108 protein-coding genes, 1 tRNA gene and 2 pseudogenes (1 of these 111 running past the window's edge) are annotated in these 115,343 nt (G+C 32.8%); 31 read left to right on the top strand and 80 right to left on the bottom strand.

The features are described from left to right. From ACNO7W_RS09735 to ACNO7W_RS09705, 7 genes are all read left to right on the top strand, one after another. Positions 1-675, top strand: the end of a protein-coding gene (locus tag ACNO7W_RS09735) for a PH domain-containing protein (protein ID WP_417937990.1). Its footprint begins 840 nt before the window's first position; only the last 675 of its 1,515 coding nucleotides appear in the window; its start codon lies off the left edge, out of view; the stop codon is at positions 673-675. A gap of 70 nt (positions 676-745) precedes the next feature. Beyond that, positions 746-1,696, top strand: coding sequence for a 1,4-dihydroxy-2-naphthoate octaprenyltransferase (menA, locus tag ACNO7W_RS09730; RefSeq protein ID WP_417937989.1), 951 nt, complete (start codon positions 746-748; stop codon positions 1,694-1,696). Positions 1,697-1,749: 53 nt separating this feature from the next. After that, complete coding sequence (locus tag ACNO7W_RS09725; RefSeq protein ID WP_143387337.1) at positions 1,750-2,427, top strand: metal-dependent hydrolase; 678 nt, start codon at positions 1,750-1,752, stop codon at positions 2,425-2,427. 201 nt (positions 2,428-2,628) lie between these two features. After that, positions 2,629-3,837 (top strand): tetratricopeptide repeat protein, encoded by a 1,209-nt coding sequence (locus ACNO7W_RS09720; RefSeq protein ID WP_417937988.1) that lies wholly within the window; start codon positions 2,629-2,631, stop codon positions 3,835-3,837. A gap of 191 nt (positions 3,838-4,028) precedes the next feature. After that, positions 4,029-4,322: a type II toxin-antitoxin system HigB family toxin gene (locus tag ACNO7W_RS09715; RefSeq protein WP_417937987.1), complete on the top strand. Its 294-nt coding sequence runs from the start codon at positions 4,029-4,031 to the stop codon at positions 4,320-4,322. Between the two features lie 5 nt (positions 4,323-4,327). Next, the gene (locus ACNO7W_RS09710; RefSeq protein WP_417937986.1) at positions 4,328-4,684 is read left to right on the top strand and encodes a helix-turn-helix domain-containing protein; all 357 of its coding nucleotides are present in this window, start codon (positions 4,328-4,330) and stop codon (positions 4,682-4,684) included. A 56-nt stretch (positions 4,685-4,740) separates the two neighbouring features. Next, the gene (locus ACNO7W_RS09705) at positions 4,741-5,787 is read left to right on the top strand and encodes an o-succinylbenzoate synthase (protein WP_417937985.1); all 1,047 of its coding nucleotides are present in this window, start codon (positions 4,741-4,743) and stop codon (positions 5,785-5,787) included. 1 nt (position 5,788) lies between these two features. Here the strand turns inward: ACNO7W_RS09705 and ACNO7W_RS09700 are convergent, their stop codons facing one another. The 52 genes and pseudogenes from ACNO7W_RS09700 to ACNO7W_RS09445 all read right to left on the bottom strand — a co-directional run bounded on the left by ACNO7W_RS09700 (position 5,789) and on the right by ACNO7W_RS09445 (position 63,630). Further along, positions 5,789-6,877: an AI-2E family transporter gene (locus tag ACNO7W_RS09700; protein ID WP_417937984.1), complete on the bottom strand. Its 1,089-nt coding sequence runs from the start codon at positions 6,875-6,877 to the stop codon at positions 5,789-5,791. Between the two features lie 125 nt (positions 6,878-7,002). Next, positions 7,003-7,449 (bottom strand): DUF1572 family protein, encoded by a 447-nt coding sequence (locus ACNO7W_RS09695; RefSeq protein ID WP_143387343.1) that lies wholly within the window; start codon positions 7,447-7,449, stop codon positions 7,003-7,005. Then, complete coding sequence (locus ACNO7W_RS09690) at positions 7,439-7,918, bottom strand: nuclear transport factor 2 family protein (RefSeq protein ID WP_143387344.1); 480 nt, start codon at positions 7,916-7,918, stop codon at positions 7,439-7,441. Before ACNO7W_RS09690 ends, ACNO7W_RS09695 begins: the two co-directional genes overlap by 11 nt. Before the next feature lie 244 nt (positions 7,919-8,162). After that, positions 8,163-10,196: an OmpA family protein gene (locus ACNO7W_RS09685; RefSeq protein ID WP_417937983.1), complete on the bottom strand. Its 2,034-nt coding sequence runs from the start codon at positions 10,194-10,196 to the stop codon at positions 8,163-8,165. A 93-nt stretch (positions 10,197-10,289) separates the two neighbouring features. Next, positions 10,290-12,068 (bottom strand): Ig-like domain-containing protein, encoded by a 1,779-nt coding sequence (locus ACNO7W_RS09680; RefSeq protein ID WP_417937982.1) that lies wholly within the window; start codon positions 12,066-12,068, stop codon positions 10,290-10,292. A 1,161-nt stretch (positions 12,069-13,229) separates the two neighbouring features. Further along, positions 13,230-14,075 carry a diguanylate cyclase gene (locus ACNO7W_RS09675; RefSeq protein ID WP_417937981.1) on the bottom strand — a complete coding sequence of 282 codons (846 nt, stop codon included), beginning with the start codon at positions 14,073-14,075 and terminating at the stop codon, positions 13,230-13,232. A gap of 177 nt (positions 14,076-14,252) precedes the next feature. Then, on the bottom strand, positions 14,253-14,591 hold the full coding sequence (locus ACNO7W_RS09670; protein WP_143387347.1) for a hypothetical protein: 339 nt from the start codon (positions 14,589-14,591) through the stop codon (positions 14,253-14,255). A gap of 1 nt (position 14,592) precedes the next feature. Continuing rightward, positions 14,593-14,940, bottom strand: coding sequence for a hypothetical protein (locus ACNO7W_RS09665; RefSeq protein ID WP_143387348.1), 348 nt, complete (start codon positions 14,938-14,940; stop codon positions 14,593-14,595). A gap of 42 nt (positions 14,941-14,982) precedes the next feature. Continuing rightward, positions 14,983-15,315: a YtxH domain-containing protein gene (locus ACNO7W_RS09660; protein ID WP_417937980.1), complete on the bottom strand. Its 333-nt coding sequence runs from the start codon at positions 15,313-15,315 to the stop codon at positions 14,983-14,985. A 33-nt stretch (positions 15,316-15,348) separates the two neighbouring features. After that, positions 15,349-15,501 (bottom strand): lmo0937 family membrane protein, encoded by a 153-nt coding sequence (locus ACNO7W_RS09655; RefSeq protein ID WP_143387350.1) that lies wholly within the window; start codon positions 15,499-15,501, stop codon positions 15,349-15,351. A gap of 62 nt (positions 15,502-15,563) precedes the next feature. Further along, the gene (locus tag ACNO7W_RS09650; protein ID WP_417938010.1) at positions 15,564-15,695 is read right to left on the bottom strand and encodes a lmo0937 family membrane protein; all 132 of its coding nucleotides are present in this window, start codon (positions 15,693-15,695) and stop codon (positions 15,564-15,566) included. 163 nt (positions 15,696-15,858) lie between these two features. Further along, complete coding sequence (locus ACNO7W_RS09645; RefSeq protein ID WP_235890171.1) at positions 15,859-16,506, bottom strand: porin family protein; 648 nt, start codon at positions 16,504-16,506, stop codon at positions 15,859-15,861. A 212-nt stretch (positions 16,507-16,718) separates the two neighbouring features. Then, positions 16,719-17,183: a hypothetical protein gene (locus ACNO7W_RS09640; RefSeq protein ID WP_143387351.1), complete on the bottom strand. Its 465-nt coding sequence runs from the start codon at positions 17,181-17,183 to the stop codon at positions 16,719-16,721. A 178-nt stretch (positions 17,184-17,361) separates the two neighbouring features. After that, positions 17,362-17,547, bottom strand: a complete 186-nt coding sequence (locus ACNO7W_RS09635; RefSeq protein ID WP_143387352.1) for a CsbD family protein — start codon at positions 17,545-17,547, stop codon at positions 17,362-17,364. A gap of 428 nt (positions 17,548-17,975) precedes the next feature. Beyond that, positions 17,976-18,197, bottom strand: a complete 222-nt coding sequence (locus tag ACNO7W_RS09630; RefSeq protein WP_143387353.1) for a hypothetical protein — start codon at positions 18,195-18,197, stop codon at positions 17,976-17,978. Positions 18,198-18,382: 185 nt separating this feature from the next. Then, a complete protein-coding gene (locus tag ACNO7W_RS09625) occupies positions 18,383-19,147 on the bottom strand; it encodes a DUF4382 domain-containing protein (protein ID WP_417937979.1) in 765 nt (254 codons plus the stop codon). Positions 19,148-19,426: 279 nt separating this feature from the next. After that, positions 19,427-20,311 (bottom strand): MlaD family protein, encoded by an 885-nt coding sequence (locus ACNO7W_RS09620; RefSeq protein WP_417937978.1) that lies wholly within the window; start codon positions 20,309-20,311, stop codon positions 19,427-19,429. A gap of 33 nt (positions 20,312-20,344) precedes the next feature. Continuing rightward, positions 20,345-21,121 (bottom strand): ABC transporter ATP-binding protein, encoded by a 777-nt coding sequence (locus ACNO7W_RS09615; RefSeq protein ID WP_417937977.1) that lies wholly within the window; start codon positions 21,119-21,121, stop codon positions 20,345-20,347. 2 nt (positions 21,122-21,123) lie between these two features. Further along, on the bottom strand, positions 21,124-21,882 hold the full coding sequence (locus tag ACNO7W_RS09610; protein ID WP_417937976.1) for an MlaE family ABC transporter permease: 759 nt from the start codon (positions 21,880-21,882) through the stop codon (positions 21,124-21,126). 306 nt (positions 21,883-22,188) lie between these two features. Next, complete coding sequence (locus ACNO7W_RS09605; RefSeq protein WP_143387358.1) at positions 22,189-22,659, bottom strand: PA2169 family four-helix-bundle protein; 471 nt, start codon at positions 22,657-22,659, stop codon at positions 22,189-22,191. Between the two features lie 135 nt (positions 22,660-22,794). Then, positions 22,795-23,016, bottom strand: a complete 222-nt coding sequence (locus tag ACNO7W_RS09600) for a hypothetical protein (protein WP_417937975.1) — start codon at positions 23,014-23,016, stop codon at positions 22,795-22,797. A gap of 55 nt (positions 23,017-23,071) precedes the next feature. Further along, the gene (locus tag ACNO7W_RS09595) at positions 23,072-23,455 is read right to left on the bottom strand and encodes a hypothetical protein (protein ID WP_417937974.1); all 384 of its coding nucleotides are present in this window, start codon (positions 23,453-23,455) and stop codon (positions 23,072-23,074) included. A gap of 382 nt (positions 23,456-23,837) precedes the next feature. Continuing rightward, positions 23,838-24,038, bottom strand: a pseudogene (locus ACNO7W_RS09590) (OmpA family protein); the annotation flags it as partial. 344 nt (positions 24,039-24,382) lie between these two features. Further along, positions 24,383-24,550, bottom strand: a complete 168-nt coding sequence (locus tag ACNO7W_RS09585; RefSeq protein ID WP_185963111.1) for a hypothetical protein — start codon at positions 24,548-24,550, stop codon at positions 24,383-24,385. 30 nt (positions 24,551-24,580) lie between these two features. Beyond that, positions 24,581-25,054: a Dps family protein gene (locus tag ACNO7W_RS09580; protein ID WP_143387362.1), complete on the bottom strand. Its 474-nt coding sequence runs from the start codon at positions 25,052-25,054 to the stop codon at positions 24,581-24,583. A gap of 358 nt (positions 25,055-25,412) precedes the next feature. Beyond that, on the bottom strand, positions 25,413-26,474 hold the full coding sequence (locus tag ACNO7W_RS09575; RefSeq protein WP_143387363.1) for a class I fructose-bisphosphate aldolase: 1,062 nt from the start codon (positions 26,472-26,474) through the stop codon (positions 25,413-25,415). A gap of 52 nt (positions 26,475-26,526) precedes the next feature. Next, on the bottom strand, positions 26,527-27,615 hold the full coding sequence (locus ACNO7W_RS09570; RefSeq protein WP_417937973.1) for an alkene reductase: 1,089 nt from the start codon (positions 27,613-27,615) through the stop codon (positions 26,527-26,529). A gap of 815 nt (positions 27,616-28,430) precedes the next feature. Continuing rightward, the gene (locus tag ACNO7W_RS09565) at positions 28,431-28,766 is read right to left on the bottom strand and encodes a DUF892 family protein (protein WP_417937972.1); all 336 of its coding nucleotides are present in this window, start codon (positions 28,764-28,766) and stop codon (positions 28,431-28,433) included. Positions 28,767-29,120: 354 nt separating this feature from the next. Next, entirely contained in the window at positions 29,121-30,113 is a 993-nt protein-coding gene (locus ACNO7W_RS09560; protein ID WP_417937971.1) for a 2-hydroxyacid dehydrogenase, read from the bottom strand. 30 nt (positions 30,114-30,143) lie between these two features. Beyond that, positions 30,144-30,317: a hypothetical protein gene (locus tag ACNO7W_RS09555; protein ID WP_417937970.1), complete on the bottom strand. Its 174-nt coding sequence runs from the start codon at positions 30,315-30,317 to the stop codon at positions 30,144-30,146. Positions 30,318-30,948: 631 nt separating this feature from the next. Next, positions 30,949-33,399, bottom strand: coding sequence for a response regulator (locus ACNO7W_RS09550; protein ID WP_417937969.1), 2,451 nt, complete (start codon positions 33,397-33,399; stop codon positions 30,949-30,951). Between the two features lie 118 nt (positions 33,400-33,517). Continuing rightward, positions 33,518-37,357 (bottom strand): response regulator, encoded by a 3,840-nt coding sequence (locus ACNO7W_RS09545; RefSeq protein WP_417937968.1) that lies wholly within the window; start codon positions 37,355-37,357, stop codon positions 33,518-33,520. A gap of 28 nt (positions 37,358-37,385) precedes the next feature. Next, positions 37,386-37,958: a chemotaxis protein CheB gene (locus ACNO7W_RS09540; RefSeq protein WP_417937967.1), complete on the bottom strand. Its 573-nt coding sequence runs from the start codon at positions 37,956-37,958 to the stop codon at positions 37,386-37,388. A gap of 2 nt (positions 37,959-37,960) precedes the next feature. Then, positions 37,961-38,785 (bottom strand): CheR family methyltransferase, encoded by an 825-nt coding sequence (locus ACNO7W_RS09535; RefSeq protein ID WP_417937966.1) that lies wholly within the window; start codon positions 38,783-38,785, stop codon positions 37,961-37,963. A 96-nt stretch (positions 38,786-38,881) separates the two neighbouring features. Then, a complete protein-coding gene (locus ACNO7W_RS09530) occupies positions 38,882-39,316 on the bottom strand; it encodes a response regulator (RefSeq protein ID WP_143387371.1) in 435 nt (144 codons plus the stop codon). Then, positions 39,316-42,510: a PAS domain S-box protein gene (locus ACNO7W_RS09525; protein ID WP_417937965.1), complete on the bottom strand. Its 3,195-nt coding sequence runs from the start codon at positions 42,508-42,510 to the stop codon at positions 39,316-39,318. The genes ACNO7W_RS09530 and ACNO7W_RS09525 overlap by 1 nt, the downstream gene beginning before the upstream one ends. Positions 42,511-42,526: 16 nt before the next feature. Beyond that, entirely contained in the window at positions 42,527-43,087 is a 561-nt protein-coding gene (locus ACNO7W_RS09520; protein ID WP_143387433.1) for a helix-turn-helix domain-containing protein, read from the bottom strand. A gap of 400 nt (positions 43,088-43,487) precedes the next feature. Beyond that, positions 43,488-44,018: a hypothetical protein gene (locus tag ACNO7W_RS09515; RefSeq protein ID WP_144064751.1), complete on the bottom strand. Its 531-nt coding sequence runs from the start codon at positions 44,016-44,018 to the stop codon at positions 43,488-43,490. A gap of 23 nt (positions 44,019-44,041) precedes the next feature. After that, positions 44,042-44,518, bottom strand: a complete 477-nt coding sequence (locus ACNO7W_RS09510) for a hypothetical protein (protein ID WP_144064752.1) — start codon at positions 44,516-44,518, stop codon at positions 44,042-44,044. 122 nt (positions 44,519-44,640) lie between these two features. Next, the gene (locus ACNO7W_RS09505; protein ID WP_417937964.1) at positions 44,641-45,318 is read right to left on the bottom strand and encodes a peptidoglycan DD-metalloendopeptidase family protein; all 678 of its coding nucleotides are present in this window, start codon (positions 45,316-45,318) and stop codon (positions 44,641-44,643) included. Between the two features lie 99 nt (positions 45,319-45,417). After that, positions 45,418-45,681, bottom strand: a complete 264-nt coding sequence (locus ACNO7W_RS09500) for a hypothetical protein (RefSeq protein WP_417937963.1) — start codon at positions 45,679-45,681, stop codon at positions 45,418-45,420. Positions 45,682-45,817: 136 nt separating this feature from the next. Beyond that, positions 45,818-48,226: an alpha-ketoacid dehydrogenase subunit alpha/beta gene (locus ACNO7W_RS09495; protein ID WP_417937962.1), complete on the bottom strand. Its 2,409-nt coding sequence runs from the start codon at positions 48,224-48,226 to the stop codon at positions 45,818-45,820. A 186-nt stretch (positions 48,227-48,412) separates the two neighbouring features. Next, entirely contained in the window at positions 48,413-51,160 is a 2,748-nt protein-coding gene (locus ACNO7W_RS09490; protein ID WP_417938009.1) for an aminopeptidase, read from the bottom strand. 195 nt (positions 51,161-51,355) lie between these two features. After that, complete coding sequence (locus ACNO7W_RS09485) at positions 51,356-52,084, bottom strand: TIGR00730 family Rossman fold protein (protein WP_143387377.1); 729 nt, start codon at positions 52,082-52,084, stop codon at positions 51,356-51,358. A 330-nt stretch (positions 52,085-52,414) separates the two neighbouring features. Next, positions 52,415-52,855, bottom strand: a complete 441-nt coding sequence (locus tag ACNO7W_RS09480) for an endonuclease domain-containing protein (protein ID WP_417937961.1) — start codon at positions 52,853-52,855, stop codon at positions 52,415-52,417. Positions 52,856-53,009: 154 nt separating this feature from the next. Then, positions 53,010-55,841 carry an excinuclease ABC subunit UvrA gene (gene uvrA, locus ACNO7W_RS09475; protein ID WP_417937960.1) on the bottom strand — a complete coding sequence of 944 codons (2,832 nt, stop codon included), beginning with the start codon at positions 55,839-55,841 and terminating at the stop codon, positions 53,010-53,012. 24 nt (positions 55,842-55,865) lie between these two features. Continuing rightward, on the bottom strand, positions 55,866-56,894 hold the full coding sequence (locus ACNO7W_RS09470; RefSeq protein WP_417937959.1) for a PDDEXK nuclease domain-containing protein: 1,029 nt from the start codon (positions 56,892-56,894) through the stop codon (positions 55,866-55,868). Positions 56,895-57,107: 213 nt separating this feature from the next. Further along, complete coding sequence (locus ACNO7W_RS09465) at positions 57,108-58,892, bottom strand: chloride channel protein (RefSeq protein ID WP_417937958.1); 1,785 nt, start codon at positions 58,890-58,892, stop codon at positions 57,108-57,110. 37 nt (positions 58,893-58,929) lie between these two features. Beyond that, complete coding sequence (locus ACNO7W_RS09460) at positions 58,930-59,604, bottom strand: DNA alkylation repair protein (RefSeq protein ID WP_417937957.1); 675 nt, start codon at positions 59,602-59,604, stop codon at positions 58,930-58,932. Between the two features lie 40 nt (positions 59,605-59,644). Then, positions 59,645-61,330 (bottom strand): gamma-glutamyltransferase, encoded by a 1,686-nt coding sequence (gene ggt / locus ACNO7W_RS09455; protein ID WP_143387383.1) that lies wholly within the window; start codon positions 61,328-61,330, stop codon positions 59,645-59,647. 33 nt (positions 61,331-61,363) lie between these two features. Then, the gene (gene ggt, locus ACNO7W_RS09450) at positions 61,364-63,049 is read right to left on the bottom strand and encodes a gamma-glutamyltransferase (protein ID WP_417937956.1); all 1,686 of its coding nucleotides are present in this window, start codon (positions 63,047-63,049) and stop codon (positions 61,364-61,366) included. Continuing rightward, on the bottom strand, positions 63,046-63,630 hold the full coding sequence (locus tag ACNO7W_RS09445) for an ACP phosphodiesterase (protein WP_417937955.1): 585 nt from the start codon (positions 63,628-63,630) through the stop codon (positions 63,046-63,048). The genes ggt (ACNO7W_RS09450) and ACNO7W_RS09445 overlap by 4 nt, the downstream gene beginning before the upstream one ends. Before the next feature lie 119 nt (positions 63,631-63,749). On the opposite strand from ACNO7W_RS09445, the gene glmM reads away from it, so the two are divergent. Next, on the top strand, positions 63,750-65,138 hold the full coding sequence (gene glmM, locus ACNO7W_RS09440) for a phosphoglucosamine mutase (RefSeq protein ID WP_417937954.1): 1,389 nt from the start codon (positions 63,750-63,752) through the stop codon (positions 65,136-65,138). A gap of 115 nt (positions 65,139-65,253) precedes the next feature. On the opposite strand, the gene ACNO7W_RS09435 is transcribed toward glmM, so the two are convergent. Both ACNO7W_RS09435 and ACNO7W_RS09430 read right to left on the bottom strand, forming a co-directional pair. Beyond that, a complete protein-coding gene (locus ACNO7W_RS09435; protein ID WP_218043720.1) occupies positions 65,254-65,658 on the bottom strand; it encodes a cupin domain-containing protein in 405 nt (134 codons plus the stop codon). A 355-nt stretch (positions 65,659-66,013) separates the two neighbouring features. Continuing rightward, positions 66,014-66,313: a hypothetical protein gene (locus ACNO7W_RS09430; RefSeq protein ID WP_143387388.1), complete on the bottom strand. Its 300-nt coding sequence runs from the start codon at positions 66,311-66,313 to the stop codon at positions 66,014-66,016. A 632-nt stretch (positions 66,314-66,945) separates the two neighbouring features. Here ACNO7W_RS09430 and ACNO7W_RS09425 point away from each other — a divergent pair. Then, entirely contained in the window at positions 66,946-67,119 is a 174-nt protein-coding gene (locus tag ACNO7W_RS09425; RefSeq protein WP_417937953.1) for a hypothetical protein, read from the top strand. A 130-nt stretch (positions 67,120-67,249) separates the two neighbouring features. On the opposite strand, the gene ACNO7W_RS09420 is transcribed toward ACNO7W_RS09425, so the two are convergent. The 3 genes from ACNO7W_RS09420 to ACNO7W_RS09410 all read right to left on the bottom strand — a co-directional run bounded on the left by ACNO7W_RS09420 (position 67,250) and on the right by ACNO7W_RS09410 (position 71,265). Then, positions 67,250-69,787, bottom strand: a complete 2,538-nt coding sequence (locus tag ACNO7W_RS09420; protein ID WP_417937952.1) for a carboxypeptidase-like regulatory domain-containing protein — start codon at positions 69,785-69,787, stop codon at positions 67,250-67,252. Beyond that, positions 69,774-70,688, bottom strand: a complete 915-nt coding sequence (locus tag ACNO7W_RS09415; protein WP_417937951.1) for a FecR family protein — start codon at positions 70,686-70,688, stop codon at positions 69,774-69,776. Before ACNO7W_RS09415 ends, ACNO7W_RS09420 begins: the two co-directional genes overlap by 14 nt. 61 nt (positions 70,689-70,749) lie before the next feature. Continuing rightward, positions 70,750-71,265, bottom strand: a complete 516-nt coding sequence (locus ACNO7W_RS09410) for an RNA polymerase sigma factor (RefSeq protein WP_417937950.1) — start codon at positions 71,263-71,265, stop codon at positions 70,750-70,752. A 258-nt stretch (positions 71,266-71,523) separates the two neighbouring features. Between ACNO7W_RS09410 and ACNO7W_RS09405 the strand changes: the two genes are divergently transcribed. The 3 genes from ACNO7W_RS09405 (at position 71,524) to ACNO7W_RS09395 (ending at position 74,177) form a co-directional block, all read left to right on the top strand. Next, positions 71,524-72,567, top strand: coding sequence for a hypothetical protein (locus ACNO7W_RS09405; RefSeq protein WP_417937949.1), 1,044 nt, complete (start codon positions 71,524-71,526; stop codon positions 72,565-72,567). A gap of 94 nt (positions 72,568-72,661) precedes the next feature. Continuing rightward, positions 72,662-73,432, top strand: coding sequence for a membrane metalloprotease (locus ACNO7W_RS09400; protein WP_143387393.1), 771 nt, complete (start codon positions 72,662-72,664; stop codon positions 73,430-73,432). 154 nt (positions 73,433-73,586) lie between these two features. Then, positions 73,587-74,177 carry a porin family protein gene (locus ACNO7W_RS09395; protein ID WP_417937948.1) on the top strand — a complete coding sequence of 197 codons (591 nt, stop codon included), beginning with the start codon at positions 73,587-73,589 and terminating at the stop codon, positions 74,175-74,177. 158 nt (positions 74,178-74,335) lie between these two features. Here the strand turns inward: ACNO7W_RS09395 and ACNO7W_RS09390 are convergent, their stop codons facing one another. Continuing rightward, positions 74,336-74,935, bottom strand: a complete 600-nt coding sequence (locus ACNO7W_RS09390; protein ID WP_143387395.1) for a hypothetical protein — start codon at positions 74,933-74,935, stop codon at positions 74,336-74,338. A 215-nt stretch (positions 74,936-75,150) separates the two neighbouring features. Between ACNO7W_RS09390 and ACNO7W_RS09385 the strand changes: the two genes are divergently transcribed. After that, positions 75,151-76,638, top strand: coding sequence for an aminotransferase class V-fold PLP-dependent enzyme (locus ACNO7W_RS09385; RefSeq protein ID WP_143387396.1), 1,488 nt, complete (start codon positions 75,151-75,153; stop codon positions 76,636-76,638). A 104-nt stretch (positions 76,639-76,742) separates the two neighbouring features. Here the strand turns inward: ACNO7W_RS09385 and ACNO7W_RS09380 are convergent, their stop codons facing one another. After that, the gene (locus ACNO7W_RS09380) at positions 76,743-77,612 is read right to left on the bottom strand and encodes a lysophospholipid acyltransferase family protein (RefSeq protein WP_143387397.1); all 870 of its coding nucleotides are present in this window, start codon (positions 77,610-77,612) and stop codon (positions 76,743-76,745) included. A 116-nt stretch (positions 77,613-77,728) separates the two neighbouring features. Between ACNO7W_RS09380 and ACNO7W_RS09375 the strand changes: the two genes are divergently transcribed. Further along, on the top strand, positions 77,729-78,367 hold the full coding sequence (locus ACNO7W_RS09375) for a rhomboid family intramembrane serine protease (protein ID WP_143387398.1): 639 nt from the start codon (positions 77,729-77,731) through the stop codon (positions 78,365-78,367). A gap of 54 nt (positions 78,368-78,421) precedes the next feature. Further along, positions 78,422-79,114 (top strand): SIMPL domain-containing protein, encoded by a 693-nt coding sequence (locus ACNO7W_RS09370; RefSeq protein WP_417937947.1) that lies wholly within the window; start codon positions 78,422-78,424, stop codon positions 79,112-79,114. Between the two features lie 99 nt (positions 79,115-79,213). On the opposite strand, the gene ACNO7W_RS09365 is transcribed toward ACNO7W_RS09370, so the two are convergent. From ACNO7W_RS09365 to ACNO7W_RS09340, 6 genes and pseudogenes are all read right to left on the bottom strand, one after another. Continuing rightward, positions 79,214-79,294 (bottom strand) — tRNA-Tyr (locus tag ACNO7W_RS09365). Between the two features lie 173 nt (positions 79,295-79,467). Continuing rightward, positions 79,468-79,854 (bottom strand): annotated as a pseudogene (locus ACNO7W_RS09360) (TlpA family protein disulfide reductase); the annotation flags it as partial. Positions 79,855-79,872: 18 nt separating this feature from the next. Beyond that, positions 79,873-80,649 carry a DUF4369 domain-containing protein gene (locus tag ACNO7W_RS09355; RefSeq protein WP_417937946.1) on the bottom strand — a complete coding sequence of 259 codons (777 nt, stop codon included), beginning with the start codon at positions 80,647-80,649 and terminating at the stop codon, positions 79,873-79,875. 198 nt (positions 80,650-80,847) lie between these two features. Next, positions 80,848-81,087 carry a hypothetical protein gene (locus ACNO7W_RS09350; RefSeq protein ID WP_417937945.1) on the bottom strand — a complete coding sequence of 80 codons (240 nt, stop codon included), beginning with the start codon at positions 81,085-81,087 and terminating at the stop codon, positions 80,848-80,850. A gap of 173 nt (positions 81,088-81,260) precedes the next feature. Further along, on the bottom strand, positions 81,261-81,701 hold the full coding sequence (locus ACNO7W_RS09345) for a KTSC domain-containing protein (protein ID WP_143387403.1): 441 nt from the start codon (positions 81,699-81,701) through the stop codon (positions 81,261-81,263). A 173-nt stretch (positions 81,702-81,874) separates the two neighbouring features. Beyond that, positions 81,875-82,120 carry a hypothetical protein gene (locus tag ACNO7W_RS09340; RefSeq protein ID WP_417937944.1) on the bottom strand — a complete coding sequence of 82 codons (246 nt, stop codon included), beginning with the start codon at positions 82,118-82,120 and terminating at the stop codon, positions 81,875-81,877. Between the two features lie 91 nt (positions 82,121-82,211). On the opposite strand from ACNO7W_RS09340, the gene ACNO7W_RS09335 reads away from it, so the two are divergent. Next, the gene (locus ACNO7W_RS09335) at positions 82,212-82,778 is read left to right on the top strand and encodes a hypothetical protein (protein WP_417937943.1); all 567 of its coding nucleotides are present in this window, start codon (positions 82,212-82,214) and stop codon (positions 82,776-82,778) included. Here ACNO7W_RS09335 and ACNO7W_RS09330 read toward each other — a convergent pair. Continuing rightward, positions 82,775-83,170, bottom strand: coding sequence for a response regulator (locus tag ACNO7W_RS09330; RefSeq protein WP_417937942.1), 396 nt, complete (start codon positions 83,168-83,170; stop codon positions 82,775-82,777). The genes ACNO7W_RS09335 and ACNO7W_RS09330 overlap by 4 nt on opposite strands. Next, a complete protein-coding gene (locus tag ACNO7W_RS09325) occupies positions 83,167-86,007 on the bottom strand; it encodes a PAS domain S-box protein (protein ID WP_417937941.1) in 2,841 nt (946 codons plus the stop codon). Before ACNO7W_RS09325 ends, ACNO7W_RS09330 begins: the two co-directional genes overlap by 4 nt. 376 nt (positions 86,008-86,383) lie before the next feature. Between ACNO7W_RS09325 and ACNO7W_RS09320 the strand changes: the two genes are divergently transcribed. The 7 genes from ACNO7W_RS09320 to ACNO7W_RS09290 all read left to right on the top strand — a co-directional run bounded on the left by ACNO7W_RS09320 (position 86,384) and on the right by ACNO7W_RS09290 (position 91,462). Further along, the gene (locus tag ACNO7W_RS09320) at positions 86,384-86,536 is read left to right on the top strand and encodes a hypothetical protein (protein ID WP_143387408.1); all 153 of its coding nucleotides are present in this window, start codon (positions 86,384-86,386) and stop codon (positions 86,534-86,536) included. A 10-nt stretch (positions 86,537-86,546) separates the two neighbouring features. Continuing rightward, positions 86,547-86,777: a hypothetical protein gene (locus ACNO7W_RS09315; protein WP_143387409.1), complete on the top strand. Its 231-nt coding sequence runs from the start codon at positions 86,547-86,549 to the stop codon at positions 86,775-86,777. A 30-nt stretch (positions 86,778-86,807) separates the two neighbouring features. Continuing rightward, positions 86,808-87,191 (top strand): YchJ family protein, encoded by a 384-nt coding sequence (locus ACNO7W_RS09310; RefSeq protein WP_143387410.1) that lies wholly within the window; start codon positions 86,808-86,810, stop codon positions 87,189-87,191. A gap of 107 nt (positions 87,192-87,298) precedes the next feature. After that, the gene (locus ACNO7W_RS09305; protein WP_417937940.1) at positions 87,299-88,417 is read left to right on the top strand and encodes a vWA domain-containing protein; all 1,119 of its coding nucleotides are present in this window, start codon (positions 87,299-87,301) and stop codon (positions 88,415-88,417) included. A 41-nt stretch (positions 88,418-88,458) separates the two neighbouring features. Then, positions 88,459-89,922: a magnesium chelatase gene (locus ACNO7W_RS09300; protein ID WP_417937939.1), complete on the top strand. Its 1,464-nt coding sequence runs from the start codon at positions 88,459-88,461 to the stop codon at positions 89,920-89,922. Between the two features lie 160 nt (positions 89,923-90,082). Then, the gene (locus ACNO7W_RS09295; RefSeq protein ID WP_417937938.1) at positions 90,083-90,688 is read left to right on the top strand and encodes a 2OG-Fe(II) oxygenase; all 606 of its coding nucleotides are present in this window, start codon (positions 90,083-90,085) and stop codon (positions 90,686-90,688) included. Positions 90,689-90,889: 201 nt separating this feature from the next. Beyond that, positions 90,890-91,462, top strand: a complete 573-nt coding sequence (locus ACNO7W_RS09290; protein WP_143387414.1) for a DUF6642 family protein — start codon at positions 90,890-90,892, stop codon at positions 91,460-91,462. Between the two features lie 26 nt (positions 91,463-91,488). On the opposite strand, the gene ACNO7W_RS09285 is transcribed toward ACNO7W_RS09290, so the two are convergent. Next, positions 91,489-92,049: a 2'-5' RNA ligase family protein gene (locus tag ACNO7W_RS09285; RefSeq protein ID WP_143387415.1), complete on the bottom strand. Its 561-nt coding sequence runs from the start codon at positions 92,047-92,049 to the stop codon at positions 91,489-91,491. Positions 92,050-92,267: 218 nt separating this feature from the next. Between ACNO7W_RS09285 and ACNO7W_RS09280 the strand changes: the two genes are divergently transcribed. Next, a complete protein-coding gene (locus ACNO7W_RS09280; protein ID WP_417937937.1) occupies positions 92,268-93,122 on the top strand; it encodes an EamA/RhaT family transporter in 855 nt (284 codons plus the stop codon). An 85-nt stretch (positions 93,123-93,207) separates the two neighbouring features. On the opposite strand, the gene ACNO7W_RS09275 is transcribed toward ACNO7W_RS09280, so the two are convergent. The 4 genes from ACNO7W_RS09275 to mnmE all read right to left on the bottom strand — a co-directional run bounded on the left by ACNO7W_RS09275 (position 93,208) and on the right by mnmE (position 99,426). Next, positions 93,208-94,350: a saccharopine dehydrogenase family protein gene (locus ACNO7W_RS09275; protein WP_417937936.1), complete on the bottom strand. Its 1,143-nt coding sequence runs from the start codon at positions 94,348-94,350 to the stop codon at positions 93,208-93,210. Between the two features lie 272 nt (positions 94,351-94,622). Beyond that, positions 94,623-95,723 (bottom strand): Fic family protein, encoded by a 1,101-nt coding sequence (locus ACNO7W_RS09270; RefSeq protein WP_417937935.1) that lies wholly within the window; start codon positions 95,721-95,723, stop codon positions 94,623-94,625. Between the two features lie 323 nt (positions 95,724-96,046). After that, complete coding sequence (locus ACNO7W_RS09265; RefSeq protein WP_417937934.1) at positions 96,047-96,904, bottom strand: hypothetical protein; 858 nt, start codon at positions 96,902-96,904, stop codon at positions 96,047-96,049. A 1,127-nt stretch (positions 96,905-98,031) separates the two neighbouring features. After that, positions 98,032-99,426 (bottom strand): tRNA uridine-5-carboxymethylaminomethyl(34) synthesis GTPase MnmE, encoded by a 1,395-nt coding sequence (mnmE, locus tag ACNO7W_RS09260; RefSeq protein ID WP_417937933.1) that lies wholly within the window; start codon positions 99,424-99,426, stop codon positions 98,032-98,034. Positions 99,427-99,605: 179 nt separating this feature from the next. Between mnmE and ACNO7W_RS09255 the strand changes: the two genes are divergently transcribed. The 3 genes from ACNO7W_RS09255 to ACNO7W_RS09245 all read left to right on the top strand — a co-directional run bounded on the left by ACNO7W_RS09255 (position 99,606) and on the right by ACNO7W_RS09245 (position 103,422). Then, positions 99,606-100,436, top strand: a complete 831-nt coding sequence (locus ACNO7W_RS09255) for a universal stress protein (protein ID WP_417937932.1) — start codon at positions 99,606-99,608, stop codon at positions 100,434-100,436. A gap of 161 nt (positions 100,437-100,597) precedes the next feature. Further along, on the top strand, positions 100,598-101,431 hold the full coding sequence (locus tag ACNO7W_RS09250; protein ID WP_143387422.1) for a universal stress protein: 834 nt from the start codon (positions 100,598-100,600) through the stop codon (positions 101,429-101,431). Positions 101,432-101,649: 218 nt separating this feature from the next. Continuing rightward, positions 101,650-103,422, top strand: a complete 1,773-nt coding sequence (locus ACNO7W_RS09245) for a MutS-related protein (protein WP_417937930.1) — start codon at positions 101,650-101,652, stop codon at positions 103,420-103,422. A gap of 260 nt (positions 103,423-103,682) precedes the next feature. Here the strand turns inward: ACNO7W_RS09245 and dnaN are convergent, their stop codons facing one another. The 5 genes from dnaN to ACNO7W_RS09220 all read right to left on the bottom strand — a co-directional run bounded on the left by dnaN (position 103,683) and on the right by ACNO7W_RS09220 (position 108,587). After that, positions 103,683-104,801 carry a DNA polymerase III subunit beta gene (gene dnaN, locus ACNO7W_RS09240; RefSeq protein ID WP_417937929.1) on the bottom strand — a complete coding sequence of 373 codons (1,119 nt, stop codon included), beginning with the start codon at positions 104,799-104,801 and terminating at the stop codon, positions 103,683-103,685. Positions 104,802-104,904: 103 nt separating this feature from the next. Further along, a complete protein-coding gene (gldG, locus tag ACNO7W_RS09235) occupies positions 104,905-106,590 on the bottom strand; it encodes a gliding motility-associated ABC transporter substrate-binding protein GldG (protein ID WP_417937928.1) in 1,686 nt (561 codons plus the stop codon). Further along, positions 106,590-107,315 carry a gliding motility-associated ABC transporter permease subunit GldF gene (gene gldF, locus ACNO7W_RS09230; protein WP_143387425.1) on the bottom strand — a complete coding sequence of 242 codons (726 nt, stop codon included), beginning with the start codon at positions 107,313-107,315 and terminating at the stop codon, positions 106,590-106,592. Before gldF ends, gldG begins: the two co-directional genes overlap by 1 nt. Positions 107,316-107,396: 81 nt before the next feature. After that, positions 107,397-107,693 carry a putative quinol monooxygenase gene (locus tag ACNO7W_RS09225; protein WP_121365948.1) on the bottom strand — a complete coding sequence of 99 codons (297 nt, stop codon included), beginning with the start codon at positions 107,691-107,693 and terminating at the stop codon, positions 107,397-107,399. 66 nt (positions 107,694-107,759) lie between these two features. Next, positions 107,760-108,587 carry an SAM hydrolase/SAM-dependent halogenase family protein gene (locus tag ACNO7W_RS09220; protein ID WP_143387427.1) on the bottom strand — a complete coding sequence of 276 codons (828 nt, stop codon included), beginning with the start codon at positions 108,585-108,587 and terminating at the stop codon, positions 107,760-107,762. Positions 108,588-108,770: 183 nt separating this feature from the next. Between ACNO7W_RS09220 and ACNO7W_RS09215 the strand changes: the two genes are divergently transcribed. From ACNO7W_RS09215 to ACNO7W_RS09205, 3 genes are all read left to right on the top strand, one after another. After that, positions 108,771-109,721 carry a PhoH family protein gene (locus ACNO7W_RS09215; protein ID WP_143387428.1) on the top strand — a complete coding sequence of 317 codons (951 nt, stop codon included), beginning with the start codon at positions 108,771-108,773 and terminating at the stop codon, positions 109,719-109,721. A gap of 367 nt (positions 109,722-110,088) precedes the next feature. Beyond that, entirely contained in the window at positions 110,089-110,910 is an 822-nt protein-coding gene (locus ACNO7W_RS09210; RefSeq protein ID WP_417937927.1) for a Cof-type HAD-IIB family hydrolase, read from the top strand. Between the two features lie 160 nt (positions 110,911-111,070). Continuing rightward, a complete protein-coding gene (locus tag ACNO7W_RS09205) occupies positions 111,071-112,024 on the top strand; it encodes a phosphoribosylaminoimidazolesuccinocarboxamide synthase (RefSeq protein ID WP_143388981.1) in 954 nt (317 codons plus the stop codon). A 77-nt stretch (positions 112,025-112,101) separates the two neighbouring features. Here ACNO7W_RS09205 and ACNO7W_RS09200 read toward each other — a convergent pair whose 3' ends face one another. The 3 genes from ACNO7W_RS09200 to ACNO7W_RS09190 form a co-directional block, all read right to left on the bottom strand. After that, on the bottom strand, positions 112,102-112,641 hold the full coding sequence (locus ACNO7W_RS09200) for an SRPBCC family protein (RefSeq protein WP_417937926.1): 540 nt from the start codon (positions 112,639-112,641) through the stop codon (positions 112,102-112,104). A gap of 29 nt (positions 112,642-112,670) precedes the next feature. Then, positions 112,671-113,126, bottom strand: coding sequence for a DUF1801 domain-containing protein (locus tag ACNO7W_RS09195; RefSeq protein WP_143388979.1), 456 nt, complete (start codon positions 113,124-113,126; stop codon positions 112,671-112,673). 218 nt (positions 113,127-113,344) lie between these two features. After that, positions 113,345-114,433, bottom strand: a complete 1,089-nt coding sequence (locus tag ACNO7W_RS09190; protein WP_143388978.1) for a M42 family metallopeptidase — start codon at positions 114,431-114,433, stop codon at positions 113,345-113,347. A gap of 84 nt (positions 114,434-114,517) precedes the next feature. On the opposite strand from ACNO7W_RS09190, the gene ACNO7W_RS09185 reads away from it, so the two are divergent. Further along, positions 114,518-115,195, top strand: coding sequence for a DUF4294 domain-containing protein (locus ACNO7W_RS09185; protein WP_143388977.1), 678 nt, complete (start codon positions 114,518-114,520; stop codon positions 115,193-115,195). The last annotated feature ends 148 nt before the right edge of the window (positions 115,196-115,343 follow it).

Genomic DNA, 115,343 nt, shown 5'->3' with positions numbered 1-115,343 from the left:
TCTTTTGGATTGTTAAATACAAAAAGTACCATTATCAAACCCGAAAAAGTTCAGATAACAACTATTACCAGAAATTATTTCCAAAACAAAATGGGTATTTTGGAAATGAAAATAAAGCAAGCAACCAGCGGTGAAAAGGAAGAACGCAAATCAGCGATTGAAATTCCGGGTTGTAGCGAACCCGAGCGGGATGCTATATTGAAATTATTGTTTCATAAAATTCCGGAAAAAGGATTGATGCTTCAGCCTAATTTTCGTAAACTTGTTTTTTCAATTTTCTTGACAATAGGTTTACCTTTGTTTGGTTTTATAGTTGTTGGTTATTGGATTGAGCCAGTTTTTTTTGAGTATGGTTATTTAGTGCCTGTTTATGTTATTTTTATTGGATTGATCCAATATTTTAAATTCATAAATAACCGACTATTCATCAACGATAATTTTATAATAAAGCAGAGTGGGGCCTGGGATGTTAGTAATGAGATTATTGAGCCAAGCAAAATACAGGCAATTTCTACTTCTCAGCTTTTCTGGCATAAAAAGTTGAATATAGGTTCCATAACGTTGCATACGGCTGGAGGGAATATTGCTTTTCAGTTAGGGAATTACATAATAATAAAACAACAAGTCAACCTTTGGTTGTACGAAATAGAAACTTCCGATAGTAATTGGATGTAAACAAAATAGTTTAAGGTTTAAAGTTATTGTTACGACAAACCTTAAACCTTAAACTTTTAAACAAAAAGATATGAAACACTGGATTGAAGCTGCACGTTTACGAACATTGCCCTTATCAGTTTCCGGAATAATTGTAGGGAGCATGTATGCTTTGGCACACCCAACGGACAACATATTAACGCCAACGGAAGTCTTTAATTGGAGGCTCTTTGGCTTTGCCATATTAACTACACTTGGACTGCAAATACTGTCTAATTTTGCTAATGATTACGGCGACGGCATGAAAGGAACGGATAACGAAGACCGTGTTGGTCCAAAACGTGCCATACAAAGCGGCGTAATTACGCCCGAAGCTATGAAACGCGCCATTATAATCACATCGGCATTGACGTTGCTTTCGGCGATGTTATTAATTTACTATGCGTTTACAGATACTAATTTATGGTATTCCTTATTCTATTTGGTTTTGGGGATTTTATCTATAGTGTCGGCAATTCGTTATACCGTGGGAAATACAGCATATGGATATCGCGGATACGGAGATTTATTTGTCTTTGTGTTTTTCGGTTTAGTAAGCACTTTAGGGGTTAATTTTTTGTATTCAAAACAACTGGATTTTGAATTGTTTTTACCTGCAACAGCCATTGGATTATTGAGTGTTGGAGTTTTAAATCTGAACAATATGCGTGACGAAGCATCGGATAGAAAATCAAATAAAAACACGATTGTCGTAAAAATTGGCGGAGCCAAAGCTAAAATATACCATTATTTCCTAATTGTTTCAGCTATGATTTTGGTGTTGGTTTTTGCAATTATAAACCATTTTCACTTTGATCAATACTTATTTTTACTAGCTTATATCCCTTTAACTAAACATTTAATTACCGTTTATAAAAATCACAATACTAAGGAATTAGATCCAGAATTAAAAAAACTAGCGCTAAGTACTTTTGCACTTTCTGTATTGTTGGCATTGTGTATGATTTTCTTCTTTTCGGACTTGATTGTCAATAATTATTAAAGGTAAATTAAAACTCAAATCAGTCCATTTTTAGATCTTTAAATTTAATTCAAATGAAAATAACATTTTACGGTCATGCCTCTTTGGGGATAGAAGTTGGAGGCAAATACATAATTGTAGATCCTTATATTTCTGCTAATCCAAATGCATCACATATTGATATCGACACGTTAAAAGCAGACTTTATCTTAATAACTCATGCGCACGGAGATCATATTCTGGATGTGGAGGCAATTGCCAAAAGAACCAATGCAGTAATAGTTTCTAATGCTGAAATTGCGGGCCATTATTGCCAAAAAGGTTTTCAGACACACCCCATGAATCACGGAGGAAGCTGGAATTTTGACTTTGGAAGACTGAAATATGTCAATGCCATTCACTCCAGTTCTTTTCCTGACGGCAGTTACGGAGGAAATCCGGGCGGTTTTGTTATTGAAGGGGAACATAAAAATGTATACATTGCCGGAGATACAGCGCTTACTATGGATATGAAACTCATTCCTATGCGTACCAAACTGGATTTGGCGATTCTGCCAATAGGAGATAATTTCACCATGGATGTCGAAGATGCTATTGTTGCTTCTGATTTCTTGGATTGTGATAAAATTTTAGGATATCATTACGACACTTTTGGCTATATCGAAATCGATCATGAAGACGCCATTCGTAAATTCTTCAATAAAGGAAAAGATTTAATGTTACTGGAAATAGGAAGTTCCATCGAATTATAATTTTTTATTTGAAGCTAATCCAGCTATACGTTGCAAATGAAATTCACTGAACTCCTATGAAAATAAAAGTATAGTGAAGTAATCTTTTTATCCGTTGAAAAGGCTGTAAAAAGGATTTCCACTGCAAACGAAGTTCACTGAACTCAGATGAAAATAGAAATTAAGTGAAGTAATCTGGGCTAAAAAACGTTAATCAAGAAAATGAACATTCAAAAAATTGCTTTAATAGTATTAACAACTATTTCGTTTCAATCTGTTTTTCCTCAAAAAGATGGTTATTGGGATAAAACCCGCGCTACAACTGAAGAAATTACAGTTTCCGCAAGAGATAGAATTATCATAAAAACCCAAGATTTTCCCGAAGGAACTACTGAAGTAGTTTACAGAATAACACTTTTGGATAAAAATCAGCAAATGGCGGGCAGTTTAGTTTCGGTTTTAAAAGCCATTCAAGACCCAACAGGAATCAGTCAGGGTTCAGCAGGAGCTGTTTTTATCTTGTCTAAAATCTCTGGAGATGATAAATGCAAGTATGCTGTTTTTTCTAGCGCAGACTTGGCTGTGAAATACAAAGAAAACGGAAAAACTGACGATGCTTGTTTGGTTCAGGATACGCCGGTTAGTAAAGATGCCAAACGGCTTTCTACAGAGAAATCGGCTTGTATGCAATCCAATTCTGGAAATTTATGGTTTGGTTTCGAAAGTAAAAACTGGATCATGAATCAAAAAATTATTCTCGAAGTCGTGCCGTGGGTTGATAACAAACTCAGTCGCGGATGGACTCTGGAAAACAGAAAACAAATCATTGATCAATGCAAAACATCGAATATGGCTCAAAAAATGACCAATTCAGATGATTTTTGCGTTTGTATTCTGGATAAAATACAATCTAAATATAAGTTTAAGGAATTCCAAAATTTATTAGCGATAGAGCGTTCTAAAGCTTTTAAAGACTTTGGTAACAGTTGTTTTGGTGAAACAAGCTTTTCTAAAGGGGTTTATGATGATTTGCGAAAACAAGCGTCTCTATTGGTAAAACAAGGTGAGCAAGGTGGAGCAATTATGAAATTGACAACTATAATCAATGATGGAAAAGCAACCGCTTTGGATTATAATGCAATTGGAAACAGTTATATCTTAACCAAACAATATGGAAAAGCGATTAAATTCCTAAAAGAAGGCGAGAAGCTCGATGATTCGGAATTATTGATAAAACTGAATTTGGCACACGCATATTTATTAAATGATAATTATGCGTCGGCAAAAGCTATTTACAAAGAATACCAGTCACAAAATGTAACAGACAGTTTGAGCTGGATTCAAAAAGTAAAACAAGATTTTGAGACTTTCAAAAAGGTGGGCATTCAAAATGATGATTTTGAAAGAGTTTTGAAGTTAATCGAAAAGTAGATTCACTTTTCTAAAACTCATATTTTCTTAAATGTCTTATTATGGTTTAAAAACGGATTTATTGTTTTACCATATAAAGGAATATAAGGACATTTAAGTCTGGATAAAATTAATTATTTTGATTTTAAATCTTTAAAAAATAATTTCCCAAAATGGGAACTTTTTTATTATCTTTGTAAAATAAATAGAATTTGAGAGTAATTGCAAAAAAAACATTGAGAGATTTTTGGGTAGCTCATACTGATAGTGAACAGCAATTAATGTCTTGGTTTCAGGAAACGAGCAAAGCCGAATGGGAAAATCCCAACGTGATAAAACAACAATATCCAAGTGTAAGTATTTTAAATAATAATCGGTTTGTGTTTAATATCAAGGGAAATAATTACCGATTAATAGTTAAAATTAATTTTGACCACCAAATGGTTTGGATTCGGTTTATTGGAACGCATGCAGAATATGATAAAATTAACGCCAACGAAATTTAATTGCAATGGAAATTAAGCCTATAAAAACAGAAAACGATTATAACCAAGCTCTCGAAAGACTTGAAGTTATTTTTGATGCTAAAAACGGTTCGCCTGAAGGTGACGAATTGGAAGTGCTTGGTATTTTAATTGACCAATATGAGAATGACCATTTTCCTATTGGTATGCCAGACCCAATTGAGGCTATAAAATTCAGAATGGAGCAAATGGGATATAATCAAAATGATTTAGCCAATATTGTTGGTTTAAAAAGTCGTGCGAGTGAAATCCTAAATCGCAAACGAAAACTTTCTCTAGAAATGATCCGTCAACTGCATGAGAGATTAAATATCCCTACAGATGTATTGATTCAGGCTTATTAAAAATAGGTGATTGGGTTATAGTAACTCATAGTCTATAACTCATAATTTATAATTTCTTGAAAGCAACCTACCACAAATACATTCTTAATTTCAAACGTCCGTCAGGAACTTCCCGTGGCGTCATGATTGAAAAAGAAACTTGGTTTATCGTCTTGGAACAAGATGGTAAAAAGGGGATTGGTGAATGTGGAATTCTTCGTGGATTGAGTATTGATGATCGACCGGATTATGAAGAAAAATTGCGATGGACTTGTGACAATATTCACTTGGGGAAAGACTGGCTTTGGGAAGCGTTATTGGAGTTTCCTTCGATACAATTTGGAGTGGAAATGGCGTTCCAATCTTTGGCTAGTGAAACTCCTTTTTTACTCTTTCCTTCGAACTTTACAAATGGTACAAAATCCATCCCTATAAACGGTTTAGTTTGGATGGGTGAGGAGTCGTTTATGAAGCAACAAATCGAGGAAAAATTAGCAGATGGTTTTCGTTGCATAAAACTCAAAATAGGAGCGATAGATTTCGATAAAGAACTGCAGTTGCTTCGGTTTATTCGGGAACATTTCACTCCGGAACAAGTTGAAATTCGTGTCGATGCGAATGGTGCTTTTGATGAAAATTTAGCTTTATATAAATTAATACAACTATCTGAATTTAAATTACATAGTATAGAGCAGCCGATACAAAAAAATCATACTGACAGTATGGCAGAGCTGTGTAAAATTACTCCTTTTCCTATTGCTTTGGATGAAGAGCTAATCGGTGTATTTACACGGGTAGAAAAAGAGTTGTTATTGGAGAAAATCAAACCGCAATACATCATTTTGAAGCCTAGTTTTGTAGGCGGTTTTCGAGGAACCCAAGAGTGGATTTCATTGGCTGAAAAGCATAAAATTGGATGGTGGATTACCTCAGCTTTGGAGAGTAATATTGGGCTAAATGCCATCGCACAATGGACCTTTTTACAGCACAATTCAATGCCACAGGGATTAGGAACCGGAGCGCTTTATACGAATAATTTTGACTGCCCATTGGAGGTTTTACAGGGGCAATTATGGTATAAAACAGCGTTGGATTGGAAGTTTGATTTTGGTCTTTTAATGTAAATTATTTCGTAACTTTCTTTTGTTCGCCATCTCCCAGTAAAACGGATAATGTCTTTAAACTTGGTGTACGGTCGGCAATCAGTTTTATGATACTAATGAACGGGATAAACAATATCATTCCTGCAGCACCCCATAAAATGCCTCCTACAATTACCACAATAATGATGACAAGTGTATTTATTTTCAAACGGCTTCCCACCGCAAAAGGAAATATGATATAGGCTTCGAGTACTTGTACAATAGAAAAGACTATTATAACACCTAATGGGTACCAAATCGAATTATACGTTATCCAGGAAACTGCAATGGGTAAGAGTGATGAAATCATTATTCCCACGTAAGGTATAAATGTTAGAATTGAGGCTATAAAACCAAACAGAAATGGGTGTGGTACCCCGATAATCAGCAGTCCAATGCTGTTTAAAAGTCCAACTATTAAATATACCACTAACATTCCTTTGATGAAATTGTAATAGGCATGAATGGTTTCAATAAGGATTTCGTGAATGGTGCTTTTTCTTTCTGGTGGAAAAAGTTCATACAACGCATTCGATAACATCTGGCGATGGAATAGAATCAGCGCTGAAAAAACAGGAATCATTAATAGGTAAAATAGAGACTCTGATACGGAATATGCGGTATTTCGCAGCAAGGAAAAAGCTTCTGAACCAGAGTTATTGAGCGTATTTTTGATGAATTCCGATTGTTTTTCAAGGCTGATGTCAAATCTTTCGGATAGGAAAGTACTCAATTGATTTATCGTTTCTGTAAGTTTAGCTCTCAAAGATTGCCATTCCTGAAGAAACTCTGAAAACTGTGCGAATAATAGATAAATTACCGCTCCCACCAAAACGGTTACTCCTAAAATGGAAATAATAATTGCAATTCCTTTGTTAATTCCCTTTGTTTGCATCCATTTACATATGGGATACAGAATAAAGCTAATGAGTAATGAAAAGCTTAACGGAATAAATAGTGTTTTACCAAAGTACAGAATCAAAGAGGCCAGTATGATGAGCTGAAGAATTTCTAAAACAGAATATTTTCTGTTTGATTGAAATGGAACGGGTGTTTTAGAAGATTGTATCATACAAATTTATATTGTAACCGTTATTCCTTGTCCCTCTTTAACTTTTTTATTCTAAAAATTAGTTGCGATTAAAGTATTAATCAAAACGAATAGTGTAGGTGTAAATTGTTTGTTAAGGCAAATTTTCAGGAGTCTAATAAACGCCTGTGGTAATTGATTTGTCCCAGATGATAGGCCAGGTGAGTGGTTAAATGAATGAGCATAAACTCAGTTGAAGTCTTGGTTTCAAAAACTAAAAGAGGAAACTCCATTTTTAATTCTTCTTCCGATACGTTATTAAGTGCATTGTTAACGACAACAATGGTTGCTTCGATTTTGTTTATTAATTCTGCTCTCGGAATATCTTTTTGTGAAAATTCGAGCGCTCTGTTTCTGATATAACCGGTTTTTCCAAATTCGGCTCCAATATAGGTATTAAGATTCCCAACCAAATGCAAGCAAAGATTCCCGGCTGAATTAGCTATCCCTTTTTGAATGTGCCAAATTTGACTTTCATTTTGGTAGAGCTCCATTTCTGCTTTAAGCTGTTTTAAATCTCTGTTGAATAGCGATTTTAAAGTTTCAATTAGCATGTTTCGTTTCTTTATACTTCTTCAATGAAAGAAGTGCTTTTTGGTGTATTTTGTTTTGAAAATAACCTGTCCATCCAAATAAATACCCCGGAATTCCTAATGCCTGCTTGGACCATTTCCAGATATCAAAATCATCAGTATGCTTGATAATTAGCCCATCCTTAAACTGAAATTGCGCATGAATAACGTTTACCACTTTTCTATTGGTTTTACTAAAGTTGTAAGTTGCTATCCATCTGACAGAACCAAGATATTCATCTGCTTTTATATCTGAGAATTCAATTTTTATATTTCCTTTGCTTTTTTCCATCAGCATTTTCCACATTTGACAAACATCATTTTCTTTTAATAAACCAAATACAGGATCACGAAACTGAATCGTTGGATGATAATATTCACACATTGTTGAAGCATCAGCATTGGCAAAAGCAGAATAGAATTTGATAAGATTTTGTTTGTTTGGGGTCATATATGCATAAAGTGAATAGTAAAAATAATAATTTTTTTGTTAAAATTTAGGTTTTAAAATACTAATGTAAAAAAAAATAGATGCGGTTCATTTCTAATTTGGACAAATCAATGGTGTTGATTGGTTGTGATTCATCGATTTGCTTTGACTATAGATTTTAAATTTTAAACAAAAAAAGAGGATAGACTTTTAAGTTTCTATCCTCTTTTGTAATTTATAAAAATGTATTCTCTGTTATTTTGACTTATTTAGCAGCAGGAATAATATCAATTACTACTGTACGATTGTAAAAACGTTCTTCTGGAGTTTTGTTTTCAAAAGGAGATTTGTTTTCATCCTCACCGTATCCGAGTACTTCAAATTTTACGTCGTTTCTACCCGTTTTAGATAACCCACTTTGAAGAATGCTTTTCACATCGTTTGCACGAGCAAGTGATAAATCTTGATTGTGAACTTCTTCACCAATAATATCCGTATGGCCATGAATAATAACTGTCGCACCAACAGGAATTTTTGGTGTTACTACATCAGTGAGGTACTTTTCATAGATGGTAATCGCTTTAGATTTATTAAATTCATAAATAATACTGTATCTCAGACCTTCTTCCATTTTTGTAGGAGTCCAAAGTACCATATGTACCGAAGTTTCTTTTTCTATAATTTTACCACTTTTAGTTTGACCAATCATTTTCACTTTGTAATCACCTTCCGGACGGCTGCCTAAAATTGATTTTCCAGGAATACTAACTTCTTCCTGAGTATAAGGTCCAAAAGACTGTACTTTTCCTTGTTCGTCAGCTATTTGTAATGACCATGAAGATAATGCTTCACCAGCTCCTTTATTATTGAAGGTAACATAACTTTCAACAGGGGCTTCTTGTAGAGGAACAATTTGTACTGGTTTCAATTGGGCATCAGGACCACTTTGAAATTCCATCAATAAATCTGGAGAAGCACTTTCGATAGAAACTCTACGATCTCCTTCACGTAGCAATTCTAATTCTAATGTTGCACCTGGTTGTTCAGATGGGATATTTGGTTTGTTTTGACCTTTTGTTGTAATTCTAGAAGGATTTATGACAAATACATTTACCAAATAGGTTTTGATTGATTCTGCCATTGCAAGACCATCTGCAGGACCTTTCTTTGATGAACCTACCAAAGTAATCGTTGAAGAAGGATTTTTTTGCATACGGTCTCCAAGGATGTTTAGTACATTATAATAAACAATCATTTGACGTTTTGAACGATCCGACAAGTTTTTTGGAACAAATACTTCCAATTGATCTTCTTTGAAATCTTTAACCTGATCTTTCGTTAATAAAACATAACGATTTGGGATTTCAGTTGATTCAGTATTGAAAAACACATAGTTTCTAAGTGGGAATATTTCACTCATTCTTCTTTCTCCAGGAATATTAGCAGGAGAATTTACAGAAAATTGAACTTCGCGATCTGGTAAAACATCTGTAGATTCTTGAATGTTGCGCCCTTGTCCAAGTTTAAGTGCAACTCCCGCTCTAATTGTAGTTATATTCCATGTTTCTGTTGAACGTGGATTTTGACCAAAATAAGGTTGAAAAGAAACAAAAGGAGATAATACAAACTGTGTCTTGTTACTATCTGAAGAAAGCGGAATATCATAGCCAGCTCCAATTTGCATTGATAAAATAGTTTTCTCAATCTCATTAAATTCGCCAGTTACAGCAGGACTAGGTGCCTGATCCGGAAATGCCGGATTGATGCCTAATTGATAGGTAAACGATTTATCTAAGTTGAAAGCCAAACGTGGACCTCCATAAAGATAGAAATTAGATTTGAAAGGAGCAAAGCGCACGCTTGGTTCCACCGTAATGTAACTTAAATCAGTAGATAAATCTGCTGGACAATCACATGCCGTTTTTACTTGGTCAAAAGAACCTTTACGGCTATCATATCCAGCTTGAAGCATAACGCCCCATCTTGAATCAGCAGGACGATATTCTAAAAGTGGTGCAATGAAAAGTCCAACACCATCTCCCTCATGAAACGTAGCCGGAGGCGTAAAACCAGCATTCAACTGATGAGTAGAACCCTCGTAAAAATTGAAATTGGCTCCACCAGCAACACCAAAGTACCAAGAAGGTTTCGCATATTTAACTTCTAGTGTTTGTTGTGCCTGAACTGGTGTTTGAACGCTTAACCATGTCAATGAGACTACTAAAAGTCCTTTGATAGGTAAGTTATTAAGGGACCAAGAATTGCGTAATCCCTTTTTTAAATTATTTATATTGTCCATGTTTTTTTATTTTGATTGTTTCATTTTTTAAATAATTCCCGTCCTAAGACGGGATAAAATTGTTTGGCTGTAAAAACCTTTAGTATCAAATACCTAGTTATTAGGTACATTAATAGTTGTATTTACCATAGTAACTGAAGCCACTAGAGAAATCGCTCTACCATTTAGTACCGTTAAAAAAGGATTTGTACTATTGGCAGGAGAAGACAAAGTCACTCCAGAATTGGCGATAATGTTTCCAACCATAACTCCACCACCGGCGTAGTTAATAACAGCTGCTGTACCAACATACCAATAAACATTATTAGGATTACCAACACCGTTTAAAAATGTAACACTACTTGGCATTGAATCACCTACTGTTAAAGTCGAAGGTGCTTGAAAGTACCATTTTGCATTGGGATCACCATTCGCATTTAAAGTAAGATTTCCGTTAGTTATGCTAAAAGAGCTAGAGGCTGTATAAATACCAGGAGCTAACGTTAATCCACCTAATTCACCAGCACCCGGATTAGCAACGCCACCTGGCATTGAAGCTGGAGAAATACTGTTATAAAGATCTCTCGCTGCATTCAATCCAGCTAATGCAGTTGCTGCTTTAGTAGCATTTCCTGGTGCAGGTGCATCTGTAAATATTCCATCAGTTACAACTCCATTATTTAATGGGGTTACGGTATAAACATCTCCACTTGTACCATCTGTAAAACCTGTTACTAAAGTGGAAGCGGCGGTTGTACCGATTGCACCGTTAACCACAGTTAATAATCCTTGATTGGTTATTCCGGCATTTCCTCCAAAAACTCCAAAAAACAAACCGCTTGTAATTATTGGGGATGGAGTAGCTACATTTGCTGTGGTAAAATTCCAAACATAGTTATTCGCTAATGGAATACCTGCTGCACTTTTAGCACCAGTTGTAATGGTAGCTGTATAAACAAGTCCTGGATCAAGTGAATTTACCGGGTTAAATGAAGCAGTATTGCCACCGGTATAAGTAACAACACCCGGAATTATTGTAGTACCTTGTTTCAAAGTAAAAGTAGTTGTATTTATAGTCAAAGGATCCATTGCTAAGCTAAAGTTAGCTGTAACTGTTTTGTTTAAATCAACTGCTATAGCATTATTAAGCGGATCTGTAGCAGTAACTGTTGGTGCAGGCACTGTAGTAAAACTCCATACATGATTAGTAGCTAATGGTGTTCCTTGTAAACTTTTAGCACCTGTTGTTAAAGTAACGGTATAAACAGTATTAGTGGTTAATGGATTTGTTGGTGTAAAAGATACTGTTGATCCAGTATAAGTAATTACTCCGGCAATCGTGTTTGTTCCTTGTTTTACAGTAAATGTTGAATTGTTTATTGTCAAAGGATCCATTGGTACACTGAATGTTGCAGTAATTATTTTATTAAGAGCTACGTTTATTTCATTATTTGTTGGATCTGTAGTAATCACGACAGGAACAATAATCATCCCGGTAGCAAATGTCCAAACATAATCTGTTTGAAGCGCATTACCCATTACATCTTTAACTCCTGTTGTAATTCTAGCAGTATAAGTTGTATTAGGACTAAGAGGACTTGCTGGAGTAAAGGTAGCTGTTGTCCCACTATACGTGACAGTACCGGTAACAGCAGTTCCATCAGCTTCTGTAATAATAAAAGTAGATGGGTTAATCGTTGATGGATTTACTGCTTCATTGAAAGTTGCAGAGATTATCTGATTAAATGGAATGCCTAAAGCGCCATTTGCAGGAATTGTAGATTCTACAATAGGGCAAACGCCTACTGTCTCTACGAAATCGTCTTCTGCACAACTTGAAATTAATGCAATAATCAGTATTGCAAAGGTTAATAGTAAATTTTTAGCTTTCATTTTATTGATTTTAGAGGTTAAGTATTTTATACAACAAAGATTGATTAGTTATGGATTTAAAGTATTACACAATTAAAAATTTAAGTTGTAATATTCACACATCTAAAACGTTAATGCTTTATGTATATAGTTAAAAATCAATAACTTGTTTGTTTTTATTATGTTAACATTGTGTTACAGTACTTAAATTGTTCTTTAAAAAAGGCTGAAATAGACAAAAAAAGTTTGTATAGAAATGAATTGTAGTAGTAATTTTTTTAAGAAAAAGGTCTAATCTTAAAATTGAAGTTATAAATGAAATGGTGTTTAAATATCTAAAATAGTTACCTTAAAAATGGAATTCATTTTTTGGATTGTAACAAAAAAAAATCGAGATTTCTAATTCTCGATTTTATTGTATTATTATTTTAAATATGACAGTCCGCAATATGTTCCAAAGGATAAAGTATGGCACACAGATAACACGGATTGAACGGATTTTGCACAGATTTAAATAACAGTTTGATTCACCAAGTAAAAAAATCCGTGTAAATCGGTATAATCTGTACAATCTGTGGGCTAATATTTATGCTTTATAAATGTACAAACGACGAAAATTGTATTCGAAATGATTTTAGTCCGCATTACGGATAGTCATAATTTTAAAAATTAAATGCCCAAAATGATTTTAGTTAAGCATATTTTTTATTTTTTCCTTTTTGTTCCAAATGGGAAATAAATAGGGTTAGTTCTTTTGTGAAAGAATCGAGCATCAAAGCCGATTGTTTTATGTGATTTAAGAATTGGATATGTTCATCAGGTGAATTTATTGTCTGATCAAGTAAATAAGATAAACCTAAAATATTAGCTATGGGCTGTCTGACTTTGTGTGAGGTCATAAACATCATTTCCTCTAATCCTTTTATATATTCTTTTTGATATTCTTCGGCTCTTTTAAGCTCTAAGTTAGTTGTTATTAACTCAGCTGCCCGTTTTTCTTTTTCTTTATTGGTCCCAAAAATAGTTAAAACTATGTACTTTAGTGCATTTCGCTTTAGCTTCTAAAAATGTTTTAGTCACGAATTGGACGAATTTTCGTAAATTAATTCGTGTTAATTTGCGTAATTTGTGGCTAATAAATAAGTGTTATAACCGTGCAGACTTTAAGTCTGCCAACCAAATCTATGGACTTTCAGTCCATAGTGGTTTATTTTGAAAAAGAAGTTCTCTGTTAGCAATGTTTAGTTCTGCTGTCTGAATTCTTCTTTCTTGGTTTTTAAAAGCAAGTTTTTTATTTGCAGTATCTAGTTCTTTAGCACGTTCTTCTTTCTCCAGGTTTTGAAAAGCAAGTTCTCGATTAGCAATAATCAATTCTGCAGCTCTTTTCTCTTTTTCTTCGTTTTGAAAAACAAGTTCCTTATTAGCGATAATTAATTCTGCAGCTCGTTTTTCTTTTTCATCATTTTGAAAAGCAAGTTCTCGATTAGCAATAATCAATTCAATAGCTCTTTTTTCTTTTTCGTCGTTTTGAAAAGCGAGTTCATTATTGGCGATAATTAATTCAGCGGCTCGTTTTTCTTTCTCTATGTTTTGAAAAGCAAGTTCCGTGTTTGCAATAATTAGTTCAGCAGCTCGTTTTTCTTTTTCGTCGTTTTGAAAGGCAAGTTCCGTGTTAGCAATAATTAGTTCGGCGGCTCGTTTTTCTTTTTCATCGTTTTGAAAGGCAAGTTCCGTATTCGCAATAATTAGTTCAGCAGCTCGTTTTTCTTTCTCTTCGTTTTGAAAAGCAAGTTCCGTGTTAGCAATAATTAATTCAGCAGCTCTTTTTTCTTTTTCGTCGTTTTGAAAGGCAAGTTCAGTATTAGCAACAATTAGTTCAGCAGCTCTTTTTTCTTTTTCGTCGTTTTGAAAGGCAAGTTCAGTACTAGCAATAATTAGTTCAGCAGCTCGTTTTTCTTTCTCTTCGTTTTGAAAAACAAGTTCCTTATTCGTAATTATTAACTCTTCCTTTTTTATTCTCGTGTTCATTTCCGTTTAATTCAAAGTTTTTTAAGAAAAAATAATGCGAACTTATAAAAAGACTTTCGGCTTTAATTGTGTAAGTCTATTAATTTTTTTGAAGTATAAAGTAATTAATAGTTTTCCGTCTGGTTATAAAGATAAACTAAATAATTTATAATCAGAATTCAATTTGTAAGTGAATTTTTAAGATTTTAAAGTATCAGAATGTTTTGTAGCAATATTAGTTATAACGAATTGTAATAGTGTACCTAATATTTTTTTTATTGGATTATGGGTTGATCCTACTAAAGCTTTTTTTGTAAAGTATCCCGTTGCCATCCCAATTGCATTATTAATTAAGTTCCCTTTTATATTCGGTGAAGTAGTCATTTCAGTAAAAGCACTTTTGATAAGGTTTAAAAGCTTTAAACTTTCATACGTTAACTCAAACTGTTCCTTTAAAGCGTATAATTCTAAAGCCTGCTTATTTTCTAAATATAGGATAGTTTCATCTAGTAAATCTGTTTGGTTTATCTTTTCCATACTATTTCTTTTTAAGCAGTTTAGTTATAATGAAGTTACTGATAGGAATTTTAATCCATTTATCTTTAAAAGTATATAGTATAATTGAAATTAATAAATAAACACTGGCTACTATAAAAAAGCCAAAATAGGATTTCCCTAATAATTCACCTATCCATAAGGAAAGTCCAATATTTACAAGTAGAACAAACATAACAGCAACAATAGCAACAGTTAATCTTGAGAGCAAAGAAGACATGACATCCGCTGATTTGTCAATTGCATTTAGCTTAACCAATTCTGCGGTTGTTCTTGTATAATCTTCTGCTTTTTCAAAAAGCGTTTCTATTGATGCTGTAAAGTTGTCCATGATTTAATTTTTAATTGAAATTTTTAATATTTAAGTATCTCATTAGATATTTGTATTTTTAATTTCGTTTTTTGCATCATAAAATTTTGATTTTCCTTCCGCAATAAGATTTTCACCTTCATTTTTTGCATCGTAAAATTTTGATTTTCCTCCAGCAATTAAAGTTTCACCTTCATTCCAAATTTTTTCATATTTTTTATTTATGGTACCTAATAATGTATCCAATTTGTCTTTTAACTCATCGGCATAGTCATTACTTTTATCCATAATTTTTTTTCTCGTTTTCTCGCCTTTATCTGGAGCTAACATAATTCCTAATATTGCACCTACTGCAAGACCACCTAAAACTCCTAATACTATTTTATCAGTTTTCATAATTATTGATTTTATTATTATAATTTATTTTGATTAAATACCTCTACCCTGTATAAGTCTTAATAGTATTGCTATAACTGCAATAACAAGAAGTACGTGAATAATTGATCCTAAGCTAAATGCAAAGAATCCAATTGCCCAAAAGATTACTAAAATAACTGCGATGGTGTAAAGAAGATTTCCCATGATTTCTATTTTTAATGATTTAAATTTTATTTGTTGTCGTATATTTTTATAATAACGATTGATTATGTTTTTCTATCCTGTATAAGTTTAAATAGGATTGCTATAACTGCAATGACAAGAAGAATATGAATAATTGATCCTGCACTGTATGCAAAGAAACCAATTGCCCAAAAGAGGACTAAAATAACTGCGATGGTGTAAAGAAGGTTACTTATGATTTCTATTTTTAATGATTAATAAGTTAAATTTTTTGTTTAGTAAAGTTATAAAAATAAATTATATAGTACTGTTTTACAGTATTTTATGATATAAAAATTAACTTAATATTAAAAATTTATTCTGTTGTTTTCAATTTGATTAAAATGAAAATGCAGCATAGAAACTCAAGACACTGTTTTTAGCATCTGGAGAAGTAAAGTTATTTGCTGAATCATCTTTTCCAATTTTAGTCAATCCATAATTGTAACGTACTCCAAAACTAACCGGCTCTAAATCTAGACCAACACCTCCTGCAAGGCCTGCATCAAATCTGTTGAAATCATCTGTGTCAATATTGTCTTCGAAGTTATAACTACCATCATCTGATTTATTAGTCGTTTTACCACTAATCAAATAAGCAGCATAAGGTCCAGCATGAATATTGAAATTCTTGGTAACATTTACCACTAATAAAAGCGGCACTTCAATATAATCTAATTTAAATTGTGCAGTTCCACTTACAAAGGCGTTATTGTAAACTAGTTCGGCTCCTTTTCCAGTGTAAGAAATCTCAGGTTGTAAAGCGATATTATCTGCAATAGGTAATTTAGCATAAAAGCCCACGTTAAATCCAGTTAACACATCATTGTCATCAACATCGTCAGTGTATAGGTTAGAGAAATTTACTCCACCTTTTATACCTGTTTTTGTTTCGTTTTCTTGCGCTTTGGAACTGGTAAAAGCCATAAAAGTTAATACTAAGGAAGCGTAAATCAGTGTTTTTGAATTTTTCATATCTGTTTTCATTAGATTTAATTTATTGTAAATTTGATACTTACAAAGTTGAGAATGATAAAGAAGAAAAGTGTTACAATACTTTTTATAAAATTTATATTATTCACACCTTTTAGTAATCACGGGGTTTCTTAAAAGTTTGTTTTATACTATTCAGGAATAATTTGAACAAAAAAAGGCGAGTTAAAAAAACTCGCCTTTTTAAAAATTATTTCTTTTTTGTATTAATTTTTATTGTCAACCGTCATGTCTTTTAAAGCCTTACCCAGTTCACTCATATCATGATTGTATTCGCGTTTAAATGATTCCCAATCACTGCTTCTATCATTTTTATAGGTTTCAACTTTAGCTTCAATATCGTTGTTTTTTTGTTCCAGTTCCTCAATTTTTTTTGCATACATCGCATCAATTGAATTCCCGGTTTTTTTCATCTTGGCTTTCAACTCCGCTATTCTAATTTCATTTTCATTGACTTTTGCAGCAGTTTCGTTTTTGAATGTTTGCCATTCTTCTGCAGTTGCTTCTTTTCTTGCTTCCATCAATTCTTCTTTGGCTTCTTGCACATCTCCTCGAGCATCAGCTACTTTATCTTTAGCTTCCTGTTCTTTTTTTGTAGAAGTCTGACATCCCACTAGTACCGATCCTGCCATAAATGTTGTTAGAGCAAGAGTATAAATTGTTTTCTTCATTTGGAATAATTTTAAGTTTAATTTTTTTGAAGTGATTGAAAAAGCTTTTTCTTTTACCATTTTATAATTCAGCCTAGAACAATTTAGTTATGCTAGGTTGAATTATTTAACGGTATTAACCTAAGATCAATGAGATAGAAATAGTTGCAAATAATAGGAAATATTAAAATGCAATTATTTAAAGGGATTTAATAATTTTAAGTAATTCCTCCTTGGTTTTACTTAATTTTATTTGAAGTTTTCCAATCATTTCCTCTTTCATACCTTCTTTAAAAAGTAAATCATTTTCAGTTAAAGCTGCGAATTTTTGTTTTAATTTTCCTTTTTGCTCTTCCCAATTTCCTTCAAGTTCTATAGTATTCATTTCAATTTTATTTAAGTCACAAAAAAATATTCGTAACACTACAAAGATGCGAGAATAGGCGATAAAATGACTTATAGAATTTTAGATAAGACTTATATTATTCACATATTTATTTCAGAAACGAGACTTAAAATTGGATAATAATTAAATAGGAATCGGTATTTCAATTATTAAATATTGTGATTTTTCTTTCAGGATTATTTAAGAAAAATTTATTGTTTTTGGAAAAATGATAAATAAAATATTTTCATCAAATTCTCTGTTTTTATAGAAAGCTCTATTGTTTTTCGTTCCGGTTTTATTTCTGAATTTATTAGGTATTGTTGGCTGTTTTAAGGCATAATTACCAGTTAAGCGGAAAATTGGTTAAATGATTTTTGGATAATAACTAAACTTAAAAATATAATTTCATAAATAATGGCTCCAAATTATTTATCTTTTATGTCAATATGATTTGGAACATATTCTTTTAGTATTGAATTCAAAGATTCATAATAATCTTTCAGCGTTTTAATATTTATTTTAGGATTAATGATATCAGGAATAGTCACAGGCATTTCAATTAAATATTTTGATAATTCAGGATATTCATTTTGAATTTTCAAAGTCATTTTTAGAATAGCATCATTAAGTTCTTTTTCAGTTTCCATAATAAATTGAAATTTTAGTTATTTAGAGAAGTATTTTTATTCGAATCCTAAAAAAATTAAATCATTAAAAGCATCGAATATTAATGATGCTTTTAATGATTTAAAATTTTATTTTCTTGTTAAAATTGACACTCGATTTCCATTTGAAAATGGAGTGTCAATTTAAATGTAACCTGTAATTGCTTTTATAACAGTATTATAGTTCCTATGTCAGCTGTTGCACCTGCTGTTACAATAATATCAGTTTTGGTAGCAGCGACAAAAGGTAAAGCAGGAGTAATGGTTATGCTATAGGTTCCAGGAGGAAGTCCCATAACTAAAAATTCGCCATTCTCATTTACATTTGTTGAATAGGATAGAGCTGTGGCTGAAGTTGCTTCAACTACCGCCATTGTACCTATTGGAGTAATTTTACCTTTTATAGAACCACTTATTGCGGTTTCTATTGTTCTGATAACCGGTTTCAATTTATAAGTCCCATTGCCTGTACTAACAATAGATTTGTTTGCATCAAAATCAAGAAGAACACTATACAAGATACCTTGTTGAAGCGTTTGATGAACTTGAAGTTTTAATCCGCTTTGCTCAGCACTTGGAGTGCTCAAAGGATAACTTACATTATTAAGGACAACCGTATTGTTTGTTCCTAATATAAGTCTTATTTGTCCCACTTTGGATACTTCTAATGAATCAGTAGCAATTAGAGTATCAACTCCGTTAGAAAAATCAAGTAGGTTATAAATACCTTTTTTTACATTTAGTGAAACAGTTTCTCCTCCTTCGCCAGTTATTTCTACACCTTGTATGTCAACATTTACTTCATCATATGGGCCTGGTGCATCAGTCAATCGTACAGCATAAGGATAACTGGATTTTGTATCATCACTGTTACATGAATTTATTAATAATCCAAGCATGATGAAAGACAGAATAATTTTCATTTTTTTCATTTTCATTTTTTTTTAAGTTTATAAAACATTTTCTTAACTAAGTAAAGATAGTACCAACTTGAAAGCGAAGTGTTATAGAATTTTAGTATAAAGTTGTAGGATTCACTCTTTGAAAGTTTGAAAAATAAGTATTTTCTTAAACTATAGATTTTCCTATTTCGGTAAAAGTTCTAATTTTCTTTTTAAGCTGCAATAAATTAGAATGCATCCTTTGTAATATTTTTTAACGATACTTTTAGTTTTGAATGTTTAATTGCCAGCGAACTTTTTAAAATTAAATTATTTTGTCACTTCATTTTCATCAACAATTTTTAATTCCTTTTTCATTTCTAATTCTTCCTGTCGATCTAATTCCTCCAGTTTTTTATTTCCCTCTTTTTTCTTTTTATTGAAATAGCCTCTTAATAGAAAATTATGTTTAGCAGCCTCTATAACTTCATTAAGTCCCTCTGTTCCTGTTTTGACATTTGTTAAGGTTGAATCAATCGTTCGCCCCATTTTTTCATCAGTAACTAATTTGGATAAAGCACCTTTTCCACTATTCATTTTAGTAGTGAAATTGGCAAATTCATTTGAACTGCTTTCTAAGTTCGCAAGCGTTTGTGTTATACTGTTAGCAAACTCTTTGTCCGTCATCAATTTAGATACCATACCATTTCCACTGTTCATATTGGAACTAAATTTTGCAAGTTCGGTTGTAATAATTCCGGCATTATCTACACTGGTTTTCACACTGCTCATAACGTCTTCCATATCTATAGCTTTTCTCGAGGCAATTATGTCATTGTCTTTTACCATTTGCTTAGAGTTAGCACCAGCATAGATAGTTAATACTTTATCCCCCATTAATCCATCCGAACCAATACTGGCTATAGCATCAGTTTTAATAAACTTTCGTACCTTCTCTTTTATCAATAATTTCACTACCACAGATGAATCTGTAACTAATTCTATTTCGCTTACCGTTCCTATATTGATACCCGAAAAGCGTACATTATTACCTACTTCAAGACCGCTTACGGATTTAAAGTTTGATTTTAAATGAAACGTTGAACCAAATAGATTTTTTTGTTTTCCAACAAAATATAAAGCAGAGACAAAAAGTACCAATCCAATTATAACAAACATTCCCAATTTCCATTGGAACCCAGATTCTTTATTCATAACTTTTAATTTATTTTTTTAATTTATTTTTTATTAACTAAAAAAAGAACGTACCCATTCGTCGTCACTTTTCTCAAGTTCTTCATAACTGCCCTCAGCGTGAATTACACCATCTTTTAGAATCATTAATCGATCGCTGGTGTATTTTGCACAAGCCATATCGTGCGTAATTATAATAGAAGTTGTTTTGTTTTTTTTCTGAATGTCGATTAGTAATTCACTTATTTCTCTGGAAGTTATTGTGTCCAATCCTGTTGTAGGTTCATCATACAATACTATTTCAGGTTTTAGAATCAGTGTTCTTGCAAGTCCAATTCTTTTTCGCATTCCGCCTGATAGTTCAGAAGGCATTTTATCAATAGCATCCGCTAATCCTACATTCTCTAATACTTCTCTAATTTCAAGCTCTAACTCTTTAGGAGATAAACCCTTTACATGCCGTTTTAAAGTAAAACCAAGATTTTCCCGAACGCTCATCGAATCATATAAAGCCGCATTTTGAAAAAGAAATCCAATCCTTATCCGAATCTCATTGAGTTCGTTAGTATCTATTTTTGTGATGTCGGTATCAAATACCTTTATTTCTCCCTTATCTGCAACTACCAATCCCACTAAACACTTTATGGTTATTGATTTGCCTGATCCAGATCTTCCTAAAATCACTAAGTTTTCTCCTTTATTTACGGAAAGATTAATTCCTTTCAGCACCTCATTTTTCCCAAAAGATTTATACAAATCCTTTATTTCTATTATGGGAACATTTTTGTTAGTTGCTGTCTGAGAATCTATATTTGTTTTTTCTTGTATCATTTTTAGAAGAATAAATCAGTTAGTTGAACCGCAATCATGTCTATGATAAATATAGTCAGTGAAGCTGTTACTACTGCTGAATTGGCTGCTTTACCCACGCTTTCTGTTCCATTTGCTGCTGTATAACCCTTATAACAACCGATCATTCCAATAAAAAAACCAAAGAAAAAAGTTTTAATAGTCGCTGGAAAAATATCCAAAAATGTAATTGATTCCAGAACTTGGGAAGTGTAACGAAAAGGGGTAACATCACTGTGCATATTAACACCCATATACCCACCATACATTCCAATACCATCTGCGAATATCACTAAAATAGGAACCATGATTGTAGTGGCCAAAATCCGTGTAACTACAAGGTATTTATAAGGATTTATAGCTGCAACTTCCATAGCATCAATTTGTTCTGTCACTTTCATCGAACCTAACTCTGCACCAATTCCGGAAGAAATTTTCCCGGCACAAATTAAGGCTGTAATCACGGGCGCAATTTCTCTTATTAGCGAGAGCGCAACCATACCAGGTAACCAAGATTCTGCACCAAATTTTGCCAATGTTGGTCTCGATTGGAGTGTAAGTACTAATCCCATTATAAAACCAGTAATAGTTACTAAAGGCAGAGATTTATAACCAATTATATAGCATTGTTTAATAAACTCTTTTATTTCATATGGGGGTGTAAAGACTTCGCGAAAAAACTGTGTTGTAAACAGCGTTACTTTACCAACATCGTTAAAAATATTTTTTAAATAAATAATCAAAATAGTATATTTTAATTGAGATTAATGAATTGTATGCGGTTGATAGATTTTATAATTTATTTGATTTTATGAGTAGAATAAAATCACATTTCTAATTTTAATAATTTCCAGATTGCCGAACGCAAGAGGAGGTGTGTAGGAGGTAGGATTCAATCTTGGTTTCTTAAACCAATGATTTCTATTAGACGACAATAAAGCCCTAGAAAGTATCTTCAGAATCTTCAACACTTAAAAAAACAATATGTATTTTGCTTATTTAGAGTGCTATACTTTCAAAAGATGACTATTCCTTAATTTAAATAATGTTTAATAGAAATGTTTATTTTTTATTAATACATCTCTTAAAACTCTTATTTTATTATTGTCTATATTGATTAATAGGTATTGCTTTCTTAACATAATCTGTTGTTCAAAATTTAGATTTTCAAGATTATGAATTAATACATTATTATAGTGTTCTTCGGCTCTGTTTTCATTAGACTCACATGAATTAATTATGTCCTTACAATCTTTACAAATAAATGCAGTCTTTAGATTAATCCAAAACTTAAAGAAAAACCCATTAATTTTAATTGCTTCTTTTGGAATTCCTCCTAATTTTTTAATTTCCTTTATAAGTTCTGATTTGCATTTTTGACTGGTTTGTTGAAATTCAAAAAACATGTTTTTTAAGCTATATTTTTCTGTCGCTTTTGAAGCAGTTTTATACCCTTCGATTCTATCGTTATTAATTTTGATGAGTGTATTTAACACTTCAATTGATTTATCTATATTCATTTTTTTTATTTTTAAATTATTGATTACCAATTTTATGCATTCTAATTAAAACATAGTAAAGGTGAGAAGATAGAAAATAAAAAGTGTTACATAACTTTATAAAGAAATTATAATATTCACAGTTTTTTAGAATAGTTAAACGCTTTTTTTATTGCCAATAACAATCAAAACAACACCTCCTACAGCGAGTACGATGCCTATAATTGGAGACCATTCTAATGGATGATTTACTTCTTTATTTATTTGGATTGGACCTAAGTCAACTACTTTTTCAGTAGTTACAAGATTGAAGCTATTGTATAGCAACATAAGTACTCCTATTATTGTCATTACGATTCCTATGGTTCTTGTTTGCATTTTTTTTTATTATTTAAAATTATTTATGTTTAAAAGTGATTTTGTGAAAATGAAATTAGGCCCTTGAAAAATACTCTCTAACAAAATCATGTTGTTGATTTTCCGTCATTTTATCAGTATTTTTAATTTCGAATTTAATTTTTAAAAAACGTTCATCTTCACTCAAAATATCAAACAGCTCCACTTTTGCATCAGTAGGACCAAAGAGAATTACACGTTTATAATTTTTTATCGCTTCACCTATCTTTTTGTAATAATCAGAAAGTTGTTGCTTCTGTTTATTATGCATCAAACTTTTGCTCTTTGCTAAACTTTTGTTTTTCAGTTGATTTGTAAACTTTGATTCAATGGTTTCTATTTCAAAGTGTTTTGATGTAAATTCCATTAAATGAGCAATGGAATGATCCATCCAGATACCTAATTTTTTTGTTGTTTTCATATTGATTTTTTTTTATGATAATAGATGTTATATGGTTTAGCAGCTAATTATAATTAATGAATTACAATACTCTAAAGTTCAGTGATCTATTGCTAAAAATCATTATATAACTTTATGGAAAGATTATATAATTCACATGTTTTTAAATTATGAGTAAATTAATTAATTTAAAAGAATTGGAATTTTTATGGAATTGTTTAGACTTTAATTCGAACTGATTTTAGAATTGACATTTGAGTGTTTATTAATTCAAATAATAAATTCAAATGGTGTGATTCATTAAAATAATAATTGAAAAAACTATCGTTACTCCACAAAAAAAGGCTGTTGTTACCAACAGCCCCTTAACCAAACCCAAAAAACCAACCTAATCTTACTATCTTTAGTAGTTCATTTTCAACTCTACTCTTCTATTTTTTGCACGACCTAAAGCAGTTTTGTTACTCGCTATCGGTTTACTTTCACCAAAACCAATTGCTGTCAATCTAGACCCCACAATATCTTTTTCCATTAAATATTTTTTTACACATTCAGTATGTTTTTGAGATAATTCTAAATTGAATGCATCACTACCATTGCTATCTGCATGACCTTCAGTAACTAAGTTTTATTAATTAAATTTACTAATTCATCCAATTGTACTAAAGAAGCAACTTTTAATTTGTTGTTATTATTTAAAGCAAAGATGGCTAACATGGAAACGATAAATGTTATAGAACTTCAGTAATAAGTTACATCATTCCCACATTTTATTATTGCGTTTTCAATTCAAAAAAAAATTAGATAATCCTATTATAAATTTCAAAAAAAATAGAACCATTAAAAACTAGTTTTCAATTAACCGCTCTGGGAGGGAGGTTTGAAAAAAGTTTTTTAATGGTTCTAATTTATATTTAAAAAATAGAGAGAACTTGATTAAGTAAACAATTACATCATTTTGCCATTTACGATTTCATCATATTTGGCAAAGTTTTCTTTTTCAAAGTCAGTTTCTATTGTCGATTGATCTTCTTCAAGATATTTTTTGGGAGTTATTTTTCCAACTTTACAATAACTATTTGAGGCTAAGTAAACTTCGTTTTCTGATTTTTCCATTTTATTTATGAATTAATTTTTTAGTTTAAATTAGTCTAAATATCTCCTTAATATCCAGGACATTGTTTCGTGTGCTTCCATCAAACCTGTTAGAAAATCTGCAGTTCCTGCATCCATGTTTTCTTCAAAACTTATGTCAACATCTTTTCGTAAATGAAGAATAATAATTTCATGATCTTGTAATAATTCCCTCAACATATCTTTTTGAGCAGGATAATGATTTGGTGATTCTCTGATTATTGTTAAATCTGAAAACTCTTTCATTGTTCCAATAGTTTTTCCGCCTAATTTGCTGACACGTTCCGCAATTTCATCAATTGATTCTTCCAACTGTTTGTATTGACCTTCAAATAATTTATGAAGTTCCATAAAACTTTCTCCTGATACGTTCCAATGGAATTTTCTTAATTTGACATAAAGAGTCATTTCATTTGCTAAAATTGAAGAAAGAATCGCAATGCTATTTTTTAAATGTGCTTCTGTTATTCCAATTTGTGGTTTCATAATTTCCATAATTTTATTTAAGTTATTATACTTTTTTAATGATTTCATCCAAATTCTTTGTTTTTTAATTATCAAAGCAGCGCAGGACAATTAAAAAGAATTTTATTTTACAAAGTTCATTTTATTTCTTTCGAAAAGTATTATAAAATTACAAAAATAAGTTACATCATTCACACCCTTTAGTTTTTATATTATTCTGATATTCATTATTTTAACTGTTTTTTGTAGTTTGTATTTAGCAGTGAATAAATTTTTAAAGACAGATGTTTTAAACGTAATTATCCTAGATTTTCGCCAGACTTTATAATTTTGGCAATAATCAAAAGGATATGAATATGAAGTATTAATGAATGGAGAACTACGCTATTGAAACTTCTTTGGCCAGATAAATTTCCTGTACCGCATGTATGAGATTTACGCCTTCGCTAAAGGGACGCTGAAAAGCTTTTCTTCCCATAATCATTCCGGCTCCACCAGCGCGTTTGTTTATCACCGCTGTTTTTATGGCTTCCGCCAAATCGGTTTCGCCTTTTGATTCTCCTCCTGAATTAATCATGCCAATACGTCCTGAATAACAATTTATTACCTGATATCGGCATAAATCTATAGGATGGTCACTGGTTAATTTGGTATACATATCTGGATTTGTTTTGGCAAATTTTATCGAAGTAAAACCACCGTTATTGGTTGGTAACTTTTGTTTAATAATATCCGCCTGAATAGAACCCCCTAAGTAATTGGCTTGGCCGGTAATATCAGCCGCAGTATTGTAATCGATGCCGTCTTTTATAAAGCCATCATTTCTGGAATAGCACCAAAGAATTGTCGCCATACCTAAATTATGTGCTTCTTCAAAAGCCTTTGCTATTTCTATAATTTGCCTATTTGATTCTGCAGAACCAAAATAGACAGTTGCTCCCACAGCGACTGCCCCCATGTTCCAGGCATCTCGAACACTTCCAAACATAATTTGATCGTGTTTATTAGGGTATGTCATCAGTTCGTTGTGATTAATTTTTACCACAAACGGAATTTTATGCGCATATTTTCTCGATAGCATGGCCAGTCCGCCCATTGTAGAAGCAACTGCATTACAACCCGCTTCAATGGCTAATTTTACAATATTTTCAGGATCAAAATAAATGGGGTTTGGAGCAAACGAACTTCCTGCAGTATGCTCAATTCCCTGATCCACGGGTAAAATAGAAATATAGCCCGTATCCGAAAGTCGGCCCTGATGGTACAATTGTGTCAAACTCCGAATCGCTTGTCCATTTCGATTACTTTGTAAAAAAGTAGTATCTATATGGGACGGATTCGGCAAATGAATTTGATCCTTTGAAATTGTTTTACAGACATGATTTAACAAAGAGTCTTTTTCATCACCTAATAAAGCTAACAATTGGGATATATCTTTCATTTTAACTTTGATTTGAATGAGTTTCTAAAAACAGACAAGCCTATTCTTTTAATTAACTTTTATGAACCGGATAATCAGTATACCCTTTTTCATCAGCAGTATAAAATAAATCCATATTAAGATCCTGGGATAAGGGCCAATTGTTTTCAAATCTTTCCACTAAATCCGGATTATTTATAAATGGGCGCGCAAAAGCTACCAGATCCGTTAATCCGCTCTCAATAGCTTCTTCGGCACTTTCTTTGTCATAGCCACCGCAGAGAATCAAGGTGTTTTTGAAGTTATGACGTATCAATTTTTTAATTTCCAAAGGAACTGCAGGTGCTCCCATTGCGGAATGATCCACAAGGTGAATATATGCGATGTCCAGTTTATTGAGTTCTTTTGACAAGTAATCATAGGTGGCATCGATTTCAGGATAATGCGGCATATCACTCGCTACTCCATAAGGCGATAAACGAATGCCTACTTTTTCTTTTCCAATGGCTTGCGCAACAGCACTTGCAACTTCAATCACAAAACGGCATCGGTTTTCAATACTTCCACCATAATTATCTGTTCTGATGTTGCTTACTGGAGAAAGGAATTCTTCTAATAAATACCCATTAGCCGAATGTAATTCTACACCGTCAAATCCTGCAAATAAAGCATTTTCGGCTGCGGAAATATATTCTGTTTTGGCATGCAAAATATCTTGGGAAGTCATTTCATTTGGAACAACAAAGTCTTGCAACCCTTTGGAATCCGTCCACATTTGCCCGGCTGCTTTTACTTGAGAAGGAGCCTGTATATGAGCATCTTTAGGCATATTGAGCGGATGACTGATTCTTCCGGAGTGCATTAATTGAACAATTATTTTACCTCCGTTTTTATGAACGGCCTTCGTTATTTTTTCCCAGCCTTCTACTTGTAGTGCATTAAAAATACCAGAAATTCGGGCATATCCAAGACCATTTGGGGACGGTGAAGTACCTTCGGTTATGATTAAACCGGCACTGGAACGTTGATTATAATATTTAGCCATTAATTCATTAGGAATATTTCCAATTGCCCTACATCTTGTCATAGGTGCCATAACAATTCGATTTTTTAATGCTATGGAACCCACTTTTTTTGGTGTAAATAACTCATATGTTTTCATGGTTTTTTAGTATTAAAAAATGGATATAAAGATAATTATATTTAGGGACTTACATATTTAAAATACTAATTAAAATGATGTATTAATCATGATATGAGCTAATTACAATTTAAAAACACTCCTGCTTTAACAATCATTTTTATTGGATTTATCCTATAAATAATTCAAGTAACGCTTTTATAAATTATTCAAAAGCAAGCTTAATAGTTTCTGTGAATTTTAGTGCGTATACTTTCAGAAAACTCGCTTTGATAATTACCAACGATAAAGCCTTGTCTCAGCATACTTCGGGTCAGTAGAATTTATTTTTAAGCGAGATTTCTTAAGTATTCAGTAATAAATTTAGATGTATCACTTTTTATTAGAATCAGTGATGCAAACTATTGAATTCAATAACAATACTTGACTCATTAATTTGAAAACAATTTTATTAATGTAATTTGAATCACAGAAATAAAATTGTAATCAAAAAATAAGTTAGATAACATTCTTTTTAAAATGTTCTGATTAACGGTTATCAAGCTCGTGTACCAATTCGTTGGTCATAGACGGAAGGTTGGAAAACCTCTATGTTCTTGATGCCGTTTCGCCAACCTGGCAAACCAGAAAAGGCATTACCTAATTAAATTTCCTGATTATTTTTGTTCTAATCAAAGCTATAAAGGATTTGAAAGTCCGCTAATGCGAATGAGTTTCTTGTTTACAAATTCTTGAATCCCTAATTCAGAAAATTCTATGTCAATAGATTAATTCTCGATTTTTTTGATGTCGCACAGCATTCTTCATTTTAATATTTAGAATAACATTAAGCTTCTTTATTTTCCGGGCTTAATTAATCCATACATCGCTTCATATTTTAATATAATAGTAGCTTCACCAATCGAAGTAAAAAAATCTTCTAAGCGCTTTATATGATCTTGTGTAAATTGCAGATGTACTTTGAGTGCGTCTACTAATTCATCAGTAGCAGCCTTTTTAATCATTACTGGAATGGAGATAATTAGCGCTTTTTCAGCAAAGTAAATTTCTTTTAATTCCTCTACAAAAATATTACGGTACCCTTCATTTCTTTCTGGTGTAGCTTTTTCTGAATTTCCTTTACCTTCTTGAAGCGTTTCTTTTTTATCAGTTTTGGTGGTTGTACTTTTCATTTGTTTTTATTTAATTGTTGTTTACTTTCAATAGTATAAAGTTGGGTTTTAATACTTTTTAATGTTTTACATAATTTAAAGTATGACTTACAACTTTTACATATTTTTATAAAAAAAAGGGTTGAAAAAAGAGAATTTGATTTTTAATCACAAATAAATCGCTATCATTCCCAAAGTTTACATACTGCTGATTTTTATTTAAAAAAAACAGTTATAAACTATTCCATTACATTGTTATTTGATCAAATTCCTTTTTTAAACAATCTCTTTTTAAATTAAAGCGTTATGCGATCGTCTATTTTCTTCTCAATAATAATGGTATTGAGATTTCATCAATTAATCTGGAATATTAAACTATAGTTTCACCTCATTTTCCAATGGTAATCTATTCTCAAAATCCGTAAAGTTTTTTAAAGTAGTTTGCGCAATTTGGTCTAATGCTTCATTGGTAAAAAATCCTTGATGTGGCGTAATCAATACATTATGAAAAGCCATTAATCTTTCTATTAAGTCATCTTGAATAATACTTTCAGACAGATCTTTAAAAAACAGATTTTCTTCTTGCTCATAAACATCGATTCCTAAATAGCCTAATTGTTCATTTTTTAACGCTTCAATTGCATGCGATGTTTTAATTAATGCTCCTCTGCTGGTATTAATTAGCATAGCTCCTTTTTTTATTTTAGAAAATGCTGCACGGTTAAAAAGATGTTTCGTATTAATGTTAAGAGGGCAGTGGAGGGAGATAATATCGGAGTTTTCAAATAGTTCATCCAATGTTTTATACTCAACACCTTTTGCTATTAGCTGCTCTGATTCCTTAATATCATAAGCAATGACTTTACAACCAAAACCTAGCATTATTTGACAAAATGCAGTGCCTATTTTCCCCGTTCCAATTACTCCAACAGTTTTTTCGTAAAGATTGAATCCGGTAAGGTTTTCTAAAGAAAAATTATTTTCTCGAACTCTATTGTAGGCTTTATGCGTTTTCCTGTTCAAAGTCAAAATTAATGCTACAGCATGTTCCGCAACGGCTTGTGGAGAATATGCAGGAACTCTCAGTACTTTAATATTTTGTTTTGTTGCTGCTTCAATGTCTACATTGTTAAATCCTGCGCAACGCAAATCAATAAGTTTAATTCCAATTTCGGATAATTTATCTATAGTTTTTTTATCGATTTTGTCATTTACAAATATGCAAACGCCTTCAAATCCTATAGCCAAATTTGTGGTGTCAGTATTTAAAGGAGCTTCAAAATAGATCAGTTCGTGTTTATTTTCAATATTAAACTTGTCTAGATATTCTCTATCATAGGGTTTTGTACTGAATACGGCTATTTTCATAGTATGATTTTATATTTATTCTCTTTAGGTTTACCATTTGGTTCTTTTATTTTGAAAGATTCTCTGAATCAATATCAATTTATTTTCGATTTTATTATAAATATCTTCTGAAGGAAGATAAACAGGATAACCCGGAAAATTATTTTTTTCTTTCTTTTTAAGGGTAATTAAGTTCGCTTTCGGAATGTTGATTGTTTTTTTCATTTGCTTAATATTCAGGACACTAAGTTGATGATAATTTTTGTAAAATGTATTATATAATTATTATAAAGAGTTATATGATTCACATTTTTTTGATTGATGTTTTTTTTCTTTAAGATTTAGAAGCAAATTTGTTGACTGATAAATAAAATAAAATGGATTTTTTTATAAGTAAAACTTCAAAAAATAAAAGATAGGAATAAATGAAGTTTCAATAATCAAATTTGACAAAGAATCAAATATTTAATAATTTCTCTCTGAATTTAAAAAAGTTCAGAGAGATTTATTTTGTAATATAAAGTCGATAAAATAAGAGAATTACGTCTCATTATTCTATTTGGAGGAATCCGTCCTATTTCTTGAAGAAAAGTTGGAATTAATTGTGATCAGAATCTTTTTATGCAAGTCTAATCAAATGCATTTTTGCAATCATTAATGATTTTAATTTATAGCTATAGAATTGACTATAATTTTTTTGTTGCATCCAGGACTTCATGACACCTAAACAAAGATGTGATAAAAATATTTGTTTAAAAGTAAGGAAATATGTTCTATAAATTTATTAAATAGTAATGATTTATAACCCATTGCACCAAGGAATATTGAATGTAAATATCTAATATATTGACAACATTCATGATATGGCATTTTTAATTATTTTAAGTTCTTCTTCTAGTTCGATACAAGCCTGTAAACAAACTTCTTCAAGTTGTAGTACTAATTCCTGTATTCCTTCATTTTTTTCTTGTGCTGTCGCAAATTCCTGAATTTTTTTTGCCATATTTTCATAGTCAGGACTGATTCCCATTATTGAAAAAGACGGAATCATTTTATGAGCCGCGGCACCTAATACATGCCAATTTTGCGCTTCCAAACTTTGTTTTATTGTGTCTAATAAAAGAGGCGTTTGTGCTAAATATAATGATATCATTTCCGTCATTAATTTTGGATTTGACTTTGTTCTTTGATTTAAATAAACCAAGTCAATGCATCTTAGTTTTTTCTTTGTATGCTGTTCTTCTTCCAAAATTTCATTGATTTTTGCAAGTTTCGATTTGTTTAAGATACCAACTATTTTACTATACAATAGTCTTTCGTCAACTGGTTTAGCAAGGTAATCGTCCATTCCTACCGCTTTGCATTTTGCTAAATCAGCAGTAGTTACGTCAGCGGTTAATGCAATAATAGGAATTGTGGAATTCATCGTATTTCTAATATATTCTGTAGCTTCAAATCCATTCATTTCTGGCATTTGCAAATCCATAAGAATAACATCGTAGTCTTTTTCTTTAAGTTTTTCAATAGCTATTTTACCATTTTCAGCAATATCACGGGCAAATCCAAAATCATCTAAAAGTGTTTTCATCAATAATTGATTGAGCGCAATATCTTCAACCACTAATACCTTAATGTTCTTTATTTCGGTTTCTAATTCTATTAATTCTTTTTCCAATTCTGCATCGGCATTTGTTTTTTGAAAAGGTAATGTGAAACTAAATGTGGAACCCTCGTTGATAGTGCTTTTTACACGAATACTACCTCCTTGTGGTTCTATTAATTGTTTAGCGATAGCAAGACCTAATCCGGTACCGCCATACAATCTTGAAGTTTCGCTGGTGGCCTGTTGAAAATTTTCAAATATGGTTCCAATTTTTTCATTGGAGATACCAATTCCCGTATCAGTTACGGCAAATTCGATAACTACTTTATCTTCATCTTCATGCAGTAAATTAACGCTCACCGTAATTTTCCCTTTTGCAGTAAATTTTACGGCATTACTTACCAAGTTTAAAATAATTTGGTGCAAACGAACCGGATCTCCCACCAGAACATCAGGAATTTTACTGTCGTATTCCTTAACTAATTTTAAGTTTTTTTCCTGAATTTTTGTTTCAAATAGATGAAGCATGGCTGAAATGGAAGACTTCATTTTGAAAGGTGTTTTCTCGAATGTCATCTTACCTGCATCCACTTTTGCCAAATCGAGTATGTCGTTGATAAGTACGATTAATGCATCACCACTTATTTTAATTGCGTTTAAATACTCTTTTTGTTTTGTTGACAAATCTGTTTTTAATACCACTTTTGTAAATCCGATGATTGCATTCATCGGTGTACGAATTTCGTGGCTCATATTCGACAAGAATTGCTGTTTTGCCTTTACCGCATTTTCAGCTATGATAGTGGCACTTTCTGCATTTATTTTTGCTTCTTCTGCAATTGCTGTGGCTAATTCAGCAAAAACTCTAGCCTCAATTAATTCAGTAGCAATTCTTTTTTGATCTGTAACATCTCTGGCAACAATGACTACTCCCAGTACATTTTCTCTATCATCTTTATATACTGATCCATTGAATAATACATCAATCAACTTGCCTTTTTTATGACGAAGTATTAGTGGAGAATCTGAAACAGATCCTTTTTCGAACACTTTCTGATATACTTCACGAGCCTTTTGTGGTTCAGTGAAATAATCAAAAAAATCGGTTCCAATTAATTTTTCGCGTGATATACCAGTTACTTTTACCGATGCATTATTCATATCGGTTATTTTCCCTTCGGGGCTAATTGCAAATAAAGGGTCATGACTTGCTTCAATAAGACTAAGAGAATATTCAGAAAGTAATTTTTGGGCTCTAAGATCGGTGTTAAGCCTTTTCAGTTGTTCTGCCTGAACTAATAATTCCTGATTTTTCTTATGCAAATCCACAAAAATGGCCACTTTTGCTTTTAATATCTCCGGCGAAAGCGGTTTAATCATATAATCAACTGCACCAGCCTGATAGCCTTTAAAAATTTGTATGGAATTATCTATGCTGGCCGTTAAAAAAATTATCGGAACATGTTTGAGTTTTTCGATTTGGCGAATTAATTCTACGGTTTCAAATCCATCCATTATCGGCATTTGTACGTCTATCAATATGATGGCAAAATCTTGTTGGTGGAGAAGAATTTTTAAGGCTTCATTACCGGAATTTGCTTTTACACATAAATAATTTTCGTTAGAAAGAATTACTTCTAAGGCAAACAAATTTTCGGGTAGATCGTCTACCAATAAAATTTTAACAGGGCTATTTTTTTTCATTTTCAATTGTAAAATAAAAGTTTGAATGTTGAATATTCAATAACGAATGTTGAAATACCAACAAAAAAAGGTTAACTTAATGACATTGGGGATATTCCGCCTTCCCAATGACATTTTATTATTTGCTTAACCATACGCGCATCAATAATAGCAAGCGTTCCACATCAATAGGTTTCGTGATGTAATCGTTGGCACCTGCATCAATACATTTTTGTTTATCGTCTTTCATGGCTTTTGCGGTAAGGGCAATCATAGGTAAGTTTTTGAATTTTATCTGAGATCGTATTCGTTTCATTGCTTCGTAACCATCCATTTCTGGCATCATAATATCCATTAATACCAGATCAATGTCAGTATGCGTATCCAGCATATCCAAAGCATTCTTCCCGTTTTCTGATTTTATGACTTCCATTCCACGTTCTTGTAATATTTTGGATAAAGCAAAAACATTACGCATATCATCATCTACCAACAATATTTTTTTTGAATGAAATATAGCTTCTTTATCGTACAAACTATTTATAATCATTTGTTTCGATTTCGGTAAATTGCTTATTGTCCGGTGAAGGAAAAGAGCTGTTTCATCCAGCAATCGTTCTTCGGATTTTATACCTTTTATAATAATGCTCTCCGCATATTTCTGAAGCAGATTATTTTCTTCTTTTGTAAGTTCCTTTCCGGTATAAACAATAATAGGGGGCATGTTATGGCCTTTTATATCCTCCAGTTTATGTATAAGGTCAAAGCCGCTCATATCAGGCAATCCAATGTCCAGTATAATACAATCGATGTAATTCTGCTCATACAATTCCAAAGCCTCTTTGCCGGTTGCTGCTTCAAAACATTTTACATCACCATTGCCAATGAGTATTTTCATTGCTTTTCTGGAATTTTCATTGTCTTCTATAATTAGCAGGTTTTTTATTTTTCTATTGACAAAATTTTCAATTCGGTTAAAAGCTTCTTCCAGACCATCTTTAGATATCGGTTTCATCAGGTATTCTACGGCACCTTCTCTGATTGGTTCCAGCGAACGGTCATTTGCCGAAATAATATGCACCGGTATATGCCTTACGGATGGATTTGCTTTTAACTCATGCAATACTTGTTTCCCTTTGATTCCTGGTAAACCCATATCAAGAATGATTGCTTGAGGTTTGTATTTTGAAGCAAGCAATAGACCATCTTCTCCAGTGGCAGCCGACAAACATTTGAATCCTTTTTTGTTAGCTTGCTTTAAAAGTATAGAAGCAAAATTTCGATCATCTTCAATAATGAGTACTACTTTATCATTTTTGTTTATTAAATTTCTGTCATCTTCTATGGTGGCATAATTTAGATAGGTTGATTCATTTTCGGAGCGAGGTGTATACAAAACAGGTTTCAATGGAATTATACTGACAGACTCTTGTTCAGGGTGTATTTCCAGCGGAATAATGAGAGAAAAAGTTGATCCTTGGTTTAGTTTACTACTCAACTTAATTTCTGCTTCTAATAATTTTGCGAGTTCTCGTGAAATGGAAAGCCCTAATCCCGTACCGCCATATTTCCTTGAAGTACCGCCTTCGGCCTGCTGAAAAGCTTCAAATATGGCTGTTTGTTTGTCTTCTGATATTCCAATACCTGTATCGGTAACAGAAATGTTCAAAGTAGTTTCCGTATTTGGGTCAATGCGTATTGTTACACTTCCTTTTTCGGTGAATTTTATGGCATTGGATATAAGATTTTTCAATATCTGATTCAAACGTTGCGAATCGGTATAGATAAATTCGGGTAAAGCTCCAGCCAATTTGCAAACAAGCTTCAATCCTTTTTGTTGCGCTTGATGTTTAAAATCGCGAAGGAGTTCATCTGTGAAATTTTTCAGTGATACTTTTTCAACATTTATTGACATTTTCCCTGCTTCAATTTTAGAGAGGTCTAGCACTTCATTAATTAATATAAGAAGGTCATGGCCGCTTTTATAAATAATTTCTGCGCTTTCAACCTGAACCTCATCCAGATTTTTCTTTCTGTTTTCTGATAAATCTTTTGATAGAATAAGCAAACTATTAAGAGGCGTTCTTAACTCATGTGACATGTTTGCAAGGAATTCTGATTTATACTTGCTGCTAATTTCAAGTTGTTTTGTTTTTTGTTCAATGTCATTTTTTGAAGCTTCAACTTCTTTGTTTTTCTCTTCTAATGATTGGGTCTGCTCTTCCAATTCTTCATTGGTCATTTGCAACTCCTCCTGCTGTTGTTTAAGATCTTGCGCTTGTTGTTCTAATTCTTCATTCAGTTGTCTGAGCTCTTCCTGCTGTATTTGAAGTTCTTCAGCTTGATTCGAAAGCTCTTTGTTGGCAAAACTTAATTCTACAGCTCTTTTTTCTTTCTCGTCATTTTGATAGGCCAGTTCTTTGTTGGCAATGACTAATTCTGCTGCTCTTTTTTCTTTTTCATCATTTTGATAGGCGAGTTCTTTGTTAGCAATTCCTAATTCTGCTGCTCTGTTTTCTTTTTCATCATTTTGATAGGCTAGTTCTTTGTTGGCAATTCCTAGCTCTGCTGCTCTTTTTTCTTTTTCATCATTTTGATAGGCGAGTTCTTTGTTGGCAATTCCTAACTCTGTTGCTCTTTTTTCTTTTTCGTCATTTTGATAGGCTAATTCTTTGTTGGCAATTCCTAACTCTGCTGCTCTTTTTTCTTTTTCATCATTTTGATAGGCGAGTTCTTTGTTGGCAATTCCTAGCTCTGCTGCCCGTTTTTCTTTTTCGTCATTTTGATAGGCTAGTTCTTTGTTGGCAATGGCTAACTCTGCTGCTCTTTTTTCTTTTTCTTCAGCTTGTTGAACAGTATTAACGCTGATAGCAATACTGTTCATAGAAACACTGATGAATTCTTTTTCTGTTTCGTTGAAATCAGTAAGCTTGCCTATTTCTATTACGCCTATCGTTTTACCTTCAAGCAAAAAAGGAGTAATGAGCAAATTTTTTGGTTTTGCATTCAGAACGGATGAAGTGATGCGTATTTGATCTTCAGATATAGCTGTTAAAGAAATCTGTTTCTGTTCCCATGCAGCCTGGCCAATTAATCCCTCATTTAATTTAAATTCTTCTTTAGTGTCTTTAGCAGACGAAAAAGCAAATTTTCCGCTAAGTATCAGGGTATTTTCTTTGTCATTAAACAGGTAAACAGCTCCTATATTGGCTTTTAGGTAAGTACATAAAAAACTAATGGTACTGTTTGCCAACTGTGCTATATTTTGGTCTCCTATTAATTTTTCATTAAGTTCGGAGTTACCTGTAAGCAACCAGTTTTTGTTGGCAGTTTCTGACTCGGAACTTTTAAGCGCTTTTAAATTTGTAGCAACTATAGTGTATACAACGACAAGAATCATAATAATGACTAACAATAAAACAGCAAAAACAATATTAAACTTGCTGGCATCGTCTTCACTGATTTGTATTCTTTCGGCAAGTAAAGTATGTTCTAATTCCTGTGCTTTATCAATTGTTTTTCTTATTTCATCCTGTAATTGTTTTCCTTCGCCTGAAGCAACAAACTCTATAGCTTTTTTAAAATCCGTTTTACGAAGGGCTATGCATTTATTTAAATTATCAAAACGCATTTTGATCTCTTTCGCAAGTTCCGCAATATACTTTTGCTGATTAGGATTGTCTTTTGTTAATTCCTTTATTTTGTCAAGTTGCTCTGTTACTTTTGTATTGGCAGATGTAAAAGGTTTCAGAAAATCGTCATCGCCCGTAATGACATAACCTCGTACTCCTGTTTCTGCATCAACGGAAGACATCAGTATTTGTTCGAATTCATATAATACCTGATTGGAATGATTTACCAAGGCATTTGAAGCGACAAATTTTTCACTGTTTTTAAAAGAGAAAATTGCAACTCCTAAAAGTACCAATGCACAAGCAATGAATCCGATTACTATTTTTCTACCAAGGGTCATTTCCATTCTATAATATTTGTAAAGTTTATCGAAATTATTCTTTTTGTTTATCCATTTTTATCAGCAACTCAACTATATTCTCCAATGATAAAATATAATCAGGTTCAATAGCAGCAATTGCTGACTTTGGCATATATGCGGATTCTGCTGTTTTCGGATCCTGAATAATGGCTAGACCCCCACATTCCTTTATTCGTTTTATACCTTTTGTCCCGTCATTATTAGAGCCCGTGAGCACCATTCCAATTAATTTATTTTTATAGGCTTCGGCCGCTGATTCAAACAATACATCAATTGAAGGTCTTGCAAAATTTACACGTTCGTCTATGGTAAGGGAAAAGGTTTTATCCTTTTCGATTAGCAAATGATAATTAGGTGGAGCAATATAAATTTTGCCTTTTTCAATTTTCTCTTTTTCATCCGCTTCTTTGATATCAAGATGACTTTTTTCATTTAAAAGTTTTATCCATTGGCTATCGGAATGCGCCCCTATATGCTGGACTATGATAATTGGGATATTGAAATCTACCGGTAATGCTGAGAATATAATTTTCAAAGCATTCATGCCGCCGGAAGAAACCCCTATTACAATTGCTTCATAATGCATTTTTAATATTTCTTTTTAAATATGCGTTGTTTTGTGTCCAACTCAATATATTCCTCATGCAAATCGGTAAACCGTAAACTTTCTTTAGATCCTAAACATAAAACGCCACCATTAATGAGACTATTATAAAAAAGAGTCTGGACTTTATTTTGTAAATTTTTATCAAAATAAATCAGCACATTTCTGCATAATATCAAGTGTACTTCTGCAAATACGCTATCGGTTACCAAATTATGATTGGCCCAAACAATATTTTTTTTCAATGATTGATTCATAATGACATTGTCATAATTGGAAGTATAATAACTCGAAAATGATTCTTTTCCTCCCGACAATTGATAATTAAGCGTGTATTCTTTTATCATTTTGTTCGAAAAAATTCCTTCTTTTGCACGGTTCAAAGCCATCTGGTTAAAATCAGTGGCATAAATGGTAGTTCTGTCATACAAGCCTTCTTCTTGCAAAAGAATAGCCATCGAATAGGCTTCTTCTCCTGTTGCACAGCCAGCATGCCATATTTTTATAAAGGGATATGTTTTTAAAATAGGGATAACCTTTTCTCGTAATGACCTATAAAAGGCAGGGTCACGAAACATTTCGGTTACTGTTATTGATAAATCCTGTAAAAGTTCGGAAGCAAATGGTTCATCATTCAAAACCTTTGATTGCATTTGAGAAACATCTTCGAATCCCGATATCGCCATTCTGTTCATGATTCTGCGCCTGATATGAGCTTGGGAATACTCTCTGAAATCATAACCGTATTTCCGATAGATAGCTTCCAATAACAATGAAATTTCTAGATCTGATGTGTCTTTATACCGCATTTTTTTAAAATAAATTTGGTTTTAATTTTGACCAAATCAGGAGTGATTAATCTTATTTATTGATGAAATTTAAACAAAGTTATAGTGTAAAATGGATTACATACGATCCATATACCAACTTAATTCTTTTTCCATTTTTTGGTATTTAAAAATAGCAGTGATTATTTTTTGCAAGCGAACAAAAGCAGTTTCACTTTTCACTACATAATCAAATGCCTTGTGATGCATGCAGTTTATGGCCACTTCAATTTTATCTTGGGAAGACAACATTACAACTGGAATTTCTGGATTGAAAGCTTTTATTTTATCCAAAGTTTCAAGGCCGTTCATAGCATTTTCTACAATACCATCAAGTTGATAGTCTAATATTACTACATCAGGATTATGGGATAAATTTGCAATACAGAGTTCCCCAGTAGGATAGGTTTCAACTATAAAGTCAGCATTCTCCAAAAATTCAATTTCTAAAGATTTTAAAAATAAGGCATCATCATCTACAAGAAATATTTTTACTTTATTGTTGTTGTTCATTATATGGTATTTTTAATTATATTAAGTTCTTCTTCTAATTCGCTGCAGGCTTGTAAACAAACTTCTTCAAGTTGGAGAACTAAGTCGTGTATTCCTTCTGATTTTTCTTGTGTACTTGCAAATTCCTGAATTTTTTTTGCTATATTTTCAAAATTAGGACTGATTCCCATTATTGAAAAAGAAGGAATCATTTTATGTGTCGCAGCACCTAATAAAGACCAATTTTGATCTGCTAAACTTTGTTTGATTGTATTTATTAAAGGAGGTGTTTGTGCTAAATACAACGATATCATTTCCATCATTAAAGCTGGATTCGATTTTGTTCTCTGATTTAAATATACCAGATCAATACATTTTATTTTTTTCTTTGTAGTATCTTTTTCTTCTAAATTTTCATTAAGTTTTGCACTAAGTTTTGCAAGTTTTGGTTTCTTTAAGATCCCTACTATTTTACTATACAATAGTCTCTCATCAACGGGTTTTGCAAGGTAATCATTCATTCCCACCGCTTTGCATTTTGCTAAATCAACAGTAGTGACATCAGCCGTTAAAGCGATAATTGGAATTTTTGAATTCATAGTTTTACGAATGTATTCTGTAGCTTCAAATCCATTCATTTCAGGCATTTGTAAGTCCATTAGAATGATATCATAGTCTTTGCTTTTTAGCTTTTCGATGGCTATTTTACCATTTTCGGCAATATCCCGATCAAATCCAAAATCATCCAATAGTGTTTTCATCAATAATTGATTGAGGGGAATATCTTCAACCACCAATACTTTTATGTTTTTTATTTCAGTATCTAATTCCATCATTTCATTTTCTAATTCAGCATCGGCATTTGTTTTTTGAAAACTTAAGGTAAAACTAAATATTGAACCCTTATTAATTTTACTTTTCACACGAATACTGCCTCCTTGCGGTTCTACTAATTGTTTTACAATTGCAAGGCCTAATCCTGTTCCGCCATACAATCTCGAAGTACCGCTTGAGGCTTGTTGAAAATTGTCAAATATTTTTCCTATTTTATCTTCGGGGATACCAATTCCCGTATCAGTTACGGCAAATTCGATAACTACTTTATCTTCATCTTCATGTAATAAATGAACGCTTACCGTAATTTTTCCTATTGCTGTAAATTTTACTGCATTACTTACCAAGTTTAAAATAATTTGGTGCAAACGAACTGGATCACCCACAAGAACATTAGGGATTTTATTGTCATATTCCGTAACCAATTGTAGGTTCTTTTCTTGAATTTTTGTTTCAAATAAATGGAGCATGGCTGATATGGAAGACTTCATTTTGAAAGGTGATTTCTCAAAGGTCATCTTACCCGCATCTACTTTTGCCAAATCAAGTATGTCGTTGATGAGCACGATTAATGCATCACCACTCATTTTTATTGCGTTTAAATATTCTTTTTGTTTCGTTGACAAATCTGTTTTTAATATCACTTTTGTAAATCCAATAATTGCATTCATCGGTGTACGAATTTCATGACTCATATTAGACAAAAATTGTTGTTTTGCCTTTACTGCATTTTCAGCTATGATAGTGGCACTTTCAGCATTTATTTTTGCTTCTTCTGCAATTTCTGTGGCTAATTCAGCAAAAACTCTTGCCTCGACCAATTCAGTAGCAATTCTTTTTTGATCCGTTACATCTCTGGCAACTATCACAACACCAAGTACGTTTCCTCTGTCATCCTTATATACCGAACCGTTGAACAATACATCCGTTAGTTTACCATCTTTATGGCGAAGTGTAAGTGGAGAATCAGCAACGGAACCTTCAGCAAATACTTCCTGATAAACTTCACGCGCTTTTTGCGGTTCAGTAAAATAATCAAAAAAGTCAGAACCAATCAATATTTCACGATCGATACCTGTAATATTTACCAAAGCCTCATTCATATCAGTAATCTTCCCTTTGGTATTTATAGTAACCAAAGGATCACGACTTGCTTCAATCAAACTAAGAGAATATTGCGAAGCTAATTTTGCAGCGTAACTAAGCTCTTCAAGTTCTTTATGTGCAATTTCCCGTTTTACTTTTTCTTTATTTTGAAATAGAAGTTCTTTGTTGGCAATGATTAATTCGTTAGCTCGTTTTTCTTTCTCATCGTTTTGAAAAGCAAGTTCTTTGTTGGCAATGATTAATTCGTTAGCTCTTTTTTCTTTTTCATCATTTTGAAAAGCAAGTTCTTTGTTAGCAATTACTAACTCAGCGGCACGTTTTTCTTTTTCATCGTTTTGAAAAGCAAGTTCTTTATTTGCAATTATTAATGCAGCGGCCCTTTTTTCTTTAACTTTGTTTTGAAAAGCAAGTTCTTTGTTAGCAATGACTAATTCAGCAGCCCGTTTTTCTTTCTCATCGTTTTGAAATAGTAGCTCATGGTTAGCAATGATTAACTCAGCAGCTCGTTTTTCTTTCTCATTGTTTTGATGCGCCAGCTCTTTGTTAGCAATTTGTAAATCTAATGCCCATTTTTGCCCGGCAATATCTCTTGCCACTATAACTACTCCTAATACATTTCCCTGATTATCTTTATAAACGGAACCATTGAACAGTACATCAGTCAATTTCCCATTTTTATGTCGAAGAGTAAGCGGGGAATCAGCTACAGAGCCTTTTTCAAACACTTCCTGATAAACTTCGCGTGCTTTTTGTTTTTCGGTAAAATAATCGAAGAAATCGGAGCCGGTGAGTTCTTTTCGTGTTATACCTGTAATGTTGACTAATGCCTCATTCATATCAGTAATCTTGCCTTCAGTATTTATGGTAACCAATGGATCAAGACTGGCTTCAATCAGACTAAGGGGATATTGTGAAGCTAATTTTTGTGCTGTAATATCTGTTGCTGCTGCAAAAATTCCAAGAACATTTCCTTCTTCATCTTTATAAACGGAAGCATTGTATAACACATCTGTTAATTTTCCGTTTTTGTGTCTTATCGTCAGCGGATAATCTGCAATAAATCCTTTTTCAAAAACTTGTTGGTATCCTTTTTTGGCTTTCTTTTGCTCTGTAAAATAATCAGAAAAGTCAGTACCTATTAATGCTTCTCGTGAAACTCCCGTGATTTTTATTGACGCCTCGTTAACATCAGTAATTTTTCCTTCAGAACTAATAGTAACAAAAGGACCTAAACTGGCTTCAATTAAATTTCTGGTATATTGAGATTTATGCATATTTGTACTTTGACATTTATTCATTTGCATTTACATTTCCAATTTCTTCAATTGGATTTCGTCTTTTATCTTTCATTTGTTTAAAATGAGAAGGGGAGAGTCCCGTAACTTTTTTAAACTGACTAGAAAGATGAGCAACACTGCTATAATTCATTTTCCAGGCAATTTCAGTGATGTTCAATTCGCCATAGATAATTAATTCTTTTATTCGTTCTGTTTTATGTGAGATGATAAATTGTTCGATTGTAGTTCCTTGTACTTCCGAAAATAAGTTGGACAAGTACGTATAATCGTGGTTTAATTTTTCACTTAGATAATCAGAAAAATTTACTTTTATATTTTCAGTGGAATGATGGACCATTTCAATAATCACATTTTTTATTTTCTCAATGAGCATGGCTTTCTTATCATCCATTAATTCAAGTCCTGAATTCAATAACGATAATTTAAGTTTTTCCCGTTGATCCATAGAAATATTTTCCATAATTTCAACTTCGCCTAAATCAACAACAATGAAGTGTAGTCCAAGTTTTTTCAATTCCTCTTTTACCGCCATTTTACAGCGATTACTGACCATGTATTTGATGTATAGTTTCAAATTATTTGTTTTTAACAGATTATGTAAAAATCGAATAAATTTCATTAGAAAGACTTACATAACTTAAGAAAAAAGTTATATAATTCACACATTATTAATTTTAATACATTTTTTAATAAAGTGAGTTCAGAGAAAACAGGGAATTAAATAGGTGCTGTTTTTAAAACAGAAACATCTAGTCATTATCTTTTTTTGAAATTTACGAATAAACAGCGACAAAGGGAAGCTATTTGAATTTTTAATGAAATAGTAATGGTGCGGAATAGTACTATTCTTGAAATAACCGCAAAGAGATTACTGTATTAATTGTTTCAGAAAAATGAATAGTTTGGATATAAAATTTTACTAAAAATGTGTCAGTTTTTTTGTTTCTGGCGTGCTATCTGAATAATGTGGTGATTTCTGCTGATGTAGCGTAATTTTTTTTGATTTTATCAGAAGTTGTCGAAAAGTATGTCTTTTTATTAACAGCAGTAAAATTACCTGTTTGACTACTAAATTTACTGCTGATTCCTTTAATGTTAAAACGAATAGATTGAATATCAGTAGTTTTCATTTTATTCATTTCTAAAGGTGAAAAGGAGTAATACGATACAATTTGATTTCCGTTATTTTCCCTAATTCCTTTATCCGAACATGTAATAATGCTATAATCAGTCAAATAAACATAAACGATTCCCGCAATATTGAATGCCGGGTTTGTAGTTTCAACGGTTAATTTCAGAATTCCTCCTTTTTCTGTTTTTGCAATTTGAATAGCTGCAGCTCCAGTTAAAGCATAGTTTTCACAAATAAAATTCCAAGAATTCGTTGCTCGATAGGGTTTAGAGCCTTTAAAACTCAATACTTCCTGACTTTTTACAGAAATGGTTGCGATAAATAATAAAAAAAGCAGGACTTTTTGATTCATGAATTCAGTTCTATTACTTGAAGTTATTTGTTTTGAAAAGTATCTACCCAATCCAGTGATTTAATAGCCGAAACCTTGTTTTCTTGATTGATTGAAACGCGTAGTTCTTTGTTGGCTACTTTTTTTGTATACAATGCCTTATAACGAAAAATAGTTGTTTGATCGGTATTATTTTTGTAGATTTCAACTAATTGTAAGTCTTTAAAAGTCCCATAATACTGACGGAATTTGGTACAAGTTTTTGTCAATCGTTCTTCGGTTGTATTTTTAATAACCGAGGCCGTTGCTTCACTTTCGTTAAAAGGTTTAAACTTGGAAGTATTGCAGGTCATTAGGACTCTTTTTCCTAATTCGTAAGCTTTGTCTTTTTGAAATTCACTGATTCCAGAAAGCGTTAGTTTAACGATTTTAGCTTCTTCAGGTATAGGAACATTAACAACGGTTTTAGATTTGCAACCAATAAGCAAAACGATGCTTAAAATGAGAATTATTTTTTTCATATGTAGATAATATTTGTTTTTTATAGGAATATGGTATCGCCATTCTTCATTATTGTTTATCTCACAATATATTTATTATTAGTTGTGTTCGATGATTATTTGAATCATGGCGATTTCATAATTTATGTAATTTTTAATAATAAGTTAGGATCAGGGCAGTTTTCTAAATAATAACCCAGATCACTTTTGCTGCAAACACCTGGATAATCTCCAAAATTTTCTCCTATGGTTTTTATAATTTGAAAGTGTAAATGGGGTGCATAATCACCATTAACGGATGCATCACCCAATGTTGCCAATTGTTGTCCTTTCTTAACAACATCTCCAATTTCAATTCCTGTAATACTTTCTAACGACAGATGTCCATACAAAGTATAAAAAATATGATTTTCTATTTTGTGTTCTAAAATTAGGGTTGGACCATAATCTCCTAAGCCAGCATTGTAATTAAAACTGTGAATAGTTCCGCCAAGCGCAGCTAATACAGGAGTTACCGCTTTTATCCATAAATCTAATCCAATATGAATATTTCGTTCTTCGGTTTTAGTATCATTAAAAGCGGCACTTCGTTTGTACAAATTTCGTTCCTCATTGTAACCTCCAAATGCTACTTGTGCTTTGCTTGCCGTTAAATAATTTTCAATATATTTTTCAAAATCAATTGCATTACCAGTATTCAATTTTGATAATTCAATGTTAGAAGCTGATAGATCCACAGGAATATAGTTTTTATAATCAATGGAATCATCTATCACTTTGACATTTTGGATGCTTTTTAAAATAATTTCTAAAGCGTTCATTTTCGATTATTTTTAATAAAGTTTAAATTAAAATAAAAAATGCCAACATAAAAAATTTACGTTGGCATTATAACTTTTAATTAAGAGAATAATTGAATGTTATTTTTTTATTTCAATTTTTGCTTCACCACCGGAAACATCAACACTAGTTTTAGTAGCTCCATCTTTAGTTGTAACATTTACACCATCAGTGCCAACTTTTATAGAGGTACTATCTTTCACTTCTCCAGAAACTGCAGGAGTGGAAGTTGTTGTTGCATTTGAAGTTTCCACTTGCGGAGGAAAAGGTTTATCTTCTTTTTCTTTACAGGAAACAATTGCAATAACTGATAATATTCCTAAAAACAATGTTATTTTTTTCATCTTATTTTTTATTATAGTTGTTAACTAATGAATTGATTCACAAGTTACTATTTTAATTTTTTAAAACAAACGATTAGTCAGAATAAAAAAATCCCAACCTAATAAGATTGGGATTTCAATTTATAAAAATTATGTTCTAATACAAATTCGGAAACTTCAAAGGATTAACCTCATTCATCATTCCATATACTTTTTCAAAAATGTCTTCTGAAGATGGTTTAGAGAAATAGTCACCGTCCGTGCCATAAGCGGGTCGGTGCGCTTTTGCGGTTAATGTTTGCGGTTTGCTGTCTAAATAATTATAAGCATCTTGTTGTTCTATAATTTGCTGTAAGATATAAGCCGAAGCACCACCAGGGACATCTTCGTCTATTACTAAAAGACGATTCGTTTTGGCAATACTTTTTACTACATCTTGATTAACATCAAAAGGCAATAAAGATTGTAAATCGATAATCTCGCAATCAATGCCAACTTCAAGTAATTCTTTGGCTGCTTGTTGTACTAATCTTAAAGTAGAGCCATAAGAAACTAATGTAATGTCAGTACCTTCTTTTAGAGTTTCAATAACACCAATTGGTGTTTTGAATTCACCGTAATTTAAAGGCATTTTTTCTTTCAAACGGTAACCATTCAAACATTCGATCACTAAAGCAGGCTCATCACATTCCAACAAACTATTATAAAAACCAGCTGCCTGTGTCATGTTTCTTGGAACCAAAACGTGAATTCCTCTTATGGCATTTATTATCATTCCCATAGGGGATCCAGAATGCCAGATCCCTTCCAATCGATGACCACGCGTTCTTATGATAAGTGGTGCTTTTTGCTTGCCTACGGTACGGTATCTCAATGTTGCCAAATCATCACTCATGATTTGGATAGCGTACAATAAATAATCCAAATATTGAATCTCGGCAATAGGGCGTAAGCCTCTTAATGCCATTCCAATACCTTGACCAATTATAGTTGCTTCACGAATTCCAACATCGGCAACGCGAAGTTCTCCATATTTTTCCTGCATTCCTTCTAAGCCTTGGTTTACATCACCGATGTTCCCGGCATCTTCACCAAAAATTAGTGTTTCAGGGTGTTTTGTAAAAATAGCATCAAAGTTGTCACGCAAAATCATGCGTCCATCGGTATCTTCTTTTGCATTTTCTGAATATTCAGGTAAAACCTTTTCTACTGAAAATACATTTAAATCCGTTTCAGAGAATAAGTTACTGCTGAATTTTTGTTGGGTTTTATTGGTGTACGAAGTAATCCAAAGAGACAGCTCCTCTTTGCCAGTTTCGTTCATTACTAAACGCAGTACTTTTCGGGCAGTTACAAGAATCTCTTTTTTCAAAGGCGATTTTATACTGTTCAAATCAGTAATCAATTTTAGTATTCTTTCTTTGTTTTTACTTGTTTCGGCTATTTTTTGCAATAAAGAAACAAGCTCTTTTTGTTCGTCAACTATAGGCTCAATGAAAGCATTCCATGCTGCTTTTTTGGCTTCAAAAACGTCTTTCTTAGCTTGTAAATCAATCGCTTCAATTTCTTCAGGTGATGCAACATTGATAGCAATCATCCACAGTTTCATTTGACGCAGGCAATCAAAATCTTTTTCCCATGCCAATCGATTCGAGTCTTTATATCTCTCATGAGATCCTGAACTGGAATGTCCTTGCGGTTGCGTCAATTCGTTTACATGAATTAAAACCGGAATGTGTTTTTCACGAGCAATAGTAGCTGCTTTTTCATAAGTAGCAACTAAGTCGGCATAATCCCAACCTTTTACTTTTAATATTTCAAAACCATTAGTATTACTTTCTCTTTGATATCCTTTTAAAATTTCTGAGATACTTTCTTTGGTTGTTTGATGTCTTGCATGAACGGAAATACCATATTCATCATCCCAAACACTCATCACTATAGGTACTTGTAAAACACCGGCTGCATTTATAGTCTCAAAAAATAATCCTTCAGATGTACTTGCATTTCCTATTGTTCCCCAAGCGATTTCATTACCATCGACAGAAAAATTTGCTGCATTGGTAATTCCTGAAACTTGACGGTATATTTTTGATGCTTGCGCTAATCCCAGTAATCGGGGCATTTGTGCAGCCGTAGGAGAAATATCAGCACTTGAATTTTTTTGTTTGGTTAAATCTTTCCAAGTTCCATCGTCATTCAAACTATGCGTGGCAAAATGCCCGCCCATTTGTCTTCCTGCTGACATAGGTTCTTGTTCAATATCAGTATGTCCATATAAACCGGCAAAAAATTCTTGTATGGTTAATTGACCAATGGCCATCATAAAAGTTTGATCACGATAGTATCCAGAACGGAAGTCTCCATTCTTGAAAGCTTTTGCCATAGCTAACTGAGGTACTTCTTTTCCATCGCCAAATATTCCAAATTTAGCCTTTCCAGTCAATACTTCTTTACGTCCTAACAGGCTGCATTCCCTGCTTATTGTGGCTATTTTGTAGTCACTTAAAACTTCGGTTTTGAAATCTTCAAATGTAAGTGGGGTATTGGTTTTTTCTTTTATCATAATTGAAAAGTATAACTTTGTGCTGCAAATTTAATTAAAAACTAGCTATTTTCATAATTCATTAAAAAAAATATAATTTAATTATTAGTAAATAATATCTAATTAGCATGTGTTATTTTTAGTAATAGTTATTTTAATAACTATATTATGGAGAATAATGTAATTAATGTTGGTTTTTTTATGAGATTAAAACCATTTTCGATTAAAAAGATTGATTAATGTTTTTGGAGCGAATGTAACCAGAAACCGTATTTTTTCATTGTAGTTATTTTGGGCAATTTCCCATCCATTGTTGGAATAAATTGGAAAATACAATTCGAAATAGTCTGTTACTAAATTCAAACGAATTCCGCTATCATATACAAATTTCTCATTTTGGTTTTTATTTTTGATAAGTCCCACATCTCCATATAGTTCCATCCAATTCCAAATATTAAAACTTCCGTTTAATGTAGTGATCCATTGATTGGCAAAAGGGGTGTCCAGTTTTGATTTAAAACCACCTTCAGCTAATATAAATTGTTGGCTATAAAAACCCTTGCTTTCAGACCTGCCATAATAGTTATAATCAAATAGATAATCGGTTGGGTGGTCTAATGCAAAACTAAAAAAGTCTGAAGCGGTTTTATTGTATAAAAAGCTACCGGCATATAATCGTAAATTAATCTGAAGATTATTTTCAAATAATTTTCTATATTCGAATTCAGTCGCAATTTTTCCAAATTTACCTGATAGTTGTACATCAGACATGAAACTAAAATGATTGGTAACTTCTGTTCTGGTGTTGAAATATTTGGCGTTAAAAACAGAATAATTTTCTGTTGAATTATCGAGAACAAAAGCACTTTTTTCTCTATTTACCAGTACTTGGCGCAGCAGTATTAGCTGTTTTCTATTGTCTCTAAAGCTTTGTTCCCGGATTCGCAATTGAACCATAGGATTTATTTTTAGATAAGTGGCGTCCGGTGCATAATGAAAGAAAGAGCCACTGGCAGAATATTTTACATTGAACAAAGTACTATTTCGGTAGTTTTTATTGACGACAAAAGAAGCAAAACCAGATAGATTATCTGATTTAGTCGAATAGGATGGATTGATATCAAAGGTAAAAGGCTTTTCTAAAATAGTTTTATTATGAAGCCTTAATCCTGGACTAAGTCCATCATAATAATTATAAGTCAGCGTAGGCACGTATAGAACTTGATTGTAATATGGATCTTCCAAATCCTTCATAAAGATAAATTTTACCGGACGATTGTTTGGAAAAAAGCCTTCTAATTTTTTCCAGTTATTTCTCAAATTATATTCCGGCACTTCGTTTTTGTAATTTAAAATAATTTTGTCGGCATTTTTTCTTTCAATTGTAAAAGTACTGTCCATTTCATTGGCATCAAGCCATTTCTTAAAAACCACTTCACCTTTTTTTACCCCATAAACAGGAATTGGCACCAAAACATTAGTTTTGTTTTTTACGGAAAAAGTAATACTGTCTTTTGTTTTTGAAACGCCCGAAAATTTATAATCAATGATTTCACGGGAATCGATTATAGTTTTAAAGAACCAGTTAATATCTTTATCAGCATTCGATTTCAGTATCCTTTCAAAATCAGTTCTCGAAACTTGTTTTTCCTTATTTTCAACGTAAAATTGGTGAATACTATTGTTAACAGTCCCATGCTCCAGATAATCGTCTAAAAATCTAAAACTCAATCCAGCTCTATATTTACTGGCAATTTGTTCGTTGAATTTTATTAAACTGTTTTTTGGATCTCCAAGCGGTTGGTCCAAGTTTTTCCTGGCCATAAGCATATAAAAATAGCTGTATTGCTCATTAAAATTTAAATTGGTTAAGTTATAGCTTTTTAATAATCGAAGTTTAGAAACACTACCAAACATTTTCGTATTTGGATGATTTTCATCAATATATTTCATCATGGCATAAACCTGGATTCCATCATAAATCCAGTTGTCTTTTCTTGGATCTAAACGCAAACTAGTCTTTAAATACGAGTTCAAATAGGTTTTCAAAAATTTAATCTCAAATATAAATTCATCCGAAAAGGGACTTAAAAAGGAAGGCAATTGATTCAATCCATAAAAAGGATTTCTCTCATAATCAGTTTGGGAAACTATTATTTTTTCATGTGGATATTTGCCAACAAGCGTATTTACATAATTCATCACACGATCCACAATAACTGCTTTTTGAATAGCACTTATTTTATTTTCTTTGAGATTAGTCAGTACTTCGTTAGCATTATTTTTAAAACTGATGAAACCAGATTTTGCTTCTACAAAAAGACTAAAATCAGTTCGGTTATTTCCAGACAATTTATAGTTTGAAAAAGTTTCAGTCTTGTTTGGCAAACTGCTATTCAAATCAGAAGTGATTTCCAAATTTTCTGGGGTTTTCAGGTCAATGTCAAAATTAGAAACCGCATTGGTAATATCATCCAAATTATTGTTGCTGTATCGAATAAAATTATGATTTTCATAACGAGCGGGGGTAAGGAACCAGTTTTTAAGGTTCATTTCGCCGTTATTATTATACCCATATTTGGTGAATTTATCACTGGGAATTTTAGCAATATAGGTAAGATGTAAAGTAGTTTTCTGATTAGGAAGTAATTTGTCTCTTAATTTAACTTCAATATAATCTGGATTTTTCTCTGTTCTTTCCCACGAAAGAAATAATTGATTAGCATCAATAATGGTTAAATTATTCGTACTTCCTCGTTCTTCTTCTTTTGCGAGATGGAAACCTCTATAAAATTCATCCGAAAAACGTTTGGCTAAAGGTGTGTTTTTATCAGAATAGGCGTTGTTCCAATCATTCAAAACTATGGAAGTCAACGTATCGTCTGATTGATTAAAAAAAGTAATTTCTTGCTGGATATTCAATGTTTTACTCTCTGAATTCAATTCAACATTCATTTTAGAATGATGTTGTGCATATTGTTTTATCGATGTTAATAAAACAAGAACATAAAATGTAATTTTAAAGAATGATTTCAAGTGTTGGCATTAAAATTATAAAAAATAAATATACTTATTATTAGACTAAAATGGAATAAAACTATCTTAAAAATTAGCTAAAAAAAGAAAGCTGTTGGTTAGACAGCTTTTTAATTAAAAATTTGGAGTTAAATCATATTTTTTATAGAATTTATCTAACACATCAACCACTTCATCTTCAGTATCTACAATTTTGAATAAATTCATATCTTCGGCACTTACCGTGTGTTCCTTTTCTATTAAAACTGTTTTTATCCATTCAATTAATCCTGCCCAAAAGCTGGTTCCAACAAGTATTATAGGGAATCGTGCAATTTTTTTTGTTTGAATTAAGGTCATCGCTTCAAACATTTCATCCAAAGTGCCAAAACCGCCCGGCATTACAACAAATCCTTGGGAATATTTTACAAACATTACTTTGCGAACAAAGAAATAATCAAAATTCAGGTTTTTATCGTTGTCAATATACGGGTTAAAATGTTGTTCAAAAGGCAGTTCAATATTCAATCCCACAGAGGTTCCTCCGCCAAGATGTGCGCCTTTATTTCCCGCTTCCATAATTCCTGGACCGCCACCAGTAATCACGCCATAACCGGCTTTACTTATTTTATAGGCAATTTTTTCGGCAAGCAAATAATATTTATCTTCCGGTTTTGTTCTTGCCGAACCAAAAATGGTAACACACGGGCCAATGCGTCCCATACTTTCATAGCCATTTACAAATTCGGCCATGATTTTAAAAATCGCCCAACTGTCATTGGTTCTTATTTCGTTCCAGGTCTTTCTTTTCAGTCTGTCTTGGATCACTTTATCCTCGTCATTATCAAAATCTTCTAATCTCATTTTCTTTTATTTTTTATCTTGAGCGAAGTCGAAAGATGGAGCTATTTCCAGCTATTCGTTTCAATCTTATGAGCCGAACCCCGGCTCATAAGGATTTTCACTACTATCTGGGCTAGGGCATCCGTTTTCAATTCAACTTTTTGTTTTTAAAATTAATCTTTGTTAAAGACATTTTTACTAAGATAACTCTTTTTTCAAAAACTGTGATGATAGCTCTTGTTATTTTTAACGATTTTTTCTGGAGTTCCTTCCAATAGAAGTTGTCCCTCTGCTTTTCCCCTCCTTTGGAGGGGTGCCCGGAGGGCGGGGTGGTTTTATTGTCGAAAATTTTCAGATATTGGTCGCTTTATTTCCAAATTCTACAACAATATATTTCTCTAGCTCCATCATCACATTATTCAAATCATGTTTTACCCTTAAATCAGAGATTCTATAAACCTTTAATCCTAAAGCAATGAGATAATCTTCTCTTTTTTGGTCGTACTCTTCTTTGTTATCATGGCTTGAACCGTCAATTTCGACTACCAATCCTAAGGCTTTTACATAAAAATCTACGATAAAATTGCCTATGATTCTTTGTCTGTCAAAATCTATTTTCCAGAATATCCCTTTGTGTACTTGCAACCAAAAAATGACTTCTGATAGCACACCTGCTTTACGCAATGCTCGAGATCTAGCTTTTAGTTTTATGTTGTAGGGTAAGTTTTCGATGAAATTTCTATAAATAGGCTGTGTGTTTATATAAGCCGTTATTTCGCCATTGTTTTCCATACGATTTGCTTTTTATTCCTCTCCTTTGGATGTGTTGTCATTTATGGTGGGGTGGTTTTTAGGATTGAATTTACAAAAAAATGTCAATTGTAGCGAAAATGAAAGTAAATAAAAACCACCCCGCCCTTCGGGCACCCCTCCAGAGGAGGGGAATTTAAGCCAACTCTTTTTTCAAAAACTGCGCCGTATAGCTTTTTTTATTTTTCACAATTTCTTCAGGAGTTCCTTTAGCAATAAGCTGTCCGCCGCCTTTTCCGCCTTCAGGACCGATGTCTATAATATAATCAGCTAGTTTAATCACGTCCATATTGTGCTCGATAATCAAAATCGTATTTCCTTTATCAACCAGTTTATTGATGACTTCCATCAACACCCGTATGTCTTCAAAATGCAATCCTGTTGTGGGTTCATCCAGAATATAAAACGTGTTTCCGGTATCTTTTTTAGACAATTCACCCGCCAGTTTGATACGTTGTGCTTCACCACCGGAAAGAGTTGTGCTTTGTTGTCCAAGCGTAATATAGCCCAAACCAACATCCTGAATCGTTTTTACTTTTCTATAAATCTTCGGAATCATTTCAAAAAATGGAACTGCTTCATCTACCGTCATATTCAACACATCCGAAATGGATTTTCCTTTATATCGAATCTCCAATGTTTCTCTGTTAAAACGTTTTCCTTGGCAAGTTTCACATTCCACATACACATCTGGTAAAAAGTTCATCTCAATCGTTCGCACACCCGATCCTTCACAGGTTTCACAGCGTCCGCCTTTCACATTAAAACTAAATCGACCCGCTTTATATCCCCGAATCATACTTTCAGATGTCATCGTAAACAGATTTCTGATTTCGGTAAAAACTTCGGTGTATGTTGCAGGATTACTTCTTGGCGTTCTACCAATAGGGCTTTGGTCAATATCAATCACTTTATCGATATGTTCCAATCCTTCAATTTTTTTATACGGCTGTGGTTTTTTGACGCCATTAAAATAATACGCATTCAAAATAGGGTAGAGCGTCTCATTAATCAAAGTTGATTTTCCACTTCCCGAAACTCCGGTCACGCAAATCATTTTACCCAAAGGCAATTCTATCGAAACATTTTTCAGGTTATTTCCTGTTGCTCCGGTCAGTTTTAGGAATTTTCCATTTCCCTCCCGACGTTTTGCCGGAACTTCAATTTTCATTTCGCCATTCATGTACATCGCCGTTATGGTATGATGTTTCAGGATTTCGGCAGGCGTTCCTTTGCTGATGATTTCACCTCCGTATTTTCCTGCTTTTGGGCCAATATCAATCACATAATCGGCACGTTCAATCATGTCTTTATCGTGTTCCACTACAATTACTGAATTTCCAATATCTCGTAATTGTTCGAGAGAATGAATCAATTTATCATTGTCTCTTTGGTGTAAACCAATACTCGGCTCATCCAGAATATATAAAACACCAACGAGTTGCGAACCAATTTGAGTAGCCAAACGAATACGTTGTGCCTCACCACCCGAAAGTGATTTGGAGCTTCGGCTTAAAGCCAAATAATCCAAACCTACATTCATCAAAAAGTTCAATCTGTCTTTGATTTCTTTGATAACCTCAGTAGCGATACGCTTTTGTTTATCAGACAGGTGGTTTTCTAAATCCAAAAACCAAGCTGTCAAATCCGAAATATCCATATCGCACAATTCGGTAATATTTTTTTCATTGATTTTAAAGAACATCGCTTCTTTTTTCAAACGGGAACCTTCGCAAACAGGACATTTTATTTCGTCCATAAACTCCTTCGCCCAACGCTTTATAGTTGTAGAACCACTTTCGTCATGTTGGTTTTTTATAAAATGCGAAATCCCTTCAAAATCAATTTTATATTCTCGGGCAACACCTAAATCTTTGGAGTTGATGGTAAATTTTTCTTTTCCGCCATTCAAAATCATTTCCATTGCTTCCTCTGGAATCGTTTCCATGGCATCAGTCAATTTAAAACCATATTTTTCGCCTATGATTTCCAATTGCTTAAAAATCCATGATGATTTGTATTCTCCCAAAGGAGCAAAACCACCATTTTTTATGGACAATTTCGGATTTGGAATAATTTTTTTAGTATTGATTTCGTTTACAGTTCCTAAACCGTTGCAATGATCACAAGCGCCTTTTGGGGAATTGAAAGAGAATAAATTCGGTTCGGGATTTTGATAGGAAATTCCAGTACTTGGACACATCAAATTCCTGCTAAAAAACCGTACTTCATTAGAATCTTGATCCAAAACCATCAACACATTCTCCCCGTGATGCATCGCTGTATTAATACTTTCACTTAGTCGTTTTTCGTTATCAGGTGTATTTTCAATCACCATTCTATCCACAACAATTTCTATATCGTGCGTTTTATAACGGTCCAGTTTCATTCCTAAAGTAATGTCCAGCACTTCGCCATTCACTCGAACCTTAAGAAAACCCTGCTTGGCTATTTGTTGGAAAAGCTCGGCATAATGTCCTTTTCGAGCGCGAATTACAGGAGCCAAAATATTGATTCGTTTAGCCGTAAAATCCTGGATAATCAAATCTTTAATTTGTTCATCGTTATAACTAACCATTTTTTCGCCTGTATTGTAACTGTACACATCAGCACCACGCGCATATAGCAAACGAAGGAAATCATAAATCTCAGTAATAGTTCCCACAGTCGAGCGTGGACTTTTACTGGTGGTTTTTTGTTCTATGGCAATTACTGGAGAAAGTCCGTCGATTTTATCGACATCGGGACGTTCTAAACCACCCAGAAATTGACGCGCATAGGCAGAAAATGTTTCCACATAACGGCGTTGCCCTTCGGCATAAATAGTGTCGAAAGCTAATGAAGATTTCCCAGAACCCGAAAGACCGGTAATAACTACCAATTTTTCACGAGGAATGGAAATATCTATATTTTTAAGATTGTGAACACGAGCACCCTGAACTTCAATGGTATTGTTTGTATCTAACATAATTTTTGTAAATTCCGTGAATCCTTATTCGTTTTTATCGTTTAAAAAAAGATTTAGTTTTTGTGCAATTTCGGTGGTAGCTGGCAGCAGAGATTTATAGGCTTCAGGTAAGGAACTACTTGTATTGTAAGTAGCTACACCAATGGGCAAAGAAGCAGTTTTTAGTGAATACTCTACAACGGTTCTGTCTTTATTTTTGCAAATTATGATACCAATAGCAGGATTTTCATGAGGTAGTTTTACGGTATCGTTAAGGATACTTAAATAAAACTCCATTTTGCCTTTATGCTCAGGTTCAAACTCTCCAATTTTCAAATCAATGGCTACTAAACTTTGTAGTTTTCTATGAAAAAGCAACAAATCAATTCGGTATTCTTTATCGTTTACTTGTAGTTTGTATTGGTTGCCGACAAAGGTAAAATCGGAACCTATTTCTAATAGAAATTGACGTATGTTTTTAATCAACGCTTGCTCTAGTTCATATTCAGAATGCTCGTCGGCGAGCTCCATAAAATCGAAGGTGTAATGATCTTTTATGGCTAAATAGGCTTGCTTTTTTATTTTTTCGGGTAATACAGCATCAAAATTAGTTTGATTGAGTAAGTATTTCTCGTAGGTTTTATTTTCTACTTGATTAATTAAGACATCTTTTGTCCAACCAAATTTTTTGGTAGATAGGATATAAAATTGACGTTCCTGACTGTCTTTGCATTTTGATAAGATAATAAGATTTTTTGTCCAGCTAATTTCTCCAACCAATGGTTGGAGATTTGCGTCTAAATGATATTCGTTATAAAGCTGAACCATATAAGACAGGTTTGATGTTGAAAATCCTGATATTTTCGGAAATTCTTTCTTGAGTTCATTAGACAATGTTACTATTATAGCTTTTCCCCATCCCTCTTTTTGCTTATTTGATATGGCTTTACCCAATTCCCAATAGAGATTGATGAGATGAATATTAACCACCTTTAACGCCTCGTATTGTGCTTGTCTTACTTTATCTTTAATTTCGGATATAAACTGAAATTGTTGCGGTTCTATATTTTGCATTTATTTTAAATTTTGACAGTAGAGTCATTGCGAAGCATCATCTCTACCGTGTAATGGAAATATCTATGTTTTTTAAGTTGTGAACGCGAGCGCCTTGAACTTCAATGGTATTGTCTTTGTCTAACATAATTTTTGCAAAAAAGCAAAGTTACCATTTTGATTTATTCTTTCGATAGAACACTTTAGAAGTTTATGTAAAAGAAGTATTATAATTTATTCTATTGTCATTGATTTCAGTTTGGTTCTGTAGGCTTCCAGCGCTATAGATTTAGAAATAAAACCGTAGTATTTCTCATCTTTGAGTACTGGTAGAAAAACAACTTTCGCCTTTTCAAATTTATTCATAACAGTTTCCATAGTATCCTCGGGTGCTATTATTTCTATTGGCGGAATCATAACTTCTTTTATCAAAGTATATTTCACGCGATAAGGGTTGAAAATAATTTCTCTAATGGTATTAAAATGAACGATTCCTATCATTTTTCTGTCTTTATCTACGACAGCAAAAATAACTTGATTTGAATGTGAAATTAAATCAACTAATTTCTCTAGATTTTCATCTGGAGAAACAGTTAAATAGTCAGTTTGAATGATGGCGTTAGTATCTAATGTTGAAAGTATATTCGTGTCTTTATTACTGGTAAAAGCATGTCCTTTTTTGGCTAAATTTTTCACGTCCATAGAATGCTTTTCAAATCGTTTTGAAATGGCAAAACTGATAGAGGAAACTATCATAAGAGGAATCATTAAGTTGTAACCTCCCGTAATTTCTGCTATTAGAAAAATGGCTGTCAATGGTGCATGAAACAATCCACTTAAAATTCCTGCCATTCCTACCATTGTAAAATTACTTATAGGTAATTTGGTAATCCCTGTTAGATTTAGAAATTTGGAAAAGAAAAAACCAACATAAGAACCCAAAAATAGGGAAGGAGCAAAGTTACCCCCGTTTCCCCCGCTACTTAAGGTTATTCCAGTTGCAAAAACCTTTATCATCATGGTGCAACCCACAAAAAGTAAAAGTGCCCAACTGTTATTTCTGAAACTGCTGAATAATGTGTTTTCAAGTAATTGCCCAGGATTATTTTCAGATAAGGTTTTAATACTTTCATAACCTTCTCCAAAAAGTGTTGGGAAAATAAAAATAAGAATGGCTAAAATGGAAGAACCAAACAGTGCTTTCTTGTAAGGACTAAGTTTTAGCCGAGCAAAAAAATGCTCTACCCTTTCAAAATTTCTGGAATAATAAACAGAAATAAATCCAGTGAATAATCCTAAAAGAAGATAGAAAGGAATATTATGATAGTTAAAAGTCTCTTGTTGTTTAAAAGATAATAAAATGGTCTCATCTAAAGCTATAACAGAGACTAATGCACCTGTCGCGGCTGCAATCATAATGGGAGTAAATGCCGAAATACTTACATCAACCAATAAAACTTCAATGGCAAACAATACTCCTGCAATGGGAGCATTAAAAGCAGCGGCAATTCCTGCAGCTACTCCACAACCAATCAATAAAGTATGGTCTTTATAACTTAATTTATATTTTTGAGCATAATTGGAACCAAAAGCTGCACCGGTAATTACAATAGGACTTTCTAAACCTGCCGAACCTCCTAATCCAACTGTTAGCGAACTGGTTACGATTTGGGCATACATTTGTTTTTTGGGAATAATACTCGCTTTTTTGGCAACAGCATATAAAATTTGTGAAGTTCCTTTTTGGATTGTTCCTCCCAAAACTCTTTTGACAACAAAAACGGTAAGCAAAATACCAATTATTGGCAAAATACTATTGATGAAACCCAATTTTAAAATTCCACTAACATAAGTAGCAAAAGAAAAAACCCAGTGCGCAAAAGTTTTTAAAACAATTACAGCAAACGCTGCAGAAATTCCAACTAAAACAGCAGATAAAAAGATAAACTGCTTTGGAGTTAATAAGGATTGCGCTAAAGCAATTACGGTTTCTAACTTGGATATATATTTTTTGAACATTATAATTTTTTAAAAGGGGTGCAAAACTACTACTATTTTAAGGGCAACAAATATTTTTCAAGGCTTCTTTTTTGCTTAATGGTTTTAAATTATTGTTAGCAACAAATTGCTTCACCGCTTCAGGATTTGGCTTTGCATATTCCCGTAAGGCCCAGCCAATTGCTTTTTGAATAAAAAATTCCTTGGAATGCGCTTGTTTTAAGCATTCAGAAAATAAAAAATCGGAATTTGTTTTTTGTTTGTAATTCAATTGGAATAAAATAGCACTTCTATTCAACCACATATTTTCTGACTTTGAAAATCGTTCTAATGTGTTTTTGGTTTCCAATGGAAATTCTAATAAATATTCTCCTAAAATGTACTTTGCAATTGTATCCACACTGTCCCACCAAGAATTAGTGAGTATCAGTTTTTCAATCAGTTGAATATCCTCAAGGTTATAATTTCCTTTTAGTTCTTTTATCAAAATTTCAATAGCGCAATAATGAAATTCGCGTTCTTGTTTTGAATATAATGATAAAGCAATTTGTCTTGCGTTTGCCGCAACTTCTTGCTTATTTTCTTTCCAAATTGCTGCAAAAATGCGTCTTCGTTCCTCCGTTTTAATTCCAAAAAAAGGAAAATTATTTTTCATGTATTTTGCCATAGCAAAAGCATTTTCCGGATTTTTATTTGCTGCAAAAGCGTTTTCTAATGCTGTAATAAAATTCATAAATATTAAATTTGTCGTCATCCTGAGCGCAGTCGAAGGGCTAAAATCCTACGGCTTTATCATCTCCTCTAAAATCGGCTCCTCCTTCTAAAGTTTGATTTGGCAGAACCAAAATTGCATCTACTTTTCCTATTACGGGAGTTGTTTTTTCATTGATTTTATATCCTTTTGATTTTAAAATATCGAATGTTTTAGTGTCGAATGTATTGGGTTCAAAAGTAATTAAATCGGGTAACCATTGGTGATGAAAACGTGGCGCATTTACCGCTTCCTGCATGCTCAAACTGTATTCATAAACATTTAAGATGGTTTGTAATACCGATGTGATTATCGTAGAACCCCCTGGCGAACCAACCACCATAAATAATTTTTCGTTTTTCTCCACTATTGTGGGCGTCATAGAACTTAACATCCTTTTTTGAGGCGCAATACTATTGGCTTCATTTCCTACTAATCCAAACATATTAGGCTCACCAGGCTTAGTGCTAAAATCGTCCATTTCATTGTTTAGGAAAAAGCCCAATGCATCACAATAATATTTAGAACCATAACCTGCATTTAGCGTTGTTGTGGCTGCAATTGCGTTACCAAATTGATCCACAATAGAATAATGTGTAGTTTCGGTACTTTCATTATAATTTACATTCCCTTCTTTGATATCCGATGAAAGGGTGGCTTTATCAAAATTAAAATTAGCCATTCTCTGTTTTAAATAGTCATCAGCCATTAATGCTTTAAGTGGAATCTTTACAAAATCAGGATCGCCCAGAAAATAACTTCGGTCTGCATAGGCTCTTCTTTCGGCTTCAACAATAACTTGTATAGATTTGGATGAATTATGTCCCATTTTTTCTAAATCGTAAGGAGCAATCATTTTAAATATTTGAGCCAAACATATTCCGCCACTACTAGGTGGTGGCATCGAAATAATTTTTAGATCTTTATACTTAAAAGTAAGTGGTGTTCTCCATTTGGCTTCATATTTAGCCAAATCTTCCATAGTAATTATAGCTCCTTTTTCCTGAAGGTATTGGACTAATATTTTTGCGGTTTCTCCTTTGTAAAATTCATCTCTGCCATTTTTAGAAATTCGTCTTAATGTGGCTGCCAGAGCAGGGTATTTAATCGTATCATTTTCTTTAAAAACAGTTGACAGTAGTGAATTGACTCCGTTTATTTTTATAAGTTCATTTCGGTATTCATTCAGACGTTTTTCTTGTTTATTAGTAACAATAACTCCGCGTTCCGCTAATTCAATTACGGGTTTCAATATTTCTTCGATAGGCAAGGATCCTAATTTTTTATGTACTTCAAATACGCCTGCAATAGTTCCCGGTATTCCAATAGCGAGGGCTGTAGTTGTACTTTTTCCTTTAATAACATTTCCTTTATCATCAAGAAACATGTCTTTTGTGGCTGCCAATGGCGCTTTTTCGCGATAATCCAAAGTTCCAGTTTCGCCATTTGCTTTTCGATATACCATAAAACCACCACCACCAAGATTTCCTGCGTATGGATAGGCTACAGCAAGAGCTAATTCAGTTGCAACCATTGCATCAAAAGCATTTCCTCCTTTATTCATGATTTCAACACCTATTTTTGAAGCTTCTTCACGAGCCGAAACTACCATTGCTTTATCAACAACAAGCCCGGTAGGCTTTACCATAACACTTTGAGTTTTACAACCAACACAAAAAACACTCAATAGAATAATAATTTTTTTCATTCGGATAGTATAAATTAAACAACAAATAGACTTTTAAAAACCAACGGCTTTATTGTCACCTCTTTTATCTGCGCCACCTTCAAGCTTACTATTTGGTAACACTAAAACTGCATCTACTTCACCAATTATTTCTTTGTTTTTTTCATTGATCAAGTATCCTTTTTTCTTTAAATTCTTTAATAATTCTTTATCGAATGAATTAGGTTCAAAAGTAATCTCATCTGGTAACCATTGATGATGAAAACGGGGTGCATTTACAGCTTCTTGCATGCTCATGCCAAATTCATACACATTCAATATCGTTTGTAAAACCGATGTGATTATAGTAGAACCTCCAGGTGTTCCAACAACCATAAAAAGTTTTCCGTTTTTTTCTACAATGGTTGGAGACATGGAGCTCAGCATTCTTTTTTCGGGAGCAATGCTATTGGCTTCAGTTCCTGTAAGTCCATATAAGTTTGGAACTTCTGGTTTGGCACTAAAATCATCCATTTGATTATTCAAAAAGAAACCCAATTCATCGCAATATATTTTAGAACCATAATTATCATTTAAAGTAGTCGTTGCCGAAACGGCATTTCCGTCGGTATCAACAATAGAATAATGAGTAGTTTGTTTGCTTTCATAACCTTTGATTTCTCCGTTAGCAATATCCAAAGATTTTGATGCTTTGTCGAATGAAAAATCACTCATTCTGCTCTTTAAATAAGTTGGGTCGACTAATTCTTTCATTGGAAGTTTAACAAAATCAGGATCTCCCAAGAAATAATTTCTGTCGGCATACGCTCTTCTTTCTGCTTCAGTAATCAGCTGAATCGCTTTTGGACTATTATGCCCCATTTCGGAAAGGTTAAAAGGCTCAATCATTTCCATGATTTGATTCAAACAAATACCGCCACTGCTCGGGGGAGACATCGATATGATCTTTAAATCTTTATATTCAAATGTTATTGGCGTTCTCCATTTGGCATCGTATTTATTTAAATCTTCAAATGTCATATTTCCTCCTTTTTTAGCAAGAAAAATAACTAACTTTTGAGCTGTTTCTCCTTTGTAAAATTCATCTCGACCGTTTTTGGCAATTCTTTTTAGTGTTGCTGCCAAAGCTGGATATTTTATAGTGTCATTTTCTTTGTATTCTTTTGAAAATAGGCTGTTTGGCCCATTACTTTTAATGAAAGAAGCTCTATAAGCAGCTAGGCTTTCGGCTTGAAATTTAGTTACTATAACTCCTTTTTCTGCCAAGGCAATTACAGGTTTTAGAATTTCGCTTATTGGTAAAGAACCATATTTTTTGTGTACTTCAAATATTCCTGCAATCGTACCCGGAATACCCGAAGCCAAAGCTGTTTCTCTACTTTTACCTTCTATTACATTTCCTTTTTCATCCAGAAACATATCTTTAGTAGCAGCCAGTGGCGCTTTTTCTCTATAATCTATAGCGCCTGTTTCGCCATTGGCTTTTCTAAAGACCATAAAGCCACCACCGCCAATATTTCCTGCTTGTGGATAAGAAACTGCCAGAGCCAACTCTGTCGCTACCATCGCGTCAAAGGCATTTCCGCCTTCTTTCATGATTTCTACGCCTATTTTTGAAGCTTCTTCACGTGCCGAAACAATCATGGCTTTAGGAGTTACTAAACCTGTTGGTTCAACTATTTTTTCATTCGATTTGCAACCTAAAACGGCAAAAGCAAGAAGTAGTATTATTTTTTTCATAAAGTAATTATTTTATCATTTGAGTAAATTATTAATTCTTGAAAGAAATTGGTGAACTCTTTTTCAAATTCCAGATAAAATTCTGAAAGTTCATGGGTAGCAAACCGCATTTTAGACTCGTTTTTAGTACGTTGATCCATTTGCGTCAAAATTCGATTAATTCCTTCCACTGTTTGGTAACTCACCAGCCAATTTTGTTTTATCATGTATGGCATTATTTCCTTGGTTCTTTCCGAAAGAATAATATGGTTATCCTGTAAAGATTGGTAAAAGCGTTCTACAAAATGGTCAAGTTTTTCATCAGAATAAGTGCTCCAGTTTTTAGCCAAAAAATGATCATAAAAAACATCTACAATTACACCCGCATAATGATGGTATTTTTCATGTAGGCGTTTGGTACTTTGTCTAAAAATGGGATGTGCATCTGTAAAAGTGTCAATGGCACGATGCAGAATGATTCCTTTTTGTATTTCTAAAGGATAACTTTCAAAATGTTTTCCACGAATTCCATCGGCCATGAAATTGCCAATTTTGATTAAATCATTGTCACCGGAAAGATAGATGTGTGCTAAAAAATTCATTCGCCTAATTTAGGAATTTAAATGATGAATTTTGAATTCTAAATGACTTTTATAAACCGTCAATTATTATATTTGTGAGCAAATTAAAATTTATAATTCAAAAATTAAAATAATAATCAATGACTTTAATAAAATCAATATCAGGAATTCGTGGAACAATAGGAGGTAAAGTAGGTGATAATCTGACACCTGTTGATGCAGTTAAATTTGCTTCGGCGTATGGAACTTGGTTGAAAAAATATATTGGAAAAGAAAAAATCACGGTTGTTGTAGGTCGTGACGCCCGTATTTCGGGACCAATGATTCAAAATTTGGTGGTAAATACTTTAATTGGTTTAGGAATTGACGTGATTGATTTGGGGCTTTCGACAACGCCAACTGTTGAAGTGGCTGTTCCTCTTGAAAAAGCGGAAGGCGGAATTATCCTTACTGCTTCGCACAATCCAAAACAATGGAATGCCTTGAAATTATTGAATGAAAAAGGAGAATTCCTGAATGGTGCAGAAGGACTTAAAATTCTTGAAATTGCTGAAGCGGAAGCTTTCGATTTCTCGGATGTGGATGATTTAGGAGCCATTATGATTAACGATGCGTACATGGATATTCATATTGATGAAGTATTAAATTTACCATTGGTGGATATTGATGCAGTAAAAGCGGCTAAATTTAAAGTGGTTGTTGATGGCGTAAACTCTTCTGGAGGAATTATTATCCCAAGATTATTGGAATTAATGGGCGTTGAAGTGGTAGAATTATACTGTGAACCAAACGGACATTTTCCTCATAATCCGGAACCTTTAAAAGAGCATTTGACTGATATTTCAGAATTGGTTGTCAAAGAAAAAGCGCATTTAGGAATCGTGGTTGATCCAGATGTAGATCGTTTGGCTTTCATTTGCGAAGATGGAGAAATGTTTGGGGAAGAATATACATTAGTGGCTTGTGCCGATTATGTTTTGAGTAAAACCACAGGAAATACAGTTTCTAATATGTCTTCTTCTCGTGCATTACGTGATGTGACTAACAAGCATAACGGAAACTACGAAGCCAGTGCAGTAGGTGAAGTGAATGTTGTAGAATTGATGAAGAAGAATAATGCCGTAATAGGCGGAGAAGGTAATGGCGGAATCATTTATCCTGAATCGCATTACGGTCGCGATAGTTTGGTGGGAGTAGCCTTATTTTTGACGCATTTGGCAAACAAAAAAATGACAGTTTCTGCTTTACGTGCTTCGTATCCGGAATATTATATGAGCAAAAACAAAATTGAATTAACACCTCAAATTGATGTTGATGCCATTCTTGTTGCCATGACGGAAAAATATAAAAACGAAGAGATTACAACTATTGATGGTGTGAAAATTGATTTTGCTAACGAATGGGTACATTTAAGAAAATCGAACACGGAACCGATTATTCGTATTTATACCGAAGCGGCTTCACAAGAAAAAGCCGATACATTGGCGTTACGGATTATTGATGAAATAAAAGCGGTGGCTGGAATTTAAAGCGACTATTTTTTAAATTAATGACCCTTTCAGAGTATCACCTTTGAAAGGGTTTTGTTTTTAATAAACAGTTATTTTCTAAGAAATGATTGCTTGTTCATTTTTGCAAATTAAATTATTTTTTATTCCTTGGGTCATCGGCAGGGTTAACGTAGATGATTCCCCAAGGCCCCATACCATGTAATTGAATGATAGATTCTTCCTTAGTGAAGGCATAATGACGAGTACCAGTTTTCATCATTGCAAATCCCCCATTCGGAATTTTATTCGCTGTTTTTTCATCAAATTTTTCCCCGAGTCCCATATATAAAGATCCTTCAAGAACAGTTACATGCTCGTCGGCGGGATGTGTATGTGGCATTATCATGTAATTAGCCGGAATTTTAATGCGCATGGTGAATAATCCTATTGCCTTTGGATCACCATCTATCACTGCTGCTTTTGCTCCAGGCGGTAAAGAAGATGGAGCATCTGCCCACTTAATGTCATCGGGCATAACCATGATATGGTCGGCAGGCATTTTCATATCTTGAGCCTGAACCTGTGTGACTACGCTGAAGGTACCCAATAATATCAAGACAGCTATTTTTTGTTTTACTTTCATTTTCGTTGTTATTTTTGGTATCGTTTTATTTTAAAAGAGGGATTCCGTAACGTCTTAGAGATCAAGAACTGGTCAAATGAAATTACGATGGTTCTTGTGTCTATCCATTCGCTATGTTGTAATTTTGATCTTGAAAAGAATCTAAAAATACAAAGGAAACCTTATGGATAGGTTTGCATTTTTGTTAGACGATACAAATTCTAATAATTAGAGATGAACTGTCTTAACTGAGACAGTCCATCTCATTAGCCTTTAACTGTCTGATTGGAGTTCAATGAACTTGATTGCCGGAATATTCATAATGGAGCGGCGATACAATTGGTTGGGTTGGCGTAATCCCATTCTTAGCAAGAATAGGCATTAACGTTTGTCCAAATTCATTAAACTTATCTGCATTTTCCCAGACATCCACCACTTTCAGACCTTTATCAGTCTGAGCACTCACATGATGTATCAATCCTTTCGGATTTTCATGACCTGCTGCACGCAGATCTTGCCATACCTGATCGTATTGTTTTGACGTCATGTTAGGAAAGTCAAATTGAACCATTACTTTTTTCATGTTTTCCATTTTGTTATTTTTTTATTCTTCTACTCGTTTGGCTTTTCGATGACGCCCCGTTTTTTTAAGTGGCTTCTGGTCTCCACTTTTAAATGTTATAGTGTCAGCTTCGGAAGTCAAGAACTCACTAGACAATCTTGTGACTAGTTTTTATTTTTGTCTAGTTTTTAAATTTTCCCGTGACATCAGCGCTTAATTGCCTTGTCATTCTATTTTGCATAACGAACCTAAAGTGAAGGTTTTTTGGAAGCAAAATATCGATTACATATACTGTTAAACACATTTTAAACCTAATGTTTTTCGATAATAAAAACCTAAACAAAAATACGATTATTTTATATTTAAGGTATTGATTAGTAAGTAAATATGTTATTTTTTATGATTTAATTGCTTTAACTAAACCACTATGGACTGAAAGTCCATAGATTTGGTTGGCAGACTTAAAGTCTGCACGGTTATAACACTTATTTATTAGCCACAAATTACGCAAATTAACACGAATTAATTTACGAAAATTCGTCCAATTCGTGACTAAAACATTTTTAGAAGCTAAAGCGAAATGCACTAAAGTACATAGTTTTAACTATTTTTGGGACCAATAAAAAAAGCATTATTAAAACATTGTTAAGTAAAATGTTCCTGTGAAAGCAAACATAATTGACTATAATAATGTGTTCTCAATTCAACAAAAAAATGAATTTGTCTCAGAATCAATTGATAATGACTACAGCCGAAACAGTATTATAACTTATAAAATCAAAGGTGGAATCTATACTGTAGCACTTATAAAACAACAAGTATATGATTTGGTTTAGCGAATAATTGAAGATTTAAAAGTTTCAGCAAGGATATAGAAAACAATATTCTTTTTAATAAATAACCCTTTCAGAGTGTAGCATTTTAAAAGGGTAGAATTATAAATCAGCTAAACATTAAGATGAAATATTAAAAATTCACTCTGAAACTTATATTTGGCGTTAAGCCTAATGATTTGTTATCTACTTGAACAGCATCATTCAAATCGTTTGGGTTCACTTTGTAATAACGATTGATAACATTATCTTGATTGGTGGCATTAATTACACCGGCAGTAAATGAAGCTTTAATAAATTGCGACAGATTGAAATTGTAATTTAAGGAAGCATCTAAACGCATGAAATTATCTAGATTTTCACTGTTTGGAGAATCGTAGTTGACCATAGTATTATTCCCGTTTTGTACCGTTTCATTACCTTCAATTGGTTTTGTGTAGGGTTGACCATTTCTCCAAATACCGCCTACAGATATTTTTAGATTTTTAAATATATCGTAATAAAAACCTAAAGATACTGAATGCCTTATATCTACATTATTAGGAAATGTAGAAGGGGTAAAAGTATTAAATTCATAGTCGTTTGTACTAAAAGTGTAACTTATCCAAACGCTATATTGATGAGCCGTTTTATTGGCTAAAAATTCCAAACCTTTAGCAGTGTAACTTCCATTAGCATTATTAAACTGAAAGCTGTTATAAAAACCCTGATTAGAAGCCGTAATACCATCTATAATTTTGTAAAAACTTGTAACCTCAATATTTAGTTTATTTTGGTTGAATTCTACACCAAAAGACCCTTGTTTACTTGTGGCAATGGGTATGTCTTTATCGGTGACTAAAACCCAACGCCTTTTTTCAACGCCTAAAAAATCATCTTCAAAATCTACAATTTGCGTAGTAGATTGATTCTTAAATTCGCCTTCTAATTTTAAAGCAAATTGATTTGATAATTTTTGTCTAATGTTTATTCTAGGTTCCACCAAAAATTTTTCAAATTTTTGGAAATAATTCAAACGCAATCCAACTCTCAAATAAGTGTTGTTTTTATTGTATTCAACTTCAGAAAATAAGGCGTGATTCAATAAAACATCTTTTTTAGTGCTGGAGTAGAATGGATTACTAACGGTAGTTTGGTTTAACATTCCAGTCTCATTAAATTGATAGCCAAACAAGAAATTTAGGTTATCATTAGTTTTGTAATACGTATTTAGTTTTGCTCCTGTTTCCAGAACTTCATTAGCTTCCGTTAAGCGCTGGTCTGTTTCCACTCTGTAAGCGGTAGCGTCAATGTTGTATCTGGAAAAGTAAGTAACGAAGTTTGTACTTAATTTGGGATTCCATTGTGCTTTCCAATTTCCTCCATAACCAATATTTTTTTGGGATAAATTGCTGGTTTTAGATTCGGTTTCATTTGAGTTTACGGTTAAACGTTCCGAATAATCTAAAGCGTTATTGATACCAATAATGTTGGCTCTAAATTGATGCTTTTCATTCAAATCAAAAAGTAATTTGGCCGTGTAATCATAAAAGTAAAAATCAGATGAGGTATCATTTTTATCACTATCCGCATTGATGTCGCTATCTTGAAAACTTCGCTCAAAATATTTGGTGTAGGTAGGGGATTTAAACAAATCGGTAATAGAACGACGTCCTGAAATATGAAGTTCTAATTTTTTAGTTATTGGGATTTCTAAAAATGCATCAGCACTAATTAAGTTAATTCCTCCGCCACCAGAAAATGTATTGGTTACAGCATCTTTAGTATGCATGTTTATAGTACTGGAAACACCATCACTGTATTCAGCACTTGTTCCATTTTTACTAACAATAACTTTGTTGGTTAGATTGGGGTTGTAAGCAGATATTAATCCGAAGAAATGACCGGAATGGTACATTTTAATATTATCCCAAATCACTAAATTTTGATCGTTAGTTCCTCCACGCACATTGATATTAGCAATACTTTCATTAGTACTTTCAACGCCAGGAAGTGCTTGTATGGATTGTAAAATATCTGGTTCTATTAATCCGGGAAGAATCCCAAATTTTTTAGTATTTAAAACAGTACTTCCATCTAAATATTTTTGTAATCCAGGAGTTAAATAGACACTTATTAAAACCTGATTCAATTCTTCATTTTTTGTAGAAAGGACAATTTCTTTGCAATTATTTTGTGTTGAAAACAACTCATTTGCTGAAAATTGTCTGGATTGAAAACCCAAATAGGAAACTGTTAGTGTTGCATTTATAGGCACATTCTGTAAATTGAACTTACCATTTTCATTCGTAATTGAACTTATTGCAATGTTATCTACAACTACTGAAGCGCCAATGAGAGGAATTTTTTTTTCGTCGGATAAAACAATTCCACAAACGGATATTGTTTTGTTTATCACTGAAACGGTAACATATCGATTATCTAAGGCTTTGAAATTTAAAAGTGTTTTCGAGTTTAGATAATCTATTGTTTCTTGTAATGTAAATGAAGTATTTGGTTTTGTAATTACAATAGCAGCTACATCTTCAACGGCATACGAAAACTTAATATTAAATTGTTTTTCGATGGAAACAATAACCTCAGTTAAAGGTATTTTTTTAGCTGTATTTTGTCCATAACAAATACTTCCAAAGCAAAGTAACAGAGGAATCAGCCATCTATTTAACATCATAGTTGTAAAATATAACGGTTTTACCTTCAATTTTGTAACTTAATTTAAGCGGAATCGTAACAGCTTGAAGCGCTATTTCTTTATTAGTATGTGTAAAACTTCCTGTAAACAGCTTTGAAGTATCTACATCTTCTACTTTAATTTTCAGATCATATTGACGCTCCAGTTCTGCTATAACCTGATCTAATGGAATGCTGTTAAAACTCGATTCTTGTTGTATCCACGAAGGATTTTTGGTATTAAAATCTTCAACATTTTCAATAGTGCCATTTATAACTCGGAATGTTTTACCAGGAGGTAATTTAACGGTTTCATTGTTGTAAGTCACACTTACCAAACCTTCATAACAATTAACTTCAAAATAGTTTTTGCGTTCTTTTACATTAAACTGCGTTCCTAAAACTTTAACGACTCCGGCAGTTGTATTTACACTAAAAGTTTGTCCTTTCTTTACTTTAAAAAAAGCTTCTCCTTCTAACGTTAAATCTCTTTTATCAGACCATTTTTTTTTATTAAAAGTTAATTTTGAAGCCGAGTTTAATATCACTTCAGAATTATCCGGTAGCGTAAACGTTTTTGTTTGTGCTATTTGAGTTTCAAAAGATTTGGTGTTATTATAAAACAAAAAATACGCTGAGGTTAACAAAACAACCAGAACAGCAGCAACTCTATAGAATGTCTTAAAGTTTAGTGTTCTAACTTTTGTTTTCTTTTTAGAATGGTTTCGGGCCTTAAAAGCTTCTAAGGCAGCGTGGGCATCTACTTTTGGAGTTTCCAATTGTGATGCATAATGAGCAATTTTTTCAAGTGTTTCAAAATCTTCAGATTGTTTTAAATCTTCAATTTCTTTGCTTGAAAGCTCATTATTTAACCATTTTAATATCTCTTTTTCGTTTTTCATTTTATATCTCTATGTTTATAAGACAACTAACTTTTAAATTACCCTACAGCTAAAGGACTAATTATATATTCTCTATTTGGGCTTTTAATAGTTGCAGTGCTCCAGACATTCTTTTTTCTACGGTTTTTTGAGAAATATCTAGTAAGTCAGCTATTTCTCTGTACTTTTTTCCATCTATTCGATTCAATAAAAAGACTTCCCGCTGCACTTCACTTAATGATGCGATAGCTTTTGTAAGTTTTTGTTTGAATTCTTCTTCTTCGAATAAATATTCGGGGCTTTGATTATTGGTGTCTAAATTAGGAGCTTCTTTAGCATACCTTAATACGACTTTTTGATGCTTTATGTTATTTAGAAATAAATTATTAATGCTTGTGAACAAATAGGTTTTTACTTTACTAAAGTCAATTTTGGAACAATTTTCCCAAATTTTAGTAAATGCATCTTGCACTAAATCTAATGCGGCTTCGTCATCACCACATTTGTAATAAGCAAAATTATTTGCTGATTGCACATGCTTTAGGTAAAAATCTCTAAAGTGATTTTCGTCGCAAAGTTTACTGTTTTCGTCGCTCATTTAGTATTAATTCATTTTTTGTAGGTTGTAAAAGTAAATTATTTTTTCAAAAAGCGGTTGGGTTAATTATAATTGCTTTTTTTTTAAAATTATTTTAAATAGTAATTTATTGATTTTTAGGTTTTTGTGAATTTATTTGTAAAATTTTATATTTTTTTTAAAATTTAAGGAGGGTAAAAAGAAAGGTAGTTGTCTTACTAACAGAAAGGCGTTAAAAACATCGCTTGCAAATATAAAAATACATTAAATTTGAAAATTATGAAAAAATTAAAAATTATTACTGGAATTGCATTGATGGCTATCTTAGGATTTACATCATGCCAAAGTGAAATTGATGACGTACAAGGAGAAAATCCAAATACAAATTCTGCTAACTCAACTACAACAAGTAATCTAAAACGTACTTCGATGTATGATGGTTCATTTGATGATTTCTTGGATGGAGCATCATGTTCTTCAATTTTGTTACCAGTTACCGCTAAAGTAAATGGAGTTCAGGTTTCTATTTTAAGTCAATTAGACTACCAACAAGTTATTTCTATTTTTGGACAGTTTAACAATGATCAAGATACTGTTGTGTTACAATTTCCTTTAAAGGTTAAATTAAGTAATTATACAGAGGCCACCGTTAATAATCAAACCGAGTATAATGCTATTCTTAATGCATGTACATCAGCAGAAACTTCTGGTCAAGATGCTATTTCTTCTGTAAATATCACCTTCCCAATTACAATTTTAACGTATAATTTAAGTTTACAACAAACAGGAAGTGTTGTCATTACATCCGAACAACAATTATATACGTATATGTCTAATGTAAGTAGCACGGAATTATTTTCAGTAAACTACCCCATTTCAGTGACGATTAGTGATGGAACGAAAATAACGGTTTCAAGTGATGCTGAATTGCAATCAACTATTACTGCATCTCTAAAAACAGAAGCAGCGATGGCAGAAGCAGTTCAAAATTCAAAAAAATTAGAAACTATTTTAGTTAATGGAAAGTTTAAGGTGGATTCATTTGTAAGCGCAGGAGTTAATTCTGCAACTAGCTATAAAGATTTTACGATAGATTTTGCAAATAATTTATCAATAACAGCCATAAATTTATTGAGTACAACTGTAAATGGTACTTATGCGGTAAGCTCAGAATTAGATGTTTTTCTAAAACTAAATTTTTCGGGGAATGCTACTTTTAACTTATTGAATAATAATTGGAAAGTAACAAGTTTTACTGCTACAACAATCTCATTGCAAAGTAGAACTAATACAGCAGTTACATTAGTATTAAAACAAATATAGGCTAGATCTTAGTTGGTGCTTTTTATAAAAGAACAGCTACATCATGTTAAGTAGCTGTTCTTTTAAAAATAAACTTATAATATAAAAAATCATAATGAAAAAAGTAATTGCTGCACTAACAATAGGTTTGTTCCTATTAGTATCCTGTTCAAAAGATGACGCTATTGATAATAGTGAAACTATAAATCCTGTTACTAATAAACAAACAACCGGAAGTTCTTCGAACGATTTATTATCCGATAAAAAGTTTACGAGTATGGTTATTGAAGTAGTTTATGTAGTAGGATTTGAGCCATCAGCAACAGCGATTAACAATTTTGTATCTTTTCTTGATACAAGAACTTATAAACCCAATGGAATAAGTATCGTAAAAAGAGCAATTCCATCGCCAGGAAAAGCAACTTTTACCGATCAGGAAATTGTAGCAATTGAAGATGCTAACAGAACAAAATACAATACATCGAATCAAATAGCAGTTTGGGTCTTTTTTTCAGATGGAAAATCATCAAGCGACACAAGTACATCAGTTATTTTAGGTACAGCTTATAGAAATACCTCTTTAGTTATTTATGAGCAAACAGTTCAAGGATTGAGTGACAGTCCATTTGAACCCAACAGAAGTTTATTAGAAACAACAGTCATTACGCATGAATTAGGTCATATTTTGGGACTTACCAATTTAGGAACAGCTTTACAAAGTAATCATGAAGATACAACCCATCCAAAACATTGCAATGTAGAAAGTTGCTTAATGTATTGGTCATCAGAAACAGGAAAGGGTATTGAAAATATGGTTTCCGGAGGTTCAGCACCCCAACTGGATGCACAATGTATTGCAGATCTTCGTGCCAATGGAGGAAAATAAAATTTAATTTAAATAATAGTATAATATGAAATCGCCATGATTCAAAATCACAATTGAAAATCATCGAATACCAAAATAAAATGGCATCAATGAGATAAACAATAATGAAGAATGGCGATACCATATTCCAATAAAAAACAAATATTATCTACATATGAAACAGACAAAGACAAAATTTTTAACAATAGCTTTATTCATTGGATTAACCTCAACAATAAAGGCACAGGAGAATACTACCAATAAGTCGAATGGTGGGATAAAAGGAGGATATAATTTAGCAGCTGTAAGTTTTGATGGTGATGGAGAAACAGAACAACGACATAGTTTTCATGTAGGTGTTTATGGCGAGTCATTTATTAGCGAAAGCTTTTCTATTCAACCTGAATTAATGTACTCTCAACAAGGATATGTAATTACAAATAGCAACGGTACTTTTACCCAAAAGCTTAATTATATTAATTTACCAATAATGCTTAAAGCCTATCCTTCTAAAAATTTCTTTTTGGAAGCAGGACCACAAATTGGATTGGCTGTTTCGCATAAAGAAGAATATGACGGACTTTTTAGTGGTTCACAAGAGTACGATCCTAATAGTTTTGATTGGGGATTAAACTTTGGTGGTGGTTTTAAAACAGATTCTGGTATAAGTTTAGGCGTGCGTTACCATTTAGGTTTAGGTGATTTGTATGATGAAGGAAAAGCACAAAATAGAGTTTGGCAATTTTCTATAGGTTTTGATTTATAAACTTGAACGCAATACAATAAAGGCGTCAACTGAATAAACCCACTTTTTTAATTAATAACCCTTTCAGAGAGCAATACTTTGAAAGGGTTTTGTTTTTGACATGTAGTTTTAGGAAAACTTTTATAATGTATGAGTTACCAAGCTTTTCATTGATGTTTTTATAGTTCGGATTTTATTTTGGGAATGTTTTTAATACTCTCTAAATAGAATTCAATGTTAATTTTTAATTTATTGATACGAGAATAGTCATTTCTGTTAAAAGCGATGTAAAGTCCAGTAAATATTGCTATTAAAAAAATAATTATACTTGATGTTGTGAAAAGATTAAAGGATACTATAGCGATAACAATACAGAATAGTAACCCAAATATTTTTATTGAATTTTCAGGATTAGACTGGGCTGTGTTAATTTCAATAATTTTAGGTAATTGTCGTAATAATGAATTAATATCAGGTTCATAAATTTCATTTTTTTTCAAATCAGCAATCAAATCTTCAACAGTTTTTATTTTCTTATTTTTAGAATAGAGGTAAGGGAATATCTCATTGATAAAATTTTGATTTCTTAAATCTTGAATATTTCCAATCAACATTTTAACTTCATTAGGCAAATCTTTTCTGATGGCGATTTCCTTTTTCAAGGCACTAAAGGATATTGTTGTTAAAGAATCAACATTTTTATAAATATATTGAGTTAATTCTTCTTCAGAGAAGGAATGTAATTTTTCTTCTAGAATGATACTATTACTATTATCCATGATGTGATGTGGTATTAATTTATTTAAAATAGTTAAATATTTCTATTTCTTTTTACAAAAGTATTTACTTTGTTTAGCATTACTTTACGGGAAACCTCAATAGCAATAAAAATTATTGGAAATTCATAGAAAAAACAAGTGGCACTCAGAAATAACAAACCGCTAAATTCTCAATTTCATAAAATAATAATATCTTTGAGTCAAATTAAATTGCAATGACTACAATCGAAACGCCACCACAATTAGAACTTTACTTCCAAAAGTTCCGTCAGAATATAATAGGAATTAACCAAGAGTTTCAATCACCTTACGGAAAAAAACAAATTATTTATACGGATTGGACAGCAAGTGGTCGTTTGTATCGTCCTATTGAGGAAAAGTTGATGAATGAGTTTGGTCCTTTTGTGGCCAATACCCATACTGAAACTACGGTTTCTGGAACAGCAATGACCAAAGCTTACCATCAGGCTAGACACATTATTAAACATCATGTAAATGCCAATAGCGACGATGTTTTAATTACTGATGGGACTGGAATGACGGGTGTTGTCAATAAATTCCAACGAATTTTGGGATTAAAAGTGCCGGAAAACCTAAAAGATTTTATTAATATTCCTGCCGAAAAGAAACCGATTGTGTTTATTTCGCACATGGAACATCATTCCAATCAGACTTCTTGGTTGGAAACCATTGCTGATGTTGAAGTTATACCGTCAAGTGAAGATGGATTGTTTAGCATAGAAAATCTGGAACTTTTATTAGAAAAATATAAAGAGAGAAGTTTAAAAATCGCTTCAATCACTTCTTGTTCAAATGTTACCGGAATCCAAACACCTTACCATGAGGTTGCTAAAATTATGCATCAAAATAAAGGTCTTTGTTTTGTAGATTTTGCCTGTTCTGGTCCGTATGTAAAAATAAATATGCACCCGGAAGATTCGGAAAGTTATCTGGATGCAATTTTCTTTTCACCTCACAAATTTCTTGGAGGACCAGGAACTTCGGGTGTTTTGGTTTTTAATAAAAAATTGTATCAAAACTTGATTCCCGATAATCCAGGAGGAGGAACGGTAAGTTGGACGAATCCTTGGGGCGAACACAAATACATTGATAATATTGAAGACAGGGAAGATGGTGGAACACCAGGTTTTCTTCAGGTGATAAAAACGGCATTGGCGATTCAGTTGAAGGAGCAAATGGGAATTGAAAACATTTTGAAAAGGGAACATGAAATCGTTGATTTTGTTTTCGAATCTCTTGGAAATATTCCAAATATTAAAATTCTTGCCGGTCAGCATCGAGATAGGTTAGGAGTGATTTCTTTTTTTATTGAAGACTTACATTTCAATTTGGGGGTTAAGTTATTGAATGATAAATTCGGAATTCAAACACGTGGTGGTTGCAGTTGTGCTGGTACTTACGGTCATTTTTTATTGCACGTGGATCAAGAAACTTCTCATAAATTGATTGATGAAATTACTCTGGGAGATTTAATCAGAAAACCAGGTTGGATCAGAATGTCTATTCATCCTACAACCACAAATGCCGAAATTGAATTTGTTTGTAATGGAATAAAAGCATTGGCGGAAAACCATAAAATATGGGCTTTGGATTATAATTATAATCCATCAACAAATGAGTTTGTACACAAACAAGCGCAGCCTTTAGAAGATGAATTGGTAAAAGATTGGTTTTCTTTGTAAAAGCTAAGGTTTTAAAGGAATTAAAAAAAATCACTTATCATAAACAATATTGTTTATGATAAGTGATTTTTTTTAACCGAATACTGTTAACTGAGTACTGAGAACTACCTCCTGTGTTTCCATCTTTTATGTGTCCAAAAATAATATTCCGGAGCTTCGAGAATTTGCTTTTCAACTTCCTGAATGAAAGTATGTGTGATTTCAAAATCAGGGATGGATTTGGGATTATCGGTGATAGGAACGAAGGTTGCTTCATAATACCCTCTTTTTACTTTTTTTACTTTTATAAAAACGACACACAAATCGTATTTTTTTGCAATCATTTCGGCTCCCGTATGTACAGGAACTTCAACGCCCATGAAGGTATCCCAATGAAATATTCTATCTAATTTTGGAGATTGATCACTGGCTAATCCATAAATGCATAAAATTCCTTCTTTTTGATTTTTTGCTATTAAAGGAATAGTTTCTCTGGTTACAACTAATTCAGCATCATATTTTGACCGAATATCTCTTATAAGTTTATCAAAATATTTATTGGCTATTTTTTTATATACTCCAATTCCTCGGAATGATGTTTTATCATTAAGTGTTATCAACCATTCCCAACTTGCATAATGGGAGGCTAATAATACAATACTTTTTCCTTTTTTTTCATATTCTTTTATAAGATCAATATTTGTTATTACAAATCTCTTGTTCATTTCTTCAGAAGATATGGTCATGGTTTTAATCATTTCCAGAAACATATCACATAAATGGTGATAAGACTTTTTTTCGATAACAAGACGTTCTTCAGGACTAAGATAAGGTAATGCTAAAGCTAAATTTTCTCTAACAGTTTTCTTTCGGTAGCCCACTATGTTATAAACTATAAAACACACTGCATCAGATAACCAATAAAATAGGTGAAAAGGAAGAATAGAAACAATCCAAAGAAACGGATAAGCTATAATAAAAATAAGAAATTGCATGCAGATTTTTTTTTTTGCAAATATAAGTCAAAAATGAACATCGATATAAATTTTGGCCACTTACTGTGTCGGCATTTGAGAATGACTATATTTACAATTCACAATAAACAGACTTTATGAATACCATTTTAATAGCAATAATTGTTGTAAATGTTTTAATTAGTTACAAGGGTTTTAATGATCTTTCCTTTTTTAGAAAATATGAATTTCATGTTGGAAGTATTCGAGCAGGTGAACATATAAGAATGGTGTCTTCTGGTTTTCTTCATGCTGATATGACCCATTTGATTTTTAATATGTTGACTTTTTATTTTTTTGCACCTGTAGTAATTAGTTATTTAGGCGATTTTTCGTTTGGATTGGTTTATTTTGGAAGTTTAGTTTTTGGAAGCTTATTGACAATGATTTTTCACAAAAATCAATATAATTACAGAGCGGTTGGTGCATCGGGCGCGGTAACAGGAGTTTTGTATTCTGCAATACTATTGCAGCCAGACATGATGTTGGGAATCTTCTTTATCATCCCAATGCCTGCATATATTTTTGGAATCCTTTATTTATTGTATTCTATTTATGGTATGAAAGCCAAGAATGATAATATTGGTCACACAGCCCATTTTGGAGGTGCTGTTGGCGGTTATTTGATTACACTTATCAAAGAGCCTCAATTATTGGTGGATCACACTTTGATGGTCGTATTATTAGCCATTCCAATAGTTATTCTTTTTGTTATGGAAAAAATGGGTAAACTATAATGGCACAACTTTTGAAAGATAATTACAACAAAAAATAATTAAATAAGTATTAAGATGAAAAAAGCACTACTAATTCTATCTATTATGTTTATGACTATGTCTTATGCACAAGAAATTAAACAAGTTCCTCAAATTAGTGTAAACGGGGAAGGCAAAGTAAAGGTTGTTCCGGATCAAGCGACAATATCAGCTACTATTGAAACAAAAGGGAATAATGCGAAAGATGTTAAAAAACAAAACGACCAAAAGATGGAAGCGGTTTTAAGGTTTATAAAAAAAATGAACTTAGATCCGGCGGATTATAAAACCCAACGTGTTTCTCTAAATCCACAGTACGATTATGAAAAAAAGAAACATAATTATAATGCTACACAAACTATCGAAATTCTATTGAAAGATTTATCAAAATATGATGAATTGATGGAAGGATTGGTAGACGAAGGAATCAACAGAATTGATAATGTAATATTTCAATCTTCAAAATTAGAGCAATATCAATCAGAGGCTAGAAAATTAGCGATGAAAGAGGCTAAATTAAAAGCAGAGGATTATGTTTCTGTTTTAGGACAAAAAGTGGGTCGTGCCATGACAATCTCTGATAATTCACAAACGTATTATCCGCAACCGATTCGATATGCTGCTATGAAAACAATGGAAGTTAGTGATGCCACAGCTCCGAGAGAAACGCTTGCAGTTGGAGAAATCAATATTACATCTAACGTAAGTGTGAGTTTTATTTTAGAATAGAAATCACAATAAAAATAAAAAAGTCCCGTCTCGTTTTTTAGAATGTGACGGGACTTTTTCTATATAAAAAAAACTCTTCAATTGCTTGAAGAGTTTTTGTGGGGAGAGCAGGATTCGAACCTGCGAAGTTTACACAGCAGATTTACAGTCTGCCCTCGTTGGCCGCTTGAGTATCTCCCCAAGACTCAACAAGCATTGCTTATTGTGCTAACCGGGTGCAAATATATAAACTGTTTTGAAGTTTCCAAACTATATTTAAACTTAATTTTAGTATTATTTTTAAAGTATTGGTATTGAATAAAATAAAAAAATCTCCACTAGGGAGATTTTTTGTTTTATTCGATTGAAGCAACTTATTTTGCTAAAAGCGCTATAATTTTTGCTCTTAATTCGTCACCTCTTAAATCTTGTGCTACTATATTTCCTGATGCATCAAGAATAAAAGTAGCAGGAATAGATTGAACTTTATATTGTGCAGCTATTGGCTCATCCCAAAATTTTAAATTTGAAACATGGTTCCAAGTCAATTTGTCTTTTGCAATTGCTTCTTTCCATGCTTTAGCATCTTTATCTAAAGATACGCCAACAATGTTAAGTCCTTTAGCATGTAATTCTTTGTAAATAGCTACTACATTTGGATTTTCTCTGCGACAAGGACCACACCAAGAAGCCCAAAAATCAACTATTGTAACTTTTCCTAAACATTCTTTCAGAGAAATTACTTTCCCTTCAGGATTAGGACCTGAAAAATCTGCTCTTCATTTTGCTTCAGCAGTTGGAGCTGGAGCTGGAGCTGGAGGTGTAGCTCCTACAGCTGGCGATTTCATTTCAGTAAGTCTAGCTTTTATGGCTTTACCCGGTTTTGTATTTTTTAATGATTCCTCTAAACTGTTGTATAATTTTTCAGATTTTTTTACATCAGCAGTTGGGTCATTAAGCATTCCTTGAATGATTAAAGCAGAAATGAATGATTTTGGATGTGTTTCAGCATAAGCTACATATTTTGCTTTTGAAGCTGTACCTACTTCTTCTTGGATTTTAGAAAACTCTTTCATCAATCCATTGATAACAACAGTATCTTTGGTTTGTTGAGCAGTATTCATCGCTTGCATATTTTTGGTCTGAAAATCGATTAATTTCTTTTGAACTTTAGTGATTTCTTCATTGAAAGTAACGTATTCGTCATTATTATAAGTTCCAGTAACTTTAGATTTTGGTATGCTGTCTTTATTGATTGCAATCGCAATTTCACCTGTTTCTAAAATAAAAGGTATTTTTGCTTGCGCCCCTTCAAGTTGTAAAGTGTGGAAAGAAGGTTCTATAGCTTTTCCTTTAATTTCAAATTTACCATTTTCAATTTTTACGGTATCAATAGCAATTAATCCCATACCATTTTCATTCTGTGTTTCTAGGATTACTGTTTTACCATTTTCAATTCCTGTTGCAGTCCCTGAAATGATGTATTCATCTTTGCCAACTTTGCTACAAGAAATTAAAACAACAGTAGCCGAAAGTAATAAAATTATTTTTTTCATTATTAATTAGTTAATTAAGTTAAGTGTGCAAAAGTATTTAAAATTATAAATTATAAATAATTTTACACCCTAAATTTTTGTTATAATTTTTCATTCTTAATTAGGTATTGTAGTATGTTTTATTTCTACCCATTTTATTCAATAGTTTGAATAAGGTAAATTCATTTATTGAATACATGATTTTTAAAAGGTAAGGAATTATTTTTTGAAAGTAATTTGATTCAATTCGCATTTAAGAATATCAGATTCTGCATGCTCTATTTCATTAATGGTTATTTTAATGTCTAGGTTGATTCTTCTTAACTCTTTGTGTAAATTAGAGCAAATAGGGTCAGATTTTAAATTACTGTCTATTTGAGATTTTTCTTGTTCCAGGATATCAAGTGTTTCTTTTGCCTTATTATATTGGGATTTGTACAAAATGCAAAGATCTGTCATGATATGTAATGTTAGTTTTTTTTGGATTGCTAAAATACTAAAAACAAGTTAATTACACAATAGTAATTTATTTTATTATTTTAAATTTGTAAGAAAACCTATTTATAAACGGTTTGAAACAAAAAAGCACCCTTATGAAGGATGCTTAAATATTTTTTATTCTTTTGAAAAAATTAATCTTGATTGATTGTTTTTCTCCATGTAAAAGAATTAAGGATATGTCTTTTTGCAAATCTACCAGGAGAATCAGCATTTACCATTTTTACGTAAGTTGCTTTAGGAACACTAATGTATTCGTAAACGCTTCCGTTTGAAAAATTGATAATCAATCTGCCTTCAACGAATTTATAATCTGAAATTGTAGCAGTTGCTATTGTTTCAGTATATTCAGGTAAATTTTGTTTAAGCGTTTCAGGATTGATACTTACCAAAAAGTGATAAGCTTCAATAATTTTTTTACTGTTTTCCTCTGCCGCTTTTAATCCTTCATCATTTCCTTGAAATTTGTCAGGATGCGCTTCTTTCATCGCATTACGATAAATCGTTTTTAATTCTTTAAGCTCAGCAGTTTTGTCTACATTTAGTAGTTTGCGGTATTCAACTATTTTTTTCATAAATAAGGTAACTACTTGTCTTTTAATATAAAATCAATATAATTTGATTTCAAAATCGACAAATTTTTTGCAAAGGTACACTTTTTTTTAAATTTTTAGTTTGTGACAAAAAAATATTCAAAAAAAAGAATTTGAATTCTGTTTTTTTGTTAAAAAAGTTACGTGAAAATGTACTATTGTTGGGGCTTATTATTCGCTTTATCGAAATTTTTTGATTTTTTCGGGTATTTATTATAACTGATGTCACTTGGATTTTCAATTATTGATTTTATTGTAATCCAATCGCCAACAGTGTGTTTTAAGGCCATTTTATAGTCTAAAAGATATTCACCACAAAAAAAGTTGTTGTTTTCATCTTTTTCGATAATTCCGGTGTAAACACCTTTTTGTAACATTCTTTCTTCGGAAGCTTTGGTCATAATCAATTTATTTATAATAATTCTAGTTGGCAAAGTTAATCAAATATTACTTGTCTTGCTATGTTTTAGACTTTCTGATTACCTTTGTTTAATGGAAAAAATATTTCGTCCCAACCCCAATTCCTTCAAAAATACTTTTTGTGTCTTTCATGAAGAGTCTTTAGATAGCATAAATGGATTAGAACTTCAATATGACAGTAAATCGGGAAGCAAATATTTTTATACTAAAGTAGGAATGTATCGTTTGTCGAATCACTGGGGGAGATTGGCCAATAGTAAATGGCGTTTAGAACCTTTGGAATCCGAAATAGATGGCGCTGAATCTCGCAATGACAGTAAAACAAAATTGGGTTTTGCCCCTTGGACTAATTTTCACCCTGATAATTCAGTTGAGGAATTGTATTATTTAGAAGTAAATTATATAAAAAATACAGTCAATTATCAACATAAAAATAATCCGAAATATGATAATAAAGCTATACTTCGGACGAGTTTTGAAACCACTAAACGAATCAAACAAATTCGAAATTTACTTAATTTGACTTCATGGGCTAAGTATTTTGATTATGATGATTTGGATGTTTTACGCCAACAAATAATAAACGAACTCATTTTTACCAATAAAACTTTAGAAGAGATAAAAAGAAAAATTGTTTAATCATTTGAGGCAATCAATATTAAATCATCGGTCGTGATAGGTTTTGATAAATAGCCCAAAATATCGGGATATGTTTTTGATTTATTTTTATCTTCAATAGCAATAGATGAACTTACTATATAAATAATAATTTGTTTGCTCATTTTAGATTTTATCAATCCCATTTCTTCCATGAATTCCCAACCATCCATAATTGGCATATTAATGTCTAATAAAATTATATCAGGGAGCAATTCATTGTTTTCTAATGAATTATGTAAGATATCAATAGCATCCTTTCCATTTTTGAAAGAGGAAATTGCTGAAAACATTTCGGATCTTTGAATGATTTTATTAACGATGATTTGGTAAATAGCATCATCGTCTACTACCCAGATTACTTTTTTTGTCATTGAATATAGATTTTAAATGTAGTTCCTATATTAGGTTCACTTTCCACGGTTATATTTCCACCCATGGCATCAATTTGATTTTTTGTAATAAATAGACCAATTCCTTTTGAATCTACATTGTTAGTGAATGTTTTGTACATCCCGAAAATCTTATCTGCATTTCTCACAAGGTCAATCCCAATTCCATTATCAGAAATTTGAAGCACTTTCATATCATTTTCCACAGACCATTTTATTACTATAGTTGGTTTACGTTCCGGATGGCTGTATCGAATAGAATTAGAAATAATATTGTAAAGAATACTTTCCAGATAGGCTGGATTATAATTTATCATTATATCATTTGGCATGATTGTAGAAATGGAAACCTCTTTTAATGTTATTTGTTCACTAAGTACATTTTGGACTGTATCAATATATTGTTGCAAGTTTAAAGGTTCAGATATTAAACCTATATTTGTTCTAATGTTTATTACTTCGTTCAAGTGAAGCATTGTTTCATTGAGTGAATTAGAGACAGTTTTTAATAATTGCATCATCTGCTCTTTTTCTTCTGCCGATTCAGAAGATTCAATCAAAGCCATGATAGATGCAATATTACTGGTATGTGATCTTAAATTATGGGAAACAATATAGGAAAAATTAAGGAGTCTTTTATTTTGTTCCGTGACTAAATTGAAGGAATTATTCAAATCTTTTTCGGCTTCTTTTGTTTTGGTGATATCAATCATAATACCACGTAAACTCTCTGCTTTACCATTTTCAAAAACAACATTTACAATATCTCTTAGCCAAATAACAGCTCCGTTCTTAGCAACCATTCGATATTCAAAATCATGATTTAAATTGGCATTAGTTTTTGACTTACAAAAATTTTGAACCCATTCTCTGTCTTCAGGATAAATATGGTCTGCCCAAAAAGTAGTATTTACCAACCATTCCTCTGGGGTATATCCCAATATGTTTTCTACTTTTTTACTGATAAAAGAAAAACTAAAGGTTTTAATATCACATTCCCAAACAATTCCGTCAATGGTATTAATCAGTGATTCTACTCTTTGTTTTGTATTGAGTATCATTTTTTCGGTAGCCCTGCGCTCCGTAATATCCTCTGTAGAAACGATAATCCGTTCGAATGTTTTTCTATAGCCTCGAATTACATTCCATCTTAAATTAACATCACGATATTCTCCTTCAGCATTTTTTATTTTGGAGTTTATTATAAATTGTTTTTTACCTTGAGTAACTGCGATTAAATGTTTAATGAAATCATCCGCAGATTTGAAATCAAGTAGTTTAGATTTGTTTTCAATTAATTCTTCTTTGGTTTTGACCTTATGAAGCTTAAGACATGCATTATTGACATCAATTACTTTAACTAAAGAACTGCATTTATTTACCACATCTGGATGGCTGTAAAAGTAGTTAGAAACGATTTCTTTATTTTTATTTATTAGATCCAACTCCTCCAGATAATTTTTAACTTCAGAGAAATCTTCTTCTCTTAAAGGAAGGGGTGAGTCATCAAATAAACTTTTAAACCGTGTTTCAGTTTTTTTGATTAATTCTTTGGCTTCTTTTTTTAATGAAATGTCTTCAACAATTGCGATATGAGAGGTTACCTTTTCATTTATTTTCCAAAGCGGTGACACAGTAAGATTTATCCAGACAACATTGCCTAATTTTGTCACATATCGTTTTTCCATAGAATACGATCTAATTTGTCCTTTTCTTAGTTTTTCTAAATTTATTAAATCTTCTTCTAAATCATCGGGGTATGTTATGGATTGAAAATTTTTCCCTTTCATTTCCTGATGTGAATATCCTAACAAGTGGCAATATTGTTTATTAATCTCAATAAAATTACCGGAATAGGAATCTATATAGGCGATTCCCACAGCTGCCTGATCAAAAATGGCCTCAAACTTTATCTCTGAATTCAAAAGTTTTGTTGCCTGTGTATTTACTAAAGACTGTAATTCTTCCGGTATTTTTAAAAGAGTGTATATCAAAACACCAAAAAGAGCAGCTAAAATAAGTCCGATAAGTCCAGGAATTAAAATTTGGTAGTAAAGATAATTTTGGTGTTTCGATATTAGATACAATTTCCAGTCACCATCTGGAATAAATGTAGAGATGTTATATTTTTTAGAAAAATCACTTTTATTAGGTAAGTAAAAAATTTCCTTTTGATTAGCCGTATTTTTCTTTGAAAACTGAAAGTAGTATTTTGAATCGTCGACCTTGTTAATCCCTGAAGATTTCAATAAGGTTTCTAATTTAATGATAACAGCTGAAAAGCCCCAAAAATTATTATTCCTAAAAACGGGAAATCTGCCCACAATTCCCATTCCGCCTTGTTTTAATTTTAACGGACCGGCAAAATACATCTTTTGAGTTTCAATAGATTTTAAAGCTTCTTTTTTGAGATAAGGAGCCGTTAAAATATTTAAATTTAGTGCTGCTTCATTTCCTTCCTTTGGATAAATATACTTTATCACTCCTTTAGGTACCAATTGAACTGCACTAATACTGGTATTTGATTCCGTCAGTTTTTTACCTACATAATCAAAATTTTCCGGAACGCCTTTGTCATCAATTGTTAGTGCAAGTGTTAGCGTGGTGGTATAACAGTTTTTAAGTGATTGCTCGATGTTTTGATGAACAACATGAAGGATATTATTCATTTCTCGTTGCTCATCTTCTTTTATGAGTTGATACTGCTGCGAGACAATAAAACCTGCAATATAGCTTAGTAATAGGAACGTAAAGAACCCTGTAGTTTTTGGTTTGTTTAAGAACCAACTGATGAATTTAGGGTATTTTTTGTTATCCATTTATGCTATTTGGAAAGATTGAATAAGGTTAGTTCTTTAGAAAATAAATGTATAAAAAAAATAGTATAAGTGCATAGTATTTTTTTTATTATAGTTATATTCTTAATTTTTAACCTGTTAAAATGTTTTTTTAGGATAAACAATACTTATTGGCATATCATATTTGAGATAAAAACTAATAATTGCAAAAAAAAGTATCTCGACTTGTAATGAATTTCAAATAAAATTAGAAGCAATACTGTGCCAAATTAAATTGACTATTATTTAAAAGAAATAAATTATCAAATTAAAAACAATTTGAATTTCAATAAATAACCCGAACTTTGCATAAGTTTTTGAATCAACTAATTGATTTGATAATTAAAAGAAAAAGACAATGAGTAGAAATAACGAAAGAAACATAAAAAAGCACAACGATAAATTGCATAAAGCGCAGGATAAAGTAAAACAAGCTGAAATGCTTCGAAAGGAAAAATTAAAGCAAATTGTAAAGAAGTTCAATGAAAACAAACCATTAGGGAATAATTAAACGACACATCATGGAAAAAAATAAATTCAGCGAACTAAAAAATGGTGTTCAGGAAATAATAAATTTCATAGCCAGTAAAAATGCTAGAGAAGCTAACAATAAATTAGTAGAAGTTAGTGAGCAATTAGATGAGTTACTGGATTTTGCCGAAGAGGATGATGACCTTATCGAGATTAGCAAATATCAAGTTTTATTGAATCAATTACAACAAAGAATAATTGCGCTTGACGGACAATTATAGCTGACGCAAATTATTAGATTTTTATATAAAATGGTTCCGAAAAAATGCTATTGTGGTTCTCTGAAAAACTTTGACGAGTGTTGTGAGCCTTTTATTAATAAAACAAAAATTGCACCAACAGCTTTAGAATTAATGCGTTCGCGTTATTCAGCTTATGCAACTCATAAAGTAGATTATTTGTTAGCTACAACACATATTTATCAAAGAGGATACTATTCTAAAAACGAAATTTTAAAATGGGCAACTTCAAATCAATGGTTGCAATTAGAAATTATAAATGCTACCGAGAATACGGTGGAATTTAAAGCCTATTTTTTAGATAGTAATTCTCAAAAACAAATTCATCACGAACTTTCTACTTTCAAACTCGAAAATGGAAGTTGGTTTTATGTGGATGGAAAATTTTTTAATTAGTTTCCTCTTTTAATAAAAACCTCCTAAATCTTGTCTCCATGTTTTTAACTAAAAATTAATAAACGTTTGTCTAGAGTACATTTTAAAATGATGTAATTTTAAAGTCTATGAAAAATGACAATAAAAAAGGATTTTATTTCAAGCAATACGAAGCCCCATTTCAGTCTCCGTTTGATAAACTCTTTGCGGTTTTCAAAGAATTAATCACGCATACTTCGGGAGATTTTGATGAAGCAATCGACTGGTTGCGAGAATTGGACAAAGAATATAAACTCACCGATGAACATTATACCATTGATGATTTTATTGAAGATTTAAAGAAAAAAGGCTACATCCGCGATGAACTCAAAGACGATGGAACTTCAGGAATTGGAATTACTGCCAAAACGGAGCGTGCCATTCGACAACAGGCTTTAGGTACTATTTTTGGTAACTTAAAACGTTCCGGAAGCGGCAATCACAAAACCAAACATTCCGGAAACGGTGACGAACATACCGGTGAATTTAGGGAATTTCATTTTGGTGATGGATTAGAACGAATTTCCTTGACAGAAAGTTTGCGTAATGCCCAAATCAATAATGGTGTGGATGGTTTTATGCTAACTGAAAATGATTTGGTTGTCGAAGAAACGCAGTACAAATCCCAAATGAGTACGGTTTTAATGATTGACATCAGCCACAGTATGATTTTGTATGGGGAAGACCGGATTACTCCTGCTAAAAAAGTGGCAATGGCTCTGGCGGAATTGATTACAACGCGTTACCCAAAAGATACTTTAGATATTTTGGTTTTCGGGAATGATGCCTGGACGATAGCCATTAGGGATTTACCGTATTTAAAAGTAGGGCCATATCACACCAATACTGTGGCCGGATTACAATTGGCTATGGATATACTTCGCAGAAAACGAAACACCAACAAACAGATTTTCATGATTACCGATGGAAAGCCAAGTTGTGTTCGGGAGAAAGACGGTTCCTATTATATGAATAGCAACGGTCTGGACGAATATATTGTTGATAAATGCTACAATCAGGCGCAACAAGCCCGAAAATTACATATTCCCATAACCACTTTTATGATTGCCAATGATCCGTATTTGCAGCAATTTGTCAACCGTTTTACCGAAGCAAATCAGGGAAAAGCGTTTTATACCGGATTGAAAGGACTTGGAGAAATGATTTTTGAAGATTATGAAACGAATCGTAAAAAAAGAATAAAATAAAGGACTAAAGAAAAGATACAAGAAGAAAGACAATTTGCAACATGAAAATAGAAAATATAAAAACACTTGGAGAATTAAAAAAATCAGGTTACGAAAGCAAAAGCATCAAGGATGAATTGCGTTCCAACCTTAGAGAAAAAATAAAATCAGGGAAATCTACTTTTGAAGGTGTTCATGGATTTGAGAATACCGTAATTCCAGAATTGGAACGAGCCATTTTATCGCGTCACAACATCAATTTGTTAGGTCTTCGCGGTCAAGCCAAAACTAGATTAGCACGTAAAATGATTGAATTGCTGGACGAATACATTCCGTTTGTTAGCGGTTCAGAAATTAATGATGATCCGCTGCAGCCAATTTCGCGTTACGCAAAAGATGTAATTGCTGCCAAAGGGGATGAAACACCAATTTCCTGGCTACACAGAAGCGACCGTTTTTTCGAAAAATTAGCCACGCCGGATGTTACCGTTGCCGATTTGATAGGTGATGTGGATCCCATAAAAGCGGCCAATTTGAAATTGTCGTATGCGGATGATCGAGTGATTCATTTTGGGATGATTCCAAGAGCGAATCGTTCTATTTTTGTAATTAATGAATTACCCGATTTACAGGCACGAATTCAAGTGGCTTTGTTTAATATTCTACAAGAAGGCGATATCCAAATTCGAGGTTTCAAATTGCGAATGCCACTCGATATGCAATTTGTGTTCACCGCAAACCCTGAAGATTATACGAATCGTGGAAGTATTGTAACACCATTAAAAGATAGAATTGGTTCCCAAATTTTGACGCATTACCCCGAAACCATTAAAATCGCAAGAACCATTACAGAACAGGAAGCAAAATTAGATCCAGCACAAAGTGATATGGTTTACGTGCCTTCGTTGGCGAGGGATTTATTGGAACAAATTAGTTTTGAAGCAAGAGAAAGTGAATACATTGATAACAAAAGTGGCGTAAGTGCCAGATTGAGTATTACCGCTTTAGAGAATTTATTAAGTACAGCGGAGCGTCGTGCATTGAAATCTGGAGAAGACAAAACCACCTTACGATTATCTGATTTTATGGGGATTATTCCTGCTATTACCGGAAAAGTGGAATTAGTTTATGAAGGAGAGCAGGAGGGAGCGGCCGTTGTGGCACAACATTTATTAGGGGATGCGATTCATACTTTCTTCCCTGCCTATTTTCCAAAAATTGAAAAACTACAAAAACAAGACGAGAAAACGCCTTATACGGATATCATCGAATGGTTTTTTGCCGAAAGTGGTTTCGAATTATTAGACGATTGTTCCGATGAAGAATATGAAAGAATCCTGGGAAGCATTGTTCCGCTTGAAGTTTTAATCAAGAAATACCAACCGCAACTGGAAAAAGAAGATAAATTCTTCATGAAAGAATTTATTCTTTGGGGCTTGGTGGAATACAAAAAACTGAGCAAAGACCGCTTTTCCGAAGGCTATCAGTTTAAGGATATTTACGGTAGCTTTATCAGTAAATTATAAAGTATTAAAAGGGTTTGGAATTGATTTCTAAGCCCTTTTTAAATTTGGATTATCTTTTTCAAAACACAAAAATTAGAAAGAAATAATTTTATTTATTTCACAATGAGGCAGTAACGGTTTTATTTAGTGTACCTTGTCCCGTTGGCAGTCTATGCAGTCAATGAAAACAGATATGGAAAATAGCTTTGAAGCTTTGATTGCTACTTATATTGAAAATAAGGTAGGCATATCCGAACATTTTTTGAGTACCGATTTGGCTAACAATTTAAAACAAAACCTACTTACTTTGAATCAGGACAGCTTATTGATGGCTGCAGGAATCGGGAATTCTGAGAAACTTTTTTATGATGGTGCGATACGTAGCGATTCAATTTATTGGCTTGACAAAAAACACAACAACGCATTCGAAAATGAATTCTTTGCTCAAATAGAAGAATTTATTCTTTATCTGAATCAAAGTTGTTACGCGGGAATAACGGGCTATGAATTTCATTATTCGTTATATGAATCAGGTGATTTTTATCTAAAACATTTGGATCAATTCAAGAATAATTCCAGCCGAAAATACTCTATGATTAGTTATTTAAACAGTAATTGGAAAGAAAGCGATGGTGGCGAATTGCTAATTCATCAATTGAATAATAATCAGAAAATTTCGCCTACTCAGGGTAAAACCGTTTTCTTCAAGAGTGACGAATTAGTTCATGAAGTTTTGGTAACTCAAAATACCAGAATGAGCATTACGGGATGGTTGAAGAGTGATTAATTCATTATTTCAATTAGAATTTGGATAAAAACACGTACTTCATAACTATTTTATAAAATAATTCAAGTTTTTGATTTTTAGTTACTTAAAAATAGTGAGCTTTGTATCTAGTTTGCAGACTTAGCAATTTAAGAAATAGATTTCCAGTATTAAATTATGGTGTTGTAACGGTGTTAAATAGTAATTTAAACAGTTATCAAAATGTCAATAGCTAATTTGTATGATAAAAATATCTTTTGTCTAGAGGGCGATTGGGAATCTGATTTGCGTAAAAAAAGTTCGGTGCAAAGTGCCTTGCAATTATTGGAGGCGAACCTCGAGATTGCCACCATTTATAAAACCTGTTCCACCTACGAAGAATTTTGTAACCGCTTGTTTACACTCACTAGAGATAAAAGAATCTATAAGAAATATTCCATTATTTATTTGGCATTTCATGGCAGAAAAAACAAAATCCAAATTGGCGATGACCATTATACATTGGATCAGATAGGAAACCAATTTGAAAATGTATTACAAGATAAAATTCTTCATTTTGGAAGTTGCAAAACATTATTTATCGAGGAAAAAAAAGCAATGGAATTTTTACATAAAACAGGCGCTTTGGCCATTTCGGGATATGCAAAAAATATAGATTTTATTTCCAGTACCGTGTTTGATGTTTTGTATTTTGAGATGTGTCAAAATTATGTAGAGATGGAAGCTATTGAAAGAAACATGCTCAAGAACTATAAAGAGCTTTGCGAAGCATTGGATTTTAAGATTTATTATTGAGACAAAATTAAAAGCAATGTTAAGGGTTAAAAAAGCGTTCCCTGTATAAGTTCCGGTTGTGGATTGTTGTTAAATTTAAACGTATCGATTACAACAAACTGTTTTATATTCTCATCAAACTTTCGCAAAACAATACTGTCACACAAAAAATCTACGTCTATTGTGGTAAATAAAGCCTTAGCTCTTTCAAGATTTTCCGGAGTTAATCTTCGCGCAATGGACAGATGTGGATCATCATTTTTTTTCATATTTCGGACACGAAGCGATTCTTGGATACGCTTCATTATGGGTTTCAAACTGTTTTTAGAAACCGCGTTAGGGGATATGAAAAATGCACCATTTGGATAGGAACCAAAGCCATTTAAAGTTACTTCAACTGGTTGCAAAGTATCACACAATCTGTCTAGTTGATTTTTAATAATTTCAATTTCCGTATCAGTTGCTTTGAATTCACAGATGGTAATATGGCCAACAGAATTTTTACTGTGAAACCAACCTACTTCCTTTGCTAATTGTTCTTTCATGGATTTAACCAATGAAATAATTGCTTCCGAAGGGTATATCGCAACAGAATAATCCTTTTCCATATTTTAATGATTTAAGCTTTAAGCTTTATGCAAAAGTAAGGAAATAGATATTGTCACATTCTGTACATTATATAAATCTAGGTATTGCATTCCTTTAATCCAGAATGTTTTTTATTTTAACGAGATGATTATTTCTATTAAAAAAGCTTTTCTTTAATTTAATAAAAGAGCAATATAGAAAACATAAAACAGTAATTTTACAATCAAAATATCGGTCTATGTTATTTCTAATTCTAAGCATTATATGCAGTGTAACTGTAGGTGTACTATTTAAATTTTCACGCAATTATAATGTAAGTAATACACAAATCGTAGCTTCAAATTATGTATTTGCTCTTGTATTTTGTTATTTGTTCTTCAGTCCAGATCTTAACGCTGTAGGAACGACAGCACCTTGGGGTATTTACATAACGATTGGTGTTTTGTTGCCGTCAATATTTCTTTTTCTGGCTGCATCCATAAAACACATGGGTATTGTAAAAACCGATGCTGCTCAACGACTTTCATTGTTTATACCTATTTTGGCTGCTTGGTTAATCTTCAAAGAAAATTTCAATATGTTAAAAATTGCTGCGCTTTTGGTAGGATTTCCAGCATTATTGCTCATTCTCGCTAAGCCCTCCCAAAATACAGAAAATAAATGGGTTTATCCTTTAGCAGTTTTGCTTGGCTTTGGGCTAATAGACATACTTTTTAAACAAATTGCCTTAAATACAAGGCTGCCTTATACAACCTCATTATTTGTGGTTTTTGGGATAGCACTGCTAATTATGGTTGCGGCTGTTATCTATGAATTGACAATCAGTAAAGTACCATTAAATATCAGAAACATTCTTTTTGGCGGTTTGGTAGGTATTTTCAACTTTGGAAATATTCTTTTCTATTTAAAAGCACATCAAGCATTTGTTCAAAATCCGTCAACTGTTTTTGCAGGGATGAATATGGGCGTAATCATTATTGGCAGCCTTGTTGGGATTTTAATTTTTAAGGAAAAATTGACCAAAATGAATTTTGCAGGTCTTTTTTTAGCTTTGATAGCAATAATTTTAATTGTAATCTCACAGACAATTTAAAGGAACTTAAACAAATACACTTCATTAACTAGTCTATTGCTAAATTTGGAATGAAAGTGTGCTATTATATTTGGTTTTACCGTGTTTACAATTTACCGTAAACAGATACTATATAATTTCCATTTAAAAATTGTATTGGATCAATTTGGCTTTGTAAGACAACTCCGCGATGAGGAGTTTCGAGCAATAGTTGAGCTGCTTGCGCTAGGGGCGCTGCCGTAGTTGTTTGGATGGCTCTCAATTGATGTTTTCCTACTTTTTGAGGAAGTATGCATTTCGCAATCTCTCGTCTGCGCAAAATTCCTGCAGCATCTTTACCCTCTACCGCAGCATACAAAATAATTTGGTCGTCTTCAATATGAGGGATAACCGCTTCCATTTTTTCTTGTAGGCTTTTAATTGCGTTAGATGTCTTTTCCAAATTAGTAAGTTGCTCTTGCACCCAAGTATAATGTCCAGGATGGCGCAAGGTTTTGTAGTCAAGCGAACGTACCTTTCCTAATAATGCATCAGGCAAATCCGCTGCACCGCCAGAAGTGAGATCCTCTTCATATGCAATGCCATCAATAATAATAGTAGCTCTTTCCGACAATGGTGGCAGAGTAGTTTTTTTAAAATCCCTTAAGACTATGGTTTCTTTCAGATATTCTGTAGCTACTCCCACCGGACTCCAAGTAAATCCATAATAATGTGGAGCAACAGCATGATTGGTCAGAGCACCAACTTTAAACTCAAGCTTGTCCACTTTATCTACTTCAAAGTCAATGCAAAACTGTTGAAAAAGTCCATTGGCTAGCAAGTCTATGTAACCGGGAGCCAGACCAGTTTGAAGTACAAAACCAGTTTTGGCATCTTTTGCCAATGCCATTATTTCTTCGGTTTCTGAAACATATTCTGTGAGGTTAGCGTAATGCAGATTAAAATCTTTGGCGAATTGAGCTATCCTTGGTGCTTGGCTACCCGGTAGGCAGTCGAGAATAATATCTCCTTGACGCAAGATTATTGTCATTTCATCCGTTAGGCCTTTTTCAGCAAGATGAAAGTCCTTAATGAAACAGGGTTTCGTTGTTCCTTCTTCAATCCAATTAGCTACTTTTTTTGCTTTTGAATGGGTTCTGTCTCCAATAAAAAGTGTAGGGGTTACTTCACTCCATTCCATCAATAACAAACCAACTGCTTCGGCAATTCCACCGGCTCCGGCAATAATAATATTGTGATGCTTTTTCATATACTAAAGTTACTGTTTTTTCTTGATTTAGTATTTGAAATCATTTAGTAATTTGTTGATTATGCAAACTAGGTTCCTGTCAAGGATAGCAACGAAAAGCACCTTCCTGCGGACTTGTAGTGAATAGCATGCTCGGACAGTCTTATAGTACTTATTATTTATTGATATTTCTTATTGAAAAATTTATTTCACTGTTACTAAATCAATAGATTAAAATTAAATTTATGTAAATCAGTTGTTTAGTATGAAACGAGGCACGATTTTTAGTCTTTTTACACAAAAATACGATAAGACGAGCTTCTTCCTCCTCCATCGTCTTTTGTCAAAATGCCTTTCGAAATTAAATCTTGAATATCTCGCAGAGCTGTATCAGGAGAGCATTTTGCGATTTTTGCCCATTTTGTAGAGGTAAGTTTGCCTTCAAAGCCTTCAAGCATTTTATTGAGAAGTAATTTTTGTCTTTCGTTCAAGAGTATATGAGTTTGTTTCTCCCAAAAACTAGCTTTTAATAGTACTTGTTCCAAAGTAGTATTCGTTGCATTTAAGGCAGCTAAGAGATTCTCAAAAAACCATTGTAACCAATTTGTAATATTTAATGTTCCTTTCTGTATTTGTTCCAAAATAGAGTAGTACCCGTTGCGTTGCAAAAGAATTTGTGCAGACATACTGTAAAATCGTTTAGAACTGCCATCTGCTTTACACAATTGCATATCTGTAATAGCACGAGCTATTCTGCCATTTCCATCATCAAAAGGATGAAGGGTAATAAACCATAAATGAGCAATTCCAGCTTTCATTACAGGATCTAAAGTGTTTTCGTTAGAAAACCATTCTAAAAATTGGTTTATTTCTTTTTCTAAAAGTATAGCATCAGGAGCCTGAAAATGTATTTTCTCTCTGCCAAAACCACCTGAAACGACCTGCATTGGGCCATTATCATCTGTTCTCCATTGCCCAACATTAATTTTATACATACCGCTTCTTCCTGTTGGGAATAAGCAGTTATGCCATCCAAATAATCGGTTTGCTGTTAGCGGAGCAGTATAATTTTGAGTAGCATCCAACATCATTTCTACAACTCCGTCTACATTTCTATCGGAAGGAACAAGTCCGGCAATATCCATTCCCAGATGTCTTGCGATGGAAGAACGTACCTGATCTGTCTTCAGGATTTCTCCTTCAATCTCAGATGATTTTAGAATATCTATGGTCAACGTGTCTAACAGGGCTTGTTCTTGCAATGCAAATCCCATAGCTTCCATTTTTCCCATGAGTTTGCCTTGCTTGTTTCTTAGGTCTCCTAATAGCGATTGTAAAACGTTTGAATCCCAAGTAAAGGAGGGCCAATTGTCATTTTGATAGATATATTTCATTATTCTCCGCATTATTTACGGTAAATATAATACTTATTCTTCACATATTGTTTTATTCTCCGCAAAATATGCGGTGATTAAGGTGTTTAATTACCGCTGCATAGTATATTCGGCAATGATTTTTCAAAAATATTCAGTTGTCGCAAATTTTGCGTATACTGAAGATAGTGCATAAAAAAATCGGCTTAGAAAGTTCGAGGCACTATTTCTTAAAGTGTGCATTGGCAAAACTCTTCTACATTAATAAGTTGTTTTGTGGATTGTTTAGGTCTTCCCTAATCTTTTGGCGTAATCTTGTGCTTTGGTAGGTTGTATTCAAACCATCATTTACTATTCTTCAAAGCCTCCATTAATTCTACCATATCTACCACACCGTAAGTAGATGAATAGTCTGATACGGCATAAGGCAATATAAGGCTGTTGTTGTGAATAATCGAACCGCAAGAATACACTACATTAGGTACATAACCTTCCCGTTCATCTTCCAGTGGTGAAAGCAAGGGCTCTTTAAGTCTTCCAATTTCCTTCGAAGGATCATCAAGATCAAACAGCGAAGCACCTATGCAATATCGTCTCATGGCACCTACACCATGCGTAATAACCAACCAGCCTTCTTCGGTCCAAAGTGGCGATCCACAATTTCCAATTTGTGTAAATTCCCATGTATAACGCGGCTCTTGGAGGATAACGGGATTATTCCATTGCGTAGGCCTATCGGAATACATAAGGTAATTGTTAACACCGTCAATTCTGGATAGCATAGCATATTTGCCCTTGATTTTTCTAGGGAATAATGCCAGATTTTTATTTTGAGCACCGGCTCCATATAAGGGAATTACACGGAACGTATAAAAGTCTTCAGTAGAAATAAGTTTTGGAAGAATGACATGACCATTATAAGCCGTATAAGTAGCCATTACTCGATCTGATTTATCATCATCCACAAAGCGCACAAAACGGGCATCTTCAATACCACGACTTTCAGAATCTGATATCGGAAATATAACACGTTCGGTGATATCGGAATCGTGTTTGAATTGCAAATCATAAAATGAATCCGCCAACCAGATCACTTCTTCGAGTGCAGTTCTCCTCTCCTGGCGAATCAGTGGATCGCTTAATGCTTTATTTACCACATTTTTTAATACGGCATACTCAAATTCGTCCGGCAGGTCTTGCATAATACGGGTTGAGTATTTGTCCGAAGTATGCATTTCTGCCAATTTCATCAGAAATCGTTCTTTGTTGTATAACGTTTTGTGTACAATCTCTGCTTTATCAATGTTATTACCGATTTTCATCACCTGGAGATTGTTATTCTTATCCAGGATTCCCCTTCTAAAAACAATTGATGAGATATGACCTTCGCCGGTGGCACGGAAAGAAATAATGACACGCTTCTCTCCCTTTTCGATACCCGACTGATCGAAATCTTCCACAATGGAAGGGTTGAAAATGGCTGTGGATTCTATAGCATACTCCATTGTACAGTAGGAGCCGATGAGCATTTTTCGTTCCTGTGACAGGCCGTCATAGTTGATTTGCATCCCTTCAATTATGCCCCTGATTTTTTCGCAATGCCTAAAAAATATGCTTGAAATATTTCGATGTCGTCTGGCAAACTCACGAAGTGTATGTTCCAAAGTGTCTATGACTTGTTTATCATCCAACATCATTATGCGGCTCACCATTTTTTGGGTTCGTTGATCACCATTCATAAAATACCGGGCAACAACCCTCCTGGAATCAGGGGTGAATATTATATTTTTTCGGATTACAGGAACTCGCATAGCTTTATTTTTAAATTATATAAAATAAGTGCGCTTTTTATGTAGGGATAAAAAGTCGTTTAGGTATGTTACCTCATAGCTCGTTCTTGTTTTAGATGATCCACAAGGGTATCTGTTTGGAGCGCATCCATTCCTACTCCGAGTTACTTCTATCTCTAAACCTGTCCAAAGAGTGTTGATACCCAAGCCAAGTGGTTGATGAAGAAGATTAAATTATTGAAATGCTAACGCAAAAAAACTTTATTTTTTTGTTCTGGAGTCATTTTGTTGACGTTTTAAGTCTCAATCTATTTCAGGACGAATCACTTAAGAAGTTGGGAATTTTGGAAGCTCAAACTTCAATTAAGTGATGATTTCAAAATTACAAAAAAAATAATAAAATAAGTATTAATATTTGGGTTACAGTGTAAATGCTTTTTTTAAGACCTAATGATTGACGGGAATTGAATTTTAAATATTGATCTCGATTAGTGATTTAACGTTTATTTTGATATGGTATTTTGTGTTGCTTTATGCTGTTACTTTCCGATGCAGAAATTAGCAAAAATATTTCCCAGCAATTCATCGTTAGTAACCTGTCCGGTAATCATCCCAAAATGATACAATGCTTCCTTAATATCTAATGCCATCAAGTCGCTTGATAAGTTAGTTTCAAGGCCAAATTTCACTTTTTGTATTTCGTCTAACGCTTTTAGTAAGGAATCGTAATGTCTTGTGTTCGTTACGATTGTCTCATTATTTCTTAATGCACCAGTATTGACAAAGGATAATAATTGATTTTTGAGTTCGTCCACGCCCAGTTTTTCTTTAGCAGAAATTAGCAAGATAGTTGGAATTTCAGATTTGATGTTTTGTATTTCAGTTCCGGTTAATTTATCGGCTTTGTTACCGATAATGACAAGAGGTTTCAAAGGAAACTGATTCTTGATTTTTTCTAATTCAATCTGAATTTGTTTAAAACTGCCATCTGTCATTTGCGAACTGCTGTCTAATAAATAAACGACAACTTGTGCTTGTTCAATTTTTTCAAAAGTCTTACGAATCCCAATACTTTCCACGATATCCTCAGTTTCCCGAATTCCAGCCGTATCTATGAATCTAAAACCGATTCCACCAATGACCAATTCGTCTTCTATTGTATCACGTGTAGTTCCCGCAATTTCCGAAACGATGGCGCGTTCTTCATTCAATAAAGCATTCAGCAGCGTCGATTTTCCCACATTGGGTTCACCCACAATAGCCACGGGAATTCCGTTTTTTATGACATTTCCTACGGCAAACGAATCGATTAAACGTTTTAGGACAAATTCTATTCTATTCAATAATTCATGAAATTGGGTTCTGTCGGCAAATTCCACATCTTCCTCGGCAAAGTCGAGTTCGAGTTCAATTAGCGAAGCAAAATTCAACAGTTCTTCACGCAGTTTGGCTATTTCATTAGAGAAACCACCACGCATTTGCTGCATCGCAATTTGATGAGAAGCTTCATTATCTGATGAAATTAAATCGGCAACGGCTTCAGCTTGGGATAAATCGAGTTTTCCATTTAGAAAAGCTCGTAGTGTAAATTCACCAGGATCAGCCATGCGACACCCTTTGCGGAGCAATAACTGAATAATTTGCTGTTGGATATAAGTAGAACCGTGACAAGAAATTTCAATGGTGTTCTCGCCTGTATAGGAGTTCGGCCCTTTGAAAATAGAGACTAATACCTGATCCAAAGTTTTGGTATTATCCATAATGTGGCCTAAATGTAACGTATGTGTTTTTTGTTTTGTTAAATCTTTATTTTTAATGGATCGAAAAACAGAATTACCAATAGCAATGGCATCTTCACCGGAAATTCGAATTACGGCTATTGCTCCGGCTCCGGAAGGAGTTGCCAGTGCTACTATGGAATCGTGAGGTATCATATTTTTATTTCAATTTTATGCAAAAGTAAGTAAAATTGATAACGCAACAAGACCAGCTTATTAAACCATTAACTTTATTTTTTGTTAAAAAATAGCCAAACTGATAATAATCATACTATTTTGTGTTTTCTTTTGTAATTTTATATAGATTATTGATTTGCAATAAATTGAGATGTATTATGAAAAAAATTCTATTTCCTACCGACTTTTCTGATGTATCTAATAATGCATTCATTTACGCATTAAAATTGGCGGATTCCATAAATGCCGAAATTATTACGATGCACGTCTATCAATTGCCGCAAGCCAATTATATTAATGTATCGGAATATTTACATGAAATTTATGATGTCACTGAGTTAAGTAATTTTGAGAATTACAAAGATGAAGTTCCTCTTTTAAGAAGCATTGCCGAAGAAAATAATTTGGACCATATCAAAATAAGCCATGTATTGATTTTGGGTTATTTGGTTCCTGAAATCCAAAAAATAACGAAGGAGGAAAACATTGATTTTGTAGTCATGGGAACTAAAGGCGCTACGGGATTAAAAGAAACTTTTTTAGGTACGGTTGCAACAAAAGTGATGAATGATGTCAAAGCAGTTGTTTTGGCAATACCTGAACATTGTCAATACCAACCCATAAAAAAAATACTTTTTGTCACGCAATTTAGACCCGAAGACCTTGAAGCATTAAAGAAAGTTATGGCTCTAGCCAAAGTATTTCAGGCACATATCGATTGTTTACGTGTACTCGCATCCCCTCAAACGGATAAGAATGACTATATGGAAGAATGGAAGCTAATAGTTAAAAATCATGACATCTTATTACATTCCATTATAAGCAATGATGTGGAAGGTATTATATTGGATTTTATTGATTTGCATAAAATTGATATGATTGCTATGCATGTGTACCATAGAAATTTCTTTGAAAAATTATTTAAAATCAGTCTTTCAAAAAAATTAGCTTTTCATGTCAATGTGCCTATTCTTGCTATTCATGAATAAAAACAATTTGGATATCAATTTGAATAATAAAATTTAAACTGAGTTTGGATTAACAGCTTGAATTCGAATGTTGTTTCGTTTATAAATATCTGATAGTTATTGTGTTAAATGTTAATTTATAATTAACTTTGATAGGTGAACCGTTCTAAATACTTAACAAAATGAAAAAAATTCTATTTCCAACAGATTTTTCTGAAGTGGCCACTAATGCCTTTGTACATGCTTTAGAATTTGCAAAAATAGTTCAAGGTGAACTCGTTTTATTGCACACATTTGAATTGCCCGTATTTGATAATCAGTTTTTTCCTGAAAATTATGCCGTGATTTATGATTCATTGGAGTTATCCCAATTCGACATGTTTAAAGAGGAGATTCCAAAGCTTCGAGCCATAGCCGAAGAACGCCACCTCGATAAAATTAAGATGACTCACAGGCTCATGGATGGTGATTTATTAACGAATATCAAAAGAGCAATTAAAGAAGATCAAATAGATTTTGTTGTAATGGGGACTTCTGGGGTTACTGGATGGGATGCGTTTTTTGTAGGAAGTAATGCCGGTTCTGCTATAATAGGGATAGATGTTCCTATGTTGTGTGTCCCATTGGAAGCAAAATTCAAAAAAATTGAGACTATTGGTTTCACGACCCGTTTTAGGCCTAAAGATAAAAAAGCGCTTAAAACAGTATTGGATATCGCAAAAAAAACAAAAGCAAAAGTGAAATGTCTTTATGTGAAAACCAGTACTTCTGATGTATCAAAAGAAACAATAGAAAAATGGGAAACCGAGTTTATGCAGGAACCCATTGAGTTTTTTGTCATTACCAGTGATGAAATAAAAGAAACTATTTTGGATTTCATTTTATATAAAGACATCGATGTGTTAACAATGCTTACTTATAAAAGAGGCTTTTTTGAAGGATTGTTTAAACCAAGTTTTACAAAAAAATTAGCGACTAATTTTGACATACCAATCTTAGCCATTCATATTGATTAATTTTGAGTGTTGCTATTGAAAATAACTGTTGAACGTTTTTATGTATGATTTTCCAGTATTTTTAAAAATTAAAAAATTTTGAAAAATTAGGAAGTCTCTTGGAATTGAAAAATGCATAGAAGACCTTTTTATGGTATAAATATAGTTACGTATTCCTTGTTCTCTAATGAATGAATTGTCGACGGAAGCACTATATTTGTAGTTCATCAAAATGAATTATGGAAGTATACAAAGCAAAAAAGGAAAGCTTTTTAACAGCATTAAATAAAATCAATAAAAAGTACAATAGTATTAGCTTTTTTCGGCTACTCACTATTGTTTTTTTTTTAGCGTCCATCTATTATTATATTAAAACAAACGGTGCTGTTTTTATTGCTTTGGCGGTGTTCCTTTTTGGATTATTTATAGTTTTGATGCGTTTTCATTCCAAATTAGTTTTTCAGAAGCAAATAAAACAAGCACTATTGGAAATTAATGAAAATGAAATAGCCTATCTGGAAAGAAATAAAATTCCTTTCGAAAACGGACAGGAATTCAATGATTTTCATCATCCATATGCGTATGATTTGGATATTTTCGGAGCGCATTCTTTGTTTCAAAATCTGAATAGAACCGCTACATTTATTGGAAAAAAAACATTGGCAAAACAACTTTTGACACTTTTACCAAATGATGAAATTGTTAGAAATCATAAAGCCACAAAAGAATTAGCTGAAAAATTAGATTGGCGTCAGGAGTTTTTGGCTTTTGCCAAAATAAGTCAGGACACACAATTGAGTTATGACACTTTGCTTAAGTGGAGCACATTCAACAGTACGCCTTTGTCCAAAGCTAGTATTTTTGTTTCCTATTGTTCGCCAATTCTTTTTCTGGGGCTTTTTATCACTTATTTAGTGACTTCTAATGCCATTTATGCTTCTCTTTTATCCTATGTTTTCGTTTTCAATTTAATTGTTTTGGGTAGGTTTATGAAGCGAATTCAAGTTGAAATTGCAAATTCCTCCAATATTGATAAAATCATCAATCAGTATAGTTTGTTGTTACAGAAAATTGAAGAAGAATCTTTTCAGTCCGAAAAACTAATGGATTTACAACAAAAACTAACCTTCAAAAAAGAAAATGCCAGTATTCATCTGAAACAATTGGCGGGCTTATTTTCAAAAATGGACAGCATCGGAAATTTCGTAACAGCTATCGTATTCAACGGAACATTTCTTTTTAATCTGCATGTTTTAAAATCATTAATTCAATGGAAAAAGGATCATGCCGAAGTGCTCGAAGACTGGATGGAAGTTATTGGAGAATTCGAGATGCTGAACAGTTTGGCAAATCTTTCCTATAATAATCCCGAGTTTGTGTATCCAACATTAAACACCAATTTTGAAATTGATTTCTCTAATTTAAATCATCCGTTACTAAATAAAAAAACTAGAGTAGGGAATTCCGTGAGTTTTCATCCCGAATCGTTTATGATTTTGACCGGTTCTAATATGTCGGGAAAAAGTACGTTTCTGAGAAGTTTAGGAATAAATATGGTTTTGTCAGGAATGGGTTCGCCGGTTTGTGCCAGTCAGGCTAATGTTCATCCTTTACCGGTTTTGGTTTCCATGCGATTATCCGATTCTTTATCAGACAGTGAATCGTATTTCTTCGCCGAAATAAAGCGCTTAAAGCAAATTATGGACGAATTGGAAAACAGACCTGCATTTGTTTTACTTGATGAAATATTGCGCGGAACCAATTCAGATGATAAACGAAACGGAACGATTGAAGTGGTCAAAAAAGTGATTGGTAAAAAAGCGATTGGAGCCATTGCTACGCATGATATAGAAGTTTGTCTGACTACGAATGAGTATCCGAATGTGCTAACCAATAAATGTTTTGAAGTGGAGATTATCAATAATGATTTACATTTCGATTATAAACTCAGAGACGGCATTTGTAAAAATCGAAGTGCTACGTTCCTGATGAAAAAAATGGGAGTTATTTAGAAAGAGTATTCCGTTTTCAGGGGGCAGATTTCAAAAAGCAGGCTTTAGACTTCATATTTTTAAATTTAATAATTGTTTCAGGAAATACTGTGTTCGACTTGACAAAAAGTAAACATTAGAAAACAAAAAACCGCAACTTTAAAAGAAGTTGCGGTTTTTTAAATATAAAAATGGTTTGGTTAATAGCGTATCTGTTATACAATGGTAAGTATTATATTTGAATTCCAAAAATTAAAATATAACAAAATCAAAATATAATGTTAACTGTTCAGCATTACCGGCATAACAAGCATGGTAACTGTTTCACCTTCTTCTAATCCATCAACAGGAGTAAGGATTCCGGCTCTGTTTGGTAATGACATTTCAAGCATAATCATATCGGATTGCAAATTAGTCAACATTTCAGTTAAGAAACGAGAATTGTAACCTATTTGCATATCATCACCTTGGTAATCACATGTCAATCTTTCTTCTGCTTTATTTGAGTAATCAATATCTTCGGCAGAAACATTTAATTCAGCACCAGCGATTTTCAAACGAATCTGGTGTGTAGTTTTATTCGAAAAGATAGCAACACGACGAACTGAACTCAAAAATTGAGAACGATCGATCATTAATTTATTTGGATTTTCTTTTGGGATTACCGCTTCGTAATTTGGATATTTTCCATCAATCAAACGACACATTAAAACATAATTATCGAAAGAAAAAGTAGCATTCGAATCGTTATATTCAATTTTCACTTCAGTATCTGAAGTACCAAGAATATTTTTTAAGATGTTCAAAGGTTTCTTTGGCATAATAAAATCAGCTACTTGAGAAGCAGTAACATCTGTACGGGCATATTTCACTAATTTGTGTGCATCAGTTGCTACAAAAGTCAATCCTTGTGGCGAAAACTGAAAGAATACACCGGACATTACCGGACGTAAATCATCATTTCCCGCAGCAAAAATAGTTTTGCTAATTGCTGTAGCTAAAACATCAGCAGGAACAAGTGTTACAGAAGGATCATCTAAGTTAACCGATTTTGGAAATTCATCTCCAGGGGCATAAGCCAAGGCATATTTTCCAGAATTAGAGCTGATTTCAATCGTACTGTTTTCTTCAACGGTGAAAGTTAATGGTTGTTCCGGAAATGTTTTAAGGATTTCCAAAAGTAATTTTGCAGGAACAGCAACACTTCCTTTGCTTTCAGAATCAATTCCTAAAGTAGCAGACATTGTGGTCTCTAAATCAGACGCAGAAACCGTTAACACATTGTGATCTAAATCAAATAGGAAATTATCTAAAATAGGCAAAGTATTACTGCTGTTGATAACGTTACCTAAAACTTGTAATTGTTTCAATAAGTACGAACTCGATACTATAAATTTCATCTGTTTTGTTTTATTTTTTAAGGTATTTCTTTAAATACGAAATACGATACATTTTACAAATATATCGTAAACTATTCTAGTTTGGAAACTTTTTTATTAACATCTATTTACTGTATTTTCTTTTTCGGAGGAATGTAAACAGAACACCAAAAAGTAATAAAATAAGAATTGGTAGCCCGATAGTTATGAATTGTGTACGAGTATAGTTTTCGTAAACTTTTTCTTTATCCAATAATGGCAAATCAAGATCCTTGCTTCGAATGTTAATAAGTCCGTTATCATCCAGCAGATAATTGATACAATTTATGAGAAAATCTTTATTGTCATACAAATTCCCGGATCTTTGGTCGTAGCCCAATTCAACGGGTTGGAAGTTCTTGTCCAATTGATTTTTTATCAAATCTCCATCCCCAATCACAATCATTTTATTGTCTTTTCCTGTAGCTTGAAATGTTTTTTGCTCAAAAGGCAAAACCCGATTTTCAAACATGGAATGAAACGAACCTTCCAATAAAACCGATAATGGAATATTTCCTTTATTCAGGTAATCGTTTGGCGAAGTTTCTTCGGCAACAATGTTCAAATTAATTTCGGTTGGAGTTCCTATTTTTTTCGAATATTGAGACGATTGCAACAGAATGGTTTTGTTAATTCCATTTTTCAACGTATCAATAGGGTTGGCAAAATCAAATTTGATTCCGCCTAAATTTTTCACAATTGGATGCAAGCTATTTGGATAAACCTGAGGCGCAAATTTCCAGTTGAATTCCTGAAATTGAGTCGCGCTTCCTTGTTCACCAGTAGCCAATTTTATTGGACTTCCTTGTTCGTCTTTTACTAAATCAGGATTGATTCGGATGCCGTATTTGAAGAACATGTCATTCAGATTCAAATCTCTTGGATAGGCCAAAGTGGCTCCAGATGCATTGTACAAACTATCCATTTCTGCCGAAACTTGGTCAATCAGCCATAATGTTTTCCCTCCATTAATAATAAATTGATCCAAAACCTGTTTCTCCGCATCAGAAAAAATTTCCGTTGGTTTAGCGATAATAGCCAAATCATATTTTTCTAAAGCTTCTAAACTTCCTATTGGGTTTTTTGCAACTGAATCTAAAGTAAAAGGTCCGATATGATAACTTTCGCGTACCTGTAAAAGAAATTTAGCCATTACGATATCCTGAAGTTCTCCATTACCCTTGATTACGGCAATTTTCTTTTGTTTTGCTTTGGTGATTTTATTCAAACCTTCAGCAATCGAATATTCCAGATGCTGAACGGAACCAATCACTTTTTGGGTAGTTGAAGCGCCCATAATGTTTTTCAATAATGGAATATTAACTTCCTTATTGTCGTATACTGCAATTGCCCAAGGAAAAACCATCGCTTGGGATTGCTTTCCTTTATCGTCAACGGTTATATTTATTGGCGTAAGCCTTTTTCGATACAACTCTTTAATATTATCCATACTTTCGTCTTTGTTCTCCAATGGATCTACAAATTCAAAAATAATATTCTTGTTGTACGCCTGAAATTCTTCCAGTAATTGCTTCGTTTCTTGCTGTAACCTTTTGAATTCAGCCGGTAAATCACCTTGCATATATACTTTTATAGACAAAGGATTTTTCACTTGTTTGATAATATTCAAAGAAGTTGTTGAAAGGGTGTATCTTTTATCTTTTGTCAAATCAAAACGATGAAAAAAGGAACTTCCAATTACATTCAAAAGCAATAAAACAGCAATGGTAATCAGTACCGATTTTAGGTTTTTTTTCTTAGAAGTTGTCATTACGATTTGAAAGATTTTAGATTATAAACTGTAAACGAAAGAAATAATACTGTTATGCTTGTAAAATAAAGAATATCTCTTGTGTCTAGTACGCCTCGGCTCATACTTTTGAAATGATCCTGCATTCCAAAAGAGGCAATTATTAAAGACATATTTGGAACAACAGAAGCCAAACCTTCGAAACCAAAATAGAAAAAGAAACATAAAAATACGGCAACAATGAAAGCCACAATTTGATTGTCAGATAATGTTGATGTAAATATTCCAATGGCTGAATACCCTGCAATAAGAAATAACAAGCCAAAATAAGAACTTATCGTGCTTCCCATATCGATATTTCCCTCGGGCATTCCTAAATTAGAAATAACTGCTACATAAATAAATGTTGGAATAATGGCCATTACAATTAAAAGCAAAGCTCCAAGAAATTTTCCATTTACGATTTGCCAAATACTCAACGGTTTCGTCAGCAATAATTCTAACGTTCCCTGTTTTTTTTCGTCCGAAAAACTGCGCATCGTTACCGCAGGAATCAAGAATATTAAAATCCAAGGCGCTAATGTGAAAAACGGGGTTAAGTCAGCAAAACCGGTATTTAAAATATTGTATTCCCCTTCGAAAATCCAAAGAAACAATCCGTTGATAATTAGAAAAATGGCAATAACCAAGTAGCCGATGGGCGAACCGAAAAAGGATTTTATCTCTCGTAATACTATTGATTTCATTTTTTTTGTTTAAGGTTTGATATGTTTAAAGTTTAAAGTTCCTATTCCAACAACTTTAAACCTTAAACTTTAAACTAATTTTTATTCTAAACTTACTAATTTGTCAACACTCCAAGCTTCCGGTTTGTCGTTGAATAATTTCTTGGTGAATGTCCAAACATCATAAAAAAGTTCAGAATTTCTGTAATTTTCCAAATCGGCTTCGGTTTCCCAATAGCTATAGGTAAAGAAAATGCTCTTATTGTTTTTATCCTGATACAGTTCTAAGAAACGATTTCCGGGAGCATTTCGTATTTTATCTTTCATTAACTCAAAGTTTTCTAAAAAAGCAGGAATATGTTCCTCGTGAAAACTCAATTTTACAATTCGTACAAACATTGGGATTTATGATTTAAGATTGAGGATTAACGATTTTAGATTTTTTAAACTGATTACTGACCACTGCTAACGGAATACTATATTTATAATGTCTCTATAATTCAACCCCAATAAACTATTAGCTGATCCTACTTTGGAAGGATTGCTCCTAAAAATGGCAATCTCCAGAAAACCAGCTTCATTGAAAATGGCTAATTTTTCTCCTTCATAATATTTAATCGGATATTTATCAGAACTCGCAATTGCTGAATAATTGGGTAGAATCGTTTTAATATTTTTAGTTTTCAATACAATTTCATAAGGTCGTCCTTTGGCAACCTCAATAAAATATTTTTTAGAAATATTGGTCACCACATTCCCAAAATGATCAATATAAATAACATGACCTTTTAATGAATTGCCATCATCAGAGATAGTCGCTTGCAAATTGGTTACTTGCTTGATATTTTTTATTTCTTTACCAATGACGTTCATCAAACCACCTTTGGCAATATGGCAAGCCACTTTTACGAAAACATCAAGATCAGTAGCTTCGCTGGGCAAACGGTCATGAATATTGATAGCCACCATTTTTTGAGGAACAATCTTTTGCGAAAGCATACTTAAAATGCCATTATCAGCGGCAATAAAATAATGATCATTCCATTGCATGACGATATGTTGATTTTCTTTATTTGATTCCATATCCACTCCAATAAGATGTACAGTGCCTTTTGGAAAGCTCGCAAACGAAGCTCCAAGAATATAACTTGCTTCTACAGTGTTGAATGGGTCAATATGATGCGAAATATCAATAACGGATGCCTCGGAATACTCGGATAAAATTTTCCCTTTCAGTGCGCCTACAAAGTGGTCTTTCAAGCCGTAATCGGTAGTAAGGGTAATTATTGACATAAATTTGTTTATAACTATTGGTGTTATGTAAACCTAATTTTATTAAATTTGAGAAGTGCAAAGCTAATAATAGTAAACACAAAAAAACGAAAAACAAAAAACAAATTCTATTTAAAAACAAGAAATATACCCGACAACCAATTGATTTATAAAAAAATTAATTTTAATTTAAAACTACCTCATTTGAACGAAAGAATAATCGAGCTCATAGACATCGCTCCAAAAGACTTTTGGGGCGCTCAAGACACTCATCTTGAAACAATTAAAAAGTACTACCCGAAATTAAAGATTGTAGCTCGGGGAACAACCTTAAAAGCTTTTGGAGAAAAAGAGGTTCTGGACGAGTTCGAAAAACGTTTTCAACGGCTAATGCTTCATTTTACTCGTTACAATACTATCGATGATAATGTCATAGAACGCGTTATTTTAAGCGACGGCCAAGAAGAAAGAAAAGCTTTTGGGCATGACAAAATTTTGGTGCATGGAGTAGGTGGGAAGATCATAAAACCAATGACGCCCAATCAACAATTGTTGGTGGATACCATGGAAAAGAATGATATGGTTTTTGCCGTTGGACCTGCAGGAACAGGAAAAACATACACGGGGGTCGCTATGGCTATTAAGGCGTTGAAAGAAAGACAAGTCAAGCGTATTATACTCACGCGTCCCGCAGTAGAAGCAGGGGAGAATCTTGGTTTTCTTCCTGGTGACATGAAGGAAAAACTGGATCCTTACATGCAACCTCTTTACGATGCTTTGCGGGATATGTTACCCAATGAAAAACTGGAGGATTATATTCTAAAGGGAATTATCCAAATTGCCCCTTTAGCATTCATGCGCGGTAGGACTTTGGATAATGCTTTTGTAATCTTGGATGAAGCGCAAAACACGACACATTCCCAAATGAAAATGTTTCTGACCCGTATGGGGAAAAGCGCCAAATTCATGATTACAGGTGATCCTGGCCAGGTCGATTTGCCAAGAAGAACCATTTCCGGACTTAAAGAAGCCTTGTTGGTTTTGAAAGATGTCGATGGAATTGGGATTATTTATCTTGATGATAAAGATATTGTAAGACATCGATTAGTTAAAAAAGTGATTGATGCATATAAGATGATTGAGAATACTGATTAGATAATAGATAAGTTCATTTTTTGGAGCGAGAGGTTCGGGAATTTGTCTGCTGAGATTCTTCCCGTTTTTCGCTTCAAATTAAATTAACTTGAATTAAAAAAATAAATTAGTGAAGTAATCTTAAAAAAGAGATAAAAAAGATTTTCACTGTAATCGGGTAATATGGTAGTATTTATATTGAATACTTGACACATTTTAAATTTTCCCCTTGTCTTCTTAAAGTATTTAGAAATCCGTAGTGATGTTAAATCATTTTTACTAAAATGTAAAATTCACACTTTTTTTTCTGTAACTCCTTGTTTTCTTTGTTTATCTCTTCAAAATGCAATAAATTTGTAATTATTAAAATGACAGTGAAAAACGAAAGATGAGAAAAGAAAATATTAAAGTCGTAATAAGCGATTTAGACGGAACCTTATTAAATTCAGACCACAAAATATCACAATATACTAAAACCGTTTTCCAAGAACTCCATAATCAAAACTATTTAATAATTGTTGCTACGGGTCGTCATCATCTTGACGCTATGCCAATCGTGGAAGGATTGGGTTGTCCAGTTTATTTAGTAACATCTAACGGAGCGCGAATCCATTCCCCTGAGAAAGAACTTCTTTTTTCTTTTGACATCAAAAGCGATGCTATAAAATCGGTTTTGGCTATAGAAAGAGATCCTGAAATTACAACGGTATTATTTAGAGAAAATGTTTGGCAAACGAACAAGCACAATGAAAAATTAAATAGTTTTCAAACGGAAATCAATTATCATCCTGAACTTGTAGATTTTGATACTTTAGATGATTTAAGTGCTATAAAATTATTTTTCACTCATGATAGCCATTCCAAATTAGTTGAATTAAGAAATAAAATTTTAGAGGATCATTCTGATGTTTTTAGTCATGCTTTTAGCCTTCCTCTTTGTTTGGAATTTATGGATAAATCGGTAGACAAAAGTGTTGCTATTGCAAAAATTTTGGAAAAAGAAAATTTTATTTTTCAGGAAGCAATATCTTTTGGGGATGGATTTAATGATGAAAACATGCTTAAATCCACCGGTAAAGGATTAGTTATGGGCAATGCGCCTAAGAGTTTGAAAAATAGACTTTCTCATTTAGAAGTGATTTCAACCAATGATAATGAAGGAGTTGCTTCCTATATATCCAAAAAATTATTAAAAAAGATACTTCAATAATAGAGGTAGTAGTTGCATATAAGGCTCCTTTTATGGAATGATTTCATATTTTTTTTCAAACATCCATTTATTTGGATCTACTATGAATGATTCTTTGCTTTTCTTTCTAAAATAATCATAAATTTGCAACTATTAGAAAAAACACACAACACAAATAATAATGAGCAATACAATCACAACTACTAATTTTAATTTCCCCAATCAAAAATCAGTTTACAGAGGCAAAGTAAGAGAAGTTTATAACATCAATGATGAACTTTTAGTGATGGTAGCTACTGACAGGCTTTCGGCTTTTGATGTAGTTTTACCAAAAGGAATTCCATACAAAGGTCAAATTTTGAATCAAATTGCGACTAAATTCATGGAATTGACAAAAGATATAGTACCTAACTGGTTAATCGCAACTCCAGACCCTAATGTGGCTGTTGGTCATTTATGTGAGCCTTTCAAAGTAGAAATGGTAATCCGAGGTTATCTTTCAGGTCATGCTGCTCGTGAGTACGCTCTTGGCAAAAGAGAAATTTGCGGAGTAAAAATGCCAGAAGGTTTGAAAGAAAATGATAAATTTCCCGAACCAATTATTACACCAACTACCAAAGCAGATAATGGCGAACATGATGCAGATATTTCTCGTGAGGAAATTTTATCTAAAGGAATTGTTTCAGAGGAGGATTATTTAGTTTTAGAAAAATATACTAGAGCATTATTTCAAAGAGGAACTGAAATTGCTGCCAGTCGTGGATTGATTTTGGTTGATACCAAATATGAATTTGGGAAAACCAAAGACGGTGTAATTGTTTTAATTGACGAAATTCACACACCGGATTCGTCTCGTTATTTTTATGCCGAAGGATATCAGGAACGTCAAGATAAAGGCGAAGAACAAAAACAATTATCGAAAGAATTTGTTCGTCGTTGGCTAATCGAAAATGGTTTTCAAGGAAAAGAAGGACAACAAATTCCTGATATGACTAACGAATATATTGAAACTGTTTCTGAAAGATATATCGAATTATATGAAAATATTCTTGGAGAAAAATTCGTTAAAGCTGATATTTCAAATATTGATGAAAGAATCGAGAAAAATGTCTTGGCTTATTTAGAGAATAGATAGAATACTTTCGAAAAAAAGACAAATAAAAACCGCAATTCTGAATTTGAATTGCGGTTTTTTGTATTAAAAAAGAAGTACTATTTTTCTAAAACTACTTTTAGATTGTTCAATCCATCTTGCAAATCTTTTCCCAGCATTTCTTCCATATTCATGATGGGTAACATTAAGTTCATAGGATAAGGCATTTTTCCATCAAATCCCCACTTTACTTTAGTTTGATTTGACGAAATAGCTTCCGTTATCATGTAAGCATTATCGGTTGATTCGAATGGAACTTTAAAGCGTAATTCAAAATCAATTCGTTCTCCTTCAATGATTTTTTTAATTTCCTGTTCTCCAACACCCACGTTTTTATCCTGGCTATTCCATGAATAAACAAATCCTATCGTGCCGTCAGTTCCTGAAAATGTTTTAATCATTTTTGGATCTTTTCTATTCCAAACGCTAAAATTGTCTTGATTTTTAACGTATTTGATATAATTGAAAACACTGTCTTTGGGTTGGTTGATAGTGATTTCTCTTTCTACAGCATAGTTTTTTGGCAGGAATAAAGCAATTAGCAATGCCAAAGCAATAATTCCCAATAGCCCTAAAATAATTTTTTTGATAATGTTCATGATTTTTAATTTTAAAATTAATGATTATTTTAATTTTTTAAAATGGATTCATAACAATTTATCCATTCTTGAACTGTTATTTTTTGCACGAGTTCTGCAATTAAATCAAAAGGGATTTGATCAAATTTTTTAAATCGGATGCAACTTTTTCCCATATCTAATTTTTGGGTGCTGTGTTTTTGGTATTCGGTGACAAACCAATTTAGTAATTCTGGGTTAGCATATATACCCATATGGTATAATGCTATAAAATTTTTCTGGGAAGCAATACTTATAAATGGCAGCGGTAGTTTTGGTTCACAATGATATCCATTTGGATAAATGGAATGTGGAACTACATAACCTACCATTCCATAAGATATTTGTTCAACAAATCCTTTTGGAATATTTTTAAGAATAGTTTTGCGAAGTCTAAGAAATGCTGATTTTCTTTCTTGGGGAATTTCTCTTAAATACGCTTCGATTGATGTTGCGGATGACTGCATTTTAAGAATTGTTTAAGTAAATTTACTAAAAAAACGCAATTCGTAATTTGAAATGCGGTTTTTTAGCCCCGATTACTTCACCTTGTTTCTACTTTCAGCGGAGTTCAGTGAACTTCGTTTGCAGTGGAAATCCTTTCTAGTCCTGAACTTGTTTCAGGATCCTGAAACAAGTTCAGGACTAGAAAGATTGCAACGGATAGCGGGATTAGCTCCTAAAACTATTTAAAATAAGAGAAGGTTTCTTCGTTTTCCAATTTCAATAATGTCTCATAAATTAGTTTAATCACATTTTCAACATCATCACGATGCACCATTTCAACCGTGGTATGCATGTAACGCAAAGGCAATGATATCAAAGCGGAGGCAACACCACCATTACTGTATGCAAAAGCATCAGTATCTGTACCCGTAACACGAGAGGAAGCCAATCGTTGAAATGGAATTTCTTTAGCCATAGCGGTTTCCAAAATCAATTCTCGCAAATTATTCTGAACTGCAGGAGCATAAGTAACTACAGGACCTTTACCAATTTTTGTCTCGCCTTCAATTTTCTTTTCGATCATTGGAGTAGTGGAGTCATGACAAACATCTGTTACAATCGCAACATTTGGTTTGATGGTTTTGGTAATCATTTGGGCACCACGAAGACCCACTTCTTCCTGAACAGAATTGGTAATATACAATCCAAAAGGAAGTTTTATTTTGTTTTCGTTTAACAAACGAGCCACTTCGGCAATCATGAAACCACCCATACGGTTGTCAATCGCACGACAAACAAATTTGTTTTCGTTCAAAATCATAAATTCATCAGGATACGTAATTACACACCCTACATGAACGCCCATTTTATCTACTTGATCTTTAGTTTCGCAGCCAATGTCTATAAATAGATTGTCAACTTTTGCCACTTCTTCTTTACTTCTATTTCTAGTATGAATGGCTGGCCAGCCAAATACCCCTTTTACGATTCCATTTTTAGTGTGAATATTGACACGTTTTGAAGGAGCAATTTGATGATCTGAACCACCATTTCTAATCACGTAGATTAATCCATCGTCAGTAATGTAATTTACATACCATGAAATTTCGTCAGCATGACCTTCAATCACTACCTTATACGGAGCATCCGGATTTATTATTCCTACAGCCGAACCGTAAGTGTCCGTTATAAAAGTATCAACATAAGGTTTCAAATAATCCATCCATAATTTTTGTCCATCACTTTCATAACCTGTAGGCGATGCATTATTAAGGTAGTTTTCTAAAAACTCAAGTGATGACTTCTTTAATATTGATTTAGTACTCATAAAATTATTTTTTTGCTAAATTATAAATTTGGCATCACAGTTGCGTATATAATGTATAATTTTGGAAATTAAATTTTTCAACCCATGAGGATTATTCAACTTTTCTTTTTTATACTTTTTACAACTATATATGTTAATGCTCAGGTGACCCAAAAGGATACAACCAAAATGGGCTATATATTGACAGAAGATGATTCTATACTTAATGACACCATACAATTAGAAGAAATAGTAATTCATAAAGAGAAACTGGATCCCGAAGCAAGAAAACAATTTTTATTGCTTCAAAACCGAGTATACAAAACCTATCCTTATGCAAAATTAGCAGCTGAAAGATTGACAGTTTTAAATAGAGGTATGGCAAACCTTAAAACAAATAAGGAAAAAAAGAAATATTTCAAGATAGTCGAAGGGTATCTTAGTAATGAATTTGAAGCTAAACTTAAAAAGCTATCCCGTAAGCAAGGTCAAATACTCGTAAAGTTAATTCATCGTCAAACCGGGACAACTACCTATGAGTTGGTTAAAAATCTTAAAAGCGGTTGGAAAGCCTTTTGGTCTAATACTGCTGCAAGCATGTTTGACATTAACTTAAAAACAAAATACCAACCGTATCAGTCTAATGAAGATTATTTAATAGAAACGATACTAGTGCGAGCCTTCGAATCAGGAAGATTGCAAAATCAGAATCCTGCGACACCTGTCGATTATGACAGTCTCACCGATGCTTGGGAGTCCAGAGCTGAAAAATTGAAACAATAAACAATATTTTGGCGTTCCCCCTTATAAAAAATGCGAGCCTTCGAATCAGGAAGATTGCAAAATCAGAATCCTGCGACACCTGTCGATTATGACAGTCTCACCGATGCTTGGGAGTCCAGAGCTGAAAAATTGAAACAATAAACAATAT

The organism is Flavobacterium sp. ZB4R12, assembly GCF_048276375.1.
Classification (GTDB): Bacteria; Bacteroidota; Bacteroidia; order Flavobacteriales; family Flavobacteriaceae; genus Flavobacterium; species Flavobacterium gawalongense.
The sequence above is the reverse complement of the archived record's forward strand: the minus strand, read 5'-3'. Positions and strand labels throughout refer to the sequence as shown.

What these genes read in the sequence shown, in the direction of transcription:
- menA (WP_417937989.1), top strand. Translation starts at nt 746, where the DNA reads ATGAAACACTGGATTGAAGCTGCACGTTTACGAACATTGCCCTTATCA.
- ACNO7W_RS09725 (WP_143387337.1), top strand. Translation starts at nt 1,750, where the DNA reads ATGAAAATAACATTTTACGGTCATGCCTCTTTGGGGATAGAAGTTGGA.
- ACNO7W_RS09720 (WP_417937988.1), top strand. Translation starts at nt 2,629, where the DNA reads ATGAACATTCAAAAAATTGCTTTAATAGTATTAACAACTATTTCGTTT.
- ACNO7W_RS09710 (WP_417937986.1), top strand. Translation starts at nt 4,328, where the DNA reads ATGGAAATTAAGCCTATAAAAACAGAAAACGATTATAACCAAGCTCTC.
- ACNO7W_RS09700 (WP_417937984.1), bottom strand. Translation starts at nt 6,877, where the DNA reads ATGATACAATCTTCTAAAACACCCGTTCCATTTCAATCAAACAGAAAA.
- ACNO7W_RS09695 (WP_143387343.1), bottom strand. Translation starts at nt 7,449, where the DNA reads ATGCTAATTGAAACTTTAAAATCGCTATTCAACAGAGATTTAAAACAG.
- ACNO7W_RS09690 (WP_143387344.1), bottom strand. Translation starts at nt 7,918, where the DNA reads ATGACCCCAAACAAACAAAATCTTATCAAATTCTATTCTGCTTTTGCC.
- ACNO7W_RS09685 (WP_417937983.1), bottom strand. Translation starts at nt 10,196, where the DNA reads ATGGACAATATAAATAATTTAAAAAAGGGATTACGCAATTCTTGGTCC.
- ACNO7W_RS09680 (WP_417937982.1), bottom strand. Translation starts at nt 12,068, where the DNA reads ATGAAAGCTAAAAATTTACTATTAACCTTTGCAATACTGATTATTGCA.
- ACNO7W_RS09675 (WP_417937981.1), bottom strand. Translation starts at nt 14,075, where the DNA reads ATGAACACGAGAATAAAAAAGGAAGAGTTAATAATTACGAATAAGGAA.
- ACNO7W_RS09670 (WP_143387347.1), bottom strand. Translation starts at nt 14,591, where the DNA reads ATGGAAAAGATAAACCAAACAGATTTACTAGATGAAACTATCCTATAT.
- ACNO7W_RS09665 (WP_143387348.1), bottom strand. Translation starts at nt 14,940, where the DNA reads ATGGACAACTTTACAGCATCAATAGAAACGCTTTTTGAAAAAGCAGAA.
- ACNO7W_RS09660 (WP_417937980.1), bottom strand. Translation starts at nt 15,315, where the DNA reads ATGAAAACTGATAAAATAGTATTAGGAGTTTTAGGTGGTCTTGCAGTA.
- ACNO7W_RS09655 (WP_143387350.1), bottom strand. Translation starts at nt 15,501, where the DNA reads ATGGGAAATCTTCTTTACACCATCGCAGTTATTTTAGTAATCTTTTGG.
- ACNO7W_RS09645 (WP_235890171.1), bottom strand. Translation starts at nt 16,506, where the DNA reads ATGAAAACAGATATGAAAAATTCAAAAACACTGATTTACGCTTCCTTA.
- ACNO7W_RS09640 (WP_143387351.1), bottom strand. Translation starts at nt 17,183, where the DNA reads ATGAAGAAAACAATTTATACTCTTGCTCTAACAACATTTATGGCAGGA.
- ACNO7W_RS09635 (WP_143387352.1), bottom strand. Translation starts at nt 17,547, where the DNA reads ATGAATACTATAGAACTTGAAGGAAATTGGGAAGAGCAAAAAGGAAAA.
- ACNO7W_RS09630 (WP_143387353.1), bottom strand. Translation starts at nt 18,197, where the DNA reads ATGGAAACTGAAAAAGAACTTAATGATGCTATTCTAAAAATGACTTTG.
- ACNO7W_RS09625 (WP_417937979.1), bottom strand. Translation starts at nt 19,147, where the DNA reads ATGAAAAAAATGAAAATTATTCTGTCTTTCATCATGCTTGGATTATTA.
- ACNO7W_RS09620 (WP_417937978.1), bottom strand. Translation starts at nt 20,311, where the DNA reads ATGAATAAAGAATCTGGGTTCCAATGGAAATTGGGAATGTTTGTTATA.
- ACNO7W_RS09615 (WP_417937977.1), bottom strand. Translation starts at nt 21,121, where the DNA reads ATGATACAAGAAAAAACAAATATAGATTCTCAGACAGCAACTAACAAA.
- ACNO7W_RS09605 (WP_143387358.1), bottom strand. Translation starts at nt 22,659, where the DNA reads ATGAATATAGATAAATCAATTGAAGTGTTAAATACACTCATCAAAATT.
- ACNO7W_RS09600 (WP_417937975.1), bottom strand. Translation starts at nt 23,016, where the DNA reads ATGCAAACAAGAACCATAGGAATCGTAATGACAATAATAGGAGTACTT.
- ACNO7W_RS09595 (WP_417937974.1), bottom strand. Translation starts at nt 23,455, where the DNA reads ATGAAAACAACAAAAAAATTAGGTATCTGGATGGATCATTCCATTGCT.
- ACNO7W_RS09585 (WP_185963111.1), bottom strand. Translation starts at nt 24,550, where the DNA reads ATGGAAAAATCAGAAAACGAAGTTTACTTAGCCTCAAATAGTTATTGT.
- ACNO7W_RS09580 (WP_143387362.1), bottom strand. Translation starts at nt 25,054, where the DNA reads ATGAAACCACAAATTGGAATAACAGAAGCACATTTAAAAAATAGCATT.
- ACNO7W_RS09575 (WP_143387363.1), bottom strand. Translation starts at nt 26,474, where the DNA reads ATGAAAGATATATCCCAATTGTTAGCTTTATTAGGTGATGAAAAAGAC.
- ACNO7W_RS09570 (WP_417937973.1), bottom strand. Translation starts at nt 27,615, where the DNA reads ATGAAAACATATGAGTTATTTACACCAAAAAAAGTGGGTTCCATAGCA.
- ACNO7W_RS09565 (WP_417937972.1), bottom strand. Translation starts at nt 28,766, where the DNA reads ATGAAAAGTACAACCACCAAAACTGATAAAAAAGAAACGCTTCAAGAA.
- ACNO7W_RS09560 (WP_417937971.1), bottom strand. Translation starts at nt 30,113, where the DNA reads ATGAAAATAGCCGTATTCAGTACAAAACCCTATGATAGAGAATATCTA.
- ACNO7W_RS09555 (WP_417937970.1), bottom strand. Translation starts at nt 30,317, where the DNA reads ATGAAAAAAACAATCAACATTCCGAAAGCGAACTTAATTACCCTTAAA.
- ACNO7W_RS09550 (WP_417937969.1), bottom strand. Translation starts at nt 33,399, where the DNA reads ATGAAAAAAAATAGCCCTGTTAAAATTTTATTGGTAGACGATCTACCC.
- ACNO7W_RS09545 (WP_417937968.1), bottom strand. Translation starts at nt 37,357, where the DNA reads ATGGAAATGACCCTTGGTAGAAAAATAGTAATCGGATTCATTGCTTGT.
- ACNO7W_RS09540 (WP_417937967.1), bottom strand. Translation starts at nt 37,958, where the DNA reads ATGCATTATGAAGCAATTGTAATAGGGGTTTCTTCCGGCGGCATGAAT.
- ACNO7W_RS09535 (WP_417937966.1), bottom strand. Translation starts at nt 38,785, where the DNA reads ATGCGGTATAAAGACACATCAGATCTAGAAATTTCATTGTTATTGGAA.
- ACNO7W_RS09530 (WP_143387371.1), bottom strand. Translation starts at nt 39,316, where the DNA reads ATGAACAACAACAATAAAGTAAAAATATTTCTTGTAGATGATGATGCC.
- ACNO7W_RS09525 (WP_417937965.1), bottom strand. Translation starts at nt 42,510, where the DNA reads ATGCATAAATCTCAATATACCAGAAATTTAATTGAAGCCAGTTTAGGT.
- ACNO7W_RS09520 (WP_143387433.1), bottom strand. Translation starts at nt 43,087, where the DNA reads ATGGTCAGTAATCGCTGTAAAATGGCGGTAAAAGAGGAATTGAAAAAA.
- ACNO7W_RS09515 (WP_144064751.1), bottom strand. Translation starts at nt 44,018, where the DNA reads ATGAATCAAAAAGTCCTGCTTTTTTTATTATTTATCGCAACCATTTCT.
- ACNO7W_RS09510 (WP_144064752.1), bottom strand. Translation starts at nt 44,518, where the DNA reads ATGAAAAAAATAATTCTCATTTTAAGCATCGTTTTGCTTATTGGTTGC.
- ACNO7W_RS09505 (WP_417937964.1), bottom strand. Translation starts at nt 45,318, where the DNA reads ATGAACGCTTTAGAAATTATTTTAAAAAGCATCCAAAATGTCAAAGTG.
- ACNO7W_RS09500 (WP_417937963.1), bottom strand. Translation starts at nt 45,681, where the DNA reads ATGAAAAAAATAACATTGTTTTTAGGAATATTATCAGTTATTGCAATT.
- ACNO7W_RS09495 (WP_417937962.1), bottom strand. Translation starts at nt 48,226, where the DNA reads ATGATAAAAGAAAAAACCAATACCCCACTTACATTTGAAGATTTCAAA.
- ACNO7W_RS09490 (WP_417938009.1), bottom strand. Translation starts at nt 51,160, where the DNA reads ATGAATGTTGAATTGAATTCAGAGAGTAAAACATTGAATATCCAGCAA.
- ACNO7W_RS09485 (WP_143387377.1), bottom strand. Translation starts at nt 52,084, where the DNA reads ATGAGATTAGAAGATTTTGATAATGACGAGGATAAAGTGATCCAAGAC.
- ACNO7W_RS09480 (WP_417937961.1), bottom strand. Translation starts at nt 52,855, where the DNA reads ATGGAAAACAATGGCGAAATAACGGCTTATATAAACACACAGCCTATT.
- uvrA (WP_417937960.1), bottom strand. Translation starts at nt 55,841, where the DNA reads ATGTTAGATACAAACAATACCATTGAAGTTCAGGGTGCTCGTGTTCAC.
- ACNO7W_RS09470 (WP_417937959.1), bottom strand. Translation starts at nt 56,894, where the DNA reads ATGCAAAATATAGAACCGCAACAATTTCAGTTTATATCCGAAATTAAA.
- ACNO7W_RS09465 (WP_417937958.1), bottom strand. Translation starts at nt 58,892, where the DNA reads ATGTTCAAAAAATATATATCCAAGTTAGAAACCGTAATTGCTTTAGCG.
- ACNO7W_RS09460 (WP_417937957.1), bottom strand. Translation starts at nt 59,604, where the DNA reads ATGAATTTTATTACAGCATTAGAAAACGCTTTTGCAGCAAATAAAAAT.
- ggt (WP_143387383.1), bottom strand. Translation starts at nt 61,330, where the DNA reads ATGAAAAAAATTATTATTCTATTGAGTGTTTTTTGTGTTGGTTGTAAA.
- ggt (WP_417937956.1), bottom strand. Translation starts at nt 63,049, where the DNA reads ATGAAAAAAATAATACTACTTCTTGCTTTTGCCGTTTTAGGTTGCAAA.
- ACNO7W_RS09445 (WP_417937955.1), bottom strand. Translation starts at nt 63,630, where the DNA reads ATGAATTTTTTAGCACACATCTATCTTTCCGGTGACAATGATTTAATC.
- glmM (WP_417937954.1), top strand. Translation starts at nt 63,750, where the DNA reads ATGACTTTAATAAAATCAATATCAGGAATTCGTGGAACAATAGGAGGT.
- ACNO7W_RS09435 (WP_218043720.1), bottom strand. Translation starts at nt 65,658, where the DNA reads ATGCCTGCCGACCATATCATGGTTATGCCCGATGACATTAAGTGGGCA.
- ACNO7W_RS09430 (WP_143387388.1), bottom strand. Translation starts at nt 66,313, where the DNA reads ATGGAAAACATGAAAAAAGTAATGGTTCAATTTGACTTTCCTAACATG.
- ACNO7W_RS09420 (WP_417937952.1), bottom strand. Translation starts at nt 69,787, where the DNA reads ATGATGTTAAATAGATGGCTGATTCCTCTGTTACTTTGCTTTGGAAGT.
- ACNO7W_RS09415 (WP_417937951.1), bottom strand. Translation starts at nt 70,688, where the DNA reads ATGAAAAACGAAAAAGAGATATTAAAATGGTTAAATAATGAGCTTTCA.
- ACNO7W_RS09410 (WP_417937950.1), bottom strand. Translation starts at nt 71,265, where the DNA reads ATGAGCGACGAAAACAGTAAACTTTGCGACGAAAATCACTTTAGAGAT.
- ACNO7W_RS09405 (WP_417937949.1), top strand. Translation starts at nt 71,524, where the DNA reads ATGAAAAAATTAAAAATTATTACTGGAATTGCATTGATGGCTATCTTA.
- ACNO7W_RS09400 (WP_143387393.1), top strand. Translation starts at nt 72,662, where the DNA reads ATGAAAAAAGTAATTGCTGCACTAACAATAGGTTTGTTCCTATTAGTA.
- ACNO7W_RS09395 (WP_417937948.1), top strand. Translation starts at nt 73,587, where the DNA reads ATGAAACAGACAAAGACAAAATTTTTAACAATAGCTTTATTCATTGGA.
- ACNO7W_RS09390 (WP_143387395.1), bottom strand. Translation starts at nt 74,935, where the DNA reads ATGGATAATAGTAATAGTATCATTCTAGAAGAAAAATTACATTCCTTC.
- ACNO7W_RS09385 (WP_143387396.1), top strand. Translation starts at nt 75,151, where the DNA reads ATGACTACAATCGAAACGCCACCACAATTAGAACTTTACTTCCAAAAG.
- ACNO7W_RS09380 (WP_143387397.1), bottom strand. Translation starts at nt 77,612, where the DNA reads ATGCAATTTCTTATTTTTATTATAGCTTATCCGTTTCTTTGGATTGTT.
- ACNO7W_RS09375 (WP_143387398.1), top strand. Translation starts at nt 77,729, where the DNA reads ATGAATACCATTTTAATAGCAATAATTGTTGTAAATGTTTTAATTAGT.
- ACNO7W_RS09370 (WP_417937947.1), top strand. Translation starts at nt 78,422, where the DNA reads ATGAAAAAAGCACTACTAATTCTATCTATTATGTTTATGACTATGTCT.
- ACNO7W_RS09355 (WP_417937946.1), bottom strand. Translation starts at nt 80,649, where the DNA reads ATGAAAAAAATAATTTTATTACTTTCGGCTACTGTTGTTTTAATTTCT.
- ACNO7W_RS09350 (WP_417937945.1), bottom strand. Translation starts at nt 81,087, where the DNA reads ATGACAGATCTTTGCATTTTGTACAAATCCCAATATAATAAGGCAAAA.
- ACNO7W_RS09345 (WP_143387403.1), bottom strand. Translation starts at nt 81,701, where the DNA reads ATGAAAAAAATAGTTGAATACCGCAAACTACTAAATGTAGACAAAACT.
- ACNO7W_RS09340 (WP_417937944.1), bottom strand. Translation starts at nt 82,120, where the DNA reads ATGACCAAAGCTTCCGAAGAAAGAATGTTACAAAAAGGTGTTTACACC.
- ACNO7W_RS09335 (WP_417937943.1), top strand. Translation starts at nt 82,212, where the DNA reads ATGGAAAAAATATTTCGTCCCAACCCCAATTCCTTCAAAAATACTTTT.
- ACNO7W_RS09330 (WP_417937942.1), bottom strand. Translation starts at nt 83,170, where the DNA reads ATGACAAAAAAAGTAATCTGGGTAGTAGACGATGATGCTATTTACCAA.
- ACNO7W_RS09325 (WP_417937941.1), bottom strand. Translation starts at nt 86,007, where the DNA reads ATGGATAACAAAAAATACCCTAAATTCATCAGTTGGTTCTTAAACAAA.
- ACNO7W_RS09320 (WP_143387408.1), top strand. Translation starts at nt 86,384, where the DNA reads ATGAGTAGAAATAACGAAAGAAACATAAAAAAGCACAACGATAAATTG.
- ACNO7W_RS09315 (WP_143387409.1), top strand. Translation starts at nt 86,547, where the DNA reads ATGGAAAAAAATAAATTCAGCGAACTAAAAAATGGTGTTCAGGAAATA.
- ACNO7W_RS09310 (WP_143387410.1), top strand. Translation starts at nt 86,808, where the DNA reads ATGGTTCCGAAAAAATGCTATTGTGGTTCTCTGAAAAACTTTGACGAG.
- ACNO7W_RS09305 (WP_417937940.1), top strand. Translation starts at nt 87,299, where the DNA reads ATGAAAAATGACAATAAAAAAGGATTTTATTTCAAGCAATACGAAGCC.
- ACNO7W_RS09300 (WP_417937939.1), top strand. Translation starts at nt 88,459, where the DNA reads ATGAAAATAGAAAATATAAAAACACTTGGAGAATTAAAAAAATCAGGT.
- ACNO7W_RS09295 (WP_417937938.1), top strand. Translation starts at nt 90,083, where the DNA reads ATGAAAACAGATATGGAAAATAGCTTTGAAGCTTTGATTGCTACTTAT.
- ACNO7W_RS09290 (WP_143387414.1), top strand. Translation starts at nt 90,890, where the DNA reads ATGTCAATAGCTAATTTGTATGATAAAAATATCTTTTGTCTAGAGGGC.
- ACNO7W_RS09285 (WP_143387415.1), bottom strand. Translation starts at nt 92,049, where the DNA reads ATGGAAAAGGATTATTCTGTTGCGATATACCCTTCGGAAGCAATTATT.
- ACNO7W_RS09280 (WP_417937937.1), top strand. Translation starts at nt 92,268, where the DNA reads ATGTTATTTCTAATTCTAAGCATTATATGCAGTGTAACTGTAGGTGTA.
- ACNO7W_RS09275 (WP_417937936.1), bottom strand. Translation starts at nt 94,350, where the DNA reads ATGAAAAAGCATCACAATATTATTATTGCCGGAGCCGGTGGAATTGCC.
- ACNO7W_RS09270 (WP_417937935.1), bottom strand. Translation starts at nt 95,723, where the DNA reads ATGAAATATATCTATCAAAATGACAATTGGCCCTCCTTTACTTGGGAT.
- ACNO7W_RS09265 (WP_417937934.1), bottom strand. Translation starts at nt 96,904, where the DNA reads ATGCAAGACCTGCCGGACGAATTTGAGTATGCCGTATTAAAAAATGTG.
- mnmE (WP_417937933.1), bottom strand. Translation starts at nt 99,426, where the DNA reads ATGATACCTCACGATTCCATAGTAGCACTGGCAACTCCTTCCGGAGCC.
- ACNO7W_RS09255 (WP_417937932.1), top strand. Translation starts at nt 99,606, where the DNA reads ATGAAAAAAATTCTATTTCCTACCGACTTTTCTGATGTATCTAATAAT.
- ACNO7W_RS09250 (WP_143387422.1), top strand. Translation starts at nt 100,598, where the DNA reads ATGAAAAAAATTCTATTTCCAACAGATTTTTCTGAAGTGGCCACTAAT.
- ACNO7W_RS09245 (WP_417937930.1), top strand. Translation starts at nt 101,650, where the DNA reads ATGGAAGTATACAAAGCAAAAAAGGAAAGCTTTTTAACAGCATTAAAT.
- dnaN (WP_417937929.1), bottom strand. Translation starts at nt 104,801, where the DNA reads ATGAAATTTATAGTATCGAGTTCGTACTTATTGAAACAATTACAAGTT.
- gldG (WP_417937928.1), bottom strand. Translation starts at nt 106,590, where the DNA reads ATGACAACTTCTAAGAAAAAAAACCTAAAATCGGTACTGATTACCATT.
- gldF (WP_143387425.1), bottom strand. Translation starts at nt 107,315, where the DNA reads ATGAAATCAATAGTATTACGAGAGATAAAATCCTTTTTCGGTTCGCCC.
- ACNO7W_RS09225 (WP_121365948.1), bottom strand. Translation starts at nt 107,693, where the DNA reads ATGTTTGTACGAATTGTAAAATTGAGTTTTCACGAGGAACATATTCCT.
- ACNO7W_RS09220 (WP_143387427.1), bottom strand. Translation starts at nt 108,587, where the DNA reads ATGTCAATAATTACCCTTACTACCGATTACGGCTTGAAAGACCACTTT.
- ACNO7W_RS09210 (WP_417937927.1), top strand. Translation starts at nt 110,089, where the DNA reads ATGAGAAAAGAAAATATTAAAGTCGTAATAAGCGATTTAGACGGAACC.
- ACNO7W_RS09205 (WP_143388981.1), top strand. Translation starts at nt 111,071, where the DNA reads ATGAGCAATACAATCACAACTACTAATTTTAATTTCCCCAATCAAAAA.
- ACNO7W_RS09200 (WP_417937926.1), bottom strand. Translation starts at nt 112,641, where the DNA reads ATGAACATTATCAAAAAAATTATTTTAGGGCTATTGGGAATTATTGCT.
- ACNO7W_RS09195 (WP_143388979.1), bottom strand. Translation starts at nt 113,126, where the DNA reads ATGCAGTCATCCGCAACATCAATCGAAGCGTATTTAAGAGAAATTCCC.
- ACNO7W_RS09190 (WP_143388978.1), bottom strand. Translation starts at nt 114,433, where the DNA reads ATGAGTACTAAATCAATATTAAAGAAGTCATCACTTGAGTTTTTAGAA.
- ACNO7W_RS09185 (WP_143388977.1), top strand. Translation starts at nt 114,518, where the DNA reads ATGAGGATTATTCAACTTTTCTTTTTTATACTTTTTACAACTATATAT.